The sequence below is a fragment of the Janthinobacterium sp. SUN100 genome (genome assembly GCF_030397705.1).
Lineage (GTDB): Bacteria > Pseudomonadota > Gammaproteobacteria > Burkholderiales > Burkholderiaceae_D > Janthinobacterium > Janthinobacterium kumbetense.
The window spans coordinates 2,006,740-2,122,082 of sequence record NZ_JAPUBU010000001.1; the positions used below are offsets into that span (position 1 = coordinate 2,006,740).

Sequence of the window (115,343 nt, forward strand, 5' to 3'; positions counted from 1 at the left end):
GCGGCCTGAGCGCCGCCCGCCAAGAAGGCCGCCCGCGAGATTCGCGGCGCGGCTGTTTTCTCAAGTAGTTTTTACCTGCAGAAATGCCTTAAGCATGCACCCTTCCGAGGTTTTATTCCAAGGCAAACGCCAGCCGCTGTTGCTCGCCGCTTGCGACCACTACGCCGGCTCTGAAAAGCTGATGCGTAAATCGATTGCTTTGCAACAAGAGCTTGGCCCCCTGTTCGACATCACGTTCGACTGCGAAGACGGCGCCAGCGCCGGCAATGAAGAATCCCACGCCCACATGATCGCCGGCCTGCTGGCCAGCGACGAGAACCAGTTCAACCGCATCGGCGTGCGCGTGCACGACGTCGACAGCCCGTTTTTCGCGCGCGACGTGGAAATCATCTGCGGCGCCGCCAGCCGCCTGGCCTATATCGCCGTACCCAAGGTGGGCGGCGTGCAGGATGCCATGCTGGCCATCGACCTGATCAACCTGCACGCGCGCCGCGCCGGCCGCGACAACCTGCCCGTGCATATCCTGATCGAGACGCATGGCGCGCTGCGCGACGCCTATGCCATCGCCGCCCTGCCCCAGGTCGAATGCCTGTCCTTCGGCATCATGGATTTCGTTTCGGCCCACTACGGCGCCATTCCCGCCGCCGCCATGCGCACGCCGGGCCAGTTCACGCATCCGCTGGTGGTGCGCGCCAAGCTCGAAGTGGCCGCCGCCTGCCACGCGCACGGCAAGGTGCCGTCGCATAACGTGACGACGGACGTGCGCGATTCGGCCGTGGTGGCCAACGATGCCCAGCGCGCGACAGCCGAGTTCGGCTACACGCGCATGTGGAGCATCCACCCGGACCAGATCAAGCCCATCATCAAGGCCTTCACGCCGCGCCTGTCCGAAGTCAACGAAGCCAGCAATATCCTCAATGAAGCGCTGCGCGCCAACTGGGGACCGATTGCGCAAAATGGCCGCTTGCACGACCGCGCCAGCTACCGATATTATTGGACCGTTTTGCAACGCGCCAAACTGGCAGGCCTCGGCCTGCCCGAGGCGGCCGCTGCATTACTCAACGCCCCCTCTTCCAGCACCACTGAAAACTGACAGGAATTACACGATGTCCCTCTCCAAATTAGCCATTGCCTGCAGCGTCGCGCTGGGCGCCATGACCCTCACGCTGGCGCCGGCCAGCTTCGCCGCCACGGATACCAAGGAGCCGGCAAAAGCCAAGGCCGTCAAGGCCAAGCCGAAAGCCAAGGCCACCAAGGCCAAAGCTGCCGCCAAGGAAGCGCATCCGCTCGCCATGTCGGTGGTCGACAAGGAAGAGTCCGATGAGCCGGACACCGCCGGTTCCGCTTCCACCGATTTCAATTGTGAACTTGGTAATAAAATTACCATCTACACCAATGCGACTGACGACAAACACATCGCCCTGCGCTGGAAGAAGCGCCTGCACCGCCTGAGCCGCGTGGGCACCACCACCGGCGCCAACCGCTTCGAGAACCGTTTATATGGTCTCGTCTGGATCGGCATCCCGGCCAAAGGCATGCTGCTCGATTCCAAGCAGGGCCGCCAGCTGGCCAATGAATGCAAGGATGCGGAGCAAGCCAAGCCGGCGGCAGTGGTGGAAGCCGCACCATCGCTGGGCGTGCTGCCGGCGACCGGCGGCTGATGTGAGCAGCAAGGGCCTCTTCGGGGGCTCAGTCATGTTTTGTAATTTGAATAATCAATAAATAGACGATACCCAACAAGGAGAGGTCATGTCCCGCAACACTCTGAACACGCTCAAGGACTTTAATATTTCGGATAGCAAGAAGGGCAAGCTGTACTCCCTGCCTGCGCTGGAAAAAAGCCTGGGCATCAATGTCTCCCGCCTGCCAGTGTCGATTCGTATCGTGCTCGAATCGGTATTGCGCAACTGCGACGGCAAAAAAGTCACCGAAGAACACGTCAAGCAATTGGCGAGCTGGGGCCCGACCGCCGAGCGCACCGACGAGATCCCGTTCGTAGTGGCGCGCGTCGTGCTGCAAGACTTCACCGGCGTGCCGCTGCTGGCCGACCTGGCAGCGATGCGCAACGTGGCCGCCAAGATGGGCATCAACGCGAAGAAAATCGAACCGCTGGTGCCGGTCGACCTGGTGGTCGACCACTCGGTGACCATCGATCACTACCGCGAAAAGAAAGCGCTGGACCTGAACATGAAACTGGAATTCTCGCGCAACAACGAGCGTTACCAGTTCATGAAATGGGGCATGCAAGCCTTCGACACCTTCGGCGTCGTGCCACCAGGCTTCGGCATCGTCCACCAGGTCAACCTGGAATACCTGGCGCGCGGCGTGCACCACGCAGGCAAGAAAGCCGGCGACGTGTACTACCCTGACACCCTGGTCGGCACCGACTCGCACACCACCATGATCAACGGCATCGGCGTGGTCGGCTGGGGCGTGGGCGGCATCGAGGCGGAAGCCGGCATGCTGGGCCAACCGGTCTACTTCCTGACGCCAGACGTCATCGGCGTGAACCTGTCGGGCGCGCTGCGCGAAGGCTGTACCGCCACCGACCTGGTGCTGACCATCACCGAATTGCTGCGCAAAGAGAAAGTCGTCGGCAAGTTCGTCGAATTCTTCGGCGAAGGCACGGAATCGCTGACCTTGACCGACCGCGCCACGATCGCCAACATGGCCCCGGAATACGGCGCGACCATGGGCTTCTTCCCTGTCGACGAAGCCACCATCGATTACTTCAAGGGCACCGGCCGCAGCAAGGCTGAAATCGCCGCGTTCGAAGGCTACTTCAAGGCGCAAAACCTGTTCGGCGTGCCAAAAGCGGGCGACATCGACTACACCCGCGTGGTGGAACTGAACCTGGCGTCGGTCGCTCCGTCGCTGGCCGGCCCGAAACGCCCGCAAGACCGTATCGAAATCGGCAACGTCAAGGCGAACTTCGCCGAGCTGTTCGCCAAGCCAACGACGGAAAACGGCTTCAACAAGAACCCGGCCGACCTGGCTGCCGTGTACGAAACGACGAACGGCGTGAAAGTGTCGAACGGCGACGTGCTGATCGCCGCGATCACCTCGTGCACCAATACCTCTAACCCGAGCGTGATGCTGGCTGCCGGCCTGCTGGCCAAGAAAGCCGTGGAAGCCGGCCTGAAAGTCGCTCCGCACATCAAGACCTCGCTGGCCCCTGGCTCGCGCGTCGTGACCGAGTACCTGACGGCCGCCGGCCTGCTGCCATACCTGGAAAAACTGGGCTTCGGCGTGACCGCCTACGGCTGCACCACCTGTATCGGCAATGCGGGCGACCTGACGCCTGAGCTGAACGCAGCGATCGCCACGCACGACATCGTCGCGTCGGCCGTGCTGTCGGGCAACCGTAACTTCGAAGCGCGTATTCACCCGAACATCCGCTCGAACTTCCTCGCTTCGCCACCGCTGGTCGTCGCTTACGCCATCGCCGGCAACATGACGCGCGACCTGATGACGGAACCAGTCGGCAAGGGCAAGGGCGGCAAGGACATCTACCTGGGCGACATCTGGCCGACCTCGGCTGAAGTCTCGGCCATGATGAAGTTCGCCATGAACGCCAAGGTGTTCAAGGACAACTACGCGGACGTCAAGGGCGCGCCAGGCAAGCTGTGGGAGAAAGTCACCACCGTGTCCGGTCAAGTCTACAACTGGCCGAAATCGACCTACATCGCGGAACCGCCGTTCTTCGACAACTTCTCGATGACGCCAGCGGCAGTGGCCACCGGCATCGAAGGCGCGCGCGCACTGGGCGTGTTCGGCGATTCCATCACCACCGACCACATCTCGCCAGCCGGCTCGATCCAGGAAAACGGTCCTGCAGGCAAGTGGCTGAAGGAAAACGGCGTCCTGAAAGCGGACTTCAACTCCTACGGCTCGCGTCGCGGCAACCATGAAATCATGATGCGCGGCACGTTCGCCAACGTGCGCATCAAGAACCGCATGATCCCTGCGAAAGCGGACGGTTCGGCGGTCGAAGGCGGCATCACGATCCACCAGCCTTCCGGCGAAGAAATGTCGATCTACGACGCAGCGATGAAATATGTTGCTGAAGGCACGCCAACCATGGTCTTCGGCGGCGAAGAGTACGGCACGGGCTCGTCGCGCGACTGGGCAGCCAAGGGCACCCAACTGCTGGGCGTGAAAGCCGTGATCACCCGTTCGTTCGAGCGTATTCACCGCTCGAACCTGGTGGGCATGGGCGTGCTGCCGCTGCAATTCATCGGCGACGACAGCGTGCAAACGCTGGGCATCACCGGCAAGGAAACCTTCGACCTGAAAGGCCTCGAAGGCGAAATCAAGCCACAGCAACTGGCTACCCTGGTGATCCACCGCGCCGACGGCTCCAGCCAGGAAGTCAAAGTCCTGCTGCGTATCGATACGCCGATCGAAGTCGACTACTACAAGCATGGCGGTATCCTGCCATTCGTGTTGCGTCAACTGCTGGCCGAGTAATCAGCCCAGCTGTGAGGTAAGATAAAAGCGCCGGTTCCGACCGGCGCTTTTTTTCGTCCCGGCACCCCGTTTTTCCTTGAAATTCAGACTATTGGCATGATCTAAGGACAGCTTACGTATTGCGTGCGGCTGAATCCTCTACAATACGGTTATAAGGGTTTATCATTGTTTGACTGATCCATTTTTTTCACTTTCCGAGACTCTTATCCCGCTATGCGTCGTCCTTCCAAAGATTCATCCCATAAACTGACTGCCGACAGCCAGCGCCTGGTCACCTTTGCCCAGGCGATCGTACAGGCAGCCAGCCGTCTCGAAGAGCGGTCCTGGGAACACAGCCTGGATACGCAGCTCCAGAAATTACTCAAAACCGGCCACCAGGACACCATCGACAACACCCTCGGCAGCCTGTTCAAGGAAGACTTGAACGCCTACGACGTGCTGATGGACTGCGTTGAAGCCGTCAGCGAATCGACCGTTGTCACGCATGAAGACGTGCGCTACGACGCCCTGCTGGTGGCCGTGCCCATCCTCGCGTGGACGCGCTTTTCCATCGCCTCCGGCCCCATGGCCGGCGACGCGCACGGTGTGCTGTCGGCGCATTTCGCCGCCCACCTGCTGGCCGACGGCACGAAGATGGCCATGGCGCCGACCCTGTATTCGATCGACCAGTTGCCGCGCAGCCACGTCGAAACCTATGCCAAGACGCAAAAGCTGGCACTGGCCGCCCTGAAAGGCACGGCCGTCAAGCCATCAGGCAAAGAGGCGGAAACGGCGCCCTTCCTGGCCGATACGCGCTACCTGCTGGTGGCAGTGGTGGCCCCAAGCGGCGCCCCCCTGTTCCGCTGGCAAACGCCAGCCAGCCAGCCCGACTTCATCAAGGAGCGCAGCGCCGCCCTGGAACAATGGCGCACGCAGGCGACACCGACGATTGCCCGCCTGCTGCCGGGCTGCGGCCTGGAACTGCTGCTGCCGGAAGCGTACTACGTGGCCTGCCGCGAAGCGGACAAGCTGATACGCCCCGTCTCCGTGCGCGCCGCCGTGCACTACCTGACGCACACGCTGGCCATCGAGCCGTCGGAACTGCGCGCCGTCATCGCCGGTTTCGGCGAGGAAGCGGCCGATGGCCAGGTGGACGAGTACCGCATCGCCTTCACCCTGCGCCAGGCGCCGGACGTCATCTACGGCATCGTCTGGCCTTTGTACGGCCAGGAAGACGAGGATGGCACGCCGATCGAAGGCCTGATCCAGGTCGGCATCGCCGCGCTGGACAAGCAAAAGACGCCCGTCGATGAAATTATCGAACATCTGAACGCCGCCGGCGTGACGCAGATCAAACGCCACGCGGAACGTTTTGTCGGTGAATACTGCGACGATTGCGGCGCGCCCCTGTTCGCCGATCCGGTGGGCGAGCTGGCGCATGCGGAAATGCCGGAAGATACGCCGCAAGGTACCGAGCATTTCCATTGATCTGATGACACGCTCTTCAAACCTACTGCGCAGCCCGCTCTCGGGTCGGCGTTACTCGCGGTACTCTAGTACCGCTGCGTTACTCAACCCGATATCGGGCTTGCTCGCTACGGTTTGAAGAGGTGTAGATACGTTGATGACAAGTCGTTCAAAGACAAAAAAAGGCGGAACCCCAGTTCCGCCTTTTTCATTTCAAGAAGCTTTTTGACGCCTCGTCACCACTGTGAAAACGGATGACGGATCAGGTTGGCGTTGTAGTAGCGCGCATCGCCCGACACTTCCGCGCCGACCCAGTCGGGTTTCTCGAACGGCTGGTCTTCCGAAGCCAGTTCGATCTCCGCCACCACCAGGCCCGCATTGGCGCCCAGGAACTCGTCGACTTCCCACACCATGCCCGCGTGTTCGATGCGGTGACGGACCTTTTCGATCAGCGGCTGTTCGCACAGGCCGTCGAGCAGTTCGGCCGCGTCGGCCAGCGGGATCGGATACTCCCACTCGCCGCGCGTCGCGCCCACGTTCGCCCCCTTGATGGTCAGCATCGCCTGCTCGCCTTCGATGCGCACGCGTACCACGCGCTCGCGCGCGGACGACAAATACCCCTGGCGCAGCAGGACCGACTGGCCCAGGCCCCGCCAGGCGTCGCCGGCAAGCAGAAATTTACGCTCGATTTCGATACCCATGAACAACGCCGTTCAATCCAGCGACAGCAGGATAGGCTGCAGCATGGCCGCGCCCAGGGCCGCGCTGCGCGCGCCGTTCCAGCCGACGGCCGGATCCGGCAAGTCGGCGTTTTCCTTGAACGGCATTTCCAGGGTCAGCGCCAGGCAGCCGAAGTGGTGACCGACGTATTTCGATGCCAGGGTCAGCATGTCCGACTTGTACTTGCTGGCCGCATAGCCGAACTTGTCCTGGAAGTCGGGGCTGGCCTGCTTGTAGCGCTCGATGAAGGCTTTCTGGTGCGCCGCTTGCGCCGGCGTGAAGTTTTCCAGCATTTCATTGCCAGCCACAAAGTTGTACGGCAGCGCTTCATCGCCGTGGATGTCGAAGAACATGTCGACGCCCGTTTCGTGGATCTTGTTTTTCACGCACAGTACTTCCGGGCTGGACTCCAGCGATGGCGTCATCCATTCACGGTTCAGGTTGGCGCCTGCCGCATTCGTGCGCAGGTTGCCGCGGATGGAGCCGTCCGGGTTCATGTTCGGCACGATGTGGAACACGGCGCGCTGCAAGAGTTTGCGCGCGATCGGGTTGGCGTCGTCCAGCAGCGAGTCGATCAAGCCTTCGACGAACCATTCGGCCATCGATTCGCCCGGATGCTGGCGCGCGATGACCCAGATTTTCTTTTCCGCCTGCGGATTGCCGATGGTAACCATGTTCATGTCGCGGCCGTCGACCGTGCTGCCCAGGTCGGACACGCGCGCCAGCGGATGCTCGGCCACTTCGCCCAGCAGGCGCAGATGGCGTTCCCACGAATACGGCTCGAAATACGCGTAGTACACGCTGTCGAGTTCCGGCGTGTGCGAAATCGTCATGACCTGGCCGTCGAACGAGGTCGGCACGCGGAACCAGTTTTCGCTGTCGTAGCTGGCCACTGCCTGGTAGTCTTCATAGCCGGCCGGATAGGTGGCCTGGCCCGCGTTCAGGAAGCGCATCGTGCACGCCTGGCCGCGCGCGCCCTGCAGGCGGAAGTGGAACCACTGGTGGATGTCGGCGTGGCTATCCTTGCGCAAGTTCAGGTCGATGGCGCCGGCACTGGTGGCGCTCACCACGTCGATGGCGCCCGAGTCGAAGTTCTGGCTGATTTTAATGGTCATGTAATGATCCCGTCCGAATGTAAGTGTTCCGGCGTTGCCTCGTGGGCTGGCGCCGTTGCGCTAAAAAACGCAGTGTAAGCTATCCCGCTATTTTCCGCCCTTTGGCACCGTTCGCAAAGCCTGGCCCGGCGTTTTATGCACCAATCCGGGGCATCGATGGAAAAGTGCCGGGCAAAAGCGCGAAAAATCGGTCAGCTGTTGCATCTACCGGACAAAAAACTGCTTTGTAACAGCGGCTGACACATTGGCGCCCGGTCGCCCCCCTATAATTCTTGCTTTCATAGAGTCGCCAGGAAAGAGTCGTGGACAAGAAGTTAACTAACATCCAGGAAAGAAAGTTACGCGAGGCTCAGGCGCGGCGCGAGCACATCATCGACGTCGTCAAAGATCTCATCAAGAAGGGCGGCGCGCGCGCCGTCTCCATCCGCAAGGTAGCCGAGGCGGCCGGTTTTTCCACCACCGTCGTGTACGCCCTGTTCCGCGACAAGGCCACCCTGATCGCGCAGGCCATGGACAAGGATTTGCTGGAACTGGTGCGCGCCATGCGCACGGCGTGCGCCACCAGCGATGATCCGTGGCAGCGCATCGCCCTGGTCGGCCGCGCCTATATCGAGTACGGCTTCGAGCATCCGGACGAGTATTCGCTGATCTTCATGGAATTGCGGCCGCACGCGGAAATCGACGCCGTCGAGGTCGAACACGGCAATATCGAGCAGGATCCGTACGCCTACGCGCTGCACCTGTTTACCGAACTGGCGCAAGCGGGCCAGGTGCGCCAGGACGAGCCGGCGCTGCACACGATGACGCAAGTCTTCTGGCAATCGCTGCACGGCCTCGTGTCGCTGCGCATCGTCATGGATGCGGGCGACCCGTGGACGCCGCACCCGGAAATGAACGCGCATATCGACGACTTGCTGGCCGTCGTCACGGCAGGCATCCGTCTGCGCTTTGCACCGGCTTCCTGACGTTTGATCCAGCGCAAACCGTCCCGACAGAAAAGGCGGACAGTGGAGTGAAGCCGCCTGCGCTGGTGCAGCGCGGCTCGCGCGAAGGAGGGCGAGATGAACGAAGCCTATGCCACGGACCGGCTTGACAAACAGCAAAGCGCGCACAATGCTGACCGCATGGAAACGCGGCTGACAAAACTGGAAACGGACCGGGAACACGACCGGCAATGGTTCAAGACGCTCGAGCAGCGTCTTGGCGACGGCCTCGACAATGTACGCACGGAGTTGCGCGACGAATCGCAGTTGCTGCGCGCCGACCTGACGCAGTTTCGCGGCGACTTGCGCGGCGACTGCCACGCCTTGCGCACGGAACTGGGCGACATCCGCAAGCACATGCACACCCACTTCCTGTGGTTCATGGGCATACAGGCCACCACCACGTTTGCCCTGCTGGGCCTGGGCGCCAAGGCGCTGCATATGTACTGAACAATAGAAAAAGGCAGGCGCGGTATGCACCGCCCTGCCCTGCCTGTCTTGAGGTTAGCGAAGCTGCTATGCTGCCAGCATGCTCTGCGTTTCCTGGTAGCGCGTGTGCCACGACAGCGCCTGCTCCAGCATGTGCGGCGTGTGGCCGCCGCGCCGGCATGCCGCGTCATAATACGCACGCAGTTGCGCGCGGTAGTCTGGGTGCGTGCAGCGCTCGATGATCAGCGGCGCCCGTTCGCGCGGCGCCAGGCCGCGCAAGTCCGCGTAGCCCCACTCCGTCACCAGCACGTCGACGTCATGCTCCGTATGGTCCACATGCGAGACCATCGGCACGACGCTGGAAATGCGCCCGCCCTTGGCCGCCGATTTCGACACGAACATCGACACTTGCCCATTGCGCGCAAAGTCGCCCGAACCGCCGATGCCGTTCATCATGTGCGTGCCGCACACATGCGTGGAATTGACGTTGCCGTAGATATCGAACTCGAGCGCCGTGTTCAGGGCGATGATGCCCAGGCGGCGCACGATTTCCGGGTGGTTGCTGATCTCTTGCGGGCGCAACACGATTTTTGACCGGTAATGGTCGATATTGTCCATCAGCTTTTGATGCACGGCGGCCGACAGGGTGATCGACGAAGCCGAGGCAAACGCCAGCTGGCCCGAGTCGAGCAACTCGATGGCGCTGTCCTGCAGCACTTCCGAATACATCGTCATGTTGCGGAAAGGCGAGCCGATCAGGCCATGCAGCACGGCGTTGGCGATGGTGCCGATGCCCGCCTGCAGGGGCAACAATTCCGGGCCCATGCGCCCGGCCGCCACTTCGCCTTGCAGGAAGGCGATCACGTGGCCGGCGATCGCTTGCGTTTCCGCGTCGGGCGGCAAGGCGTTCGACGGGCTGTCGGGACTGTCCGTGATGACGATGGCGGCGATGCGGGCCGGGTCGATGGCGATGGCCGTGCTGCCCAGGCGCTGGTCCACGCGCGTGAGGGGAATCGGTTCACGCCCCGGCAGGGTTTGCGGAATGTAAATGTCGTGCAAGCCTTCCAGCGCCAGCGGCGTGGACAGGTTGATTTCAATGATGACTTGGGTGGCCTGCTGGGCGAACGCGGCGGAGTTACCCACCGACATGGTCGGGATGATGGCGCCGGCCGCCGTGATGGCGGTGGCCTCGATGACGGCGATATCGACGGCCGCCAGGTTGCCCGAGCGCAACTGCTCGGCCGTTTCCGACAGATGCTGGTCGATGAACATGACTTCACCGTTGTTGATCTTGCCGCGCAGCACAGGGTCGACCTGGAACGGCATGCGGCGCGCCAGCACGCCCGCTTCGGCCATCAGGCCGTCGCTGCCATTGCCCAGCGAAGCGCCCGTGATCAGGGTCAGGCTCAACGGGTCTTGCAGGGCGCGCTCGGCCAGCGCGCGCGGCAGGGCCTTGGCGTCGCCGGCACGGGTAAAGCCGCTCATGCCGACACGCATGCCGTTGTGGAACAATTTGGCTGCCTCATCGGCGCTCATGATTTTGCTGAGCAAGCCTGGGTGGCGGATACGGTCCTCGTACATCGTGATGCTCCTGATATTCTTAATATTCTCAAACTGGATGGCTGTCATACATCAACCCCATAAGTGGATTCAGTATAAAATCCCGCTTACATGCATGGCATGAATTAATTTCGTCACATCCAGTCGATATTTTCATGCCCTGCCAACGCCGAGCCCCTCTTGGATATCCGTTCCCTGCGCTATTTCGTCGAAACCGTGCGCCTGTCGAGCTTTACGCAGGCGGCCGAATCGCTGCACCTGACCCAGTCCACCATCAGCAAGATGGTGCGCCAGCTGGAAGACGAGGTGGGCGCACAATTGCTCGTGCGCGACGGGCGCAAGCTGACCCTGACGGACACGGGCCGCATCGTCTACCAGCACGGCCAGGAAATGCTGGCCAATATGCGCCAGCTGACCTTGGAGGTGCGCGACACGCAGGCCTTGCAGCGCGGCAGCCTGACGGTCGGCATCCCGCCCATGATCAATGTGCTGTTTACGCCCGTACTGAAAGCCTTCCGCGCGCGCCACCCGAACATCAGCCTGACCCTGCAGGAAGACACGGGCCAGCAGATCGAGCGCCAGGTGGCGGGGGGCGAGCTGGAAATCGGCATGACGGTACTGCCGGCCGACCCGGAGCTCGACCTCGTGGCTGTGGAAGTGGCCAACTACCCGATCTGGGCCCTGGCCGAGCCGGGCACATTCCAGAAGCAGCGCACGACACTGCCCTTCAAGGCGCTGGCCGACTTGCCGCTGGTGTTATTAAAAGATGATTTCGCGCTCACGCGCAGCCTGCGCCAGCATTTCGCGCAAGCGGGATTCACGCCGACGATTGCGGCCCAGAGCGGGCAATGGGACTGGCTGGTGGCGATGGCCTCGGCCGGCCTGGGCGTGGCCCTGCTGCCCGAGCCGTTCATCCACCGCCTGGCCGGCGAACGGCTGGAGGCGGTGCGCATCGTCGAGCCGGAGGTGGCGTGGCAGGTGGCGCACATCTGGAGCGGGCGCTACCTGTCGCACGCGGCGCGCGCCTGGCTCGAAGTGTGCCAGGACGTGCTGGGCACGCCGTTCGCGCACTGACGTAAAAAAGGGTGGCCGAGGCCACCCTTTTGATCGATCGCGCCACCTTGCTTATTTGGCGGCGTCGTCCTTGTACATGCTGGCGTACTTCCAGCCGAAGTACAGAATGAAGGTGTAGCACAGGGCCGGCACGAGGAAGGACAACTGCAGGTTGATGTGGTCGGCCAGGAAGCCCTGGATGAACGGCACGATGGCGCCGCCGACGATGGCCATGCACAGGATGCCCGAACCTTGACCCGTCTGCGCGCCCAGCTTGTTCAGCGCCATGCTGAAGATGGTCGGGAACATGATGGAGTTGAACAGGCCCACGGCGATCAATGCCCACATGGCCGTGTGACCGCTGGAGAACACGGCGACGAGGATCAGCGCGATGACGACGGCGGCGTTGAAGGCCAGGGTCTTGCCCGGGCTGACATAGCGCATCACGGCAAAGCCGACGAAGCGGCCCAGCATGGCGCCACCCCAGTAATAGCTGACGAAATACGCGGCGTCGGCGTGGCTGAGGCCAGCGATATGGCTCTCGCCCAGGAAGTTGATCAGGAAGCTGCCGATGCTCACTTCACCACCCACATACAGGAAGATGGCCAGCGCGCCCAGCACCAGGTGGCGGTGCGACCAGATCGACACCTTGTGGCCATCCTGCGCCACGGCGGCCGCATCGTCGGCATGCGAAATCTTCGGCAATTTTGCCAGCGCGAACAGCACGGCCAGGATCACCAGGGTGGCGGCCAGCACCAGGTACGGGCCTTGCACGGAAGCGGCTTCCTTGGCGCGGTAAGCCAGTTGTTCGGCTGCCGGCAGCAGGTCGAACTGCTGCACCGTCAGCACGGTGCCCGACAAAATCAGCATGCCGCCCAAGGCCGGCGCCACGGTGGTGCCCAGCGCGTTGAACGCCTGCGTCAGGGTCAGGCGGCTCGACGCCGTCTGCGGGTCGCCCAGTTCCGTCACGTACGGATTGGCCGCCACCTGCAGCACGGTGATGCCCGCCGCCAGGATGAAGAAGGACAGCAGGAACAGCGCATAGCTGCCGGTGGACGCCGGGTAGAACATGGCGCAGCCGGCGGCCGCGATCAGCAGCCCGGCGACGACGCCGCGCTGGTAGCCGATTTTCTTGATCAGCATGCCGGCCGGCAGCGAAACGATGGCGTAGGCGCCGAAGAAGCAGAACTGCACCAGCATCGCCTGGACATACGTCAAGGTATAGATCGAGCGCAGATGGGGAATCAGCACATCATTGAGCGAGGTCAGCAATCCCCACATGAAAAACAGCACCGTGACAATGATCAGGGCGCCTGTATTGTTTTGCGTGCCGGCCCGTGCGGACGGTACGCCCTGGCCTTGCTTTACATATTCCATACCTTCTCCATTTTTCAATTCCAAGTTGATCGCGCCAGGCATGGAAGTGTTTCCACCCGGGCAGCACCAGGACGCGCAAGCGCCACGCAGATATCAGCGTGGGCCATGACTGCCATCAGCGATATGGGGCAGGCATGGCATCTCGCGCGTGCGGCCGACCGTTTCTCGTCAGAACGATGTCTTGTGGGCGCGGCATGCCTGCGGGCTGCGTCTGAAAACAACATCCAGGACAAAAACGCCTTGTAGTAAAACTACGATCCTGCGCCGGCATTATGCCTTAAAGCCCCGTATTGCGCAGCTTTCGCGACCATTATTTGAAAAATGAATAGCTGACATTTGAAATCAAAAGTAGCCTTATAACTTGGAATCGCTATACTTATATTGCAGTGCAGCACAACGCGGCACGCCACTCAAGGAGTCTGCCATGTCTACCGCATTTACCTACCACACCACGCAAAACAGCAATATCGTCGCCACCCTGGTCCACGCCGCCAAGCGCGTCGGTGCCTGGCTGAACCAAAGCAGCGACCGCCGCGAACGCGCTTACGAAGAAGCCTACCTGGCCGAATCGACCGACCGCTACGATCTGGAATACCGCATGCGCGAACTGGCCCGTGCCAACCCGCAGCCCACCTGGATGAGCGGCCTGAGCCGTTAATTAGCACTGCAGCACGCAGCCCATCATCGGCTGTTGCAACAACGATAGCGCCATCCTGCTCGCCTTGCGCTTGAGCACAGGATGGGCTATACAGGCGGGATGCAAACGCCCATCACCATTCTCGCCATCGCCGGCAGCCTGCGCGCCGCCTCGCTGAACACCTCCCTGCTGCGCGCCATCGCCCAGCTTGCCCCAGCGCCATTCGACATTCGCATCTATCAGGGACTCGGCGACCTGCCGTTGTTCAATCCCGACCTCGACGCCGACAGCCTGCCGGCCGTGACGGGCTTGCGCAACGCCATCCTGGCGGCCGACGTGCTGCTGCTCGCCAGCCCCGAATACGCGCACGGTGTGAGCGGCCCCATGAAGAACGCGCTGGACTGGATGGTGGGAAATGAGTCGTTCATCGACAAGCCGCTGGTGCTGCTGAACGCCTCGCCGCGCGCCATGCATGCGCAGGCGGCGTTGCGCGAAACGGTAAGCACCATGTCGGCGCGCCTGATCGACGAAGCCTGCATCAGCCTGCCCCTGCTGGGGTCGGGTCTCGATGCGGAAGGCATCGCCGCGGACCCGGCATTGCGCCGGGCCCTGCTCGATATGCTGCAGTGCATCAGGTCATTTTCATGACCATCTGCACGTTTTACTATCAATTCATCTAGTTTTACTACGTACTTCTACGGATCGCTCAATGCGGAATCATGCCCGTGAACACGTACGCCTGCAGCATGGTGATGATGCCGATGATGACGGCAAACAGCAGACTGTGCTTCAAGGTAAAGCGGAACAGGTCCGATTCCTTGCCCACCAGGCCAGTCGCGGCGCAGGCGACGGCGATCGACTGGGGCGAGATCATCTTGCCCGTCACGCCGCCCGTCGTATTGGCCGCCACCAGCAAGGTGTCGGACACGCCGATCTGGTGCGCCGTCGTGTTTTGCAGGGAGCAGAACAAGGCGTTCGACGACGTATCGGACCCCGTCAGGAACACGCCCAGCCAGCCCAGGAACGGCGAGAAGAACGGGAAGGCGGCGCCGCTGCCGGCCAGCAGCAGGGCCAGAGTGGACGACATGCCAGAATAGTTGGCCACGAAGGCAAACGCCAGCACCAGGCCGATCGACAGCACGGGACGGCGCAATTCCACGAGCGTTTCCACGAAGGCCTTGATGCCATCGCGCGGCTTCATGCGCAGCATCCACATCGACAGCACGGCCGTCAGCAAGATCGCCGTGCCCACGGCCGACAGCAGGTCAAGCTTGAAGACGGCGTCATACGCTTTCGGCTCCGCCACGATGGGCATCGTCTTGATCACCAGTTTATCGAGGTAAGGCACGTGGATCTTGACGACCAGGCTGGATAACGCGCCGCCGGCGGCGAACAGGGACTTGAAGCCGGGCAGGCTCCAGACGGTGACGATGGCTGTCAGCAGGCCGAACGGCGCCCAGGCGCGCGCCGTCTGCGCCAGCGTGTAGGGCGAGGCAGCGCGGCTGCCGCTGCCGCGCAAGTCCGCATTGCCTGCCCCGCCGCCAAAACCGGACAGCGCGGCGGCGCCGCCGCCGACGGCGTTGACCACCTTGGCATTCTTCGGCTGCCACACTTTCAGGAACAGGGTCAACGACACCAGGCTGACGAGGGCCGAGGTGATGTCCGGCAGCTCCGGCCCGATATGGTTCGACGTGAAATACTGGGTGACGGCAAAGCTGGCGCCCGTCACCAGGGCGGCCGGCCACACTTCGCGCACGCCGCGCACGCCATCCATCATGAAGACCAGCCAGAAAGGCACGGCCAGCGACAGCAGCGGCAACTGGCGGCCCGCCATGGCGCCGATCAGGAACGGGTCGATGCCCGTCACCTGGCCCGCCACGATGATGGGGATGCCCATGGCGCCAAAGGCCACGGGCGCCGTATTGGCGATCAGGCACAGGCCCGCCGCATACAGCGGGTTGAAGCCAAGGCCCACCAGCAGCGCCGAGGTAATCGCCACAGGCGCGCCGAAACCGGCCGCCCCTTCCAGGAAGGCGCCGAAGGCAAAGCCGATCAACAGCACCTGCAGGCGCTGGTCGTCCGTGACCGACAGCACCGAGGCGCGGATGATCTCGATCTGCCCCGTCTTCACGACGATCTTGTACAGGAAGACGGCCGTGACGATGATCCAGGCGATGGGCCACAAACCATACGCAAAACCATAGCCGGCCGCCGCCAGCGCCTGCGGCACGGGCATGCCGTACGCAAAAATCGCCACGACCAGCGCCAGCGCCAGGGTGACGGCGGCCGCCACGTGGCCCTTGATGCGCAGCGCGGCCAGGGCGATGAAGAAGAAAATGATGGGAACGGCTGCCGCCAGGGACGACAGCCACAGGCTGCCGAGCGGTGTATAAAGTTGGGTCCAGGTTTGCATGTCGGGTCTCCTCCGGTGGATGCGGGTTGATTGAAAAAACGGCTTTTGATGTAATTGTGTGTAGCGTGTTTTTTGCGGTGCTTCGGTGCTGCCGGGCCGGGCTACTCTTCCTGACCGCGCGCATTGAGCAGGTCGGCCAGGCTGCGCGGCGCCGGCGTCAACGGCTTGCGGTGCTGCGTCCAGCCCAGTTGCTTGCCCGGCGTCAGTGCGCGCAGCCGCGTGGCGGCCCAGCGGAACAGGCGATAGCTGATTGGGCGCGCGAAGGCGCCACTCCAGAAACGCCAGACCAGGCTTTCGCCGCGGCTGAACTTGGCGCCCTGGCCGCGCAACGGATGGCTGACTTCCTCGTTCGGATTGCGATTCGCCTCCGTGCGCAGGCGCACCAGCAATTGCGGGATCGGGATGCGCACGGGGCACACTTCGCCGCAGGCGCCGCACAGGCTCGACGCGGTGGCCAGGTCGGCCGTCGCAGCCAGTCCCAGCAAGTGGGGCGAGATGATCTTGCCGATCGGCCCCGGATACGTGGTGCCGTAGGCGTGGCCGCCGATGCGCGTGTAGACGGGGCAATGATTCATGCAGGCGCCGCAGCGTATGCATTGCAGGGTGGCGCGCAGCTGCTCGTCGGCGTAGGCCTGGCTGCGGCCGTTGTCGAGCAAGACCAGGTGCACTTCGCGCGGCCCATCCTGTTCACCGGCGCGGCGCGGGCCGGAAATCAGGTTGAAATACGTGGTGATGGCCTGCCCCGTGGCCGAACGCGTCAAGAGGCTGGCCAGCGGCACGATATGTTCGAGCTTGGCCACCACCTTTTCCATGCCCATGATGGCGATGTGCACGTCCGGCACGGATGTCGTCAGCCGGCCATTGCCCTCGTTTTCCACCAGCCACAGGGTGCCCGTGTCGGCCGCCGCGAAGTTCACGCCCGACAAGCCGATGTCAGCTTCGACGAAGGCCTGGCGCAGCGCGCGCCGCCCCGTCTGGATCAGGCTGTCGACGTCTTCCGTGTAGGGCGCGTCGGGAATGTGCTCGGCGAACAGGCCGGCGATATCGGCCTTGGTCTTGTGAATCGCAGGCATGACGATGTGCGACGGTTTTTCGCCGGCCAGCTGCACGATGTACTCGCCCATGTCCGACTCCAGGCAGGTCATGCCGCGCGCTTCCAGGTAGTGATTGAGCTCGATTTCCTCGCTGGCCATCGACTTGCCCTTGATGAAGCGCGCCGCCTTGGCCTTTTGCGCGATGGCGTGGATGATGGCGTTGGCCTGCTCGCCATCCTCGGCCCAGTGCACCTGCACGCCGGCCGCCGTCAGCTTGTCTTCCAGCTGCACCAGCAAGTCGGGCAGGCGCGCCAGCGCGTGCCGGCGCACGGCTTCGCCAAGGTCGCGCAGGCGTTCCAGCTCGTCGCCGTCGGGGAACTGCGCCGTGCGCTTGTCCTGCAAAAAATCCATGGCGCCGCGAAAGCTCTGGCGCAGCTTCGGGTCGTCCAGCGCGGCGCGGGCGCGCGCATGGAAATCCGCCGGCTTGACGAATTGCAGTGGCTTGGCGTTCATGGCTGGCCTCCTTCACGGGCTGGCAAGTCATCGACGATCAGCACCCACAGCCAACGCGGGCCATGCGCGCCATAGGCGAGGGTTTGCTGGATATCGGACGTTTTCGAGGGACCCGACACCAGCACCAAGTTCGATGGCATACCGTCCGCCCAGCGCTCGGCGCGCGCCGTCGCATGCAAGTCCGCATGCAGGGTGCTCGCATACACGAGGCAAATGTGCAGCGGCGGCGCCAGCGACACCGTGCGCGGCGTGGCCGCGTCGGGCGCGATGACCAGCGTGCCCGTGGCGGCGATGCCGGAACGGGCGACAGTAAAACCCGCGTCGACGGTGTCGAACAATTCGCCCTTCCACTGCACCAGCGGACGGTCAAAAGACAGCGCCTCGACGCCGTCCGGCAAGGCAGCCTGCAAGGCCAGCCCTTCCCTGCTATCGGCATCCATCAGCAGGCGGCGCACGCCATGCGCACCGAGGCGCTGCGCCAGCAGGGCGGGCCAGGCATCGCCGCGCACGCAATCGACTTCCGCATGCGCGGCCTGCAGGGCGGCCTGCAGGGCGGCGATCCGGCCCCGTGGCGACAGCGGCGCTTGTGCGTGACGCGCCAGGTAGTGCTGGTCGATGGCCGTATCGATGACGTCCACCTCCTCGGGCATGGACGGCGCCGCGGCGCGCAGGCGTCCCAGCATGCGTTCGCGGGCAGTCAGGGCGGCGCTCATGCTTCGCCTCCCGTGCGGCGCCACAAAAAGCTGGCCAGGTGTTCGACGGGCAGCGGCGCGCCCTGGTGTTGCGCGGCATGGCCGATATTGAGCAGGCAGCCGCAATCGGCCGAGACGAGCCGGTCGCAGCCCGTGGCGCAGGCCGAGGCGATCTTGTCGCTGACCATGGCGCCGGAAATATCCGGGTGCTTCAGTGAAAACGTGCCGCCGAAGCCGCAGCATTCCGATTCGCGCTGGTGTTCGATGCGCGTCACGCCGGGCAAGGCGTCGACCAGTGCCACGCCGTGCACCCGCGCGCCCATTTCGCGGCGCGCGCCGCACGAGGTGTGCAGCACCACGCTTTCCTGCGCCTGCCCTGCGCCTGCCAGACCGGCCACATCGAGTTGCAGCACGCAGACGAGAAATTCGCTCAGTTCATACACGCGTTCGGCAAGTTCGGCCGCCTTGGGGCCGGCGACGGGGTCGTCCTGGAACAGTTGCGGCCAGTGGTGGCGCATCATGCCGGCGCAGGAGCCGGACGGCACGATCACGGGCCAGGGCTGCGCGAACAGGTCGAGCTGGGCGCGGGCCACGGCGCGCGCCTGTTCCGGGTTGCCGCTGCTGTAGGCGGGCTGGCCGCAGCAGCTCTGGCCGCGCGGATAGTGCACCAGCAAGCCTTCCCGCTCCAGCAGGCGCACCGCGTCGAGCCCCGCCTGCGGCACGAACAGGTCAACCAGGCAGGTGGCGAACAGGTACACCTGGAGCGGTGCGGGTGGATAGCGGCGTGGCTGGCGCGGATCTGGCTGCATGAGTGTGTCTCCCCGGCGCTCTGTGTGTTGCTGCGGCGCCGCTGTGTGTTGTTAAGAATGACTGGTTCACGCATAATTCCAGCTTCCGCAAGCCACTTCAAATTGCTCGGACCACTTTAAAACAACACCGGAAGACATCGATGGCGACAGGCATGCAAACACGGGGCAGGGTCGAGATGGTGATGCGCCGGCTGGAAACCGCCCTGCTGGACGGCAGCTTGCCGGCGGGCGCGCAGTTGCCGGCCGAACGCCTGCTGGCGCAGCAATATGCCGTCTCGCGCAACACCGTGCGCGAAGCGGTGCAGCGGCTGGCGGCGCGGGGCCTGGTGCGCAGCCGGCGCGGCGCGGGCGTGTTCGTGACGGATCAGCTGCGCACGGGCATGGCTTCGCCGTGGAGCCAGCTCGTGGCCGACCACCCCGCCCTGCGCGACGACATCCTGGAATTTCGCCGCGTGCTGGAAGGGGCGACGGCCTACTTTGCGGCGCAGCGGGCCAGCGTGGACGAGCGCGCGCAAATCATGGCCCTGCTGGCCGAACTGGAACAGGCGCGCGCCAGCGACGACAAGCACGGCGAGGCGCAGGCCGATGCGCGCCTGCATGAAGTTATCGCGCAAGCGTCGCACAACACCATGTTCCTGCACTTGCACACCAGCATCATCGGCATGCTGCGCGAACACATCACCATCAATGGCACGGGCTTGCGCCAGCAGGACGAGGCGACTTCGCTGCAACTGCTGTCGCAGCACCGCACGCTGTGCGAGGCCATCTGCGCCAGCCAGCCCGAAGAAGCGCGCACGGCCATGCAAGGCCACATCGATTTCGTGCGCACGCGCGTCACCAGCGACGAATAAGGGTCACTGGTAGGACCAATCTGATATGCAGCATGGTGGGGCAACGCGTCGTGGCTTGTCGCAGGGCCGGGCAAGAATGGGGTCCCGATTCGCTATCCGACAGGTTTCCATGCATTTGCATCACGCAATTGACGATATCCGCAAGCCGGCGCCGCTTCCCTTGCTGGCGCTGCATGCCGGCGCCAGCGCCGCCTTTGCCGCCGCGCTGCTGCCGCCCGCCGGCTGGCCGCTGGCCCTGGCGTGCTGCCTGCTCATCCTGGCCATGCTGCTGCGAACCGTGCGCGCACCTGCCGCACAGCCTGGCCGCGCCGCCTCCGGCACCGCGCTGCTGGCGCTGGACCTGCTCGTGTTCCTGCTCTGCTATGCCTTGCGCGAGACCGACGCCGATTGGCATGCGACCGCCTTTTGCATCCTGCTCGCCGCACCCTATGCCGGCATCACGCGGCACCTGCTGGGCGGCGCCGGCCTAGCCATCGCGGCGAGCCTGGCCTGGCTGGGCCTGCAGGATGACGTTCAGGCCGGCAATGCCGCCACCTTGCTGCTGCTCAACCTGACCGGCCTCTGCGCCAGCCATGGCCAGCAGCGCCAGCACCGCGCGCACGCCCTGCAACACGCCGTCCTCGCGGAACAGGCCGTGCGCGACCACCTGACCGGCTGCTACAACCGCCGCTACCTCGACGAGCACTTGCTGGGCGCCGAACTGGCGCGTTCACAACGCCATGGCCTGTGCCTGACGGCCATCCTGTGCGATCTCGACCACTTCAAGCGCATCAACGACGCCCACGGCCACGCCGCAGGCGATGCCGTGCTGCGCACCTTTGCCGGCCTGCTCGGCAACGCCACGCGCCGCGGCATCGACAGCGTGGTGCGCCACGGCGGCGAGGAGTTCCTGCTGATCCTGCCCGAAACGGACCTGGCTGGCGGCATGCGCCTGGCCGAACGCCTGCGCGACGGCCTGGCGCAGCACATCGGGACGACGGCCAGCTTCGGCGTCGCCTCCCTCGCGTGTGCGCCCGGCAGCCGGGCGCCCGGCGCCGCCGCCCTGGTCGCTGCTGCCGACCGCCTGCTGTACCAGGCCAAGCACGCGGGGCGCAATTGCGTCAGGGCAGCCAGGCTGGATACCCTGTAATTGCCATCGAATCAATGTTACCATTCGTTAACTTGTGTACTTATCAGTACACATCCTGCCACTGAATAGAACGGAATCATCATGTCTGCACCCGCGCCCCGCCCCTCCACCATCATGCGCCAATGGCAAATGCTGCGCCTGATACCGCAGGCGCCACGCACCATCACCGTCGCCCAATTGCACGACAAGCTCAAGGCCATCGATTTCGCCATCGGCGTGCGCACGATCCAGCGCGACTTGCTGGACCTGGCCGAGATTTTCCCGCTGACCAATCCCGCCGACAGCAAGCCGTTTGGCTGGTGCTGGATGGAAAATGCGGCGCGCATGGACATGCCTGGCCTGTCGACGCCTGCCGCACTGACCCTGGCCCTGATGGAACAGCACATGCGCCATGCGTTGCCGCCATCCACCCTGGACAGCATGCAGCCATATTTCAGCGCGGCACGCCAGACCCTGAACGCGGCCAGCGAGCGTGCCAACGCGTCCGCTTGGCTGAGCAAGATACGCGTCATCGCCCCCATGCAGCGGCTGCTGGCGCCCGACATCGACGAAGCTTGCCAGCGCACCGTGTATGAAGCGCTGATGCAGAACCGCCAGCTCAAGCTGAGCTACAAGAAGCGCGACAATGACAACCTCGTCAGCTATGACGCCGTCCATCCGCTGGCCATCGTGCAGCGGGGCCAGTTGCTCTACCTGGTCTGCCTGTTCGCCGACTACCACGACGTGCGCACCCTGGTCCTGCACCGCGTGCAACAGGCGGAAATGCTCTTCCTTGCCGCGCGCGCGCAGCCAGGCTTCGACATCGATGCGTATATCGCCTCCGGCGCCATGGGCATCCGCGAGGGCGAACCGTTGCAGCTTGAAGCCGTGTTTGCCCGCCGCAGCGGCGAGCACCTGTACGAGACGCCGCTGAGCGCGGACCAGCAATTGCAGGAACGCGCCGACGGTTCGCTGCACCTGACCGCCACCGTGCCCAGCACGCGCGAACTGCAATGGTGGCTGCTGGGCCTGGGCGATGGCGTGGAAGTGCTGGCGCCCGCCGCGCTGCGCGAACAGATGAGAAGCACCATCGCCAGCATGGCCAGCCGCTACGCTGCCTGACGATGGCCCCCGGCGGCGGCGAAAACTGCTACCATCGCGCGCCGCCACTCCTTTCGTCCGCCCATGACCGTCCTTAGCCACACTCATCCGCTGGTACAGCAGCTGGAAAACGACTTGCTGCCCCTGTTTCGCGCCGCCCTGCCGTCACTGGCGGCCGCCGCGCCGCAGGTACTCGCTTCCGTCTTCGCCTTTTCCAGCGGCACGGCGAGCGCCTTCCAGGATTATCATTTCGGCATTTCCTGCCTGCTCGCGGACGTGCCCGAGGATGCGCCGGAAGAAGTCGCGCTGCTGGTCAGCGTCACGGGACTCGACGCCGGCGCCCGGCTCAGCGCACAGGTCGTCTGGGGCCAGCCCTCGGGCCGGGTGGAAATGCAGGCCGAGCTGCAGACTGACAGCCTGCAAGCCTTGCATGCGGCCCTGCCAGGCTTGCTGGCCAGCTTGCAACAGGCCGCCAGCCGGGGCAGGCCGGAAATGTGACAGGAGCATGAAAAAGTGCCAGGAAACAACAACTTACGATTTCCGTAGCGCAACTTTATTGACTTCCACTAGCCCTAGCCCCTATCCTTTCAGTTACGTTTGGTGAGAATGTGTGCATGTTCAAGCGAGCATGCAAGCGGCCTCGCCTTGCCTTCACAAAAGTCCATTCCGCATTTTTATTGCAACCATCAGGGCAACGCGCCTGGACGGCCGCTGCCGGCAAATACGGAGCTGACTGCCATGCCATCGGACCACCATTTCCCCGGATCATCCTTGCTGGGCTGCGCCTTCCTGCTGGCGGCCGCCCTGCCCGTGCAAGCCCAGACCACGGACGGCACTGGCGCCACCTTCAGCGCCAATGCCAGCCTCACTTCGCAATACATTTCGCGCGGCTTCCGCCAGACCTGGGGCAAGCCGGCCCTGCAGGCGGGCGCCGACTACGCGCACCCGAGCGGCTGGTCGCTGGGCACCTGGGCTTCCACCGTCAGCGACCGCTATATCGAGGATGCAAGCGTCGAATGGGACCTGTACGGCGGCTACGGCGGCACGGCGGGCGAGCTGGGCTACAGCGTGCTCGCGTATTACTACAAGTATCCGGGCGCCGTGTACCGCGCCACAGGCGTCAGGTACGACTATGGCGAACTGTCGCTGGGCCTGACCTACCGCATGCTGTACGCCAAATACAACCATACCGTCACGCGCGACTTCTTCGGCATCACGCATGCGCGCGGCACGGGTTACCTGGACGTGGGCGCGAATGCCGACTTGGGCAATGCCTGGACCTTGAACCTGCACGCCGGCAATGGCCGCGTGGCGGGCACGGGCAATGCCATGTGGAACTGGCGCGATGCCAAGGTGGGCGTCACGCGGGCCTTCGACGGCGGCTGGAGCCTGAGTGGCGCCGTGACGCGCGCCTGGGGCGCCACCGACGCCTACGACCATTACACGCTGGGCATCCCGAATGCGGCCGGCCAGTTCGACACCTCGAACCCGGCCGCGACCACCTTCGTGGTGGCCGTCAGCAAGACTTTCTAGGCGCGCTACCCGCGACGCCCGAGACACCTATACCCCTCCCCATCAAGGAACAGCCTCATGCAACTATCACTGAACAGTAAAATCTGCGTCGCCGCCACCGCGCTCGCCATCCTCAGCCTCGGCGTCACGGCGGCCGTGATCGGCTACAAGAGCAGCGCCAGCGCCGAGGCGGCTGCTTTGGAACTGGCGCGCACGTCGGCACGCGAAGTGGCCGGCGCCCTGCAGGCGCGCATCGCCAGCAACCTGTCGAGCGTTTCCAGTCTGGCCGGCGCCATGCGCGGCACCAAGGGCGCGAATTTGCCCCTGCAGCGCGACCAGATCAATGAACTGACCAAGGCGACGTTGACCAGCTCGGAAGACTTGCTGGGCTCGGCCGTGACGTGGGAGCCGAACGCACTCGACGGCAAGGATGCGGAGTTTGCCAACCAGAAACCGAACTACGACGCCAGCGGCCGCTTCATGCCCTACTGGACACGGGGCGCCGGCGGCAAGCTGCAAGTCGAACCCATCGTCTTCGACCCGAAAGCGGGCGCCAACGACTGGTACGACGTGCCCAAGCGCACCGGCAAGACCTACTTTACGGAACCGTATATCTATCCCGTCGACGGCAAGGATGTGCTGATGGCTTCGCTGGTGGCGCCCATCATGATCGACGGCAGCTTCAAGGGTACGGCCAGCGCCGACTTCATGCTCACGCGCCTGGCGAAAATCCTCGCCGACCTGAAAGTGATCGAGGGCGGCAAGCTGGCCCTGATCTCGAACGGCGGCCTGTACGCCAGCCACCCCGAGCCTGCACGGCTGGGCAAGAAGGCGGACGACGTGCCCGCCGCCGGCCTGGAAAAGGTGCGCCAGGGCCAGGCGTATGAATACGAGGACGACAAGGGCTACATCCACTTGCTGCAGCCGCTGCAGATCCACCCCGACATCGCGCCGTGGAGCGTGGAACTGAATTTCCCGAAAAGCGTGGCCACCGCCTCGGCGCGCGACCTGATGGTCTACACGCTGATCGTTGCCCTGCTGTGCGCGGCAGCCACGGCTGGCATTTTGATTCTCGTCGTCAACCAGCTGACGCGCCCCCTGCGCACCCTGGGCCGCACCATGACGGACCTGTCCAGCGGCGACGCCGACCTGCGCGTCAAGCTGGAAGTCAAGGGCACCGATGAGCTGGCCGTCATCGGCAAGGGTTTCAACGCCTTCGTGGAAAAGATCCACGCCGTGCTGCTGCAAGTGCAAGCCAGTGCCGACAACGTGGCGCGCGCCAGCGCGGAAATTGCGCAAGGCAATAACGACCTGTCGGCCCGCACGGAACAGCAAGCCAGCTCGCTGGAAGAGACGGCCGCCTCCGTGGAAGAACTGACGGGCACCGTCAAGGAAAATGCCGACCATGCGCGCCAGGCGAATCAACTGGCTGCTTCCGCATCGAGTGTGGCACAGAAGAGCGGCGAAGTGGTCGGCAAAGTCATAGAAACCATGACGTCGATCAATGACTCGTCGAACAAGATCGTCGACATCATCAGCGTCATCGACGGCATCGCCTTCCAGACGAATATCCTGGCGCTGAACGCGGCCGTGGAAGCGGCGCGCGCGGGCGAACAGGGCCGCGGTTTTGCCGTCGTCGCCACGGAAGTGCGCAACCTGGCGCAGCGCTCCGCCGCGGCGGCCAAGGAAATCAAGCTGCTGATCGACGATTCCGTGGGCAAGGTGGCCGCCGGAAGCAAGCTCGTCGATGAAGCAGGCGCCACCATGGAACAGGTGGTCGACAGCGTGCGCAAGGTCACCGCCATCATGGCCGACATCAGCGTCGCCACCACCGAGCAAAGCGACGGCATTGCGCAGGTCAACCAGGCGCTGGCGCAGATGGATGGCGTGACGCAGCAAAACGCGGCCCTCGTCGAGGAAGCGGCAGCGGCCGCCGAAAGCCTGCAAGACCAGGCCAGCCATCTGGCCGAGGTGGTCAGCGTGTTCAAGCTGGGCGAGCAGGCGCGCCAGGCAGCGCCCACAGCAACACCGGCGGCACCAGCGGCGCCGCGCGCCGTGACGCCCAAGACAGCCGCGCCAGCCAAACGCCTGAATGTTGCCAAGCCGCAAGCGGCACAGCATGCGCCAGCCAAGGCGCCGGCAGGCGATGACTGGGAAGAGTTTTAAGCCGGCCATTTCCGGCTGCGGCCGGCGCCAGATTCAGGCGCCGGCACGAATTTTATAAACGGCCATATCAATACCTGCCTCGCGCCGGATTCGGCGCGGCACCCGCCTGTTTCTCCTCGACGCCATTGAATGGCCGCACCTGAGATTACCTTCCTTTATTTCCCGCCACGTCAGCACCAGGAAAATGGTCAACCGCTCCTGCCGGAATTTATCCGATGACCATTTTCAATGCAGGCATTGCGGCCAATTTCAGATTCCAGAAAAATAAGATACGCATGTACTTTATAATATCGCCGCGTATACGGCACGCTTCCAGCCGGTTGAAGATTTACAGGAATCACGGATGAAAAAAGTATTGGCTTTATTAATGGTATCGGGCACAGTGGTATTGACTGGTTGCGGTGGTGGCGGAAACAGTAGCGCTAATGGTAATGCTAACGGTAGTGCTAACGGCAATGTAGACGTAGCGGTCCCGCCAGTGGTGGTAGCGCCCCCGCCAGTGGTGGTCGCACCTCCGCCTCCTCCCGCACTGGCCGCCTATGTTGGCACCTGGACACCCGCGTGTAACGACTCTTTCCGCCAGCGCCTCGTCGTCGCCCTCAAGAACGATGGCAGCGGCGCCCTGGAAATATCGACCTACGATGAAACCTTCAGCACTGCCGATTGCAGCGGCCCCGTGCAATTTACGGAAACCACGAGTGAAAAGATTACCGCGACGCCGGATGGCGCAGGCAATATCCAGCTCAAACTGACGGCGGACAGCCCTGCCACGGACATCCGCATCGACAAGGTCGTATCGTCGCTGCCAGCCCACACCGTCCAGATTACGGGCCCGGCCGTCACCACGGTGCTGGTCGATGGCAAACCCAATTGGCGCATCACCGATGGCAGTGGCGACACCACGGACATCCCGGATACCGGCGTACAACAGGCAGTAAGTGGCAACGGCGGCTTTTATTTGCGCGGTAACGAATTGTTTACCGTGATGCAGAAAGACGGTGCTTATGTGCTCGATATGCACTATGTAAAACAATAAATCAGTCAGTAATCAGCCAATAATCAGCCATTGCGTCGCGTGAGCGGCGCAATGCGCACCAGTTACACCACATCCTCCCTTCATTCCCGCAAACCATTTCAGCGGATTGCCGCGACATGATCCAAATCAAGTCAGCGATAGATTCGGTGAGAATTCCTTCCTATTAATAATCCTATAATCAGGCCGCGTTGACGGCACGCACCGCTGCCGGATAAAAAGGACTCTGAATGAAAAAATTATTGGCAGTATTGGTCGGCTCGGCCGCGGCACTCCTGACCGGCTGCGGCGGCGGTGGCGGCGGTTCGGCGCAGCAGCTTGCCGGCGATTCCGGTTCCACCTCGCCACTGGCCGCATATCTCGGCACGTGGCAATCGGCGTGCGACGATCACGACCGTCAAGTGCTCGTCATCGCGCTCAAGAGCGACGGCAGCGGTTCGCTGGAACTGACGCCGACCGGCGAAACCTACTTCAAGGCCGATTGCACCGGCCCCGTGGTCGCGACGGACGGCATGAGCGCGAAAATCACCGGCAAGCCGGACGGTACAGCCGACATGCCGATCAAGCTGGCGGAAAATGCCGCGGCAACGAACTTGCGCGTCGACAAGTTCACCTCGTCGGTGCCGGCCTATACCTTCCAGCGCAGCGGCGCCACCGTGCAATATGTATTGCGCGATGGCAAACAGCAATGGTGCGTCAACGTGGATAATGGCGAATCGTGCATGTGGGATGAAGGCATGCTGCCGGCGCCGAGCGTCCCCGGCGGCCTGTCCTTGCACGGCAACGACCTGTACTCGGTGGTGCTGGACCCGAAAAAGGGCGTGTATGTCCTGGACGTGCACTACGTGAAAAAATAAGCGCGTGATCAGCTGCGGGGCCACCCGGCCCTGCAGTTGCCACGGCGCATCTTCTCGCCCGCCGCTTCATGGACTCGCAAGCGTGAACGGGAGTCTGTGTAAAATCAAACAGACATTGCAAAAATAAAAAGCTATCCTGTAGAAAAACAGGAGCTTGCCATGTCACACCATGCCTTTCCCCTGCCCTCCCACGCTGCACTGGATGCCCTGCTGCAGCCCCAGGACAGCGCTTTCCACCCGATCGAAGGCTTGCGGCGCTTGCGCGACGCGGGACTGGACCAGCTGCCCCTGCCCGGCCACGGCGCCACCCTGCAGCGCTGGCAAATGCTGGCCGCCATCGCCGCCGTCGACCTCTCCCTGCTCAAGCTGTATGAAGGCCATACCGATGCGCTCGCCATCCTGGCGGAAATCGGCGGCTCCGCCGTGCCGGCCGGCAGCTGCTGGGGCGTCTGGTGCGCGGACCTGCCGGGCGCGCGCGTCCGCTTGCGGCAAACGGCCGAGGGCCGCCATGTGCTCGACGGACGCAAGGCCTGGTGTGCCGGGGCACAGGGCCTCAGCCATGCTTTGGTCAGCTTCTGGAACGACGCAGGCCAGGCTTGCCTGGCGTCGGTGCCCCTGTCGCAGCCCGGCGTGCACGTCACGGACGAAGGCTGGCAAGCCGTCGGCATGCATGCCTGCGCCAGCGTCGACGTGACTTTTTCTGCCGCGCGCGCCTTTTCCGTGGGCGCGCCGGGCGCCTATCTGCAGCGGCCCGGCTACTGGCATGGCAGCGCGGGCATCGCGGCCGCCTGGTATGGCGCGGCCTGCGCCGTCGCCAGCCACCTGCATGCGCGCGCGCAACACGCCGCCCCCGACCCCGTCCGCCTGGCGCAGCTGGGGCAAATCGATTGCGTCTTGCGCGCCACCGGCGCCCTGCTGCGCGAAGGCGCCGCCGAAATCGACCTGCACCCGCAACGCGACGCCATGGGACTGGCCCTGCGCCTGCGCCTGGCAACGGAAGATGCCGCCACCCTGGTCTTGCACCTGGCCACGCGGGCGCTGGGCGCAGCCCCCCTGTGCCGCGATGCCCGTTTCGCCCGCCTGGCTGCCGACCTGCCCGTGTTCCTGCGCCAGAGCCACGCGGAGCGCGACCAGGCCGTGCTGGGCGGCATCGTCGCCGGCGCAGAAGACCATCCTTGGTCGCTGTGACAAAAAAAATCGCCGGACCGGATGGACTCCGGGCCGGCGATCAGGATTAGCCTGAAGGCTGATTGATTACTTGAGCGGCATGGCGATACCGAACATCACCGACTGGGTACGTCCGCTATCGATGTTCAGATTGCTGTTGTAGTCCAGCGTGATGGTCATGCCGTTCGACAACAGCAGCTTGACGCCCAGGCCCGCCGTCCAGTTGCCCGTCTGCTGCGGCACCGTGCGGATCACGTACACGGGACCGTCAGCCACCAGGTCGGCATACGCCAGGCGCGCATCATCGGCACCCTGGAACTGGTGGCGGTACTCGAGCCGCGCACGCGGGAACCACGTGCCCAGGCCACCGACATAGATACCCTCGGCCCGCACGCCCAGCGCGCCGATGCGCGAACGCACCGTTTGCTTGAAGTAGCTCAGGGCGTTGATGCCCGCCGCCTTCTCCGTGTACGGATCGAGCTTGGCCGACATCAGTTCCACGCGGCCATACGGCGACCACATCCAGGTTTCCTGACGCATCTCGATACCGCCCACCAACGCGCCGAACACTTGCTTGCCGTCGCGTTCGCCCGTGGCGAAACCGCTGCCATCGGTCAAATAGCGCGACGCGTCGTATTGCAGGGTACCGTAGCCGAGCACGCCGTCAAGGAAGACGCCCTTGCTCGGACGCAGGCTGCCATACACGGCCGCCACGGCGCTATCGGCCGTGCTGCGGCTGCCGTTCTGGCCCACATCGCTGCGGTCATGGCTGAAACCGGCACCCACGCCCAGGGTCGCCAGGTCGCTCAAGCGGTAATCGCCGCCCACGCTCACGCCATTCGTGCGGAAGCGGAAGCCCGTGTCGCGGCCATTCACATAGTGCTGGCCGAAATCGACCGCGCCACCGAGCCACAGCGACAACGCCTGTTTCTGCGTGTCCGGCTTTTGCGGCATGTCCGGCAAGCCATTCGTTGCCTGGCTGACATCCGTGCCGCCCACCGCCTTATCGCTGCTGAAACCGGCATCGGGCTGGCGCAGGGACGCCTTGCGCATGAACGGTTTCACGGCCGTGCCGAACACGCGGTCCGCTTCCTGCTCTTGCCAGCGCGCCAGCGCCGCCGTCGGATTGCCGCTGTCGTTCGGCGGCGTCAGGCTCAGGCCAAAGTTCGACCGTCCCCAGCCATCGCCATGCAGGCTTTCCAGGCGCTGCGTGAAGTTCGACAGCTGCGCCGTGGCGAAACGCCGCGCCGCATCGGCTTGCGCCGCTTGCAAGCCGATCACTTCCGGATCGAGCGACGGATCGCGCCGCGCCGTCACGGTGACGTTGACCACGCCCGGCTTCGAGGTGGCAAAGGCATTGCTCAGGGTGTAGCTGACGACTGCCGCGCCGGCAAACTTGCCCGAAGCCGCAAAGCTCAGCTGGTACGACGGCTTGCCGGCCGTGCCCACGTCGCGCACCACCACCTTGCCCGCCTCGGCCGGCGCCACGCTCAGCACATTGGCCGCCGTGAACGGGCCGCCCGTGGCGCCCGCCGTCAGGTCGACCGTCACCGTCAGGCCGGCCACCACCGTGGCGCTCTGGCTGACCACCTGCGGCATCGGATTGACGCTGATGGTCGCTTTCACCGGCGCCGAGGTGCCGAACACGTTCGACACGGTGTAGCCGATGCTGATGTCGCCGCTGGTGTTGATGCCTGGCGTGTAGACGATGTCCATGCCATTGACGACTGCCGTGCCGCTGGCCGGCTGCGTGGTGATGGCCACCGCCGTGAACGGGCCGCCGGTGGCGCCCTGCGTCACCTGCAGGGTCACCGGCGTGCCGGCCAATACCGTCGCCGTCTTGGCGACAGGCACCGGCACCGGCTGCGGCGCCACCGTCACGCTGACCGTGGCCGGCGCGGAGGTGCCGCCTGGACCCGTCGCCGTGTAGCTGAAGCTGTCAGGACCGAAGTAGTTGGCATTCGGCACATACGTCACCTTGAAACTCGCACCGGCGACGGCGCGCGCCATGCGCGCCGAGGCACCGCTCGAGACCACCGTAACGCGCCCGTGCTGCGGCGGCGTGACGATGGTCACGTCCGTGATCGGGCTGCCATCCGTGGAAGCGATGGTCAGGCTCACTTCCTGGTTGGCCGAGGTGGTCGCCGTTTCATTGGGCACCGGCGGCGGCGCCTGGTTCACCTGCAGGGTCAGCGCTTGCTGCACCGTGAACTGGTGCGCGTCCTTCGCTTGCACCGTAAAACTGAAGCTGCCGAACGCGGTCGGGGTGCCGCTCAGCACGCCACTGGCGGCATCGAGCACCAGGCCCGCAGGCAAGGCCCCGCTGCTCACCGAATACGCGTACGGCGCGACGCCGCCGACTGCAGTGAACTGCTGGCTGTAGGCGTCACCGGCGCGTATCGCCGCCAGACTGCCCGGGGTCAGGTTCATGGTCGGTGCCGCCACGGTCACGGTATAGCTGTTGGTCGCGCTGAATGGCGCGCCCGTCCCCGTGCTGCTGTCGCTGGCGCGTACGCTGAAGGTGAAGCTGCCCGCCACGTTCGTCGTGCCGGACACCACGCCCGTGGCCGTATTCAGGCTCAAGCCGGCAGGCAGGCTGCCGCTGCTGACACTAAATGTGTACGGCGCCGTGCCTCCCGCCGCAGTCAGTGTTGTGCTGTACGATGCTTCCGCCGTTGGATTGGGCAGGCTGGCCGGCGTCAGGCTGACCGTGGCAGAAGAGACCACCAGGGTATAGTTACGCGTTCCGGTAAACAAATGTGCATCGGCCGCTTGCACGGTCAAGCTAAAGCTGCCGCCCGCCGTCGGCGTACCACTGAGCAAACCGTTGCTGTTCAGGGTGAGGCCGGCTGGCAGGCTGCCGCTCGACACTGTGTAGGCGTAAGGGCCGACACCACCGCTGGCCGACAACTGCTGGCTGTATGCAGTGGCGACGCTTGCCGCCGGCAAGGTGTTTGGCGTCACAGAAATCGTCGGCGAAGCAACGTTCACGGTATAGCTGTTGCTTGCGCTGAACGGCGCGCCCGTCCCCGTGCTGCTGTCGCTGGCGCGCAGACTGAAGGTGAAGCTGCCGGACACGTTCGTCGTGCCGGACAGCACGCCGGTGGCCGCATTCAGGCTCAGGCCGACCGGCAAGCTGCCGCTGCTGACACTATAAGTATACGGTGCCGTGCCGCCCGCTGCCGTCAGCGTTGCAGTGTAGGCCGCTTCCGCCGTCGGATTGGGCAAGGTGGCAGGCGTCAGGCTGACCGCCGCCGAGGAGATGACCAAGGTATAGCTTTGCGTGCCGGTAAACAGGTGCGCATCGGCTGCTTGCACGGTGAACGTGAAGCTGCCCGCCGCCGTTGGCGTACCACTGAGCAAACCGTTGCTATTCAGGGTAATTCCGGCTGGCAAGCTACCGCTCGATACCGTATAGGCATAGGGCCCGACGCCGCCGCTGGCCGTCATTTGCTGGCTGTACACGGTGGCCGCTGCCGCTGCCGGCAGCGTACCTGGCGCCACCGCGATCACCGGTGCGGCGATGGTCACGGTATAGCTGTTGGTCGCACCGAACGGTGCGCTCGCTCCCGTGCTGCTGTCCGTGGCCTTGAGGCTGAACGTAAAGCTACCTGCCAGGTTGGTCGTGCCGGACAATACACCGGTAGCCGTATTCAGGCTCAAGCCGGCAGGCAGGCTGCCGCTGCTGACACTATAAGTATACGGTGCCGTGCCGCCTGCGGCCGTCAGCGTTGCTGAGTAGGCTGCTTCCACCGTTGGATTGGCCAGCGTGGCCGGCGTCAGGCTGACGCTGGGCACGCCAACGGTGATCGTCACGGTGGCAAGCGCCGACGTGCCGCTGCCATTCGTGGCCGTATAGGTAAAGCTGTCAAGACCCGCATAGCCGGCCGTCGGCGTATAGCTGATGCTGGTGCCGCTGGCCGTCGCCGTGCCGTGCGCGGCGGCGGAGGCCACCGCCACCGACGTCGCCGCACCGCCGCTCAGGTTCAGGGGGATCGCAGTCGAGCCGCTGCCGAAGGCCAACGTGGCGCTGACGGCACTGGCGATGGGGGGAGCGATCGCCACCGTGACGGAGTAGGCGCGCGACCCCGTGTATGGAGCACCCGTGCCCGTACTGCTGTCGGTAGCCGTGACGGTAAAGTTGAATGGCCCCGCTGCCGTCGGCGTGCCCGACAAGGTGCCGTCCGGCGCCAGGCTCAGGCCCGTCGGCACGCTGCCGCCCGTGATGGTATAGCCATATGTGGCCGTGCCGCCGCTGGCGGCAAGGCTCTGGCTGTAGACGACGCCAGCCGTCATCGCCGGCATGACCGTCGGCGTGACAACGATCGTTGGCGCAGACACCGTCATCGTGTAGGCCAACGCTGCCACATACGGGCCAGTGCCCGTCGAACTGTCGGTGGCGCGCACGGTGAAGTTGAAGTTGCCACCCGCCGTCGGCGTGCCCGACAGCAAGCCAGTCGAGGCATTCAAGGTCAGGCCGGCCGGCAAGGTGCCGGAGCTGATCGCGTACCCGTACGGCGCGAAGCCGTTCGCGGCGGTCACACTCTGGCTGTAGGCCGCGCCCACGGTGGCTGCCGGCACGGTGCTTGGCGCAATCGTGATGGTGGGGCCGCCGACCGTGATCGTCACGGTAGCTGCAGTCGAAGTGCCGATGCCGTTGGTCGCGGTGTAGGTAAAGGTGTCCGGCCCGCCGTAGCCGGCCGTCGGCGTGTAGGTGATGCTGGTGCCGATGGCCGTCGCCGTGCCATGGCTGGCGGCAGACGCCACCGCCACCGACGTCGCCGCACCGCCACTCAGATTCAGCGTGATCGCAGTCGGGCCGCTGCCGAAGGCCGCCGTGGCGCTGACATTGCCGGCAACGGGCGCACCGGCCGCCACCGTGACGGAATAGGCGCGCGAACCCGTGTAAGGAGCACCCGTGCCCGTGCTGCTGTCCGTGGCCGTGACGGTAAAGTTGAATGGCCCCGCCGCCGTCGGCGTGCCCGACAGGGTGCCGTCCGCCGCCAGGCTCAGGCCCGTCGGCACGCTGCCGCCGGTGATGGCATAGCTGTACGTGGCCGTGCCGCCGGCGGCGCTGATGGACTGGCTGTAGGCAACGCCGGCCGTCATCGCCGGCATGACCGTCGGCGTGATGCTGATCGTTGGCGCATTGACCGTCATCGCGTAGGCGCGTGCACCGGAATACGGGCCGCTGCCCGTCGAACTGTCGGTGGCGCGCACGGTGAAGTTGAAGTTGCCACCCGCCGTCGGCGTGCCCGACAGCAAACCGGTGGCGGCATTCAAGGTCAGGCCGGCCGGCAAGGTGCCGGAGCTGATCGCGTACCCGTATGGCGCGAAGCCGTTCGAGGCGGTCACGCTCTGGCTGTAGGCCGCGCCCACGGTGGCTGCCGGCACGGTGCTAGGCAAAATCGTGATGGTGGGGCCGCCGACCGTGATCGTCACGGTAGCTGCAGTCGAAGTGCCGATGCCGTTGGTGGCCGTGTAAGTGAAACTGTCCGGCCCGCCGTAGCCGGCCGTCGGCGTGTAGGTGATGCTGGTGCCGATGGCCGTCGCCGTGCCATGGCTGGCGGCAGACGCCACCGCCACCGACGTCGCCGCACCGCCACTCAGGTTCAGCGTGATCGCAGTCGGGCCGCTGCCGAAGGCCACCGTGGCGCTGACATTGCCGGCAACGGGCGCACCGGCCGCCACCGTGACGGAATAGGCGTGCGAACCCGTGTAGGGGCCGCTGCCCGTGCTGCTGTCGGTGGCCGAGACGGTAAAGTTGAATGGCCCCGCTGCCGTCGGCGTGCCCGACAAGGTGCCGTCCGGCGCCAGGCTCAGGCCCGTCGGCACGCTGCCGCCCGTGATGGCATAGCTGTAGGTGGCCGTGCCGCCGCTGGCGGCAAGGCTCTGGCTGTAGGCGACGCCAGCCGTCATCGCCGGCATGACCGTCGGCGCAATGCTGATCGTCGGCGCATTGACCGTCATCGCGTAGGCGCGCGCGCCGGAATACGGGCCAGTGCCCGTCGAACTGTCGGTGGCGCGCACGGTGAAGTTGAAGGTGCCGCCCGCCGTCGGCGTGCCCGACAGCAAGCCAGTCGAGGCATTCAAGGTCAGGCCGGCCGGCAAGGTGCCGGAGCTGATCGCGTACCCGTACGGCGCGAAGCCGTTCGCGGCGGTCACGCTCTGGCTGTAGGCCGCGCCCACGGTGGCTGCCGGCACGGTGCTTGGCGCAATCGTGATGGTGGGGCCGCCGACCGTGATCGTCACGGTAGCGGCAGTCGAAGTGCCGATGCCGTTGGTGGCCGTGTAAGTGAAACTGTCCGGCCCGCCGTAGCCGGCCGTCGGCGTGTAGGTGATGCTGGTGCCGATGGCCGTCGCCGTGCCATGGCTGGCGGCAGACGCCACCGCCACCGACGTCGCCGCGCCGCCGCTCAGGTTCAGCGTGATCGCAGTCGGGCCGCTGCCGAAGGCCACCGGAGCGCTGACATTGCCAGCAACGGGCGCACCGGCCGCCACGGTGACGGAATAGGCGCGCGAACCCGTGTAAGGAGCACCCGTGCCCGTGCTGCTGTCCGTGGCCGTGACGGTAAAGTTGAATGGCCCCGCCGCCGTCGGCGTGCCCGACAAGGTGCCGTCCGGCGCCAGGCTCAGGCCCGTCGGCACGCTGCCGCCCGTGATGGTATAGCCATATGTGGCCGTGCCGCCGCTGGCGGCAAGGCTCTGGCTGTAGGCGACGCCAGCCGTCATCGCCGGCATGACCGTCGGCGCAATGCTGATCGTCGGCGCATTGACCGTCATCGCGTAGGCGCGTGCACCGGAATACGGGCCGCTGCCCGTCGAACTGTCGGTGGCGCGCACGGTGAAGTTGAAGGTGCCGCCCGCCGTCGGCGTGCCCGACAGCAACCCAGTCGAGGCATTCAAGGTCAGGCCGGCCGGCAAGGTGCCGGCGCTGATCGCGTACCCGTATGGCGCGAAGCCGTTCGAGGCGGTCACGCTCTGGCTGTAGGCCGCGCCCACGGTGGCTGCCGGCACGGTGCTAGGCGCAATCGTGATGGTGGGGCCGGCCACTGTGATCGTCACGGTGGCCGGCGCCGAGGTGCCGCTGCCGTTGGTGGCCGTATAAGTGAAGCTGTCCGGTCCGCCATAGCCTGCCGTCGGCGTGTAGGTGATGCTGGTGCCGCTGGCCGTCGCCGTGCCATGCGCGGCGGCGGAAGCCACCGCCACCGATGTCGCTGCCGCGCCGCCGCTCAGGTTCAGGGGGATCGCAGTCGGGCCGCTGCCGAAGGCCACCGTGGCGCTGACATTGCCGGCAACGGGCGTAGTGGGCAGTATCGTGACGTTATAAACGATGGGGTTCAGAGCATCGTCACCGACAGTAAAGGTATCAAAGGTGGCGTTATCGCTCGCTCTATTAACATAGTGCACGATATTCGTACTGACCGGATCCTGCATGATGTTGCCATGTATCGGCGGAATTTGTATCGCCGTCAGACCATAAGTGCAACCATTGGGATTATAGTCATCCAGAACAGTCCCCCCTGCCGATATGGTGACGTTGACCGGATTCGTGCATGCAGTGGCCGCACCCGCATGCTGCGAATACAAAGCCAACAGGATGAACAGCATGGCCACCGCCATGCGCATCAGCCAGGAAGGCAAGAGCGCGGCACGCGCCGCGCCGCGCTTGCCGGCAGCCAAGATATCCATGTCACTGACGGTGGCCGACTGGCAACCAGATTCGCTGAGATTTAGAAACATTATTTTCCTTCGATACATTTCTTGGGTGAGGAAGGTATGGCTCTGGCACACGGCAATATGGCCACCATTCATGTCGATTTCAGCTACTGTCAACGGCCCCGGAAAGGATGCCTCACGCTATTGACGCTTGCTTTACATCAACGTATGCTACTACGAGTAGCAAATAAAGCAACTAAAAAGTGTTGCTAAAAAAAGATATTTTAATGTAAATCAATTGCCGTTGCTAAATGTATTATCCTTGTGTTCCATTTCACAACAGTTATGGGGAGAGAAATAGCATGTCTGACGTCTTTGTAGGCCAAATCATGATGGCCGGTTTTGCTTTCGCACCCAGAGGATTTGCCGCCTGTAACGGGCAGCTGCTGCCGGTTCAACAGAATGCAGCCCTGTTTGCCCTGCTGGGCACCCAGTTCGGCGGCAATGGACAATCGACCTTTGGCTTGCCCGATTTACGCGGACGCACGCCTTTCGGTTCAGGAGCCTCTGTCGACGGCAGCTGGCAACCATCCCCGCTCACCCAGGGCACCCCGGCCGGTTCAGAAGCTGTCACTTTGCTAGTGAGCCAGCTGCCTGCGCACAACCATGCGGCCAGCGCGCTGACGACTGCGGGAACGCTCAAGAATCCGGCTGGCGCGCTGTATGCCGGCAGCGGGGCGGAGTCGATTTATGTCGCCGCGACGGGACCGCAGGTTGCGCTGGCGCAACAGACGCTGGCTACGACAGGCGGCAACGGCCCGCATAATAATTTGCAACCCTTCCGCGTCATCAACTTCAACATTGCCTTGAGTGGTGTCTACCCCTCGCGCAACTGACCTCGCCTGACAACACCGTCGCGCGCGGCAGTGCCTTGTGGCCGCGAAGCGCAGCCGGTTTCCCCCAGGTGCTACAAACCGTGTCCCGCCTTTTTACGGAGTAAGCCATGTCTGATTGTTACGTAGGTGAAATTCGCCAGTTTGCCTTTCCACGCATACCCACCGGGTGGTTTGCCTGTGACGGCAGCCTCAAACCTATTTCTGAATATCAAGTGTTGTTCATGTTGATCGGCACCACCTATGGTGGCGACGGCGTCAACACCTTTGCCGTGCCGGACTTGCGCGGCCAGTTGCCCTTGCACCAGGGACAGGGAGCAGGTTTGACGCCGCGCGTCATCGGCGGCACCGGTGGCAACGAGCAGGTCACCTTGACAACAGATCAGATTCCCCAGCACACGCACATCTTTTTTGCCACCAACGCCACCGCCAATGCCGCAACGCCGGGGCCGACGCTGGCGCTGGGCGCCGCCACCAACAGTGACAATATGTACGCGACCAGTGCCACAGGGAGCACGCCGACGGTGCTGTCGGGCGTCGCCTGCGGCCTCGCTGGCGCCAACCTCCCCCATGAAAACCGCATGCCGACGCTGGCCGTGTCGTTTTGCATCGCATGGCAGGGCGTCTTCCCTTCGCAGCAGTAACGACGACAGTCCACCCGACTTCACAGGAGAAAAATCGTGGCATCACCATTTCTTGGCGAGATTCAGATCTTCGGTTTCAACTATCCACCAGCAGGCTGGGCGCTGTGCAACGGCGCCACCCTGTCAGTGAACCAGAACAGTGCCCTGTTTGCGCTGATCGGCACCACCTATGGCGGCAATGGCAGCACCACCTTCCAGCTCCCCAACCTGGTCGGCCGCGCCGCGTTCAGCCAGGGTACGGGGCCCGGCCTGTCGCAATATGACATCGGCGAATTCGTTGGCGCCGCAGGCGTGACGCTGACGGCGCAGGAAATGCCGGCGCACCGGCATGTCATGACGGTCAACCGCCAGCCGACAGCTACTCTGCAAAGCAATATCCCTGTAACAGACGCACTGCTGCTGGCACCGGGCAAGACGACGGCCATGACGCTCAGCATCACTCCCGACACCAGGCTGGCACCCAACGTCGTCGGCATTACCGGTGGCAACCAGGCGCACGAAAACCGCCAGCCCTTGCTGGCACTGAACTACTGCATCGCATTGCAGGGAGAGTTCCCACGGTTTGATTGAGGCAAGCCGGATGGGGAAACAAGGCAGGCGCACAGCCAGCCTTGTTTCCAGCCGCATCAGGACACGCGGGGCAAGAGCTTAGTTGAACACGGCCTGGTACAGGAAGCCATGGTTGTCCCGCGCCACCGGCACGAGAAAAATCCCCACTTCGCCGAAAGCGTCATGCTGCAGCTGGAAAATTTTCTGGTTGAAGACGATGGCGGAAGAATTGCGGAAAAGCAGGCTGAACGGTGGGCGCAACATTCCCTGCAAGGTCGATGCCGGCAGCGGACGCGCCTCCACCAGGATGAACGGCGCGTTGCCGTCGCTGACCGAGATAAACGTTTCATTCAGGCGCGGCGCAAAATGCTCGAGGGTCAGTATATCCATGGTGCGTTTCCGTTCAGATATTGGCAGGACAGTGACTTATTCTAAATGAATCATTGTTTCATTGAAACTCTTTTAATGCGGAATTTGCCGACGGGTGCGGCGCGCAGGCAGCACCCGCCGGCATTGCCTGTTACCGCATCGCCTCTTCCAGCCCCGGCGCAAACCCGGCGCCGTGCTTGACCTGCGCGGTGGACGCCTTCAGCGTGGCGCCGATCGGCTCGGCGCGGCCCGCCAGGCATTGCCCCAGGAAGTTTTCCGTCACCGCATTGAAGGCAATGTTGTTCACGGGCCGGGCAAAGCCATGGCCTTCGTCGGGGAACAGCACGTAGGTGACGGGAATATTCTTCGCCGCCATGGCCGCCACGATCTGGTCCGATTCCGCCACGTTGACGCGCGGGTCGTTCGCGCCCTGGCCGATCAGCAGCGGGCGCTGGATGTTCTGCGCAAAGTTCAGCGGCGAGCGTTCCTTCAGCAGCGCCTTGCCCTCTTCCGTGGTCGGGTCGCCCATGCGCTTGTAGAACTGCTGCTTGCCCGCTTCCCAGTACGGCGGAATGGTTTGCAGCAAGGTAAACAGGTTCGACGGGCCGACGATGTCGACGCCGCAGGCAAACGTCGTCGGCGTAAACGCCATGCCGGCCAGGGTGGCGTAGCCGCCGTACGAGCCGCCCATGATGGCCACCTTGTCGGCTGTCGTCACGCCGCTCTTCACCGCCCATTGCACTGCGTCGAGCAAGTCGTCATGCATCTTGCGGCCCCACTGCAGGTCGCCGGCCGAGATGAATTGCTTGCCGAAGCCCGTCGAGCCCCGGTAATTCACGGACAGCACCGCATAGCCGCGGTTGGCCAGCCATTGATGGTAGCTGTTATAGCCATAGGTATCGCGCGCCCACGGGCCGCCATGCACCAGCAGGACCATCGGCACCGCCTGCGACGGCACGCCGCCGGCGCCCGCCTTCGATGCCTGCGGCAAGGTCAGATAGGAGACCAGGGTCAGGCCGTCGCGCGCCTTGATTTGCTGCGGATACATGGGCACCAATGGCGCGCCTTCCAGCTCGGGCCGCGTGACATACAGCTGCGTGAGCTTTTTGCTCTTGCGGTCGTACAGCCAGCTCGATGCCGGCGCCGTGACGGCATCGACGCCCACAAGCCATTTGTCATCGGCGTCCGTGCGCGACGTCACGTTGAACTGGCCCTTGGCATGCTTCTTCAGGAAGGCCAGGTCGGCCTTCAGGTCATCCGTCAGCGGCAGGTATTCGTGCTGCAGATAGTCAACGGAATACGCCTGCACCTTGCCTGTGCGCGTGTCGTACAGGGCGTCGGAAATGTCGGCCCGCGGGTCTTGCGCCACCACCGTGGTCTTGCCGCTGGCCACGTCCTGCGCCAGCAGCGCCGAGGTATTGCGGCCGCGCGAATCGGTCCAGTACAGGGTCTTGCCGTCGACCGTAAAGGCCAGCGGCGCCGTCGTCTGCGAATCTTCCAGACCCACTTCCGCCAGCGGCGTGCTCTCGGCCTTGCCGTCCGTGATGCGGAAATACTGCATGCCGCCGTCGGCGCGCGCCTTGCTGGCGATGCGCAGATTGAGCAGTTCATCGGCCAGGTAGCCGCCGTAGCCGTCATTCTGCCCCACCAGGGTCAGCTTGCCGCTGGCCAGGTCCAGGCTATACACGTCATGCCAGCGCGCATCACGGTTATTGATGCCGATCAAGATACGGTCCTTCACCTTGCTGCTGATCTGGATCACGCGCACGCGGGTCTTCTCGAACGGCGTGTAACTGACCTGCTTGCCGCTCACGACATTCACGCCGTACAGCAGGAAATTTTCATCGCCGCCCTTGTCCTGGATGAACAGCAGGGTTTTCGAATCGGGCGACCAGAAACTGCTGCGGATGGGACGCACCTTTTCTTGCGTCAGCGGACGCGCCTGCGCCGGATTACTGGCCGGCGCCACCCACACATTGAGCACGCCGTCGCGCGGCGCGATCCACGACAGCCACTTGCCATCCGGGCTGATGCGCCCGCCGGACTTGCTGGGATTGCCAAACAGCTTGGCCCGCTCGATCAGCGGCGTGTCATTGACAGGAGCTTGGGCGTGCGCCGGCAGTGCGCTGGCGAACAACAGGAAAGGCAGGACATAGCGAATCATGGACACCTCATGGTTGATGAATGAAGGGAAACTTCACACGTGCATGTGCCAGCACATCATAGGCCAAAGCAGTATTGCCAGGTTGACTACGCGACAAGGGACGAAAATCGGGGGATGGACGGGGAGAAACGGGGAACGGACCGCGGTGCCGGTCAGGCGACTGCCGGCGCGCGGCAGGCGTGACCGGACGGAGAAAAGAAAAAGGCCACTGCGCGGAGTGGCCTAAATCCTTGCATCTAATGGCTGGGGCGAGAAGATTCAAACTTCCGACCCTATGCCCCCTACACGACGACACCAAGCCGTAACCCGCATGGACGCTATATATAGAGAGAATCGGGCATATAATATACAGTACGTTCCAACAGGTATTCAAGCCCGCATGTCGCGGTGTTTTTTCTGCAAAAATTATACATTTTCGCCCCCGTTTTTTCTCGCAGCTTCCCATCCCATGCTCACTGCTGGATGATGCCAGTGGCTCATCGCTCCTTGAAATGACTGGCAGACTCCAGTTTTCAAGTCGTCAGAATATTCATTCCATATCAGTAGTCTGGCGTAGCTCGAAAATCCCCTCCACTGTCAACAACATAACTTTATCTGATGATATGGCGCAATTTCGCGCATCAACCATAAGGCTCCATTTCATCGACACAGCCATAAGTCACTTACTTTTGAGGAAGTCGTAGATAGAAACAATCATTCCGAAAAAAAACACCACAAAACCAAGCTTTGCAAATAAATCAAAAAAATAATTTCTCAATTCAAAACTCATTAGCACCATTGATCCAGCAATTAAAAACCCACAAAATGTTATCAAGGATCCTCTTTTAATACCTTTATTTTTCATGTCAGCTCCAAATAAAATAAATTCCCTTACTTTGAAAGCAATAATTCATATAATGAAATTAAAATTCAATGAATTACAAGAAATCAGTCTGAAATACATTTTATTACCATATCGCAACTCGCACATTCCGGCCCGCGGTCAGGTCCCGTGTGCATTTTTCACACGCGACGGAAGTAGATCAGCGACAGCCACGAGGTGCTCTGCTGGATACGGGCCGTGGAAGCGCCCATGCTGGCGGCGATGCATTACGTGCCGGTCAGCAAGGAACTCGCGCTGTGCTACGAAAACGTCGTCAAGGGCTTCCAGGCATACACAGGCTACATCGGCATTTCCATCCCAGCCACTGAAGAGTCCCGCAGTGAAACCGGCGAAGCGCGCAAATTGCTGCTCTTGCCGGATCAGGTCAACACCACCTTCAATGGCAGCGCCACGGTGGTGGGTAGCGGGCCTAGCCGCAAAATCACGGGCTTTTCTCATGAGGTTAATCTAACTCTATGACTGCTCCTGGCCGGTTTCAGCCTTATATTTATTGCCAACGGATTTCCCATCCAGTCTCGGCAATGAACTGAGACACGTCACTCAAAGTCTCCACCCATGAATCAAAAGCACTATTGGGATTTGGATCACCACGACCGTCCCACCATTCAAAGATGAAATAGCCTCCTGTTTTTTCCGATTCATACTCAACTCGAACCTGATGAGTTGGGTGCTCAGAATTTATGATCGTTCCTGTTGTGTTTATTTTTACCATGCCTATATACTCGACGCGGTTTCACTGTCCGTCATCCGTCCACTCTTGGCCTATTGTGTTGAAGAAGTCGAGCGGCAACAAGTTCGGGATGTCTCAGACCTCCAAGCAGTCGGCACGCCTTCAATAGCGGCGGTTCCGGACAGTCTAGGCGGGTAAAATTTCTATCTGAATGTCAACGCACCTGCGTTTTTCAACACAATAGGCCGATAGCGGACATCGGCATACGGCAACGAAAATCATACGTGATGTAAACGGAAAAACCCAGCACCGATATTATACAAACGTATAATATACAGTACTGGGTTTCTATACAGCTTGCGCTGTAACTCCTTGAATCTAATGGTCGGGGCGAGAAGATTCGAACTTCCGACCCCATGCACCCCATGCATGTACGCTACCAGGCTGCGCTACGCCCCGACGAGGTGGGAATTATAGCAGAGGCTTTTAGGTTTTTGCCATGCTTTGCGCATGATTCATATCGAACTGCGCAAACTTTTTTGCATGGCCCTGGCAAGCGGCCTATTCGTTCAGCAGCAGCGCCGTCAGGACGATGCGGAAGCCCGCGATCAGCGGCTCGACTTTCACGTCCGGATTGTGAATGAAGCGCACGGGCAAGCCCTGGTAAATGGCGACGAGGGCATTCAGGCGGCCTTCCAGCATCTCTTCATCGGCCGGCAAGCCGCGCTTGATGCGCGCATCGCGGATGATGGAGAGAAACAACTGGCGCGAGCGCTGATCCGAGCATTGCAGCATGTCGGCGATCGCCGGATTGCGCGATGCTTCGGCAAAGATTTCCAGCGGCATCATCCACGTTTTCGGGTCCAGCGCTTCGAGCACATGCTCGCCCGCATTGTCGATCACGGCCTGCAGCGGGTCTTCGCGCTGCGCCAGGTCCTGCATCAGGTTCGATACCCGCTCCGTATTCTGCATGACGAAGGCGGCGATGATCGCATCCTTGCTGTCAAAATAATTATAGATATGGCCCGCGCTCATGCCGGCCGCTTTCGAGATCTCGGCCATGCTGGCGCCGTGAAAGCCGCGGCGGCTGAAACAGCTTTCGGCCGCATCGAGCACCTGCTTGCGCCGCGTGTTGGCGCGCTCGGGATCCGGATGCTTCTTTTCAACTTGGTTCATGATTTTCCAGTAGCGCGCCGGCCCTGCCCTTGCGGGCAAGGCCGGCGTCGGCGTCCCCGTGATTATTGGACGCCGCCAGCCGCCGCGACGGCTGTCTGCTCAGGCTGCCAACCGCCGCCCAGCACCTTGTACAAGGTCACCAGGTTGGTCGATTTGGCCAGACGCGCCGTGATCAGGCTTTGCTGCGCCGTGTACAGCGCGCGCTGGGCCACCAGGGCGTTCAGGTAGGACTCGGCGCCCTGCTTGTAGCGCGCGTCGTGGATGGTGTAGCTCTTCGTCGACGCCTCGACCAGCGAAACCTGCGATTGCAGGCGCTCGTCGATGGTGCCGCGCTGGGCCAGCGCATCGGACACTTCGCGGAAGGCGACCTGGATCGCCTTTTCGTATTGCGCCACGGAAATTTCACGCTGCACCTTGGCGATATCGAGGTTGGCGCGGTTCACGCCGCCATCGAAGATCGGCAAACTGATCTGCGGAATGAAACTCCACGTGCCGCTGCCCGCCTTGAACAGGCCCGACAGGTTGTCGCTCAGCGAGCCGGCCGTGGCCGTCAGCGAAATGCGCGGGAAGAACGCCGCGCGCGCCGCGCCGATGTTGGCGTTGGCAGCGCGCAAGGTGCGCTCGGCCGCCAGCACGTCGGGACGGCGTTGCAGCACGTCCGACGGCACGCCGGACGGAATGTCCGCCAGGGCCGTCACGGCGCCGAACTCGCCTTGCGGCAGCAGGTCGGCCGGCACGGGGCCGCCCACCAGCAGGACGAGCGCGTTTTGATCCAGCGCAACCTGGCTCGTGTAGACAGCCACGTCGGAACGGGCCGACTCGACGCTGGTCTGGGCATCGTACTTGTCCAGGCCGGAAGTCGCACCGGCACTGAAGCGGCGCACGGCCAGGTCATACGACGATTGCTGGCTCTTCAGGGTGTCCTGCGCCACGCGCAGGCGCTGCTGGTCGGCCACCAGGTTCAGATAAGTGCTGGCCACTTCGGCCACCAGGCTGATCTGCTGTGCGCGGCGGGCTTCTTCCGTGCCCAGGTATTGCTCCAGCGCACTGTCGGACAGGCTGCGCACGCGGCCGAAGAGGTCCAGCTCGTAAGCCGACACGCCCAGGTTCGCCGTGTACTGGCGGTTGATGGACGCTTCGCCGTTGGCGCTGGCGTTCTTCGGCACGCGGCTGGCCGTCTGGCCGCCGGACGCCGACAGGGTCGGGATCAGCGCGGCGCGTTCGATGCCGTAGGTGGCGCGCGCCTTCTCGATGTTCAGGATCGAGACACGCAGGTCGCGGTTGTTGGCCAGCGCCAGTTCCAGTACCTGGCGCAGGCGCGCATCGGCAAAGAACTCGCGCCAGGCGACGTCCGCCACCGGCTTGGCGTCGGCGGCGGCCGTGTCGGCCTTGTAGGAAGGACCGGTCGGCCAGCTTGTGGGCGCCGGCGCTGCCGGACGCTCATACGTCGGAGCCAGGCTGCAACCGGCCAGCAAGGCCAATGCCGCCATGGAGAGTAGCGTTTTTTTCATATTAATGCGCATCCTTAGAAAGCGTGACGGCTGGCGAGCCAGGCGTCGCCGGCGTGGCGGGCGCGTCCGGCTTCGAGAAGAAGCCGCGCACCAGCACGAAGAACACCGGCACGAAGAAGATACCGAGGAACGTGGCCGTCAACATACCGCCCAGCACGCCGATACCGATGGCGTTCTGGCTGCCGGAACCGGCGCCGCTGGATATGGCCAGTGGCAACACGCCCAGACCGAAGGCAATCGAGGTCATCAGGATCGGACGCAGACGCAGACGCACCGCATGCAAGGTCGCGTCCAGCAGCGACATGCCCGATTCCTGCATTTCCTTGGCGAATTCGACGATCAGAATCGCATTCTTCGCCGACAGGCCCACCACCGTGAGCAAGCCCACCTGGAAGTACACGTCGTTCGACAGGCCGAAGAACCAGGTGCCCAGCACGGCGCCGATCACGCCCAGCGGTACCACCAGCAGCACGGAGAACGGAATCGACCAGCTTTCATACAGCGCGGCCAGGCACAGGAACACGATCAGCAGCGACAGCGCGTACAGCTGCGGCGTCTGCGAACCGGATTCGCGCTCTTCCAGCGACACGCCGGTCCAGCTGAAGCCGATGCCAGGCGGCAACTTGGCGACCATTTCTTCCATCGCGTTCATGGCGGCGCCCGTGCTTTGGCCCGGCGCCGGCGTACCCAGGATCTCTACCGACGGCAAGCCGTTGTAGCGTTCCAGGCGTGGCGACGCGTAAATCCACTTGCCGGTAGCGAAGGCCGAGAACGGCACCATCTGGCCAGCGGTATTGCGCACGAACCACTTGTTCAAGTCTTCCGGCAGCATGCGCGAACTGGCGTCACCCTGGATGAACACTTTCTTCACGCGGCCACGATCGAGGAAGTCGTTCACATATGAACTACCCCAGCCGACGCTCAGCACGCGGTTGATTTCCGAGATCTGCAAGCCCAGCGCCGTCGCTTTCTGCTGGTCGATGTCGATCTTGTACTGCGGCGTATCTTCCTGGCCGTTCGGGCGCACGCCCACCATGGCCGGATTCTGCGACGCCATGCCCAGCAACTGGTTACGCGCCGCCATCAGGGCGTCATGGCCGACACCGCCGATATCCTGCAGTTGCATGTCGAAACCGGTGGCGTTACCCAGTTCCAGCACGGCAGGCGGTGCAAACGTAAACACCATCGCATCCTTGATCTGCAACAACTTGCCCATGGCACGACCGGCCACGGCCGGCGCTTTTTGCGCCACGTCCTTGCGCAGCGACCAGTCTTTCAGGCGCACGAAGGCGATACCCGTATTCTGGCCGTTACCGCCGAAGCTGAAACCGGCGACGGCAAACACGGAAGCGACGTTGTCTTTCTCGCTGTTCATGAAGTGGTCTTCGACCTGTTCGATCACTTTCAGGGTGCGCTCTTGCGTGGCGCCCGTCGGCAATTGAATCTGCGTAAACAGGATGCCCTGGTCTTCTTCCGGCAGGAAGGAGGTCGGCAGGCGCATGAAGATGAACACCAGGCCGGCCAGCAACAGCACATACAACAGCATCGAACGGGCGCGGTGGCGGATCATGCTGCCGACCAGGCCCTGGTACTTGTTGCTGCTGCTATCGAAGCTGCGGTTGAACCAACCGAAGAAGCCCTTGTTCGTCGCGTGATGGCCTTTTTCGACCGGTTTGAGCAGGGTGGCGCACAGGGCTGGCGTAAACACCAGCGCGACGACGACGGACAGCACCATCGACGAGACGATGGTGATCGAGAACTGGCGGTAAATCACGCCCGTCGAACCGCCGAAGAAGGCCATCGGCACGAACACGGCCGACAGCACCATGGCGATACCGACCAGCGCGCCCGTGATCTGCGTCATGGACTTGCGCGTCGCTTCCAGCGGCGACAAGCCCTCTTCGCTCATCACGCGCTCGACGTTTTCCACCACCACGATGGCATCGTCGACCAGCAAACCGATGGCCAGCACCATGGCGAACATGGTCAGCGTATTGATCGAATAGCCAAACGCGTTCAGGATACCGAAGGTACCCAGCAGCACGACCGGCACGGCCATGGTCGGGATCAGGGTGGCGCGGAAGTTCTGCAGGAACAGATACATCACCAGGAACACCAGGATCACCGCTTCGACCAGGGTTTTGACCACTTCTTCGATGGACAGTTTCACGAACGGGGTCGTGTCGAACGCCACCTGATAGCTCATGCCTTCAGGGAATTGCTTGCTCAGGTTGCCCAGCATGGCTTTCGCCGCATTGGCCGTATCGAGCGCGTTGGCGCCCGTCGCCAGCTTGATCGCCACGCCCGTTGCCGCATGGCCGTTGTAGCGGGCCACGGTATTGTAGTTCTCGCGGCCCAGTTCCATGCTGGCCACGTCCTTCAGGTACACCATGGCACCGTTGGTCGTGGTTTTCAGCAGGATGGCGCCGAACTGCTCCACCGTTTGCAGACGGCTTTGCGCCGACACGGTCGCGTTCAGCTGCTGGCCCTTGATGGACGGCGTGCCGCCCAGCTCACCGGCCGACACTTCCGCATTCTGCGCCTGCACGGCCGTGATCACGTCCGCCGGGGTCAGGTTAAAGCTTTGCAGCTTGGCCGGATTGAGCCAGATACGCATGGCGTACTGCGAACCGAACAGTGTCACGTCGCCCACGCCGGGCACGCGGCTCAGCGGATCGACGACGTTGGCGGCCACATAGTCGCTCAAGTCGGTCTGGTCCATCTTGCCGTTTTCGGAAATGAAACCGAACACCATCAGGAAGTTCTTCGTCGCTTTCGACACGACCAAGCCTTGCTGCGTGACAGCCGTCGGCAGCAGTGGCGTGGCCAGCTGCAGCTTGTTCTGTACCTGCACCTGGGCGATGTCGGGATTGGTGCCGCTGGTAAACGTCAGCGTGATGCTGATGCCGCCAGTGGCATCGCTCGACGAGGCCATGTAGCGCAAGCCGTCGATACCCTTCATCTTTTGTTCGATGACCTGGGTAACGGCGTCTTCCACGGTCTTGGCGGAGGCGCCAGGATAGGAGCCGCTGATCGAAATCGACGGCGGAGCGATGCTCGGGTACTGCGCGATCGGCAGGCTGAGGATCGAAATCACGCCGGCAAGCATGATGACGATCGCGACCACCCAGGCAAAAATCGGGCGGTCAATGAAAAAACGGGCCATTAATATTCTCCTGAATTAGTGGGCGCTGGCAGCCGATGCTGCGGCAGAGGCGGCAGCGGCAGGCGCATCAGCGGCCTTGGCCGGTACGGCAACGGCTGGTGCGCCTGGCTTGACTTTTTGCAAGCCCTCCACGATCACGCGATCGCCTGCGGCCAAGCCGGACGTCACCAGCCAGTTGGTGCCGACGGTACCGCTGGTGGTCAGCACGCGTTGCTCGACCTTGTTTTCCTTGTTCAGGATCAAGGCGGTTGCCTGGCCCTTCTGGTTGCGCGTCACGCCCACTTGCGGCACGGTGATGGCTTTTTCATCGACGCCCGTTTCCAGCTGGGCACGTACGTACATGCCTGGCAGCAATTCGCCTTTCGGGTTCGGGAACAGCGCGCGCAAGATCACGTTGCCGGTGGTCGGATCGACCGTCACGCCAGCGAACTGCAGCTTGCCCGGTTCGCTGTACTTGCTGCCATCCGGCAAGATCAGGTCGACCTTGGCCTGGCCTTCGCCCACTTTTTTCAGCGAGCCGTCGGCCATCTGGCGCTTCAGGCGCAGCAGGTCGGTGCTCGACTGGGTCACGTCGACATAGATGGGATCGAGTTGCTGCACGGTGGTCAGCGCGTCGGCCTGGCCTGCCGTGACCAGCGCGCCGGCCGTCACGGTCGAGCGGCTGGTGCGGCCGCTGATCGGCGCCGTCACGGTGCTGTATTTCAGGTTGATGTTCGCCGTTTCCAGCGCCGCAGTGGCGGACTCGACGTCTGCCTTGGCTTGCTCGAACGCAGCGACGGCATCGTCGTATTCCTGGCGGCTCACGCCTTCGATGGCGACCAGTTCCTTGTAGCGCGAGGCTTTCGGACCGGCCGTCAGCAAGTTGGCCTTGGCTTTCGACAGCGCGGCCTTGGCTGAATTATAGGCAGCCTGGTAGGTGGCGGGGTCGATCTGATACAGGGCCGTGCCCGCTTTCACATCGCTGCCTTCGACGAACAGGCGCTTCTGGATCAAGCCGCCGACTTGCGGGCGCACATCGGCGACCTGGTAGGCATTCGTACGGCCAGGCAATTCGGCGCTCATCGGCAACGCGGCCGGATTAACAGTAAACACGACCACCTGTGGCGCTTGCTGCGCGTGAGGTGCTTCCTGTTTTTTACTGCAGCCGGCCATGATTACAGTGGCGCACAGAACGGCAATAGCGCCGCTCGTACGCGGCGACGTCAAGGAAAATGTTGGTTGCATCTTGGACTTTCTGAAAAAGAAGCTGGCTAGTGTCGTTAGAAATGACTAAATTTATTAACGCAGATCAAAGAATGAACGATCATTCTAAAATCGTCAAGCATCGTTACAATTGAAACATAGTAACTATCAAGCGAATTAAATTATCAATGAGGCAATAAAATGAAGGCAACAACAGCGTCGGCACGCCCGCCAATTCGAATGGGAAGCGGGCGGGCGGCGGCAAAACGGCAAAGCGGGAAAGTTGGATTGAATGATTACTGTAGCAGGGTAATGCGTTTTTTGCTGAGACCGTGATCGCGTACGCAACACTGCCTTGCGCGCCCCCGCCCTGCCACGATGAATATTTACCAATGGTATCGAAAAGACATGTCGCGCCGGACGCGCTAGTATAGTGATCACGGCGTGGCAAAGCGGGGGCGCAACGATGACGGCACAGGCGCGAAACAGAGGGCAGCACGATGGCGCGAACGGCCCAGACGCGCCGCCGCTGCTGTCGACGGGCGTCGCCGGCCTCGACGCCATACTCACCGGCGGCATGCTGGCCGAGCGCCTGTACCTGGTCGAAGGCGCCCCCGGCACGGGCAAGACCACCTTGGCGCTGCAATTTCTGGCCGAAGGTGCGCGCAGCGGCGTGCCCGTGCTGTATATCGCCCTGGCGGAATCCGCGATCGAGCTGCGCGGCGCGGCCCTGTCGCATGGCTGGGACCTGGCCGGCATCGCCATCGAAGAAGTGGCGCCCGGCGACGATATCCTCGACCCCGAGCGCCAGTACACCATCTTCCACCCGTCGGAAATCGAACTGGCCTCGACCAACCAGCGCATCCTCGCCGCCATCGAAAAGCACCGCCCTGTCCGCCTCGTGCTCGATTCGCTGTCCGAACTGCAGCTGCTGGCGGAAAATCCCCTGCGCTACCGGCGCCAGGTCGTCGCGTTGAAACAATACCTGGCCAGCCGGCACTGCACCACCCTGCTGATCGACGACCGTTCCGCGCTCGACGACGGCTTGCAAGTGCGTAGCGTGGCGCACTGCGTCATTTCGCTGGAGCTGCAAAACCAGGCCTACGGCAATGACCGGCGCCGCGTGCGGGTGGTGAAATACCGGGGCGTGCCGTTTCGCAGCGGCACGCACGACTACAAGATCGCCTATGACGGCCTGGTCGTCTTTCCGCGCCTGGTGGCGGCCGACACGCGCCGCGATGGCGACCATCGGCGCCTGTCGAGCGGCGTGCCCGAACTCGACACCATGACAGGGGGCGGCCTGGAAGAAGGCATGAGCACGCTCATTTCCGGCCCGGCCGGCAGCGGCAAGTCCACCCTGGCGGCGCAATTCGTGCACGCGGCCGTAACGCGCAGCGAACCGTGCGCCATGTTCCTGTTCGAGGAAGCCCGCAGCAAGCTGCTGAACCGGACCGACAACGTGGGCATGCGCCTGCAGGCGGCGCTCGATTCCGGCCTGTTGAGTGTGCAGCAAGTCGATCCGGCCGAGCTTACACCGGGAGAATTCGCCCAGGCCGTGGTCGACGCGGCAGAACGGGGAGCCCGGGTCATCGTCATCGATAGCCTGAACGGCTACATGCATGCCGTGCCAGACGAGCGCTTCCAGAGCACCTATCTGCATGAACTGCTCAACTACCTGGGCCAGCGGGGCGTGGCCACCCTGCTCGTCGGCGTGCAGCAAAACATGCTGGGCACCTCGATGACGACCTCGGCCGATGCCAGCTATCTGGCCGACGGCGTCATCATGCTGCGCTATTACGAAACGGAGGGCGAGGTGCGGCAAGCCATTTCCGTCTTCAAGAAGCGCGGCAGCGCGCACGAGCGCAGCATCCGCCGCTTCGAGATCAGCCCGCAGGGCATCCGCATCGGCCCGGCCCTGGCCGGCTTTCACGGCATCCTGTCGGGCTTGCCCACCATCGGCGGCACGCCCTTCCCCTAGGAGTTGCCATGGAGCAGCGTATCCTGATCTACGCGCCTGGCGGCCAGGACGCCGCCCTGGCCGCCAGGGTGCTCGCCGGCGAGGCCATCGCCAGCCACGCCTGCCGCTCCGCCGGCGAACTGGCCGAGCAGCTGGCGCTGGGCGCCGGCGGCGTGCTGACGGTGGACGAATCCTTGCCTGCAGGCGTGTACGCCGTGCTCGACACCTATGCCCGCCAGCAACCGGACTGGTCCGATTTGCCGATCATCCTGCTGACGCACGCGGGCCTCGATTCCCTGCCTTTGCGGCAAGCCGTCGCCACTCTGGGCAACCTGACCCTGCTGGAACGCCCCGTACACATATTGACCCTGATCACCTCGGCCCACGCCATGCTGCGCGCACGCCAGCGCCAGTACCAGGTGCGCGAGACGCAGCGGCGCAAGGACGAATTCCTTGCCAGCCTCGGGCATGAACTGCGCAATCCGCTCGCGCCCATCAAGACCTCGGCGGCCCTGCTCAAGCACCTGTATCCGGCATCGGAGCAGGTCAACAAGGTCAGCGGCGTGATCGAGCGCCAGGTGATACACCTGACGCGGCTGGTGGATGATTTGCTCAACGTGGCGCGCATCACCAGCGGCAAGGTACTGCTGCAGCGAGAAAACATTGATTTACAGCAAGTACTCGACCATGTGATCGAACTGTGCCAGCCCGCGGCCGACAGCCGGCACATCAGCATCACGCAGGCGTTGCCGCCGCATGCCGTGACCTTGCACGCCGACTATGCCAGGGTGGTGCAGATCTTTGCCAATATCGTGTCGAATGCCGTGAAATTCACGCCGGAGGGCGGCCACATCCACATGACGGCGCGCCTGACGCAAGGCTTGCTGCAGGTGACGGTCGAAGACAATGGCATCGGCATCGAGCCGGACGCCATCCCGCGCATCTTTTCCATGTTTGAACAGGGGCGCACGGTGGAAGGCCAGATGGCCAGCGGCCTAGGCATCGGCCTGAGCCTGGCGCGCCAATTTACCGAGATGCATGGCGGCAACATCGAAGCTTGCAGCGACGGCCCCGGCCGCGGCAGCCGCTTCATCGTCACCTTGCCCGCCAGCGCCGGCGACGCCCAGGCAGCCGCCCCGACCACGCCGGCGGCCGCCGGCAGCGAGACGCCCAGCGGCGCTGGCCAGCCCGTGCAAGTGCTGGTGGTGGACGACAACCTCGATGCGGCCGATGCCTTGCAAAGCCTGTTCCAGCTCGAGGGCTATGTCGCCAGTGTCGCGTATGGCGGCGCGCAAGCCCTGGCGGCCGTCGACAGGTCGTGGCCGCAACTGGTCGTGATGGACCTGGGCATGCCGGACATGGATGGTTATGAGGCGGCGCGCCAGATACGCCAGCGTGCGCAGGGGCGCGAGGTGCTGCTGATCGCCCTGACGGGCTGGGGAGAGGCGCGCTCACGCACGGAACAAGCCGGTTTCGACCATCACCTGACGAAACCGGTGGACTTCGCCGCCATCGCCGCCCTGCTGGAACAGCGCCTGGCGCGGCGGACGGGAGCAGCTACGCGGACAAAATAGCGTTTATTTCCACTTGCCGCGCAATTCCTGCACCTTTTGCTGCAACAGTTCCGGCGTGGCGGCCTCGGGCGCCACGGGCATGCCCACGGCCAGCGACAGGCGCGAACGCAAGCCCGCCTTGAAGGCGCGCTCGAACAAATGGCCATTGCGATGGCTCAACAGATGTCCCCACAAGCCGCGCAGCGCCAGCGGAATCACGGGCACCTTGCTGCGCTCGACGATTTTCGCGATACCGCCCTTGAATTCGCTGATCTGGCCCGTGCGCGTCAGCTTGCCTTCCGGGAAGATGCACACCAGCTCGCCCTCGTGCAGCGCTTGCGCGATATCAATGAAGGCCTTTTCCATGAGGAAAGGATCTTCCTTGGCCGGCGCGATGGGAATCGCCTTGGCCGTGCGGAAAATCCAGCCCATCAGCGGCATCTTGAAGATGCGGTGGTCCATGACGAAACGGATGGGGCGGGGGCTGGCCGCCATGATGACGATGGCGTCCACATAGCTGACGTGGTTACACACCAGCACGGCCGCCCCTTCCGTCGGGATGCGCTCGCCATCGACCACTTTCACGCGGTGCACGGTCTGTATCAGTATCCACGCGAGGAAGCGCATGAGGAATTCCGGCACCAGCGAGAAGATGTAGGCCGCCACCAGCGCGTTCAGGATGGCCGTGACGAGGAACAACTGCGGAATCGTAAACCCCTGGCCCAGCAGCACGATGGCCACGCCGGCGGCCGCCACCATGAACAGGGCGTTCAGGATATTCATGCCGGCGATCGTGCGCGAAATGTGCTTGGGGTCGCAGCGCGTCTGGATCAGGGCGAACAGGGGCACGATGAAAAAGCCGCCGAAGACGCCGATCATGACGATGTCGAGCAAGATGCGCGGCACGCCGGCCTGGCTGACAAAGGCCAGCGCATCGACCACTTGCGTATTCGCATACGCATTGCTGGCGAAATACAGGTCGATGCCGAACAGCGACAGGCCGATGGAACCGAACGGCACCAGGCCGATCTCGATCTTGTGGCCGGACAGGCGCTCGCACAGCAGGGAACCAGTGCCGATGCCGACGGAAAACACTGTCAGCAGCAGCACGAACACGCTGTGGTCGCCATGCAGGAAATCCTTCGAGTACACGGGGAACTGCGCCAGGATCAGGGCGCCATAGAACCAGAACCAGGAGTTGCCCAGCATGGCCAGGAAGACGGGACGGTTCTTGCGCGAAAAATTCAGGTTGCGGAACGATTCGGCGACGAAATTCAGGCTCACCTTCAAGTCCGGCTCGGGCGCCGGCGTGCGCGGCACGCGGTAGCTGGCGATGAGGCCGAAGACGGCCACGGCAATCGTCGCGCCCGCCACCAGTTCCACGCCCAGCGGCTTGTGCACGATCAACACGGCGCCGAGGATTTCGCCCAATAAAATGCCGACAAAGGTGCCCATTTCGATCAGGCCATTGCCGCCGACCAGTTCCTCGGGTTTGAGCTGCTGCGGCAGGTAGGCATACTTGACGGGGCCGAACAGGGTCGAATGCACGCCCATGCCCACGACGGCGGCCACCAGCAGCCACAGGGTATGCGTCATCCAGCCGGCGGCGGCCACGGCCATGATGGCCAGTTCCATCCATTTCACGAAACGGGCCAGGCCCGCCTTTTCGAACTTGTCGGCCAGCTGACCCGCCGTGGCTGAAAACACGACGTAGGGCAGGATGAACAGGCCGGGAATCAGGTTGGTGATGGTGGACGGGTCGAGCGTGGTCCAGCTCAGCGCATCGTAGGCGAGGATCACCATCAAGGCCGTCTTGAACAGATTGTCGTTGAAGGCGCCAAAGAACTGGGTCCAGAAGAAGGGCCCGAAACGGCGCTGCGACAATAAGGAGAACTGGCTGCTTTGACTCATGGCATGGGGAACTGGCAATTAAGGAATTGCTAAAATACAGCACTATCTTGCGCACGACAATCTGAATGTCGACATCTTGCTTGGCATCAATATGAAAAGCCCGCTCCGGCCCCATGCTTGCCTTGCCGCCGAACACACTTCCTGGTACTTGCCCTGACACAACAGAAATCGCTTGTTTCTTGATAATAAGGTAATGTGCGCATACATCGGGCGCCTTCGCCCTGCCCTTTCAGGAAAGCTGCCCCATGTTTGGATTGATCACGCTGTTCATCCTTGGCTTGCTGATTACCGCCTTCGTGCTGGTGCTGCAGTACCGCCGCAGAGTGGCGGATCTGGAATTGCTGACGGCGCGCCTGCGCAAGGAAGTCGACGGCATCCAGCAGCGCCTGCGGACGCTGGAAGGCCAGGGCGAAGCGCCTGCGGCTACGCCCGTCGTGCCCGCCGTGCCCGCCAGCGCGGCACCGGCGGCGGTGCCGACGCCTTTGCCGACGCCCGCCCCCGTGCCGCAAGCAGCCGCGATCAAAGTAGCCGAGGTGGCGCAGGTCGCGCCGGCACCAGTGCCGGCAGCAGCCTCCGCAGCAGAAGCCCCCGTGGCGCCGAAACCGGCCCCGCCGGTTCCGGCCAAGCCCGCCCCTGCCGTCCCGAATACCCCGTCCTGGATCGCGCACCCAGACGGCCTCGTTGCCAAGGCGAAAAACTGGCTATTCACGGGCAACCTGGTCGCCAAGCTGGGCTTGCTGATCCTCTTCCTCGGCGTCAGCTTCCTGCTCAAATACGTGTCGGCCCAGGTCACGCTGCCCATCGAGCTGCGCCTGGCCGGCATCGCGCTGGCCGATATTGCCCTGCTGGCCTGGGCCTGGCGCATCCGCCTCAGCCGTCCCGGCATCAGCCTGCCGCTGCAGGGCACGGCGCTGGCGATATTGATGCTGGTCACGTTTGGCGCCTTCCGCCTGTATGAACTGATCCCGGCCGGCCTGGCATTTGCCGTGCTGTTCGTGCTGACGGCGTTCACGTGCCTGCTGGCCGTGCTGCAAAACGCCGTCTGGCTGGCCGTCTTCGGCATCGTCGGCGGCTTTGCCGTGCCCCTGCTGGTGTCGACGGGCAGCGGCAACCATATCGGCCTGTTCAGTTATTACGCGCTGCTCAATGCGGGCGTATTCGCCATCGCCCTGAAACGCGCCTGGCGCGTCCTGAATGTACTAAGCTTTGGCTTTACCTTTGTCGTCGCCACCACCTGGGGCCTGCTGCGCTACTCGCCCGAGCACTACCTGTCGACGCAACTGTTCTTGATCCTGTTCGTGCTGTTCTATGTCGGCATCGCGATCGCCTACTGCGCGCGCCAGGCGCCGCGCCTCAAGCATTACGTGGATGGCACCCTGGTCTTCGGCACGCCGCTGGCAGCCATGGGCCTGCAGTACGGCCTGGTCCGGCACTTTGACTTTGGCCTGGCGTTTTCCGCACTGCTTGCCGGCCTGTGCTACACGGGACTTGCCGTGGCGCTGTGGCGCAGGAATGGCTTCAAGCTGCTGGCCGAAGCCTTCCTCGCGCTGGGCATCGTCTTCGGCACCCTGGCCATTCCGTTCGCCCTCGACGGCCGCTGGACGTCCGCCGCCTGGGCGCTGGAAGGCGCGGGCATCGTCTGGGTCGGCTTGCGCCAGCGCCAGACGCTGGCCTGGGCTTTCGGCTTGCTGGTGCAGGGGGCCGCCTGGCTTGCCTTCCTCGGCGCCATGCAGGAACTCACCACGGCAACGGCCCTGGACGCCAACATCTGGCTCGGCTGCGTGCTGCTGGCCGCCGCCGCGCTGGTGATGGCCTTCAACTTCCGCCACCATGGCAGCCACTTGCATCCGGAGTTCATGAGCAGCCTGTCCGTGCTGTTCCTGACGGCCGCCACAGTCTGGCTGCTGGGCGGCATCTGGACCGAAATCCTGCTGCGCACGGATGCCGCAACGCAACTGAACCTGCTGACCGTCAGCGCGCTGGCAGTGGCAGCCCTGCTGGCGGCGCTGGCGCGGCGCGAGCAATGGCATGCGCCGCGCGCGCTGCTGCTGGCCGTGCAGGTACTGGCCGGCATGGTCATGCTCAGCCGCGCCAGCTGGACCTGGGACCAGCATCCGGCCAACCTGTTCGGCGGTTCCTTCCTCAGCGCCCTGCTGCTGGGCGCCGCCGCCTTTGCCAGCGCCCGTTTCCTTGCGCTGCGCGCGCGCGGCGGCGACGAGCTGCTGGCCCTGGTGGCGCGCCCCCTGCTGGCCTGGAGCGGCTTGCTGTGGTTTGCCGCCATCCTCGTGCCCTTCACCAGCTGGCTGCTGCGCCTGATAGACGGCGACCTGGCGCTGCAAGCGCACGCGGGCGAACACTGGCTGGCGCTGTACCTGATCGCCGTCTGCGTCACGACGCCCGCGTTCGCCCTCCTGGCGCGGCGCCTCGATTGGCCGCAGCTGCGCTGGATCAGCGTGGCCGCCTGGATTGGCCTGGGCCTGTGGAGCGCCAACCTGTTGCTGGCGCTGTACCTGCGCGACTACCTGCCAACCGGCTTGAGCTGGCTGGCCCTGGCCAGCGCCCTGGCGGCAGGAGAATACCTGCTGCTGGCCTGGCCTCAAGCGGGCTGGCAATTCGACGCGCGCGCACTGCGTTTCCTGCATACGCTGCGCACGGCAGCGCCCTGGCTGATGCTGTGGCCGCTTGGCGCCATCCAGGTCAGTGCCTGGCTGGCGCAGCATGAAGGCAGCGTCAGCCCTGCCTGGGCCCGCTACTTGCCGGCCTGGGCCATGATGCTGGTGCTGGCCTGGCTGATCCGCCGCTGCCGCGCTGGCGCCTGGCCGGTGGCGCCGATTGCGGCGTGGTACCAGCGTTATCTGATACCGCTGGCGGCGGCATGGTCGCTGCTGCTGATCGCCGCGTGGAACATCTTCGACGACGGCGCCATGGCACCGCTGCCGTACTTGCCATTGCTCAATCCGCTGGACCTGAGCACGGGTTTTGCCGTCCTGCTGGCCATTGCCAGCTACCGCTTGCTGCCGGCGGGCCAGATGCCGCTGCCCGCCGTGTGGCAGGCGCGCTTGCCCGTCGTGGCCGCGTGCCTGCTGTATGGCTGGTTCAACCTGATGCTGCTGCGCACGGTGTCGCAGTACCTGGGCGTGCCCTACACCTTTGACGCCATGCTGGCCTCGCAATTCGTGCAAGCGATGCTGTCGCTGGTGTGGAGCGTGACGGCCCTGCTGCTGATGCGCCACGCGGCGCGCCAGCAGCGGCGCCAGCAATGGAGCCTGGGCGCCGTGCTGCTGGGCCTGGTCGTCCTGAAACTGTTCCTGATCGACCTGTCGAACGTGGGCGGCATCGAGCGCATCGTCTCCTTCGTGGGCGTCGGCTTGCTGATGGTCTTGATCGGCTACCTGGCGCCGTTCCCCAAGGCTGCCGCGCCCGCTTCAGCCGAACCGCAACAAGGAGCCGCATGAAGCCCTCATTGATCTGCTGCAGCCTGCTGGTGGCAGGCGCCGCGCTGGCCGCACCCGGCCAGGACCGGCCACAGGACTATGCCTGGAGCATGCCCGTGCAGGTGCCGGCCGGCGCCGGCATCGTCCAGCTGATATTGCCCAGGGACGTCTACCTGCACGCCAGCTCGGCCAGCCTGGCCGACCTGCGCCTGTTCGACGCGGACGGCAAGCGCCTGGCCTACGCCATCGGCGCGCCGCCCGCGCAATCGGCCACGCAACGGACTGCCATTCCCGCCCGCATTTTCCCCGTGACGGGCGCGCCGGCAACTGGCGATGGCTTGCAAGGCATCGATATCCGCACGGCGGACGATGGCCATTTGCTGTCGGTCAGCACGCGCGCCGGCACGGCAGCGACCACGGCGGCGCTGCAGGCGCTGATCCTCGACCTGGGCAAGCAGACGCAAGACAAGCGCATCGCCGCCTTGCGCTTCACACCGCCGGCCCGCACGGACAATTACAGTGCGCAAGTGCTGCTGGAAGTGAGCGATGACCTGAAGCAATGGGACGCCATCGGCACCACCACCCTGAATTGGCTCAGCAACAGCGACACGCAAACCCTGGCCAACGACAGCATCGCCTTTGCGCCGCGCGCCTTCCGCTATGCGCGCCTGAGCTGGCAAGCGGGCGAACCGCTGGCCTTTGCGGCGATCACGGCGCAAGCCGTCAGCGAAACGGAGATCGCTCCAGCGCGCGCCTCCATCGTGCTGCAAGGCTTGCCCGGCAAGCAGGCGAATGAATGGCGCTACGCCACGCCCCTCGCCATTCCCGCCGACAGCATCGCCCTGCAATTGACGCGCAACAATGTGGTGCTGCCCGTGACCCTGGGCGTGTATCGCCAGAACAGCTATGTTCCCCGGCACCGGCTGCACCTGCGCCACCAGGCGCGTCCCGCACAAGGTGCGTATTTCGATCCCCTGCTGAGCACGACGTTTTACCGCATCGGCCTCGATGGCAAGGAGCGGATCTCGGGCGACCTGGCCATGCCCGTGACGCAAACGGGCGAATGGGTACTGCAGACGGCCACGGAACTCCAGCTCGACGCCAGCGATGCGCCCGCCTTGCGCCTGGGCTGGACACCGGCCACCGTCGTTTTCCTGGTCAGCGGCAAGCTGCCTTATCAGCTGGCATTCGGCAACAGCAACGCCGCCGCCGTGGCGCAACCGCTGTCGCAGGTGGCGCCCGGCTTCAAGACGGACGAATTGCTGGCACTCAAGACGGCCAGCGCCGGCCCGCTCCACCCCAACGGGGGCGCGGCGGCACCAGCACGCGCCACAAAAGACGGGGCACCGTGGCGCCTGGCCGCGCTGTGGGGCGCACTGCTGCTGGGCGTGGGCGTGCTGGGCTTCTTTGCCTGGCGCTTGCTGTCGCAAATGAAACAGGAACAACAGGAACAAGAGGAACAAACGGGGCAGCAGAAATCAGCCCCACAGCAAACGGGCCAGCAATAAATGGGCCCGCAAGCAATGGGCCGGCAAGCAATGGAGGATGGCGCAAACAGGCGCGGCCAACGGCCAGACTAGCGGCCAGAAAAACCAGGCGCCACGAATGGCTTTACACAAATGGCTTTATTGCGGCGTACTGACTTGCTGGCTTCACTGCTTGCTGGCTTGCTGGCGGCTGGCGGCTGGCTTGCTTACAGGCTAGCAGGCTTGCTTATCGACCGGCTTGCACGCTCACTGCCGCAGCAACGCCTTGAACGTCTGCGGCATCCAGGGGCGCGCCGCCAGCATGAAGCTGATGGCCAGGCGCTCATCGCCGGGCAGGCGCGCGTCTTCCTGGTGTTGCTGCGAGAATTCTACCGCCACTTGCTTCAGGCGTTCCAGCAAGGCCGCCGTGGATTTTTTCGACAGCATCACGTTCACCAGGCGCAGCAATTCCGTCTCGCCATCGAACTGGGAATTCAAATAGTCACCATAGGCTTCCTTTTTGAAATACGTGTGGATGGGACCGTTCGGTATCCACGCAAACGTGCGCGCCACCAGCAGTTTGACCCGGTTATTCGGCAGCAGTTCCAGAAAACCGATCTTGTCGAGGCGCAGCAGGTATTTCACGGCTTGCGCCTCGCTGATGTCATAGATGGCGACGATCTGTTCCAGCGGCAGCAGGTTCAGGGCAGAGACAGCCACCACGAACAGCCGGGTGTCCTCGATGATTTCCTTTTCCTGCGCATATGTCAGTCCAGTGATCAGGGTGGGCGTGGCCTGGGCAGACTGCACGGCCAGCGCCAGCTGCTGGAAATCGCTGCCGATGGCCACCAGGATCTGGTCCAGGCGCTGCAGGGTAAATTGCTTCTGCGAAAACATCCGCTTGACGCTGGCTTCGGATACGCCGATGCGCAGTGCCAGCTCGGCATACGTGACGGCACGCGCTTTCAACAGGCGTTTCAAGGCTTCGATCAAGGCGTGGGTTTGCGGCATGCATTTCCTTTATAAAAATGGCATCGGTTCTGGCGGCAAAAAAGTAGCGCAATACGCTACCTGCGGTATGCCTGCCCGCTACGAGTAGCGTTTTCATTGACCAATTGCCCACAGTCTACAATGATGGCGTTGCCACTTGGCACACTTGAAGGAGAAACACATGAAACGCCTGCTGCCCCTCTGCCTGTCCCTGTCGCTGTTGACGCTCTCCGTGGCCGCTCCCGGCCTGGTCCACGCCGCCGCCTCGGAGAACCTGTCGAAAGGCTCGCAAAACCTCAGCCAGGGTTCCGCCATCGTCGTCGCCGGCTCCATGTCGATGCTGGTCGCCTCCGGCCAGGTGGTGGTCGCCAGCGTGGAAACGGTGGGCGAAGGCATCGTCATCGTGCTGAAAGGCGCGTCCGAAGCGGGCGGCGCTTCCATCCAGATGAGCACGCAAGCGGCCAAGGGCCTGTCGCTGGCGGCCGGCACCGTGGTCAACGTGGTGGCGCTGTCCACCGGCCACATGCTGGTTCTTTCCGGCAAGGCCATCGCCTTCATCCCGAACGAACTGGGCAAGGCGCTGCTGCACCACTCCAAAGTGTAACCACCAATGAAGAACGGAAATCCCATGAAACATCTGCTCGCCACCGCCCTGCTGTGCGCCGCCACCATGGCGCCGCTGGCCCAGGCCGCCAATTCCGACACCACCAACGCGTCCGACAACGCCAGCATGGCGTCGGCCATCGTGCTCGTCGGCTCCATGTCGGTGCTGGCCGCCGCCGGTGAAATCGTCATCGACAAGGTGGAAGACGTGGCCGACGGCAGCGTCCTCGTACTGAAGAGCGCAGCCAGGGGCGCCTCGCAGGCGGCCACGGCCTCCGTCAAGCTGAGCCAGAAAGCCACGCAAGGCCTGTCGCTGGCGGCCGGCACGGCCATCCAGGTGGTTGCCGTCTCGACGGGCCACATGCTGGTACTGTCAGGCAAGGCCATCGCCTATGTGCCGGATGCGGCCGGCAATGCCATCCTCCACCATTCGAAAGCGTGAACCCATGAAACGCCTGACTGTCATGATTATCAGCCTGGCCCTGGCCGGCGCCGCCCATGCGGGACGCTCGTGCGAGGAAAAGCCAACGGATGCGACCACCCTCGTCAAATCGATGGATCTGGCGCAAAAGACCCTGCAGGCGCTCGATGGTTCGGGCGCGCAAGTGGCGCTGGTGGCGCGCGCCGGGCAAGACCTGTCGAAGTACAATTTGCGCTATTCGCACATGGCGCTGGCCTGGCGCGACCACCCGAAGGGCCGCTGGCTGGTGGTGCATGAACTCAATGAATGCGGCACGGCGCAATCGTCACTGTACAACGAAGGCTTGGGTAATTTCTTCATGGATGACGTGTTCATGTATGAAAGCCTGATCCTGATTCCCGGCCAGGATACGCAGCAGCAGCTGGTGCGACTGTTGACGTCGAACACGCCCAAGCGCCTGCATGAGGCGCACTACAATATGCTGGCCTACCCGTTTTCCACCAAGTACCAGAACTCGAACCAATGGGTGCTGGAAACCCTGGCCGCTGCCAGCAACGAGCCGGGCAAGATCGAAACGCGCGCCGAAGCGCAAGGCTGGCTGCGCAGCGCCAGCTACGCGCCGCAAACGCTCAGCATACCGGCCGCCACGCGCCTGGGCGCGCGCATGTTCCGCGCCAATATCGCCTTCGACGATCACCCGTTCGAGCGCCGCATGACGCGCCAGATCGACGTCGTCACGGTGGACTCCATCGTGCGCTTCATGCGCCAGCGCGAACCGCAGGTGCAGGAAATCGTCGTACGGGGAAATTAAGGGCGCGGCAGCAGGCGAAACAGCGGTCCGATCAGCAATACCAGCACTACCATGCGCGCCACGTGGAAAGCCGTGACGATGGGGACGCCCAGATGCAGGGCCTTGGCCGTCAGCGACATTTCCGCGATGCCGCCGGGCGAGGTGGCCAGGACGGCCGTGCCGGGATGGATGCCCAGCCAGTGCGACAGGCCCAGTCCGAAGGCGGCCGCCAGCAGCAACATCAGGACGCTGCACAGAGCCACGCCGGCCAGGTAGCGGGGAGCAGCATGCAGGAAGGCGGGAGTGAAGCGCGTGCCCAGGGCGATGCCGATGAACAGCTGGCCCGCGCGTATCATCCATTCGGGCAGGCGCGACAGATGGATGCCGCAGGCCGTCAGCAGCAGCGCGGCCAGCAGCGGGCCGATGACCCACGCGTTGGGCAGCCGGCCCCGTTTTAATGCGAGGGCCGCCAGCACCGTGATGCCGACCAGCAGCGCCAGCCCGCCATAGTCGACCAGCGCGGCGCCCGGCACGAAAGTCTCATGCCCTTCTGCCAGGCCATGGCTGCCCCAGTAGCGCACGCCGAACGGAATCGTCGCCACCACCAGCATCATGCGCAGGCTGTGCGCGGCGGCCACCTTGCCCACGTCGGCGCCATGGCGCTCGCTCTGCACCGCCATCTCGGATGCGCCACCCACGGCCATGGCAAAGAAGGCGGTGGCATGGTCGACGCCGGAGAGGCGACGCAGCAGCATGGCGCCGGACGCGCCCAGTGCCAGCGCGAACAGCACGGCGCCGGCGATCCATGGCGTATAGACGGTGAGCACGGCCAGCACGGGCGTCGTGAAATACAGACCCAAGGCCGTGCCGATGGCCCACTGTCCCGCTTCCCGCACGCGCACGGGGCAAGCCAGTTCGCGCCCCGCCAGGCGCAGCGCGGCCGTGGCAAACAGGGGGCCGATCATCCACGGCAGCGGCGTGTGCAGCCACAGGCAGATGGCGGCACCCGCCAGCCCGGCGGCCAGCGCCGCGCCGACTGCGCGCCAGCGCGGCCACCACGGCACCGTTAAAACACCCAGAGCTTATCGGCCGGCATGTGCAGCCAGTACTTGCCTGCCTCGAGCTTGTGGCGCGAATACGCGCGCAAGCTGATGTTCTCGGCGCCGCCGCGTTCGAACAGGCATTCCCAGCGGTCGCCCAGGTACATGCACGTCAGCAGCGGCAGCTCGATGGCGTTGTCGACCTGCGTGGCGCTGATCTTCACTTCCTCGACGCGGATCATGGTCGTCACTTCCGTGCCCGCGTTGGCGCCGCGCGCCACGCCCTGCATGGAGGCGCCATCGACCAGCAGGCGCACCTGCTTGCCGTCGCGCTGCACCACCTTGCCGGGCAGACGATTGTTACTGCCCATGAATTCGGCCGTGAACAGGGTGTCCGGCGTTTCATACATGCTTTGCGGCGTGCCCTGCTGCTCGATCTTGCCGTTATTGAGCAGCAAGATACGGTCGGAAATGGCCATCGCCTCGCCCTGGTCATGCGTCACCATCAGGGCCGACAGGCCCAGGCGCACGATCAGTTCGCGCAGGAAGGCGCGCGCCTCCTCGCGCAGCTTGGCGTCCAGGTTCGACAGCGGTTCGTCGAGCAGGATCACGGGCGGGTTGTACACCAGCGCGCGGGCGATCGCCACGCGCTGCTGCTGGCCGCCGGACAGCTGGTGCGGATAGCGCTCGCCCAGGTGTCCGAGTCCCAGCTGCGTCAGCACTTCCTTGATGCGCGCGGCGATTTCCGTGCTGCCCATCTTGCGCAATTTGAGGCCGTAGGCGACGTTGTCGAACACGGTCTTGTGCGGCCACAGCGCGTACGACTGGAACACCAGTCCCAGGTTGCGATGCTCGGCCGGCATCTCGAAATGCTTCGCACCGTCGAAGACATTGCGCTCGCCGATCTGGATGGTGCCCGCCTTCGGGCTTTCCAGCCCGGCGACGGCGCGCAGCAAGGTGGTCTTGCCGCTGCCCGAAGGCCCCAGCAGGGCGACCACTTCGCCTTTTTGCAGGTGCATCGAGACACCTTTCAGGATCTGGTTGGCGGCAGCGCCGGTGCCGTAGTCCAGGTACAGCTCATTGACGGTCAATTCATTCATGATGTGGTCTCAGTCTATTCTTAGTTATGCAGCTCAGTTATGTAACTTCACGCCAAAGCGCAGCGCGATGCCCAGGCCGATGGCCACCAGGGTGATATTGATGAAGGACAGCGCCGCCACCAGGTCGGTCGAACCGCCCGCCCACAGCGACACCAGCATGGCGCCGATCACTTCCGTGCCCGGCGAGAGCAGGTACACGCCCGTCGAATATTCGCGCTCGAAAATCAGGAACACCATCAGCCAGGCGCCCAGCAAGCCGTATTTGATCAGCGGCAGGGTCACATCGCGCGTCACCTGGCCGCGGTTGGCGCCGACGGCGCGCGCCGCCTCTTCCAGCTCAGGCCCCACCTGCAGCAGCGCCGTCGAAATGAGGCGCATGCCGTAGGCCATCCACACCACCGAATACGCGAGCCACAGGGCGAAGATCGTCGAGCGCACTTCGCGCAGCACGGGAATCACATGGCCGCTGAGCCACAGGGCCACGCCGTTGTCCATGCCTTTCAATATGCCGTCGAGCCAGGCCGGCACGAACAGGAACACCCACAGGAACGACAGGCCGGCCAAGAGGCCCGGCACGGCGCGCGGCACCAGCACGCTGTAATCGAGCAGGCGCGTGATGCCGTCCTGCTTGCGGTGCATGGCCAGCGCAATGAAGCTGTAGCAGCCCACGGCCAGCGCGCCGCCGACGACGCCGATCAGGATGGTGTTGACGATGCCGCGCACCAGCGAAGGCTGGTCGAAAATGTCGCGGAAATGCTGCAACGTCAGCACGTCGGCCAGGTGCACGCCCTCGCCCCAGTATTGCACAAAGGAGCGCAGCACGATGCCCGTCAACGGCAGGATGATGGTGAAGATCAGCCAGCCGGCCAGCAAGGCAAACGCCAGCCACTTCCAGCGGCCCAGCGGCATGGCCTTGCTGCGCGCGCCCTTGCCCTTGATCGACACGTATTTGTTGGCGGATTTGAGCAGCCAGCGCTGTATCATCACCAGCGGCATGGTCACCATCACCAGGCAGACGGCGACGGCAGCCATCAGGTGGTACGACGGCGTGCCGAGCTTGTTCGTCAGCTTGTACAGATAGGTTGGCAGCACCAGATGGCCTTCCGGATCACCGAGCACCAGCACCAGGCCGAATACTTCGAAGCCGAGGAAGAACACCAGCACGCCCGCATACGCCAGCGCCGGCATGATCATCGGCAGCGACACATTGAGCATCACCTGGATCGGCGAAGCGCCGGCCACGCGGGCCGCTTCTTCCACGTCCGAGCCCAGGCTTTTCAGGGCCGACGAGGCATACAGGTAGACGTGCGGCACGTGCGTCAGACCGGCGATGATGACAATGCTGGTGAAGGAATAGATATTCCAGGGCACGAAGCCCAGCAACTCCTTGGCCCAGATCGAATAGAAGCCCACGGGTCCCATCGAGACGACGTAGCCAAAGCCCATCACCATCGGCGAGACAAAGATCGGCACCAGCAGCATGGGCGCCACCCAGCCGCGGCCGGGCAAATCCGTGCGCACCATCAGGAAGGCGAGCATGCCGCCCAGCGGCACGGCGATGACGGTCAGGCCGAAGGCCAGCATCAGGCCATTCTTGAAGGCCATGGCGAAATCAGGATCATCGAAGATGAAACGGTAGGAATCAAAGCCGAATTCGCGCACCGGCATGAAGAAGGGCGCGTTCAAAAAGCTCTGGTAAAAAATCAGGAACAGCGGCAGGAAAATGGCGACCAGGGTAATCGCCACGACCACGCCGCGCGGCCAGTTCAGGCGCGACAAGGGAGAGCGCGACCGTGCAGGCAGCGGCAAGATAGCAGTTTGCATGATGAATCCAATGAATGAAGGGTGCGGCATCCGTCCGCGGGCACGCGCCTGCGGACGGCCAGGACGGCGTTATTTCTTGCCGGCTGTTTCTTTCCATTGCTTCAAGAAGGCCATGCGCTTGGCTGGCCCCAGGAATTGCAGGATGATCGGATGCACGGGAATCGGCTTGACGTTGGCCGTGCCGATTTCCTTGATCAGCTCCGCCGAGGTGGTCTCGCCCGTGACGTCGGCGCGGATGGCGAACAGCTTGGCGCCGTTGGCGATGATGGTCTGGCCGCGGTGCGACAGGATGTAATCGAGCCACAGCTTGCTGGCGTTGACGTTCTTCGCGTTCTTGTTGATGAACTGCACGCGCGACAGGATCAGGGTGTAATCCTTGGGCAGAACCACGCCGATCGACGGGTCGGTCTTGGCGCGCACCAGCGCGTAAGAGCCCAGCACGTTGTAGCCGATCAGGTTTTCACCGGACGAGATACGCTCCATCATGGTGCCCGTCGACGACTGCACGCGCACCTTGGCCGTGCCGAACGCGTTTTGCAGCGCCAGGAATTGCGGATATTCCTTGGCATCCTGCGCCATGAACATGAAGCCGACGCCCGATTTTTCGATGTCGTAGGTGGTGACCTTGTCCTTGAACTTCGGCGTGGCGATCAGCTTGACGAAGTCATCGTGGTTCTTCGGCACTTCCTTCGGGTCGAGCAAACGCTTGTTATAGACGATGGCGGCCGGCTCGAACGTAGTGCCGTATGCCTGGTCGTCCCACATGGCCCAGCCGGGGATCTTGGCCGCTTCGACCGACTTGTATTTCAGGGCGTAGCCATCGGAAGCCAGGCGCATCTGCAAGTCCATTGCCGAGGACCACATCACGTCGGCCGTGTTGCCGCCGGCGGCCACTTCGGAAATGAAGCGGTTATACACTTCGGTGGAATTCATGTCGTTGTATTCGACCGAGATGCCTGGATACAGGGCGCTGAAGTCCTTGATCAGCGGCGCGGCGGCCTTGCTGTCGGTGGCGCTGTAGATCACCACCTTGCCTTCCTTCTTGGCCGCGTCGATGATCTTCTGGTAGTCGGCCGGATAACCTGCCGGTACCTGGGCGAAAGCGGCGCCGGCCAAGCTGGCAAACGCGGTGGCAAGGGCGGCTTGAAGCAGGGTCTTGGTTTGCATGGGGTTGTCTCCGTCTATGAATAGGTTTTTTATTTAATATGAGGTCGATCAGCGCATCAGGCCAAGCTCATTTGCCTGCCTGGCATACTCGTCGACCGCCTTCCTGACATACGCCGTCAGCTTCGGCCCCGTCAGGGCGAATGGATACAGGCCGGCCTGCGCGCGCCATTCCGCGAACTGCGGCGTGGCCATGACGCGGTCAAAGGTGGCCACCCAGCGCTGGTAGTCCGCCTCTGGCACCTGGGGCCCCATCCACACGCCGCGGATAATCGGCCAGACCACGTCGACGCCTTGCTCGCGCGCCGTCGGCACGCCTGCCAGCACGCCGGGCAGGCGCTTCTCCGACAGCACGGCCAGCACGCGCGCGTGGTTGGCGCTGGCGTTCAGGGTGGCTTCGGACGTGTCGCCCGAAACCACCTGCACATAATCGGCCTGCATCGCCGTAAACACTTCGCCGCCGCCTTCGAGCGCGACAAAACGCAGTACTTTCGGATCGATGCCGGCGTGGCGCGCCACCAGCGCCATCTTCAACCAGTCCTGGCTGCCGATGGTGCCGGAGACGCCGATCAGCACCTTGTCCGGATGCTGCCGCAATGCCGCGATCAGGTCGCCCAGCGTCTTGTAGGGCGAATCGCTGCGCACGGCGATCATGCCGTAGTCGGCGCCAAGCGCCGCCACCCAGCGCACGTCGCCCGCCTTGGCATTACCGAACTTGCCCTGCGCCAGATTGAGCAGCGAACCGCCCGAAAAGGCCACCAGGGTGTTCGGCTCCGCGCGGCGGCGCTGCGACCCCATCGAGTGCCAGGCCACGGCGCCGATGCCGCCGGGCAGATAACTGATGCGCATCGGCGCCATGGCGGCTGCCGCGCCCTCCTGCGCCAGGCCTTTTTTCGCCAGCTTGCAGGTCAGGTCCATGGCGCCGCCCGGCTTGGACGGCACCACGCACTCGGCCGGCGCCGACGCCTGCGCCCCCGCGAGGGCGGGCAGCAGGCACAGCAAGGACAGGAACAGGGAGCGCAGCATCGTCATGCCTTAGAAGCGGTGCTGGATGCCGGCGATCAGGCCGCGCTGCGTGTCGCCGAAACCGGCATCGTCACGCGACAGGCTGACCAGCTGGTTGTGCTTGGCCTTGGCGTAGGCGCCGGCCACGTACAGGTCGGTGCGCTTGGACAGGGCATAGCGCACGCGCGCCACGTACATGATCGGATCGGCATTGAGGTTGGCGGCCACGTTTTTCACGTCCTGGTAGTAGATCACGCCCGTCAGGGTGATCACCGGCGTGGTCTTGTAGCTGACGCCGCCCCAGTACAGGGTGCCGCGTACGTCGGCCTTGCCGGAGGCAGCCGGATCGAGCTTGTAGTCGCGCGCCGCCGCCTGCACTTTCCACGGGCCGTCGTCATACATGGCGCCCAGGTGGTACACGGTGGTCTTGTCGCGCGCGCCGCCGGCGATGGCATTGCCGTTCACCTGCTCATACGTGGCCAGCAGGCTGACAGGACCGGTCTTGTAGGTGACGGCCGTGGACAGCTTGGCGCTGTCCGAGCTGCCCGTCGACTGCTCGCCGAAGCCGTACGATGCGCCGTAGCTGAAGTCGCCCGTCTTGCCCGAGTATTTGACCATGTTGTCGAAGGCCGTCGTCATGCCGTATTTGCTCGGGCCCGTCGCATTGGCTGAGGTGGCCCACGAATAGAACGGCGCATAGGCCATCGGATCGAACGGCAGCACGAAGTCATACACGGTGGTGAACGAACGGCCCAGCACGACGCGGCCAAACGCGCCTTCCAGGCCCACATTGGCCTGGCGCTTGAACAGCGCGCCGTCGGCCGCGCCCGTGTCGACCAGGATGCCGCCTTCCAGGTTGAAGACAGCTTTCAGGCCGCCGCCCAGGTCTTCGCTGCCCAGGATGCCCCAGCGCGAGGTGTTCATGCCGCCCGAGCTCACTTGCGTCATCGAGCTTTTGTTCGGACCGGCGTTGCTGGTGGTGCTGACGCCGGCGTCCAGGCGGCCGTACAGCGTGACGTTCGATTGTGCCTGGGCGCTGCCAGCGGCGGCCAGGACAGCCAGAGCGGCCAGCGAATATGCGGTCTTCTTCATGTAGAGTATCTCCCTTAGATATAGTTATTAGTGATATGCCTGATCAATTTCATGAATCAGGATCACACTATATGAGCGCGATCCTTTCAATTCGCTTTCAGACTGACAGGTGTCGCCAGCCAGCCACAAAGGGGACAAACATATTCATTGCCGCCCCTGTCGGCGCGGCGCCGGCAGGCTTACACTGCATCCATTTCAACGAATGGCGGAGACCATGCGCATATTATTAGTGGAAGACCATCTGGAGCTGTCGCACTGGCTGGCAAAGGCCCTGCGCGACGCGCACCTGACGGTGGAGACCGCCCACAACGGCGCCGATGCCGACGCCCTGCTGCACACGCAGGAATACTCGCTGGTGCTGCTCGACCTGACCCTGCCGAAGATGGATGGCCTGGACGTGCTGCGCCGCCTGCGCGCGCGCGGCGGCACGCGCGGCAAGACTCCCGTCATGATACTCACCGCGCGCGGCGGCCTGGATGAAAAAGTGCAGGGCCTGAACCTGGGCGCCGACGACTACATGGCCAAGCCGTTCGAGCTGGCCGAACTGGAAGCGCGCGTGAAAGCCCTGCTGCGCCGCAGCCAGGGCAACGAGGCCCTCGTGCATGCGTGCGGCGCCCTCAGTTTCGACACCGTCACGCGCATGTTCAGCTATGCCGGCGCCCCGTTTCCCCTGACGCCGCGCGAACACGCCGTGCTCGAAGCGCTGATCACGCGCTCGGGGCGCGCCGTGTCGAAGGAAAAACTGTTCGACGAAGTCTTTGCGCTGGCCGACGACGCCAACCTGGACGCCATCGAACTGTATATCCACCGCGTGCGCAAGAAGCTGGAAAGCGGCGTGGAAAGCGGCTCGCCCGACGGCGCCGTCATCACCACCCTGCGCGGCATCGGCTACCTGCTGCAGCCGCGCAGCGCCATGGCGCCGGCCGCGCCGAAATGACGGTGCGCGCCCCACGCCCGCCCCTGCTCGAACGCCTGCGCCGGCGCTGGGCGCAGGGCCGGCCGCTGGGCAGCCTGCGCAGCCAGCTGCTGCGCTGGCTGCTCATCCCCCTGGTGATGCTGGTGCTGCTCGACGCCGTCTTTGTCTACCGCAACGCGCTCGACGCGGCCGACATGGCCTACGACCGTTCCTTGCTGGCGTCGACGCGGGCGCTGGCCGAGCGCGTCTCCATCGTGGGCGGCAAGGTGGTGGCCGAAGTACCCTACGTGGCGCTCGACAGCTTCGAAACCGACACCCTGGGCCGCATCTACTACAAGGTGACGGGCATCAATGGCGAACTGGTGTCAGGCTATGGCGACTTGCCGCCCGTGCCGAAAAACGTGCCGCGCTCGCAGAATTATCCTGCCCTGGTGCGCTTCTACCACGCCGACTACCACGGCAAGCCGATCCGCATCGCCGCCCTGCTGCAACCCGTGTACGACGACTCGATGCGCGGCATCGCCCTGATCCAGGTGGCCGAGACGCTGGACGCGCGGCGCGGCCTGTCGAACCAGATCCTGTTCGACACCCTGAGCTGGCAGGCGGCGATGATACTGGTGATGGGCGCCCTCGTGTGGTTTGCCGTGCGCCTGGTGCTGCGCCCGCTGATGCGCTTGAAAACGGAGGTCGAGACGCGCACCCTGTCCGACCTGTCCGACGTCGACCCCACGCTGGTACACAAGGAAATGCGCCCTCTGGTGAGCGCCATGAACGGCTCCATGTCGCGCCTGCAGCAGCTGATCGCCAGCCAGCGCCGCTTCATCGCCGACGCCTCGCACCAGTTGCGCACGCCGCTGACGGTGCTGAAAACCCAGGCCGAACTGGCCATGCGCGAGTGCGACCGCCAGGCGGGCGCGCCGCCGGACATCGCCGCCTTGCGCGACATCGTGCGCTCGATCGCCGCCACCACCGATTCGACCGTGCTGCTGGCCAACCGCCTCCTGACCCTGGCGCGCATCGAGCATGGCGGCGACAGCCTGGCGATGGACACCGTCCCCTTGCGCAACGTGGCGCAGCAGGTGGGACTGGAAATGGCCATGGCCGCCGTCGGCAGGCAAATCGACCTGTCGCTGGAAGCGCCCGACGAAGCGCCCGTGCATGGCCAGGCCCTGCTGCTGCATGAACTGGTGGCCAACCTGGTCGACAACGCCCTGCGCTACACGCCGCAGGGCGGCAGCGTGATCCTGCGCGTGCGCGCGGCGCAAACGGAGAACGGCCAGGAACACGGCGCCGTGCTGGAGGTGGAAGACAGCGGCAAGGGCATCCCGCCGGCCGAGCGCGAACGCGTATTCACGCCGTTCTACCGCGTCGGTACGGCGCTCGAGAGCAATCCAGGCGGCGCGGGGCTAGGTTTAGCCATCGTACGCGACATCGCCGCCCTGCACGGCGCGCGGCTGGAACTGGCGACGGCGGAAAATGGCCACGGATTGAAAGTCAGCGTGCATTTCGGCGTGGCCGCATGATGGCCTGCATAGATAGTCATTCGACACGAATCGTTGCCCAAAAACAACACGTAGTTTATTTCTAATATTTTTTAAATAATTGCCTTACATAAACATATTCATCCCTATACAATTCGGCTCCCATTAAGCGGCGAGACAGTCTCTCCGCATTAATTACCTAGGATCAATATGAAAAAGCAATTGTTTGCAGCAGTCGTAGGCGCCGCCCTGGCATTCCCTTTGTTCGCTCAAGCCGAAGGCGCCTACATCGGCGCCAACGTCGGCCGTTCGGAAATGAAGCTGTCCATCGATGAAGCAGGTTCGACCAAGAAAAGCAATACCGGCTACAAAGCTTACGCAGGCTACGACTTCACGCAAAACTTCGGCGCGGAAGCCGGCTACGTCGACTTCGGCAAACTGACGACAACCTTCGACGGTGATAAACTCGACGTGAAAAGCCATGCATTCTACGTTGCCGCCACCGGCACCCTGCCGCTGAACGAACAGTTCTCGCTGTTCGCCAAGGCTGGCGTGTCGCAAAACCGCACCAAAGTCAGCGTCGTTGGTGAAAACGTTAACGACTCGACCAACAAGACCTCCGCCATCTTTGGCATCGGTGCCGCTTACCACTTTGATAAAAAACTGTCGCTGGTTGCGGAATACGAAAACTTCGGCAAGGTAGCAAACGGCGATGACGCCAAGCTGAAAGCCGACCTGCTGTCGATCGGCCTGCGCTACAAGTTCTGATTCACGCTTGCGTGAATGAATGTCCAGCCGATTTCATGGCGGATAAGAAAAACCGGCTGCACAGCCGGTTTTTTTATGGGCGCATGGCGCACCACGGGCGCCGATGTTAAGATCTCGCCCTGAAATTGACTGAAAGATTCCGCCATGATGACCAAAGAAGACGTAAGCGAACTGTTCGCCAACATCGCCGAGAACGCGCCCTGGGACCTGTCCCAGCCGCTGCTGTGGGGCTATTACTTCACCAACCCGACTTCCGAACCGCTGGAGCAGGCCGCCACCGTGCTGGCGCTGCAGGGCTACCGCCCAGTGGAACTGTACCAGCCGGAACTCGACGATCCGGCGGCACCGCCCGTGTGGGTGCTGCACGTGGAAAAGGCCGAAGTGCATGGCGTCGACAGCCTGCACGCGCGCAATGGCGAACTGATGGCGTTTGCCCAGGAAAACCAGCTGGCCAGCTATGACGGCATGGACGTGGGCCCCGTCGGCGCGCCCGACGTGCCGCAGCATTAAAACAGTCATCGGATGAAAAAACGGCGCCCGCGGGCGCCGTTTTGCATGGATCGCTTGAAAACGCTCAGCTGAGGTTTTCCAGGCGAATCTTGGTAACCGTGCCCACCACGCTATTTAACGCTTCCATCTTCTCGATGGCGGCCGTGACATTCTTTTCCTGCGTCTGGTGCGTCAGCATGATGATGTCCGTATGCGTTTCGCCTTCGGCCGGCTCTTTTTGCAACATGGCGTCGATCGAGATGCTACGTTCGGCCAGGATGCGCGTCAGGTCGGCCAGCACGCCCGGCTGGTCGGCCACGTGCATGCGCAGGTAGTAGCTGGTGGTGATTTCCGACATCGGCAAAATCGCGATATCGGTCATCGCGTTCGGCTGGAACGCCAGGTGCGGCACGCGGTGTTCCGGGTCGGCCGTGGCCAGGCGGGTGATGTCGACCAGGTCGGCGATCACCGACGAGGCGGTCGGCTCGGCGCCCGCGCCGCGGCCCGAGTACAGGCTGGCGCCGACGGCGTCGCCATGCACCAGCACCGCGTTCATGGCGCCTTCCACGTTGGCGATCAGGCGCTTGGCCGGGATCAGGGTCGGATGCACGCGCAGCTCGATGCCTTCCACGCCGTTGACGGTGGCGCGCTTGGTGATGCCCAGCAGCTTGATGCGGTAGCCCAGCTGCTCGGCGTAGCGGATGTCGACGGCATTGAGGTTGCTGATGCCTTCCACGTAGGCCTTGTCGAACTGCACCGGGATGCCGAAGGCGATGGCCGACATGATGGTCGCCTTGTGCGCGGCGTCGACGCCTTCGATGTCGAAGGTGGGGTCGGCTTCCGCGTAGCCCAGTTCCTGCGCCTGTTTCAGCACGGTGGCGAAATCGAGGCCCTTGTCGCGCATCTCGGACAGGATGAAATTGGTGGTGCCGTTGATGATGCCGGCGATCCATTCGATGCGGTTGGCCGTCAAGCCTTCGCGCAGCGCCTTGATGATGGGGATGCCGCCGGCGACGGCCGCTTCGAAGGCCACCATCACGCCCTTGTCCTGGGCGGCGGCGAAGATTTCATTGCCGTGCACGGCCAGCAGGGCCTTGTTGGCCGTGACCACGTGCTTGCCGTTGGCAATCGCCTGCATTACCAGGGTTTTCGACAGGTCGTAGCCGCCGATCAGTTCGACGACGATGTCGATCTCGGGATCGTTGACGATCAGGTAAGGGTCATTGACGACCTTGCAGCCGCCGGCGACGAGCGCTTCGGCACGCGCCACGTCGCGCACGGCGACGGCGACGACTTCAATGCCGCGGCCCGCGCGGCGCTTGATTTCTTCCTGGTTGCGTTTCAGGACGCTGAACGTGCCGTAACCGACATTGCCCAGGCCCAGCAGGCCGATCTTGATGGATTTCATAGTTGTGCTTGACTGCTCATAAGTGGCGCCCCCTTGGGCGGCGCCAGGTTGATCGGTATTGCTACTGTCTGGCTCAGCCCCGGCTATGGCGCTTGCGGTAACCTTCGAGGAAGCGCGCAATGCGACCCATGGCCTCGGTCAGGTCATCGGAGTTGGGCAGGAAGACGACGCGGAAATGGTCGGGCGCGATCCAGTTGAAGCCCGTGCCCTGCACGATCAGGACCTTCGCTTCGGCCAGTAATTCATAGGCAAACTGCTGGTCGTCGGCGATCGGGTAGATCTCCGGGTCCAGGCGCGGGAACATGTACAGCGCGGCCTTCGGCTTGACACAGGTGACGCCCGGAATATCGGTCAGCAGCTTGTGCGCCAGGTCGCGCTGTTTCAACAGGCGCCCGCCGGGCCCCACCAGGTCTTGTATGCTCTGGTAGCCGCCTAACGCCGTCTGGATGGCAAACTGCCCCGGCGCGTTGGCGCATAGCCGCATCGAGGCCAGCATGTTGAGGCCTTCGATGTAATCTTTTGCGTGGCGCTTTTCGCCCGAGACCACCATCCAGCCGGAACGGTAGCCGCAGGAGCGGTAATTCTTCGACAAGCCGTTCATGGTGATGAACAGCACGTCGTCGGCCAGCGAGGCGATCGACACGTGCTCGGCTTCGTCGTACAGCACCTTGTCGTAGATCTCGTCGGCGAAAATGATCAATTGGTGCTGGCGCGCCAGTTCGACGATCTGCAGCAGCACTTCCACCGGATACAGCGCGCCCGTGGGATTGTTCGGGTTGATGACGACGATAGCCTTGGTGTGCGGCGTGATCTTGAGGCGCATGTCCTCGATGTCGGGATACCACTCGTTCTGCTCGTCGCACACATAATGCACGGGATTGCCGCCCGACAGGCTGACGGCGGCCGTCCACAGCGGGTAATCGGGCGCCGGCACCAGCACTTCGTCGCCGCTGTTGAGCAGGGCGTTCATCGACATGACGATCAGTTCGGAAGCGCCATTGCCCAAATAAATGTCATCGATGGTGACGCCGGCGATGTTCTTGCCCTGCGTATAGTGCATGACGGCCTTGCGCGGCGCGAACATGCCCTTCGAATCCGTATAGCCGGCGGCATTCTGCAGGTTGAGCATCATGTCGCGCACGATCTCGTCCGGCGGATCGAAGCCGAATACGGCCAGGTTGCCGATATTGAGCTTGGTGATCTTGTGGCCTTCTTCTTCCATTTGCCTGGATTTTTCCAGGACCGGGCCGCGGATGTCGTAGCAGACATCCGCCAATTTATTCGATTTCTGAATCGGTCGCAAAATAAATCCCTGTCGTGATGCGGCGCGGTAAGCAGAACTTGCAGCATGATAGCCGCGCCAGAACTATGAACCCGTGAAACTGCGATGCGAAAGACTGCAAGGCGAAAACAACCATTCTCGCCGAAAACAGGCCATTTTATCAAATTAAACATGGCCAACCCCAGCATTTGACGCCGATTCTGCCACGCCGGCGCCGCCGGACGGCAATCCGGCACGCGCCATCTTCATCTTCCCTTAATCTGGCAGCATTACCATGGCGCAAGCAGGCAGTCCCACTGTGGCGCCGAAGATTGCAATTTGGAAAGGATATTGCTTTTCAGTCGCTCTTTTCTGTCATTTATGGCATGCTTACGCCCTTGGCCGCGGCACGCAGTTTGGCCGCGCGCGCACCGATCAACCGACACGACCAGCCCCCCGATATCGCCATGAAACTCCATGCCAGCAGCACCCAACAATACCAGACTGTCACCGGCTATGACGAAAACGGCGTCGAGATCAATGCCCAGCCCTACAACTACAGCCTGATCGTCATGCCGGAAATGCCTCCGCGGGCGTGGGAAGTGGACAGTTTCGAGCAACTGAACGAGGCGCATTTCGCGCAGATCCTGGCCGATGCGCCCGACGTGGTCATCCTCGGCACGGGCGAGCGCCAGCGCTTCGTGCATCCGAAGCTGACGGCCGCGCTGACCATGCGCCGCATCGGCGTCGAATGCATGGATAGCCAGGCTGCCTGCCGCACCTACAATATCCTCATGGGCGAAGGCCGCAAGGTCACGCTGGCACTGATCCTGGCCCCGGCCGCGGGCAAGGCCGCATGAAAATCAATGTCAACGAACTGCACTCGTCGCGGGTGCTGATGTGGTCCCTGCTGGGCATCTTCATCGTCGTCACCCTGTATGCGCTGGGCGTGCGTACCCTGGTACCGCCCGACGAGGGCCGCTACGCCGAGATGGCGCGCGAAATGTTCGTCACGGGCGACTGGATCACCACGCGCCTGAACGGCATCAAGTACTTTGAAAAGCCGCCGCTGCAAACCTGGATGAATGCGCTGACCTTCGCCGCCTTCGGCCTGGGCGAATGGCAGGCGCGCCTGTGGACTGGCCTGTGCGGCATCATCGGCGTGTGCATGACGGCTTACGCGGGCAAGAAAGTGTTCGGCCCGCGCGTGGGCCTGTATGCGGGCCTGGTGCTGGCATCGAGCCTGTTCTGGCTCGCTTCCGGCCAGATCAATTCGCTGGACATGGGCCTGTCGGGCATGATGACCCTCACCCTGGGCAGCCTGCTGATCGCCCAGCGCGACGACGCCACGGAGATCGAGCGGCGCAACTGGATGCTGGCCTGCTGGGCCGCCATGGCGCTGGCCGTGCTGGCCAAGGGCCTGATCGGCATCGTGCTGCCGGGCGCCGTGCTGGTGCTGTATTCGCTGTGTGCGCGCGACTGGCGCATCTGGACGCGGCTGCACCTGGTCAAGGGCTTGCTGCTGTTCTTTGCCATCGCCACGCCGTGGTTCGTGCTGGTCGCCCTGCGCAATCCGGAACAGCCGCATTTCTTCTTCATCCACGAGCATTTCCAGCGCTTCCTGATGAAGGGCCACAAGCGCGAAGGTGCCTGGTATTACTTCCTGGTGCTGCTCATTCCCGGCATCCTGCCATGGATAGGCGTGCTGCCGCAAAGCCTGGCCGCCGCCTTCAAGCGCCAGGAAGGCGCCTTCCAGCCCCGCTTGATGCTGCTCGTCTGGGCCGTCTTCATTTTCTTCTTCTTCAGCTATTCGACTTCGAAGCTGCCTGGCTACATCGTGCCCATCTTCCCGGCGCTGGCCCTGCTGGTGGCGCTGTACCTGGAATCGGCCTCGCGCCGCCAGCGCCTGTTCGCCGCCGGCCTGCTGTGCGTGCTGGGCGCGGCCATCCTGATCGGCGGACCGATCGCCTTCAGCAAGGCCAGCGCACGCGATGCGGAAGCCCTGGTCGCGCTGAAGGGCTACCAGCCATGGCTGATGGCGGCCGGCTTCTTCGCCCTGGCCGGCGGCGCCCTGGCCTTGCTGCATGCGCGCCAGTTGCGCCGTGACATGACGGTGCTGACCATCGCCGGCGCCGGCTTCCTGGCCACGCACTGCATCCTGGCCGGCTCCGAACTGTATGGCCAGAACCGCGCAGGCACCGACATGCTGCCGCAGATCCAGGCCGAACTGACAGCCGATACCAAGCTCTATTCGGTCGGCATCTACGAACAATCGCTGACGTATTACCTGCAGCGGCCCGTGATCCTCGTCGATTACTGGGATGAGTTTACGTTTGGCCTGAAACAGCAGCCCGAACTGTCCATCCCGAACATCGAGCCTTTCATCACGCAATGGACGAACGATGCCAATGCCGGCGTGCACGACATGGCGATTATCAGCCTGTACCGCTACAAGGAATTGCAGGGGCGTGGCGTGCCCATGCGTGTGATTGCCGAAGATGCACGCCGCATGGTCGTTGCCAACAAATAAATATTTAAAGGGGCGCGAGGCTGCACGGATCGCGCCCCCGGCCAGCTTGCCCCGCCCCCGCATCAGCATGATTTTTCACCGCTGAAAGGCTGCGCCGCCATACTGACGATATAAAATAGCCATGCCTGCCGGCGCCTTTTGACGGCACTGGCAGCGTCGGCGATGCCGATACCCTGACACAATACAGATCCAAGAACTGCGCCCCATGACCTCTACCCTGCCCTTTTTGCCCTTTTCCAAACCCACCATCGATGAAGCGACCATCGCCGCCGTCGGCGAAGTGCTGCGCTCGGGCTGGATCACCAGCGGCCCGAAAGTGCAGGCCTTCGAAGCCCAGCTGTCCGAGTATTTTGGCGGGCGCCCCGTGCGCACCTTCAATTCGGGCACGTGCACCATGGAAATCGCGCTGCGCATCGCTGGCATAGGCCCCGGCGACGAAGTCATCACCACGCCCGTGTCGTGGGTAGCGACGGCCAACGTCATCATCGAAGTGGGCGCCACGCCCGTGTTCGCCGACATCGATCCCGTTACGCGGAATATCGACCTCGACAAACTGGAAGCGGTCATCACCCCGCGTACCAAGGCCATCATCCCCGTCTACCTGTCCGGCCTGCCCGTCGATATGGACCGCCTGTACGCGATTGCTGAAAAGTACAACTTAAGGGTCGTGGAAGACGCGGCGCAAGCGTTCGGCTCCACGTGGAAGGGCAAGCGCATCGGCGCGTTTGGCGACTTCGTCTCGTTCAGCTTCCAGGCCAACAAGAACATCACCACGGGCGAAGGCGGCTGCCTCGTCCTCAACAACCTGGAAGAAGCCAAGCTGGCCGAGAAATACCGGCTGCAGGGCGTGACGCGCAGCGGCGTCGACGGCATCGACGTCGATGTACTGGGCGGCAAGTACAACATGAGCGACATCATGGCCGCCATCGGCCTGGGCCAGTTCGCCAATATCGAGGCCATCACGACCCACCGCCGCGCGCTGGCACGCCACTATTTCGCGCAGTTCGGCAGCGATTTCGAAGCGCTGAGCGGCGCCCAGCTGCCCGTGCAGGACTTTGAAAACAGCAACTGGCATTTGTTCCAGATCATCCTGCCCGACAATGGCCCCGGCACGCGCGCCGCCTTCATGCAGCAAATGGCGCAGCAAAACGTGGGAACGGGCTATCATTACGCACCGATCCACCTGTTTACCATGTACCGCGAACGCGGCTTTACCGAGGGCATGTTCCCCGTCTCGGAAAAGATCGGCCGCCTGACCGTGACCTTGCCGATGTTCTACGCCATGACGACACAGGACGTGGAACGCGCCGTCGCCACCGTCAAATCCATTCTCATCAAATGAGCAGCGCGCCGATGAAACCTGAACTGTCCATTATCATTCCGATCTACAACGAGCAAGATGGCCTGGCCAGCCTGTTCGCCCGCCTGTATCCGGCCCTCGACGCCCTCCAGACGAGCTACGAGATCATTTTCATCAACGATGGCAGCCGCGACAATTCGGTACCCATCCTGGCGGAACAGTTCCGTCAGCGCCCGGACGTCACGCGCGTAATCTTGTTCAACGGCAATTATGGCCAGCACATGGCCATCCTGGCCGGCTTCGAGGCATCGCGCGGACAGATCATGATCACGCTCGACGCCGACCTGCAGAATCCGCCCGAGGAAATCGGCAACCTGGTGGCGAAGATGCGCGAAGGCTACGATTACGTGGGCTCGATCCGGCGCAAGCGGCAAGATTCCGCCTGGCGCACACTGGCCTCGAAGATGATGAACCGCCTGCGCGAAAAAATCACGAATATCAAGATCACCGACCAGGGCAACATGCTGCGCGCGTATGGCCGCAATGTGATCGACCTCGTCAACCAGTGCGCCGAAGTCAATACCTTCGTGCCGGCACTGGCCTATACCTTTGCCCGCAAGCCGACGGAAATCATCGTCGAGCACGAGGAACGGGCGGCCGGCGAATCGAAATACTCGCTGTACAGCCTGATCCGCCTCAATTTCGACCTAGTCACGGGCTTTTCGCTGATTCCGCTGCAAATCTTTTCCATGCTGGGCATGGCGTTGTCGCTGGGCTCGGCATTGCTGGTGGTCTTCCTGCTGGTACGCCGCTTCCTGCTGGGCGCGGAAGCCGAAGGCGTGTTCACCCTGTTCGCCATCGCCTTCTTCTTCATGGGCGTGATCCTGTTCGGCATCGGCTTGGTGGGCGAATACGTGGGACGCATCTTCCAGCAAGTGCGCGCCCGTCCCCGCTACGTGGTGCAAACCATCTTGCAGGACGGCATGACACAGGCGGAAGCCGAGGCGCCATCGTACGTGCGCCTGGAAAAGCGCCAGGTGGGCCGCTGATGGACGCCCCGCGCGCCGTCGTCTTCGGCTACCACAATGTGGGCGTGCGCTGCATCAAGGTGCTGCTGGCCGGCGGCGTCGACATCGCCCTCGTCGTCACGCACGAAGACAGCCCCACGGAAAACCTGTGGTTCGAATCCGTCGCCAGCCTGTGCCAGGCGGAAGGTATCCCGTACATCACGCCATCGGACGCCCGCGCGCCCGAGTTGCTGGCGCAGGTGCAGGCGGCAACACCGGACATGCTGTTCAGTTTTTACTACCGCCACATGTTGCCGGCTAGCATCTTGGAAGTCGCGCCCGCCTACAATATGCACGGCTCGCTGCTGCCGGCGTTCCGCGGCCGCGCGCCCGTCAACTGGGCCGTGCTGCATGGCGCCCCGCAAACGGGTGCCACCCTGCATGAAATGACGGTCAAGCCCGATGCCGGCGCCATCGTCGCGCAAACGGCCGTGCCCATCCTGCCCGACGACACGGCCTTCGAAGTCTTCGGCAAGGTCACCGTGGCGGCGGAACAAACCCTGTGGAACGTGCTGCCGGCCTTACTGGACGGCACGGCGCCGCGCCAGCTCAACGATTTGCGCCAGGGCGGCTACTTTGGCGGCCGCAAGCCCGAAGATGGCAGGATCGACTGGAAGTTACCCGCGCAGCAGGTTTACAACCTGCACCGGGCCGTCGCGCCCCCCTATCCCGGTGCCTTCACCGAAGTCAATGATGTCATTTACATTATCGAAAAAGCCCGTTTGAGCAAGCTTTCCGCAGGAAGTTTGCCACCGGGCTTGGCGGTAGTGGATAATTGCATCTTTGGCGTCTGCGGAGACGGCCGCATGCTGGCCATTTCCGCGCTGAGGGCTGCCGGGGAGCCGATTTCGGCTCAGCAATTGCAAGCAAGTCTGACCACCCGCGTCAGCACACACTGATTTAACTCAAGAGAATCTCACATGAAAAAAGTCCTCATCTTAGGCGTCAACGGCTTCATCGGCCACCACCTGTCCAAACGCATCCTGGAAACCACCGACTGGCATGTCTACGGCATGGACATGAACACGGACCGCATCACGGAATTGCTGGAAGATGACAACTACAAGTCGCGCATGCACTTCTTCGAAGGCGACATCACGATCAACAAGGAATGGGTCGAATACCACGTCAAGAAATGCGACGTCATCCTGCCCCTGGTCGCCATCGCCACGCCATCAACCTACGTCAAGCAGCCGCTGCGCGTCTTCGAACTGGACTTCGAAGCCAACCTGCCGATCGTGCGCTCGGCCGCCAAGTACGGCAAGCACCTGGTCTTCCCGTCGACCTCGGAAGTGTATGGCATGTGCCATGACGAGGAATTCGACCCGGAAAACTCGGAACTGATCTGCGGCCCGATCAACAAGCCGCGCTGGATCTATTCGAACGCCAAGCAGCTGATGGACCGCGTAATCTGGGGCTACGGCATGGAAGGCTTGAACTTCACCCTGTTCCGTCCGTTCAACTGGATCGGCGCCGGCCTGGACTCGATCCACACGCCAAAAGAAGGTTCCTCGCGCGTAGTGACGCAATTCTTCGGCCACATCGTGCGCGGCGAGAACATCTCGCTGGTCGATGGCGGCGCGCAGAAACGCGCGTTCACCTACATCGACGACGGCATCGATGCGCTGATCCGCATCATCGCCAACAAGAACGGCATCGCCAGCGGCAAGATCTACAACATTGGCAATCCGACCAATAACTATTCGATCCGCGACCTGGCCGGCATGATGCTGACCCTGGCCGCCGAATACCCGGAATACGCCGAAGGCGCGAAACACGTGAAAATCGTGGAAACGACCTCGGGCGCCTACTACGGCGCCGGCTACCAGGACGTGCAAAACCGCGTGCCGAAAATCACGAATACCTGCGAAGAGCTGGGCTGGGCGCCGACCACCACCATGGCCGATTCCCTGCGCAACATTTTCGACGCCTACCGCAGCCAGGTAGCCCAAGCCAAAGCACTGATGGATTAATGTTGAGCAAGCCGTTCCTGACCCTGAAAATCGACGTCGATACCTATCGCGGCACCCGTGAAGGCATGGGCAATCTGGTGCGCATGCTGGCCGCGCACCAGGCCAAGGCCACCTTTCTGTTCTCGCTGGGCCCCGACCACACGGGCTGGGCCCTGCGGCGCGCCTTGAAACCCGGCTTTTTCAGCAAGGTATCGCGCACCTCGGTGGTCGAGCACTACGGCTTGAAAACATTGATGTACGGCACTTTGCTGCCGGGACCCGATATCGGCAAGCAATGCGCGGCGCAATTGCGCGCCGTGCGCGATGCCGGTTTCGAGTGCGGCATCCACACCTGGGATCACACCCTGTGGCAAGACAACGTGGCCAAGCGCAACGCCGCCTGGACCATCAACATGATGCGCAAGGCCGCCAACCGCTACGAACAAGTGTTTGGAACAAAGCCGCACACGCACGGCGCGGCCGGCTGGCAAATGAATGTCAGCGCCTTTGTCGAACACGACACGGCCGGCTACCGCTTTGCCTCCGATGGCCGCGCCATGCTCGACGCGCGCGGCGCCATGGTGCATCCAAGCAATGGCCCGCACCGCGTGCGCAACGGCAACACGATCCTGCAATGCGTGCAATTGCCCACCACCCTGCCCACCCTGGATGAATTGCTGGGCTGCGAAATCGACGGCAAACTGATCACGACCGGCAATGTTGCGGCGCATATCCTGTCATTGACGGCCGACAATCCGCGCGATCACGTATATACCTTGCATGCGGAACTTGAAGGACAGAAACTCGCCCCCATTTTCGAACAACTGCTGGCTGGCTGGAAAGCCCAGGGCTACCAGTTTGCAGCGATGGGCGATTATTATGAAAAGATAAAAAATACGGACTTGCCCGTTTGTCCCGTCACCTGGGATGAGTTGCCAGGCCGTTCGGGACGCCTGATTGTGCAGGGCAAAGCGGCCTGAATGCTGTATTGTTGCACCTGGATGCGTTGCCAGATTAAAAACAGCGCTGATGATCACCGTTCAGGAGAGAACCTGTGGCTGATAGCCAATCCCTCGTTAGCATACCCGACTTTAGCGCCGCGATGACCAGCGGCAAGACCTTTCAGTTGCTGGGCCGCCCGGCCAAGGCCACGGTGCTGTTTTTCTATCCGAAGGACAACACCCCTGGTTGCACCACGGAAAACATCGCCTTTCGCGATGCGTATTCGCAATTCGTCGCTGCCGGCGTGGAAATCTACGGCATCAGCCGCGATTCCCTGCGTTCGCACGAAAGCTTCAAAGCCAAGCTGGAGCTGCCATTCGAGCTCATTTCCGACCCGGACGAAGCCGTTTGCCTGCTGTTTAACGTCATGAAGATGAAACAGATGTACGGCAAGACGGTCCGTGGCGTCGAGCGCAGTACGTTTGTGATTGACGCCCAGGGCCGATTGGTGAAAGAATGGAGAGGCGTGAAGGTCGCAACTCACGTGGAAGAAGTGCTGGAATTCGTAGCGCATCTGAATTGATCGTCCATTTTGATCCAATGCGCGTTGCCGGCTTCCAGCGAGCTTAGTTCAACCGCAGTTCAGTTCACGGTACCTATCGCCATTTTGAGTCAACGAAGCGCCTCCATCCACTCCGCCAGGCGGGCCTGCAGCCCGCCGATGGCGTCCATGACCGGCCATGCTGCCGGCCTTCCGGCAGTTACTCGTCCTGTAGCATTGTTGTTCCCCCGCATCCACCCCATGAGAAGTGCCGCCAGAAGCTGGCTGCCCATGGGCGATTCATTCCAGAAATTTTTTGATTGAGATCCTGATGCCACTGCCAAAATTACCGAGCAAGCCAGCCACCATCCTGGCCACCCAAGATTACCCAACCGCAGGCGCAGCGCGCCCGGCCACCAAAACCCCGGCAGCCAAGAAAGTGGCTGCACCGATCATTGAAGCGGCGATCGCCGAAGTTGCCAAGCCAGTCCGCAATGCGGCCACGAAGATCAAGCAAGTGGCGGCCCTGATGGTCGCCAAGCCGGTACAGGCGCCCGCACCGGCGCCAGTGACCGCAGCCCCTGCTCCTGCCGCGAAAAACAAGCCGGCAGCCAAGGGCAAGGTCACGCCGCTGAAATCCGTCAAGCAAGTCGAGCAGCCGCATCCGGCCAAGCACAAGGCGGTCGAAGTCCAGCTCAAGTCGTCCGCCAGCCGCGCCGCCGACCAGCGCGGCATCAGCAAGCTGTTCGTGCTCGACACGAACGTGCTGATGCACGATCCATCGTCGCTGTTCCGCTTCGAGGAACACGATGTGTACCTGCCGATGATGACCCTGGAAGAGCTGGACAACCATAAAAAGGGCATGACGGAAGTGGCGCGCAATGCGCGCCAGGTCTCCCGCACCCTGGACGCCCTGATCAGCAACACGGATGACGACGCCATCGAGCACGGCATCCTGCTGTCCAAGCTGGGCAACAAGGATGCCAAGGGCCGTCTGTTCTTCCAGACGCGCCTGCAAAGCGCCGACTTGCCGGCTGGCTTGCCAGTAGGCAAGGCCGACAACCAGATCCTGGCCGTCGTGCGCTCGCTCGAGTCGGAACAGGACGGCCGTCCCGTCGTGCTGGTGTCGAAAGACATCAACATGCGCATCAAGGCGCGCGCCCTGGGCTTGCCAGCCGAAGATTACTTCAACGACCATGTGCTGGAAGACACGGACTTGCTGTACTCGGGCATCGTGCAATTGCCGGACGACTTCTGGAACAAGCACGGCAAGGACATGGAATCGTGGCAGGAAAGCAAGAACGGCTACAGCTCCACCTTCTACCGCGTGACGGGCCCGTTCATTCCATCGTTGCTGGTCAACCAGTTCATCTACCTGGAACCGAAAAACGGCGAAACGCCGTTCTATGGCCAGGTGAAACAGATCAACGGCAAGACGGCCGTGCTGCAAACCCTGCGCGACTTCAGCCACACGAAGAACAACGTGTGGGGCGTGACGGCGCGCAACCGCGAGCAGAATTTCGCGCTGAACTTGCTGATGAATCCAGAATGCGACTTCGTCACCCTGCTGGGCCAGGCCGGCACCGGCAAGACCCTGCTGGCCCTGGCCGCCGGCCTGGCGCAAGTGCTGGAAACCAAGCTCTACAATGAAATCATCGTCACCCGCGTGACGGTGCCGGTGGGCGAAGACATCGGTTTCCTGCCAGGCACGGAAGAGGAAAAGATGTCGCCATGGATGGGCGCCTTCGACGACAACCTGGAAGTGCTGAACAAGTCCGACTCCGATGGCGGCGAATGGGGCCGTGCGGCAACGCAAGACCTGATCCGCTCGCGCATCAAGATCAAGTCGCTCAACTTCATGCGCGGCCGCACCTTCGTCAACAAGTTCCTCATCATTGATGAAGCGCAAAACTTGACGCCGAAACAAGTCAAGACCCTGGTCACGCGCGCCGGTCCCGGCACGAAGATCCTGTGCCTGGGCAACATCGCCCAGATCGACACGCCGTACCTGACGGAAGGCTCGAGCGGCCTGACCTACGTGGTCGACCGCTTCAAGGGCTGGACCCACAGCGGCCACGTCACCCTGGCGCGCGGCGAGCGTTCGCGCCTGGCCGACCACGCCAGCGAAGTACTGTAAGTGATGGCGGGCGGCGCGAGCTGCCCAGTTATTCGAAAGCCCCGGCTGCAGCGATGCAACCGGGGCTTTTTTACGTTTGCAGCGCCTGGCGGCCGCCCCGCAGAGTCATGCATCCCGCGCAGCGGACTATCTCCAGGATTTCAAGCGATGCTTTTCTAGACTCTAAAATAGACACGCCACACAATCATTGTTCGGTAAACCGCCAGACGGTCAATCCATACAGCGAGCCCAAATTGTCCATTTCCTCGTGCTGTTGATAACGACGCAGTGCCGGCACCACATCCAGCGACTGCCATAGCCCGGCCTTGGGGCAGGGATCGCCAGCCTTGGCGCGCAACTCGTCGGGTGCCATCGGGTCGGTGCCTTCCGGTGCGTAATCCTTTCTTGCCTGCCTGGCGAAATCGACCAGATCCTTGGGGTAGAACTGCGCGCTGGCATAACTGCTGTCATCAATGTCGAGCAGAAAGGTGATGGCCGCGGCTTCCCAGGACCAATAGCCCCAGAAGGAAATATCCCGCGTATGCGCATCGTAATAAGGCTCGCGCCGGCTGGCGTGATACCAATCTTCCAAATACTCGGCCATCAAGGCAGGACGGTCTTTTTCCGATGCTGAAAAAATTTTCAGCGTCTTAAAATAAGGCAGATGTCGTACGCAATCATTCAACGAAACAGATCGATCTTCCGAGTAATAACTTAATATTCTCTCAATCATCCCGTCTTTTTCATGATTATTAAAATCTATAATTCTAATCAACCTCGCCACCAAACCATCCCAGCCCAAAAGTATGGCAAAGCAAAGCATTCTATTTACTTTGTTATATTCCTTTCCTGGCAATGCAAAATGAGGGAACCCACGATCATTTTCGTTTTTCTGACTATTATCATATTCCTCATTGTATTTGGCATATAGTTCCCAACACTCCAATGCCTCTGGATAGAGTGATCGAATTTCATTCACACTATGTCCAGCACTGTACATATTTGCGATATTATTGACAACATTCCATGCCTGTTCTTGAGTGGCCACCATGAAATTATATAACGGTATTTTTCTTAATTTTTCCTCCGGCTGTCTAAAAGCCTTTCGTAATTTCTCAAGACAGGTGATGGTTCCTACGAAATTCTCCTCATAAATATCATAGGCTAACAAATTTTCTCTCTTTTTTTTTGAGAAATCATCGGAACTTAATATCGCATTCATTCATCACCTCTTTATGATATTGTTTGGCAAGTCAAGGATTATTTGCACATGATGTTCAGAACCCCTTGATTTTTTATGCAAACTTAGTTGCCGTCCTGCAACAAGAGATATCCAACGTTTATATGGCGCTAAAATTTCAGGATCTATTGCGGCATCTATTCTGTAATTTGATATTTTTGATTTTGCTTTTCTTCCAGACTCAGTCAAGTTCTCATCCACTATCGCTTGAGCTATCCACTCATGGCTCATCTGCGTAGCCAACTTCGTTTTTTTATTGGCTTTATTTAACCCGCTTCTTACTTCACCGGTCTTTCCTGATCGATCTATTTTAACAATTTTATTCGCGTGTTCATCACGCCCCTCATTGTTGAAAATATCAGGCTTTCCATTTTTTACCGGATGGGCTGCCTCATTTTCCCGCAATGCTTGAAATTTCTCCTGCATCTCTGCCGGCAGGGCCGCAATTAAAGTAAAGGAATCAAAAATACTTGATTTAGTCTCACCAACAATAAATGGCTGCCTAATATTCAAAGGATTTGACCATAGATGATCCAAGCCATGATGCGGCATGCTATGTTCCTCGGTCAATCGCCCTCCATTATTCACCTTGAGATGTTTCCCCTTAATGTGATAATCGGTTATATGTTCCGCAGGCACCCCGCTACGCCAATTTTTCTTTTTCTCGCCTTTTTTCTTGGTATTAACCTTGGTGGTATTCGGCGTGGCCTTGTTTTCCTTCGCGTCCTTGTTTTTCTTCGCCAGCAGTTTCTTGTCGGCCCCTGCGGCGACCTTTCCTTCTTTCTTGGCAACGGTCGTGGCCACGTCCTGTCCCTCTTGCCGCACGACCTTGCCCGAGGTAGTCCCTAGCGCGGCCGTGGTGTGGGGAAGTTCATTTCCCATCATCTTCGCGTGCACTTTTTTCAGGTCGGCAAACGCATCGTCGATCATCCGCGGCCCCTGCTTCTGCAATGCCTTGAGTTCGCCGATGAGCTGCCTGATTTCCGGGCCGCCGGCCATGGCTTTGATCACCCAGCTGTCGATGCCGTCGATGAAGGTCTCGATGGCACTGTTGAACAGGCCTTTGCTATCCTTGCTCAGCGCGCCCCAATCGATCTTGCGCATGAATTTTTCAACGTTGCCGCGCAGGGTGGGCGACACCGCTTCAAGCACGCGGCCGAAATGGCTGCCTTGCTTCATGAGTTTAAAGCCCACTTTCAGACTGTCGCCCACTGCCGGCACGCAGCCGACCAAGGTGATCACCAGTTCCACCCAGCCGCCCACCGCCGCCGGCGACCTGGAAATCTGGATCACGCCCAGGATCAGATCGCGCGCATCCATAGCCTGGCCGACGCCCGGAATCACGCCGAGGATGCCAGTGACGATGATGTGCGATGGCGAGGACCCTGCACCTGTCACCAGTTCAGCCAGCCAGCCGCCGATACCGTCGTCGGCTTCGCGCAAGGCGCGTCCGGCTGGCGAAACGATATTACTCATACCTGACCCTCGCCATTGTCGTGCCGTTCACGATAATTTTTTTTCAGCTTCCCTGTCTTCAGGCGTCTCTTCATCGGCATAGCGGTAATCGTCATAGTGGAAATCGTATTCCAGCGTAGTGCTCCCCGCGCCGGGCGGTCGCTCAGCGGCCATTTCGGCTAATTCGTCCGGAAAATAGTTGTCTTTATAATATGCATCTTCCTGCGCCAGATACTTTTCGAAGACGGCTTGAGCCTCTTCATCGGTACGCGGTTTGGCGCCGATCACCTGATTGGTTTTTTGTTTCTTGCGTGGTTCGGCGTCCCGTTCATCCTCGCCGTACAGCACCACCGCACCGCTGTTCGGAATATCGTCCAGGCGGGCAAAGCCATGCGCATCCAGCTTGCCTTCCATCGTGACGCCATTGGCAAACAGGAGCGTGTACGGCGCACCAACCATGGGTTGCAGATCGTCCCAGCGGTAATTCAGTTCCAGGAAATTTTTAGCCTGGCCGGCCTGCGGCAGATAGGGCAGCTTCGCTGCGCTGCTCGCCGGCCCCGTCAACTCCTTCATGCTGGCCTTGAACTCCATCTTGCCCGGCCCGTGGATCTCGATATTGCCGCCTTCGAGTTTGATGCAGGCGCCCTGCACCGTCATCAACACGTGCTGCTTGGCCGCGATGGCGACGCTTTTGGCGGTGCTCGTCACAGTGACCGCCTTGTCGGCGGTCAGGCGCGTTTCGCCGGACTGGCTCTGGCTGCTGACCTTTCCGCTGGCGGCATGCAGCCTGATGCCGGTTTCCTGGTTCGGCTTGCCGGCGTCGCTGGCCTTGCCGTAGGTGAACAGGCTGATGCCGGACTGTACAGCGTAGAAATAGTTGCCTTGCGCGCCAAAGTTGATGTCCTGGCCGGCCACGATGCTGGCGTTATTTCCGGCGCTGAAGATGGCATGGGCCGGCGTGGTAGCGGCGATGCCGGCCGGGCTGGACAGTTGCAACAGCGGCGCGCTGTAGGCGATGGCCTGGGCCTCGCCGCTGCTGTCGCTGGCCTTGAGCGCGTCTATGCTGTGCCGCATTTGCTGCAGCGCAGGCAAGGCGTCCGGCGACGCTTCAGCCTGCCCATGCTCGTCCTTCAGGGCGGCGTTGTGTTTTTGCGCCGTTTGCGCCAACGTCATTTGCAGCGCCAGGCTGTGTTCGATTTGCGCCACCGCCTCGCTTGCATCCATCAGGCTGCCGCCGCTGCGCTGATGCGTCGACAGCAACAAACCTTGTCCGGCGCGCAGCGTGGCGCTGTGCTCGGTCTTCAGTTCGGCGCCAAAACCTGCCGGCGCCAGGCGCTGGTTGTCCGTCTGGTGCCGCAAATGCCCCAGATTCAGTTCTGCCGTACCCTGGTGCGCGGCGGCGTGGCGTTGCAGCGACAGGCGAGACTGGCCGGGGCTGTCATCGAACACCAGCTGGCTGTAGGCGCCGCTGCCCAGGCCGCTGCTGCTCATCGTTTGCGACTTGATGCCGGATAAGGCCGCCGGATGAGCGTGGCCAGCCGCGGTGCCGGGAAACCAGGCGGGGGCGTTGCCGGTCGCTACGCCAGCGCCTTGGACCACCCGGTTTTGCTGCGCGTCCGGCTGGCCCTGGCCGTTATAGACCGTGCCGATGACGACCGGACGATCGATGTTTCCTTCTAAAAAGTCAATCACCACTTCCTGGCCGACGCGGGGCACGGCATGGCCGCCCCAGTTGGCGCCCGCCATAGACGCCAACGTCGTTGCCACGCGCACCCAGGTACCGGCGCTGTCATCGCCGGGCGCGCCGGTATGGCTGTCGACATGCGGGTGTGGCAGGCGGCTGTGGCTGAGCGTGCCCCGCTGCCAGTGAAATTGCACCTTGATGCGATGGTCGCGATCAGTATGGATCACGGCGCCGGGAGGCCCGACCACGATCGCCGTCTGCTGCCCTGCCACGGTCGGGCGCGGATGCAGCAGTCGACCGTGCTGGTCTGCGCCTGTGGCGCGATAAGGAACGCTGCGGCGGATCGCATCGATGCGGTTACGGTACAGGGGCCGCTCGGCGATGCCCGCCACTTGGTGCAGGCTGCTATCCTGCTCCTTGCCGATCGCCATGGCCAGCGGACAGGTACTGAGTCTCTCCGTGATGCTGGCCTGCAAGTCGGCACTCAGGTTGTTGTGCATCAAATGGACCGTGCGCACGATCAAAAAATGGCGTTCGTCGTCGCCGGCCGCGTCGAACAGCGCATGGCCGTGCAAGCTGAAAGTGGTGCCGGGCGACAGCGTGCGCACGGTGCCGGCGCCGACGTGGACCTCCTTGCCGGCCTGTAGCGCTTGCAACTGCCTGACGGCGATGCGCTGCCCCTGTTCGCGCGACGCGTAAGCATAAGCGCCCGGCGCGTCGCGGCTGAGCAAGGTCGTGCCGGATGCGTCGCCATGGGCGGCGACCGGGCGCTGATCCAGTGAACGGTAATCCCAACTGCCCATTTCGATGGCATTGGTTTGCTGACGCCACTCGATGCGCCAGCGGTCGATGCTGTCGACCTTCATCACGGCGCCCGGCTGGGTAAAGTTGACGGCGGACTGGACATTTGGTGGAAACGCACCATTGTGGTCCGCGATGACCAGCGTGTGGCGGCCCAGGGACGGGCTGCTGGCGTCGCCCGTATGCTCAAAATAGTAAAACAGGCCCTCTTCCAGCATCAGCCGTTCGGCAAACGCCAGGTCGCTTTCCTGGTACTGGGTGGTCAGGCTGCGTGGTGAATACACGGCGCGCTCGGCAATATCGAAGCGCCATGCGGGTGCCAGCTTGCCTTGACCCTGGTACGCGGCAAAGAGCGCGTCGAGGATATCGCACACGGTCAGGTCCTGGAACACGCGGCTATCCCGGCCGCGCGCCAGGAACGCGGTCCACGGCTGCACGGCCAGCTGATAACGCGCCAGGCCACCATTCGCGCCAACCCGTTCGACGGCGGTAATGTGGCCGTGAAACGGGCGCCAGTCGTCGGTGCTGGTGACGGTCAATAACTCAAGCAGAACGGGCTGACCGATCAGTGCGCGCAGCGAGATGGAGGCGTCGGTGGACAGGGCCGCTATCTGAAACGCGAACCCTTGACTGAGCCCTTCCTCGCCGCGCACACATTCGGCCAGCAAGTGGTTCTCGCCCAATGGCGTGGTCAACCGCAGCAATCTGGTGGCTTGCGTGAAGCCCGCAAGCGGCGAAGTGAGCATCGGATACTCCCAATTGGCGGTCTCCCGTCAAAAAATTACCAAATATGCATTCTTATTAAAGACATTACACCTCAGAATTATTTTTCTAGCAAGAGTGATTCAATTGAAATCCGCGCTGCCAGACGGGGCAGTCGGCCTTGCCCGCACACGGCTTTGCGCTGGTGTTCGCCCTGTTCTCGTTGCAACTGTGCGCCTTCAAGCTGCTGCCGTTTGCCGGCTTGAACGGGGGACAGGCGCTGCTGGCGATCTTGCTAGCGTGGCTGGCGGCGTTTGCTTGGCATGGCTGGGAAAAACATGGGGATGTAGTGGGCTGGCGCTATTCTTTTTTGTAGACCTGTCGTATGCTCGCACCACTATCCCATCCAATAAACGCGACCGGCCAAGGAGATCGCATTTTCTCATTCGACACCTGCGGTACGCAGCTGGCCCTGTGGGCAATCGGTGCCTACCAGCGCTATCTGTCGCCCCATAAAGGGTTTTCCTGCGCCTACCGCGTGCTCACGGGACGCGACAGCTGTTCTGTGTATGGCCACAGGGTCATCGCCCGCCATGGCTTGCGGCCGGGACTGTCCCTGCTGCGGCGCCGCTTGCACAGCTGCAGCGCGCACCACCGCCTGCACCAGGCCCAGCACGCCAGGGGCCGCAGTGCGCGCCATCGGGCGCAGGCAGGGTATTGCGATCTGCCTGTCCCCGATTGCGGCGACTGTGCCTGCGACTGCGCCGATATCGCCAACCTGGCCGATTGCACCTGGTTAGGCCGCAGCAAGAACCCGAAGTGGTTCCGCAACGACTATGCAGCCAGTGCAGCATTGAAACGACAGCAAGAGGAACACCGCAAGAAGCTGCGGCAAGGGCGGGATGCGGGCAACTGAAATTCATACATTCACTTACAAATGAAATATTCATTCATGAAATGAATAATATCCATTATCACTGTGAATTGGCGGGAAGCGGGACGGCGGCCTATACTCATGCCGTCTCCCCTACACTGCGTCCCATGCACACCCAGCTCAGCCCGCACACACTGCGGGCTTTTTGTTCCCGGCATTTGCCACTCTGCCATTCCACACAATGGTTTTTCAATAACAAGAACAGGGCACGGCTTTCACCGCCAGCCCAGCACCCGACAGGGAGCCCATCATGATCGTGCGCGAGCGTCCTTCGGCGCTGCGGCTGTTCCTGGTGGTGCGCGGTTCCGTCCTGCCGCGCATCCGCACCACACTCATCGTCAATACCCTGATCGCCACCCTCGTCACGTGGTGCCACGGCACCTTGTTCGACCACAAGGTCATCCTTACCACCATCCCGTTTACCCTGATCGGCTTGCCGCTGGCCATCTTCCTGGGCTTTCGCAACACGGCCGCCTACGACCGCTACTGGGAAGCGCGCAAGCTGTGGGGCGAACTGGTCTTGCGCAGCCGAAATTTCTCGCGCCAGTGCCAGACGATGATACGCGGCGACATCCCGGCCCACGCCAGGCTGGGTCTGGAAGACGTGCGCGTGCGCATGATTTACCGCACCATCGCCTTTTGCCACGCGCTGCGCCACCAGCTGCGCGACACGCGCGGACCAGCCGACTTGCAGCCTCTGCTGCGCCCGTCCGAATGGGAAGCGGCTTGCCAGGCCACGAACCCGTCCGACTACCTGATGCTGCAGATGGGCCACGACCTGGCCGATTGCGTCCGGCAAGGCCGCATCGACAGCATCCTTGCCACGCAGATCGACAACACGGTCTCGGCCATGGTGGGCGCGGGCGCTTCGTGCGAACGCATCCGCAGCACGCCGATTCCCTTCTCCTACTCGCTGCTGCTGCACCGCACGGCCTACCTGTACTGTTTCCTGCTGCCCTTCGGCCTCGTCGATTCGCTGGGTTTCATGACGCCGTTCGTCGTCGCCATCGTCGCCTACACCTTCTTTGGCCTCGATGCCCTGGGCGACGAGATCGAGGAACCGTTCGGCGAAGACGCCAACGATCTGCCGCTGTCGGCCATGTGCCGCGCCATCGAAATCAGCTTGCGCGAATCCGTGCAGGATGAAAACGTGCCGCCGCCCATGCAAGCCGTCGATTTCCTGCTGAATTGATCCACATGCCAGCTTTCCCCTTGACCTTACCATCGGGGGAAGGCTTACAGTGGCAGCACTTAATCATTCAAGGAGTGCTTGCCATGTATCAGTTACAAGTTGAAAACATGAGCTGCGGCCATTGCGTCGGCTCGGTCACGAAAGCGGTGCAAGGCGTCGATCCGCAAGCCCAGGTGCAGATCGACCTGGCCAGCAAGCGCGTCACGGTGGAGTCACCGGCCGAACTGGGCGCCATCAGCGCGGCCATCGTGGAGGCGGGCTACCCCGTTACCAGCGCGCAATAAACAGCAAGGACACGACAGCCGGCCAATGCGCCGGCTGTTTTTGTTTACCCGTCCAGTTCAGGGTAATGGCGAAAGATGCCTTCTTCATTGAACGGGATCCTGCGCTTCGACTTCAGGTAACGGGCAATATTCGGCCGCGCCGCCACGGCGTCATGCAGGTCAGACAAGGCAGGATATTCGGGCGCCAGGCGCGCCATGGCTTGCGGAAACGCATAGTGTAAACCGGCCAGCATCTGGAACAGCGACAGGTCGCCATACGTGAGTCTTGCACCCACCAGATACTGGCCGCGGCTGCGATTATTCAGCAGGACCTGGGTGAAATAATCGAGGAATTTGGGCAAGCGTGTTGCGCGGAAATCCGCACTGCGCAGCATGGCCGCCTGCTTTTGCTCTTCGTAATACTGATTCATCGACAGCGGATGGTGCGTGTCATGCACTTCCGTCAACCAGTCGGCCATCGTCAGTTGCAACTGGTTCAGCCACAAACGGCCGCTTTCCGCGCGCGGCGCCAGGCCCAGGCGCCGGCCCAGGTAGAACAGGATATTCGGCGTCTGGCCGATCAGCATGTCGCCGTCGCGCAGCACGGGCGGCGCGTAGGCGGCCTCGGGCGTGCTGTCGCCATCGAGGCAGGCCAGCATCGCGGGCATGCCCTGCCCCGGGCGTGCGGGCAAGCGGGCGATGTCACGGTAATCGGCGCCCGCCTCTTCCAGCGCCAGGCGGATGAATTCTCCGCGTCCCTGTATCGTGGGCCAGTAGTACAGTTCATAGACCATACACACCTCCGTTGATTTACATCAATGGCAACATGGTTTCGCTTCCGTGTCGCCGGCCAGTCCCAGGCTTTGCAGAATGGGGCAATCGGGCTTGTCGTCGCCGTGGCACGATTGCGCCAGGTGGGCCAGGGTATCGCGCATTTCCGTCAGTTCAGCGATGCGCTGATTCAAGTCCGCCACGTGGGCCAGGGCGATGCCTTTCACGTCCGCGCTGGCGCGCTGGTCGTTTTGCCACAGCGACAGCAGTTCGCGGATCTGTTCCAGCGAAAAACCCAGGCCCCGCGCGCGCTTGATAAAGCGCAAGGCGTGCAAATCATTCGGCGTGTAGATGCGGTAACCGGCGTCGCTGCGCGCGCTGGGTTTTAGTAAGGTAATGCTTTCGTAATAGCGTATCATTTTTGCCGATACGCCCGTCTCGCTTGCCGCCTGGCCGATATTCATCCTTGTTGCTCCTTGGTATGCGCGCTACCTGTATGACTGCGGGCTTTCCAGCGGCGCAGCAACAGGGCATTGCTGATCACGCTGACGGAACTGAAGGCCATCGCCGCGCCCGCCACCATGGGGTTGAGCAAGCCGAAGGCGGCCAGCGGAATGCCGATCAAGTTATAAATGAAGGCCCAGAACAGATTTTGCCGTATCTTGCTGTAGGTGCGGCGCGAGATATCGATGGCGTCCGCCACCAGGGCCGGATCGCCGCGCATCAGCGTGATGCCGGCCGCATGCATGGCCACGTCCGTGCCTGTCGACATGGCGATGCCCACGTCGGCGGCCGCCAGCGCGGGCGCATCGTTGATGCCGTCGCCCACCATGGCCACCTTCGCCCCTTCGCCTTTCAGCGCGACAATTTTAGCGGTTTTATCGGCCGGCAGCATTTTCGCCGCCACCGTATCGATGCCCAGCAGCTTGCCAACGGCGTCCGCGCTGCCCTGGTTATCGCCCGTCAACATCACCGTGCGGATGCCCAGGCTGTGCAAATGGGCAATGGCCGCATGCGCGTTCGGCTTGACCTGGTCGCTGAAGGCGAACAGACCCAGCAGTTCCGATCCCGCAGCCAGCCACGAAATCGTGTTGCCCGTGGCTTCCAGGGACAAGGCCTGTTCCGCCAGCGGCGTCATGTCTACATGCAACTCCTGCATCAGCCGCGTGCTGCCCAGTTTCAACTCCAGGCCATCGACCTGGGCCGCCAGGCCACGCCCCGGCAAGGCCGACAGGCCCGTGGCGGGCAAGGGTTCGAGGTGGCGCGCGGCCGCCGCATCGAGCACGGCGGTAGCCAGGCTGTGCTCGCTGCCACGCTGGATGCTGGCCGCCAGTTGCAGCAGCCGGGCATCGTCGATGCCATGCGCATGCAGGGCCGCCAGCGCAGGCTTACCCACCGTCAGGGTGCCCGTCTTGTCGAACACGACGGTATTGACGGCGTGCGCCACTTCCAGCGCTTCCGCATCCTTGATCAGGATGCCGTAACGGGCAGCGACGCCCGTGCCGGCCATGATGGCCGTCGGCGTGGCCAGGCCCAGCGCGCACGGGCAGGCGATCACCAGCACGGCCACGGCATTGATGATGGCGTTTTCCAGCTCGCCCGTGACAAACCACCAGCCCAGCATGGTCAGCAGCGCCAGCACCAGCACCACGGGAACAAAGATGGCGCTGACCTTGTCGACCAGGTGCTGGATCGGCGCCTTGGCTGCCTGCGCATCTTCCACCAGACGGATGATGCGCGACAAAGTCGTCTCGCCGCCCACGGCTTGCGTGCGCACCAGCAACAAGCCATCCGCATTGATGGCGCCGCCCGTGACCTTGTCGCCCGGATGCTTATCGACCGGCAAACTTTCGCCCGTGATCAGCGATTCGTTGATCTGGCTGGCGCCTTCCACCACCACGCCATCGACGGCTACCCGCTCGCCGGGACGGATCACCACCAGGTCGCCCACTTTGACTTGTTCCACGGGCAAGTCGATTTCCACGCCGTCGCGGCGCACGCGGGCCGATTCCGGACGCAGGACTTGCAGCGCGCGAATGGCAGAGGCCGTCTGGCGCTTGGCGCGGCTTTCCAGCCATTTTCCCAGCAGCACCAGGGTGATGACGACGGCCGACGCTTCGAAATACAGGTGCGGCAGCATCTCGCCCGCCGTCAGCCACTGGTAGACGGACAAGCCATACGCGGCGCTCGTGCCCAGCGCCACCAGCAAGTCCATGTTGCCGCTGCCGGCGCGGGCCGCCTTCCAGCCCGCCTTGTAGAAGCGCGCGCCAAAATAGAATTGCACAGGTGTCGCCAGCGCGCATTGCAGCCAGCCGGGCAGCATCAGATGGATGCCGGCCCATTCGAGCAGCATGGGCAGCATCAGGGGGAAAGCCAGCACGGCCGCGAACGCCACTTTCAGGCCGTCGCGGTTCGGTGCGGCAAGGGGCGCGCTGGTCCGGCTGGCGGCGGGCATGGTGGCTTCATAGCCAACCTTGTCGATGGCGGCGATCAAGGTGGCCGCATCGGCCTCGCCCGTCACCTTGATGCGCGCGCTTTCCGTGGCCAGGTTGACGCTGGCGGCCAGCACGCCCGGCACCTTCAGCAAGGCTTTTTCCACCCTGCCCACGCAAGAGGCGCACGTCATGCCGGCGACGTTCAGGTCGATTTCGCGCTGCGCCACGCTGTAGCCAGCCTTTTCCACGGCCGCCTGCAAGGTGGCCAGGGGAATCGGCGTGCTGGACGTGACCTTGGCCACTTCGGTGGCCAGGTTGACGCTGGCCTGGGTCACGCCGGGCACGGCGGCCAGGGCCTTTTCCACGCGGCCCACGCACGAGGCGCAGCTCATGCCTTCGATGGCCAGCGCCTGCGCATGGGCGGCGGAGGGAGGAGGAGAACTGGAATTGGCGGGAGCGAGTGCGGCCTGGTTCATGGCAGATCCTGTACGAAAGAGTAACGAATAGGGTCAGGATCTGCTATCCCATGATGGGAAGGTCAAGCCCTATTTGCACGGTGTGCCGGGCTTGTTTGACAACGTTTAACGCACGACGCAATCGATGGCGGCCGGCTTGCCGCTGGCGGCGCCCGGACCCGATGACGACGATGAAAAGACCGGCGGCGGCGTGAACGGGATGCCGGGATTGACAGGCAGCATCACGGGCGGCTGCTTGAAGCTGGGCGTAAAACCGAACTGGCCGGCGGCAAAATTTTGCGTCCCGGCAGGATTGGTCACGTGAATCAAGCCATCGAGCACCTGGACATACAGGCCCGGCGCCCTCGCCCCCCCGCCTGGTGTAGGTACCGTCGGCACCGCCTGCGCCGAGGCCGGCACATAGGTAGCAACAAACGTCGTGCCGCGGATGCCGATGGTGGCGGCCGGCGTCTTCATCTCGAAACGCTCCTTGTTGCGCTTGCCCAGCAAGCCCGTGACGGAACGCAAGCCGCCCTTGAGCAAACTGAAGATGGCGTGGTCGCCGTCGGGCTGCTCGGCCGTGTAGCTGAATTGCTCGATGACGAAACTGGTATTCGGCTTCAGGGTGATTTCGCTATTGTCGATCAGCTTGATCAAGGCATAGGTTTCCTTTTCCGTCAGCAAGGTGTCTCCCTGCTCGACTTCGGACTTGATGGCCAGGATTTTCATCTTGCCATCCGCCTTCTTGGCCATCAGCGGACCGCTCAACTGCATCACCGTGCCCGCCACCTGGCCAGCCCAGGCGTGCGCGCCCACGCACATCAGGGCCAGCCACAGCAAGGCCTTAATTGCAGTACATTTTTTTTGCGGCATCATCGTATTTGTATCCTGTGGGTTTATCTGTGGCATCGGCAACATCCTTGCTGTCTTTCTTCTTGTCATCATCCTTGGCTGGCGACGCAGAAGCGAGCGGGGCGTTGGCACGGTCGGCCTGCTTGATGATACGCAAGGCTTCATCGATGGCTGCGCTGGCGCTGGCATCGATGGCGGGCTTGTCGACGGTCGTGGCAGGCAGGAAGATGGCGTCCGCCATGTTCACCGTGCCATTCGGCGCCAGCAAGCTGACGTTGGCGCGCTGGCGGTTGATGCGCACGCCCGAGTCGCCCGTGATGCTGCCTGCTTTCGCCAGCACGCTCATGTTTGCCGCAGCCGGCAAGGCGAAGCTTGCCGTGTCCGCAAAGCGCACATTGCCCCCCGCGCTGGCGCTGAAATTGCCGCCGCCGAGGACCTGCGCATTGCCTTCGATACGAATGTCGCCGCCGGCCGCCAGGCTGATGTCGCGCGCCGCTGCCAGCTGCGCGCCATTGCCCAGCAGCACATCCGTGCTGGCATTGAGCGCAATGTCCTTGCCCTCGATCTTGCCGTTGACGGTGACGGGGCTGTGCGCCGTCACGCTGACGTTGCCGCCATTCGCATTGATGTTGCCGGCCGTGACGCCGCCCGTGTTGTCGATGGCAATGTTACCTGCGCCTGTAACCAAGGTTCCCAGGACCAAGGTGCCCGGCGCCGAGGTATTGTTCAGCGCAATGCCGCCCCCTGCGCTATTGCTGGCGGCAAAACTGCCCACCTGGTTGCTCGCATGGCCCAGCACGATGCCATCGCGCGCCTGCGCAGCCAGGCTGCCGGCAAGCAAGGCACCATCCTGACCGATAGCGCCGTTCAGGGCGCTCAGTTTCACCTCGTTGGCCGCCAGGCTGGCGAAGCGCATATCGCCCGCCGCTTGCGTGATGGCCAGCTGGCCCGCCAGCCGGATGGCGCCGGCCGTCTGATTAAAACTGTTGGCGACGAGCAAGTTACCGTTGCCGCTCAGCATGCCGCCGCCTTGCGCATAACGGTCGGCCGACAGGCTGCCGTTCAGCAGCAAGCTGCCGCCGTTGATTTCCAGGCCCGCCAAGCCGCCCAGCACGGAGAGGTCCAGCGCGCTTTCACCGAGCGTCAGGTTGCCGCCCGTCAACAACAAGCCCGACGCCGAATGCAGGCTTTTCAGGATGGTGCTGCCGGCCGCCGCGCTGTAGGTGACGATGCCCTTGCTGTTGCTGAAGTCGACGGCCAGCACGTTCGCGCCTTCCGGCACCACGCCGCCGTCCCAGTTGGCCGCGTCGCTCCACAAGCCGCTGCCGCTGCCGACCCAGGTTGACAATTGTTTTTGCGCAATCGTTGCCTGCGCCGTGCCGCCCGTCGTTTCCAGTGTGTAATTGCCCGCATCGGCGCCCGCCAGGCGGAAGCCGCTGGCCGTCACCAGCTTGCCCGCGCCCGCGTTCTTGTCGGCAAAGCTGCCGTTGCCGCCCACCACGCTGACCACATCCTGGCCCAGCACGCCGTTCGCCGACGCGCTGACGGCCGCATTCGTGGTGCCGTCATACACCTTGCCGGCTGCGTTCAGGCTGGCCAGGGTCAGGCTGGCGGGTGTAATGCTGGCCAGCAAGCCTGTCGGCAAGACGATAAAGTAATTGCCCGCATCGGCACCCGTCAGCGCCGCGCCACTGAGCTCTACCGCCTTGGCCGCGCCCACGTTCTTGTCCGCAAAGTTGGCCGCTGCCGAGGCCACCAAGCTGTCGCCGGCGAGACGGTCATCGCCCAGGACCAGGCTGGCGCCCGTCGTGCCATCGTAGACCTTGTTACCTGCCACGCCGGACAGATTCAGCGCGCGCGCGCCGATGTCGGCCGTGGTGCTGCCTGCATTCGCGCTCAGCACATAGTTGCCCGCATCCGCGCCATCGAGTCCCACATTCGTGACAGTGACGGTTTTTCTCGCACCAGCGTTCTTGTTGCCAAACGCGGCGCTGCCCGCCACCGTCAGGCTGTCTCCGCTGATCCGGTCGTCGCCGAAGCCGACTTGCGCGGCCGTCGTGCCGTCATACGTCTTGTTGATGCCGTTAAAGTTCACGTGCAAGGTGCGCGCGCCGATATCGGCCGTGGTGCTGCCTGCATTCGCGCTCAGCACATAGTTGCCCGCATCCACGCCATCGAGCCCCACATTCGTGACAGTGACGGTTTTTCCCGCACCCGCGTTCTTGTTGCCAAACGCGGCGTTGCCCGCCACCGTCAGGCTGTCTCCGCTGATCCGGTCATCGCCGAAGCCGACTTGCGCGGCTGTCGTGCCGTCATACGTCTTGTTGACGCCGTTAAAGCTCACATGCAAGGTACGCGCGCCGATGTCGGCCGTGGTGCTGCCGGAATGGGTGCTCAGCACATAGTTGCCCGCATCCGCGCCATCGAGCCCCACGTTCGTCACGGTGACGGTTTTTCCCGCACCCGCGTTCTTGTTGCCAAACGAGCCATTACCGCTTACGCTCAAGGCGTCGCCCTGGATGCGGTCGTCGCCGAAGCCGACTTGCGCGGTCGTCGTGCCGTCATAGGTCTTGTTGACGCCGTTAAAGCTCACGTGCAAGGTACGCGCGCCGATATCGGCCGTGGTGCTGCCTGCATTCGCGCTCAGCACATAGTTGCCCGCATCCGCGCCATCGAGCCCCACATTCGTCACGGTGACGGTTTTTCCTGCACCCGCGTTCTTGTTGCCAAACGCGGCGTTGCCCGCCACCGTCAGGCTGTCTCCGCTGATCCGGTCGTCGCCGAAGCCGACTTGCGCGGCCGTCGTGCCGTCATACGTCTTGTTGATGCCGTTAAAGTTCACGTGCAAGGTGCGCGCGCCGATGTCGGCCGTGGTGCTGCCTGCATTCGCGCTCAGCACATAGTTGCCCGCATCCACGCCATCGAGCCCCACATTCGTCACGGCGACGGTTTTTCCCGCACCCGCGTTCTTGTTGCCAAAGGCGGCGTTGCCCGCCACCGTCAGGCTGTCTCCGCTGATCCGGTCGTCGCCAAAGCCGACCTGCGCTGCCGTCGTGCCGTCATACGTCTTGTTGACGCCGTTAAAGCTCACGTGCAAGGTGCGCGCGCCGATGTCGGCCGTGGTGCTGCCGGAATGGGCGCTCAGCACATAGTTGCCCGCATCCGCGCCATCGAGACCCACATTCGTCACGGCGACGGTTTTTCCCGCACCCGCGTTCTTGTTGCCAAATGAGCCATTACCGCTTACGCTCAAGGCGTCGCCCTGGATGCGGTCGTCGCCAAAGCCGACTTGCGCGGCCGTCGTGCCGTCATAGGTCTTGTTGATGCCGTTAAAGCTCACGTTCAGGACGCGCGCCGTGATATCGGCCGTCGTGCTGCCCGTGTAATCGTTGAGCACATAATTGCCCGCATCGGCGCCCGTCAGGTGGCCCGTCGCCACCTGGTAGTCGACGCTCTTGCCGCTGCCCACGTTCTTGTCGCGGAAGCTGCCCAGCAAACCGGCCATGCCGACCTGGTCGCCCGCCACCATGCCTTCAAAATAGCCATCCAGGGCCGCTTGCAGCGTGCCGTCGTAGACGCGGCTGTGCGCGCCCGTGACGCCATAGTTGAGCACGCGCGCCGTGATGGCTGCCGTGCCGTCCGCCGTCGTCGCGGCCAGGCTGTAGTTGCCCAGCTCATTGCCGTCCAGGGTCAGGCCACTGGCGTGCACGGCCTTGCTGCCGCCCGCATTCTTGTCGAGGAAGGCGGCGCTGCCGCTGATGCGGATATTGTCGCCCGTTACCACATTGCCCAGCACGAAGGTGGCGCCGTCATAGCCCAGGTTGCCGTCATATACCTTGCCATTGCCGCCGATGCCGACCGTCAGGATGCGCGGCGTGATGGCATAGGTGGTCGTGCCGCCCAGGGTGATGTCGTACTTGGTCGACCACAGCCCCGTCAGGCCGTAGGTACCCACATTGCGTGCATTGCTCCCGTAGCCGAGGCTGCCATTCACGCCTGCGTCGCCGTCGAGCAGTCCCACGTAACCTATCGTGCCCAGGAAGGCGGCCAGCTGGCCATCGTAGACCTTGCCGCTGGCATTGTCCGTGACATGCACTTGCAGCGGTTTCAGGAGCGCCTTCAGCATCGGCGTCGTATAGCCATCGTAGATGCGCCAGACGCTGCTGAAATTGAAATCGTTGAAGCTGCCCTGCTGCTGCATCTGCGCCGTGGTGCGGCCGCTGGCGCCGCCCTGGTCCATCAGGATGCCGGCCGTCTCATAGTTCCAGAAACCAAACGCAATGCCCGCGCCCACATCGGCGCGGCCCACCAGCCCGCCCACCGTGCCGCCCGCAAAGCCGCTGCCGGTCACGGCGCCGCTGCTGTAGACGTGGCTGGCGCTGCTGCCCGCCACGCTCCAGCCGATCAGCCCGCCCAGGTTTGCGCGGGGCACCGCCTGGTCGCCATCGGCCGACACGCCGACGGCGCCGGTGGCGTAGGCGTCGCTGATGCTGCCGCCATTGCGTCCCGCCAGGCCACCGATATTGGCCGCGCCGCGGGCGGCGCCCGTGGCGTAGGATTGCGAAATGGCGCCGTCATTGTTCCCCACCAGGCCGCCGACCTTGTCGCGCGCTCCCGTCACGTCGCCAGTGGCGTAGGCAGCATCGATACTGGCGCCGGCCAGGTTTGCTCCCACCAGCCCGCCAATGCTGCCGCCATTGGCCGCATTGATGCCCGCGACGCTGCCGCTGGCGCTGGCATTGCGCAGCGTGCCGCCGTTGCTGCCGACCAGGCCGCCGACGGCGCTGGCGCCGCTGACCGTGGCGCTGCTGCGCACGCTGTCCAGCGTCCCGCCGATATTCAGGCCGACCAGCGCGCCGACATTGTTCACCCCCGCCACGCTGCCATTTTGCAGGGCCAGGTTGCGTACCGTCCCCCCCTGCACCTTGCCGAACAGGCCCACGCCGGAGCTGACGGTCGGGTTCAGGGCATTGATGTACAGACCGTTGATGACAAAACCGCCGCCGTCGAACATGCCCGCATACCCTGCGCCATCGCCGCCGGCGATGGGCGCAAAACCGGCGCCCTGGTTCCAGCTGGTCGTGCCGCTGGCGTCGATATTGCCCATCAGCCGATAGTTGTTGCCCAGCCCCAGGCTGCCGATGCCTTGCAAGCCGTAGATATCGACGATCTGGTATGGCGCGACCGTGCTGCCGTCGCCGCCGCTCACGCGCAGGAAGCTGGCGCCCGGCGCAATGGCGAAGCGGCTGGCCGAGAAAGCGGCCAGGCTAGGCGCATTTTGCATCCACGCGCCGCCGTCGAGGGCAAACAGGCCGCCTACCGTGACGGCGCCCGTGGCCGTGATGGGGGAAGCTGAATTGAGGCGCAGGTCGCCCGCCAGATTGATCGCATTCGAGATGCGCATGCCGCCCGTGTTACTGCCGTCGCCGATGGTCAGCGAGGATGCCGAGATGCCGCCCAGTTCGGCCGCGTCCAGGCCCAGGGCGCCGCCGGACTTGCTGCCCAGGTCGATGAGGCGCGAGCTGCTCAGGGGCTTGATCGCCACGCTGGCGCGCCCGCCGGTGCCGCCGAAATCCAGCGTGCCGCCGAGGCTGATGCTGTCGGCCTGCAAGGTCACCGTCTGGCCGCCGGTGCCGCTGCCCGTCAGCCGCGCGCCGCCGCCCGTCAGGTTGATTTCGCCGCCCGAGAAATTGGCGCGCAGGGACAGGTTGCCGCTGCCGACGCTGACCACGCCGCTGCCCGCCACGCTGGCGCCGGACAGCGACACATTGCCGCCGTTCGTCGTGATCGGCGCGTTCAGGTGGATATTCGCGGCGGGACCATACGCGCCGCCGCTGCTGGCGTCGTTGGCCGACAAGGTCACATTGCCGCCGTTGGTGCTGATGGCCGCATACACATTGATCGTCTCGCCCGCCGTGGCGCTCAGGCCGATGCCGGGATTGAGCATATTGACGGCGCTGCTGAAATTGATGCGGTGCTGGGCCTGCAAGGTCACGTTGCTGTTGGCGTTGGAAATCACGTCGGCGCCGATGCTGGTGCTGCTGGAGGGCTGACCTTCGGCAAACTCGTCCACGTCACCGAGGCTGCCGCCGCCGCCTTGCACCACATCGATATCGTAGGGGTCGAGCAGCCAGGTGCCGCGCTTGCCGCGGCGTGCGCTCGTATCGACACGGATGCCGCCCACGGCCAGGGAATGGCCCGAGGTTTCCACGAAACCGCCGTCGCCGCCTTGCGCGCCGCCGCGCGCGGAAATGCTGCCGTGCACCTGCGCCGATTCATTGCCCCAGGCGATGACCTTGCCGCCGTTGCCGCTGTCGATGGCATCGGCCTTGACGCTGGCGTCCTTGCCGACGAGCACTTGCCGCGCATTCTGCACGGCCGCGTTCTTGCCCTGGTAATCGCCGCCCAGCAAGACCGTGCCGCCGCCCGTGGCGCCGCTGGCGTCAATCGCCGCATTGCCCAGCAAGCCCACCTGGTCGCCCAACACCTGGATGTCGCCGCCCTTGCCCGACGCGCCCGTGGCGCTGGTGACGCTGCCCCCTTCGAGCAGCGCCTTGCCGCTGGCCTTGAGGACGATCCTGCCGTTGTCGCCGACGACGGCGCTGTTCGCGTTGAGCACGCCGCGCTGGCTGACCAGTGCGCCGGCCATGCCGATGCTGCCGCCCTGGGCGATGATCTGGCCCAGGTTCAGGGCCTGGTCGGCGGGCGCCGACACCAGCACGCGCAATTGCGGATTGCCGGGGTCGGCCAGCTGCACGCTGCGCCCGGCCGCCAGGATCACTTCGCCGTTCGGCGCCGTGATGAGGCCCGTGTTTTCCACGTTCGGCGCGATCAGCAGCACTTCTCCGCCCTTGCCCGCGTTGATGGTGCCCGCATTGCCGACGGCACCGGCCACGCCGCCCGCCGTGAACTGGCGCTTGCCGGCCAGGAAATCCTCGTTCGTCATGCCCAGGCTGGACGCCACCAGTCCATTCACGTCCACTTTCGCGCCCAGGCCGAAGACGATGCCGTTCGGATTGATCAGGAACACCTTGCCGTTCGATTCGAGCGCGCCCAGGATCTTGCTGGGGTCTTGTCCCGTGATGCGGTTGAGTACGGCGCTATTGCCGTTTTGCTGGATGAAGCGCGTGATTTCGCCCGCATGGATGGAAAAGCTCTGCCAGTTGATGATGGTGTTGGGCGTGTTCGTGATCGAGAACACATTGCCCTGCTGGTTGAACGTCGCCTGTCCATGGACCACCTGCGGCAAGGCGGGGTTGGCCTGCGCCGCGCCGAAGCAGCCGGCCAGCAGCAGCACCAGCGCCGTGCGGCGCAGGGGTAGCGCACGAGGTGAAGAAAATAATGGCGTCAGGATGAAAACGGAGGCGTGCTGGGCATGGTTTTGCATGGTGTTCATCCTGATACTAGTAGGCCAAGGCGAGGCGGAAATGCAGGCGGTTGGCATCGCGCTGTCCCGTGTCGCCGCCATTGACGACATGGGCATAATCGAGTTGCAGATTGGCATAGCGGCTCAGCAGCAAACGCAAGCCGAGTCCGCCGCTGGCTATGCCTTGCGAAGCGCTTTCGCCGGGCAGCGCATGGTTGCGGCGCAGCCAGGCCGTGTCATAGAAGGCCAGCGCGCGGCATTGGTAACCGAGGGCCTGGCCGCACCAGTTCGGCGTGTACAGCTCCAGGTTCAGGCTGGCGCCCGAGTCATTCGACACCTCGCGCTCGGCAAAGCCGCGCACGGACGCGGCGCCGCCGGCGCCGAACTGCTCGCCCGGCACCAGCGCGTCCGGCGTGACTTGCGCATTGACGAGCGCGCGCCATTGCCAGTCGCCGGCCAGCACGCGTCCCGAGCTGGCGCTCAGGCGCACCGTGTTGTAGGCGGCCTTGGCATGCGCGCGCACGCGGTCGAAATCGGCTTGCGCGCCATGCTTGCCGCCAGGAATGTTATGCGCGAACGTGACGGCCACGCTGGTCTCGCCCGCGGGCAAGGTCCAGTTGCCGATGTAGCTGACGCTGAGCGGGTGCACGGTGACGTCGGCGCCCAGCTCCATGCCGAACAGCTGCACGCTGTTGCGGTACGCCTTGTAATCGATGCCGTACACGAGCTTGGGTTCGAAATCGCCGCTGCGGGCAAAGTTCTGGTTGTAGCGGATGCCGGCCATGCTGCCCTGGCCGCTGACGGCCAGGTCGAAGATGCCGGCCGAAACGCTGCCCGAATCGACGTTCGAATAGCTGGCGAAAAAGTCCATCGAGTCGCCCAGCGCATACAGCGGCAAGTGGTAGCCGGCGCCATACACGCCCACCTTGTCCGGCTTTTCCAGGCTGCTCGTGTATTGCAGGCTGGCCACATGGTCGCGGCCGAACAGGTTGGCATGCTGCAGCACCACGCCCACGTGCGTCTTGCCCGTTTGCGCATTGCCCGTATTGTCCACGTTGAGCATGGCTTTCCAGGGCTGCTCATCGGCCACCGTGACGATGGCGTCGATGGCGCCCGCCGGCTCGTCGGCCTGCAGGCGCACTTCGATCTTGCGCGCCGGATTTTCGTTGGCCAGCTTCAGGCTTTGCGACAAGGCCGGCAAGTTCGGCGTCTCGCCTTCGCGCAGCGACGGCAAGGCGCGCCGCACGTTGGCCTCGTCGACATGAGTATTGCCGCTGATGGCGAGCTTGCCCAGCGGTGTTTGCAGCACGCTCAGGCGCACCACGCCCCGTTCCAGTTCCTGTTCCGGCAGTTGCACCTGCACGGCGCTGTAACCGCGCTCGCGGTAAGCCGCCTCCAGCGCCTCGACGGCGCGCGCGATGTCGGAAAAATCGCGCTGCACTCCCGTAAAGGGCGCCAGCAAGGCTTGCACCTGCGCCGACGTGAGCAGGGTATTGCCCTGGACATCGAAGCGGCGGATTTCGAAGCGCGGCACGCCGTCTTCCTGCAGGGCAGGAGCAGCTTCATCCATGGAAACGGCAGCGCCGGCAGCGCCGACGGCGAACAGCAGCGCGGAACCCGCAAGCAGGTGCACCAAACGATATGTCATGTGAAGGATTTCTTGTGTAACCGGACAAGCGCGCGACCCGCAGGCGCCAGCGTGTCCGGCAATGGATTGAAGACAAATTTTAGACGGCTTTTTGTTTCCAGTCAGAAATTTCTAACATTTCTCCCTGATTTTTATCGCAACGCAACAAACAGTGCGCGCACAGTGATAAAAATGCCGCAATAACGGGCATTTTCCGGCGCGCTGGCAGCCTTATTTACTGTGCAATTCTGTCACGCCATCCCAGTCGGCTGGCGGCGGCAAGCTGCGATAGCGCTCCAGGCGCGCCACGTACAGCCGGTACAGGCCATCATCGGGAAAGTCCGCCTGCAAGCGGGCCAGCTGCGCGCCGGCCGCCGCCCAGTCGCGCACGCGCAACAAGGCCAGCACCGCGTGCCAGCGTTCCAGCTGCGCCAGTTCCGCGGCCGTAGCATCAGCCAGCAAGCCGCGCGGCTCGAAGATGGCCACGGCTTCCTGCTTGCCCTGCACTCTGACCCGATCCAGCTCGCGGTACAGGAATTCGACGGCGGCCGCGCGCGTGGCCTCGCCCACCACGATGCCCACGCCATACAGCTTGCTGGCGCCTTCCAGGCGCGCGGCCAGGTTGACGCTGTCGCCCATGACGGTATAGGCGCGACGGATACGCGAACCCATGTCGCCCACATGCATGGGTCCCGTATTGAGGCCGATGCCGATGCGCAGCGCCGGCCAGCCGCGCGCGCAAAACTGCTGGTTCAGCCGCGCCGCGCTGCCCTGCATCAGCAGGGCGCTGGCCACGGCCCGGCTGGCGTGATCGGCAAAGGCGACGGGCGCACCCCAGAACGCCATCACGGCGTCGCCGATGTATTTGTCGAGGGTGCCGCCATGGCTGTCGCGGATATCTTCCGACATGGCCGTCAGGTATTCGTTGATGTATTCGCGCAGGGTGGCCGGCGCCAGCTGCTCGGAAATGGCAGTGAAACCGCGCACGTCGGCAAACAGCACCGTCAGTTCGCGGTTCTCGCCCTCCATGGTGTAGCGCTGCGGATCGTCGGCCATTTCGGCGACCAGTTCGGGCGCCACATATTCGCCGAAACGGGCCACCAGCGCGCGTCCCTTGCGCACCTCGAAAAAATAGCCCCACGCCAGGTTGGCGATGAACAGCGCCACGATCAGCAACAGCAGCACGGCGCCGCCCAGCACCAGGTCGTGCACGGCATACAGGTACAGATTGATGGCGATGACGGCCGCCAGCGCGCCCACGGTCGCCAGCATCACGCCGGCCGGCGGCAGCATGGCCAGGGCGCCCGCCAGCAGCAGGCCAAACAGCACGATCTGCACCAGTTCGAACGCCAGCGCATAGTCGGGCCGCGCCTTGAAGCGCCCGTCAAGCATGGACTTGATCAGGTTGGCATGCACTTCCACCCCCGGATACTCGGCATTTACGGGCGTGGCGCGGATGTCGTTCAAGCCGGGCGCCGTGGTCCCCACCAGCACGAGGGCGCCCTTGAGCAGCGCGGGCGGCACCGCGCCGGCCAGCACGTCGGACGCCGACACATAGCGGAAGGCGCCGCCATCGGGGCCGCCCGCGCCGCGGTACTGCACCGTGGTGGTCAGGGCTTCACCCACGGGGATCGCCAGCGCGCCGCGCGGCGTGAACAGCATGATGTGTTCGAGTCCGCCGCTGGCCAGTTCGCGCGTCGACAGGGTATCGGCCGTGCCCGTGAAACGGGGGGCGATGGCGCGCGCCTGCAGGTAGACGGCCACCGTGGCCAGCGACAGCGACGGATAATAGCCGTCGCCGATGCGCTGCAACAGGGTCGAGGAGCGCACCACGCCATCGGCATCGGTCAGCGCCGTGAAGATGCCGGCGCCCTGCGCGGCCGCCTGCAGGGGCGCGATATTGGCTTCGTAGCCGCGCGCCACGTAGGCCGTGACGCTGCGCCCGTTCAAATCGGCAACGGTAAAAGCCGGCTTGGGCAGCACGCCCTTTCTTTGCTGCTCCGATACGCTGTAGCCCAGCACCACGGGCTGGCCGCGCATGGCCTCGGCAAACAGGCCATCGTAATCCATCGCCGGGCGCAGTTTTTCCAGCTGCGCCGGCAAGCCGGCCACGCCCGCCAGTTCACCCCGCGCCAGGCCCTGCAGCACGGCGTAGCCGGAACTGGTGTCCGCTTCGGGAAACGAGATATCGAAGCCCAGCGCGGCCACGCCGTAATGGCCGGTGAGCTGGCGCACCAGGCGCGCCTGGATGTCGCGGCTCCAGGGGAAGCGGCCCACCCGGGCCAGACTTTGCTCGTCGATGTCGACGATGACGATGCGGTGGTCCAGCTGCGGCGTCTCGGCACGCATGCGCCAGTCGCCCAGCATGGCGTCGAGCCGCGCGACAGTGTCGTTGCCGGCCAGGCACAGGACGGCCGCCGCCAAGGTCAGCAGTATGCCCAGCAGCGACCGCGCCCCATGCTTGCGCAAGGCCAGCGAAAGCTTCAAGGGGTATAGCCCGGAATGGCCGCCTCGTCGACGGCATCGATCTGGCTCGGATGCATGTGCTTTTCAGCGAAGGTCAGATAGACCTTGCTGCGGATGAAAACGTCGAACAGTTCCGGGTCGATATGCCCGTTCAGGCTGAAATTGCCGAGGATGCGCAGGGATTCGGACAGCGACTTGCCCTTTTTGTACGGCCGGTCGCGCGCCGTCAGCGCCTCGAAAATATCGGCAATCGCCATCAGCCGCGCCGGCACCGACATCTGCTCTTTCGTCAGCCCGCGCGGATAACCCTTGCCATCCATGCGCTCGTGGTGGCCGCCCGCGTATTCCGGCACCTTCTGCAGGTGCTTGGGCCACGGCAGCGCTTCGAGCATGCGGATCGACACGCTGATATGGTTATTGACGATGGCCCGCTCGGCCGCCGTCAGGGTGCCGGCGCGGATGGTCAGGTTTTCCGTCTCGTCGGCGTCGAGGAAATCGCGCAGTTCGCCGTCGGCCGCGCGCCAGCGGCGCCTGGCGATCTGCCGCACGCGCTCCTGGTCGGCCTGCGCCATGCTCTCGCCGCCGACGTTGACCGTGCGAATGAAGTCGCGCTCTTCGCGCAACGCCGCCTGCTCCTGCGCCAGCGCGCGGGCGATGGCGTCCTTTTGCTGCGGCTGCGCCGCCTGCTGGCGCAGGGCTGCGATCTCGGCGTCGCGCAGCAGCACTTCGTAGCGCGTGTCGATCAGGGCGATGCGATCAAAAATGGTTTCCAGCTTGGTAGCCTTGTCGACCACGTGCACGGGCGTGGTGATCTTGCCGCAGTCGTGCAGCAAGCCGGCCAGCCACAACTGCTTGCGCTCGTTGTCGCTGAGCCGGAAATCGGCCAGCGGCCCCGTTTGCGTGGCGTGCGCGGCGTCGGCAAGCAGCATCGTCAGCTCGGGCACGAACTGGCAGTGGCGGCCCGTGTACGGCGATTTTTCATCGATGCCGATATTGATCAGGGTAACGAGCGATTCGAGCAGCTCTTCCAGCTGCGAAATGAGCAGCTGATTCGTCAGCGCCACGCCCGCCTGGGCGGCCAGCGCCTCGATGAAGCGCTGGTCGGTGGAGGAAAAGGCGCGCACCTGGCCCGTCTCGCCATCCTTGGCATTGACCAGTTGCAGCACGCCGATCAGGTCGCCCTCGTGGTCGCTCATGGGCACCGTCAGGATCGATTGCGTGTGGTAGCCGTGGTGGCGGTCGAAGTCGCGCATGCCGGAAAAATTGAAGCCCTCGTCGCGATACACGTCGGCGATGTTCACGCTGCGGCGCAGGTTCGCCGCATACGCGGCCACCGACGCCAGGTTCGGCTGGCCGACATCGTCAAACAGGGGCACGCCAGGCAAACCCATGTCGGCGCCCTGCGCGATGCCCAGGCTGTCGTTGACGCTGATGTCGAACGCCAGCTGACGGCCCCCGGCCATGGGCCGGTACAGGGTGGCGCCATCGGCGCCGCTCATGCTTTTTGCCAGCAGCACGATGCGCTGCAACAGCGCGCCGATATCGTGCCCTTCGCCGCCCAGGCCATGGCCAAGCGCGACACTGAGTTCGGTCAATTGCTCCAGTCTGTGGGCGATTCTCTCAGGGTGCAACTGAGGCATGTTGGTGGCAATCAGGTAATGGGCAAGCAAAAAAGGGGAAGTCGGCAAGCGCCAGTGTAACGGCCACCCTGCGCACTGTACATTACTTAGTTGCAACAAAATGAAATAACTTGCCGTATTGCAACACACATAAATGTTGCCGCCAATCTCATTAATTAGAATAGAATCAACAATAATTACACCGTAACAAGGTACTGAATGAAATTCACGTTCAGGGGCGTGCGCGGCTCCATCCCCTCTCCCGGCCCGCGCACGGCGCGCTATGGCGGCAACACCACGTGCATCGAAGTACGCACCGACAACGATAGCCTGATCATCCTCGATGCGGGCAGCGGCATCTTCTCGCTGGCGCAGCAACTGCCACCGGGCGAGCCCGTCGACGCGCACGTCTTCATCACGCACAGCCACTGGGACCACATCCACGGCCTGCCCATGTTTTCGCCCCTGTTCGTGGCCGGCAACCGCATGCGACTGCATGGCGCCTTTGACGCCATCAGCGGACGCGGCATCGAGCACGTGATGGCGGTGCAGCTGCAAGGCAGCTATTTTCCTGTCAGTGAAGCGGCCATGGCGGCCAGCATCGAGTACCGCACCCTGGCGCCCGGCGAAGCCGTCGAGGTGGGTGGCGCGCGCGTGCGCGGCGCGGAAATGAACCACCCTGTCGTCAATCTCGGCTACCGCATCGACTGCGGCGGCGCCGCGCTGTTTTTCAGCGGGGACCATGAACCGTTCTACAACCTGCATCCGCCCGGCCATGCCGAGCACGCGGCCTGCGCGGCGCGCAATGCGCAGCGCCAGGCCAGCATCGATGCGCTGGTCGCCGGCGTCGATGCGCTGATCATGGATTGCTCGTACACGCGCGAGGAATACCCGGGCAAGCAGGGTTGGGGCCACGGCACCTTCGACGCCGCCTTCGACCTGGCCCTGCGCTGCGGCGTGCAGCGCCTGTACTGCACCCACCACGAACCGACGCGCAGCGACGAACAGCTCGAAGCCGTGTTTGCCGACGTGATGGGGCGCTACAGCAGCCGCCTCAATGGCCTGCAAGTGTTCCTCGCCTACGAGGGGCTGACGGTGGAACTGGCCGGCGCATAAAAAAAGGGAGCCGCAAGGCTCCCTTTTTACTGGCGTTGGCTATCCATTACATGATGTGGTGGCCAATCCACCATGCCACTGCGGCAACGAAGGCGGAAGCAGGGATCGTGAAGATCCAGGCCCAGACGATATTGCCTGCCACGCCCCAGCGCACGGCCGACATTTTTTGCGACGAGCCGACGCCGACGATGGCGCCCGTGATGGTGTGCGTGGTCGACACGGGAATGCCCAGCGCCGTCGAGACGAACAGGGTGATCGCGCCGCCCGTTTCGGCGCAGAAGCCGCCGACGGGTTTCAACTTGGTGATCTTCTGGCCCATGGTCTTGACGATGCGCCAGCCACCGAACAGGGTGCCGAAGCTGATGGCCGTGTAGCACGAGATGATGACCCACATCGGCGGCATGGCATCGGCCGCGCTCGAGTAGCCGGCGGCGATCAGCAGCATCCAGATGATGCCGATGGTTTTTTGCGCGTCGTTGCCGCCGTGGCCCAGGCTGTAGGCTGCCGCCGATACCAGTTGCAGGCGGCGGAACCACTTGTCGACCTTGCGCGGCGTCGAACGCACGAAGATCCACGACACGAGCAGCATCATGATGGAACCGAATACAAAGCCCAGCACCGGTGCGATCACGATGAAGGCCACCGTTTTCCACAGGCCGGCCGCGACCAGCGCGCCCGTGCCGGACTTGGCGACGGCGGCGCCCACCAGGCCGCCGATCAGCGCATGCGAGGACGACGAAGGAATCCCGTAGTACCAGGTAAACAAATTCCAGAAGATGGCGCCCATCAGCGCGCCGAAGATCACGTACTGGTCGATCACCGCCGGGTCGATGGTTCCCTTTCCCACCGTGGCGGCCACGGTCAGCTGGTGGAACACGAAGATGGCGACGAAGTTGAACGTGGCGGCCATGGCAACCGCGGTCTGCGGTTTCAATACGCCCGTCGAGACCACCGTGGCGATCGCATTGGCGGCATCGTGGAAGCCGTTCATGAAGTCAAACAGCAGTGCGAGGACGATCAACAGGCCTAGCACGTAGATGCTGATTTGTATGGTCATTGTAGTTTCTTTTCTGATTCTGGTTCAGGACAGGCCCAACGCTTACGCGTTTTCGACGATGATGCCTTCGATAATATTGGACACATCTTCGCAACGGTCGGTCACGGTTTCCAGAATTTCGTAGATCGCTTTCAGCTTGATCAGGTTGCGCACGTCCGGTTCGTCGCGGAACAGCTTGGACATGGCGGCGCGCATCACGTGGTCGGCGTCCGATTCCAGGCGGTCGATCTCTTCGCAGATGGCGACGATCTTGCGCGAGTTATCCATGTTGTGCA

General features: G+C 63.2%; 87 protein-coding genes and 1 tRNA gene (1 of these 88 running past the window's edge). 48 read left to right on the plus strand and 40 right to left on the minus strand.

Features of this window, described 5'->3' with window-relative positions; all coding sequences use genetic code 11:
- The first annotated feature begins 94 nt into the window (after positions 1–94).
- The 4 genes from O0881_RS08890 to O0881_RS08905 all read left to right on the plus strand — a co-directional run bounded on the left by O0881_RS08890 (position 95) and on the right by O0881_RS08905 (position 5,937).
- Positions 95–1,093 (plus strand): aldolase/citrate lyase family protein, encoded by a 999-nt coding sequence (locus O0881_RS08890; protein ID WP_289910950.1) that lies wholly within the window; start codon positions 95–97, stop codon positions 1,091–1,093.
- 13 nt (positions 1,094–1,106) lie between these two features.
- On the plus strand, positions 1,107–1,661 hold the full coding sequence (locus tag O0881_RS08895; protein WP_099667066.1) for a hypothetical protein: 555 nt from the start codon (positions 1,107–1,109) through the stop codon (positions 1,659–1,661).
- An 88-nt stretch (positions 1,662–1,749) separates the two neighbouring features.
- Entirely contained in the window at positions 1,750–4,470 is a 2,721-nt protein-coding gene (gene acnA, locus O0881_RS08900; RefSeq protein ID WP_099667065.1) for an aconitate hydratase AcnA, read from the plus strand.
- A 213-nt stretch (positions 4,471–4,683) separates the two neighbouring features.
- Positions 4,684–5,937, plus strand: coding sequence for a DUF2863 family protein (locus O0881_RS08905; protein ID WP_289898517.1), 1,254 nt, complete (start codon positions 4,684–4,686; stop codon positions 5,935–5,937).
- Between the two features lie 215 nt (positions 5,938–6,152).
- Here O0881_RS08905 and O0881_RS08910 read toward each other — a convergent pair whose 3' ends face one another.
- Both O0881_RS08910 and O0881_RS08915 read right to left on the minus strand, forming a co-directional pair.
- Positions 6,153–6,617 (minus strand): CYTH domain-containing protein, encoded by a 465-nt coding sequence (locus O0881_RS08910; protein ID WP_289904142.1) that lies wholly within the window; start codon positions 6,615–6,617, stop codon positions 6,153–6,155.
- 12 nt (positions 6,618–6,629) lie between these two features.
- Positions 6,630–7,751 (minus strand): M14-type cytosolic carboxypeptidase, encoded by a 1,122-nt coding sequence (locus tag O0881_RS08915; RefSeq protein WP_251350487.1) that lies wholly within the window; start codon positions 7,749–7,751, stop codon positions 6,630–6,632.
- A 302-nt stretch (positions 7,752–8,053) separates the two neighbouring features.
- Between O0881_RS08915 and O0881_RS08920 the strand changes: the two genes are divergently transcribed.
- Entirely contained in the window at positions 8,054–8,716 is a 663-nt protein-coding gene (locus O0881_RS08920; RefSeq protein ID WP_099667061.1) for a TetR/AcrR family transcriptional regulator, read from the plus strand.
- A 96-nt stretch (positions 8,717–8,812) separates the two neighbouring features.
- Positions 8,813–9,184: a hypothetical protein gene (locus O0881_RS08925; RefSeq protein WP_289910951.1), complete on the plus strand. Its 372-nt coding sequence runs from the start codon at positions 8,813–8,815 to the stop codon at positions 9,182–9,184.
- A 66-nt stretch (positions 9,185–9,250) separates the two neighbouring features.
- Here the strand turns inward: O0881_RS08925 and O0881_RS08930 are convergent, their stop codons facing one another.
- On the minus strand, positions 9,251–10,744 hold the full coding sequence (locus O0881_RS08930; protein ID WP_289910952.1) for an acetyl-CoA hydrolase/transferase family protein: 1,494 nt from the start codon (positions 10,742–10,744) through the stop codon (positions 9,251–9,253).
- Positions 10,745–10,903: 159 nt separating this feature from the next.
- Between O0881_RS08930 and O0881_RS08935 the strand changes: the two genes are divergently transcribed.
- Positions 10,904–11,797 carry a LysR substrate-binding domain-containing protein gene (locus O0881_RS08935; protein ID WP_289910953.1) on the plus strand — a complete coding sequence of 298 codons (894 nt, stop codon included), beginning with the start codon at positions 10,904–10,906 and terminating at the stop codon, positions 11,795–11,797.
- Between the two features lie 51 nt (positions 11,798–11,848).
- On the opposite strand, the gene fucP is transcribed toward O0881_RS08935, so the two are convergent.
- Complete coding sequence (gene fucP / locus O0881_RS08940) at positions 11,849–13,153, minus strand: L-fucose:H+ symporter permease (RefSeq protein ID WP_092607048.1); 1,305 nt, start codon at positions 13,151–13,153, stop codon at positions 11,849–11,851.
- 424 nt (positions 13,154–13,577) lie between these two features.
- Here fucP and O0881_RS08945 point away from each other — a divergent pair, with 424 nt between their 5' ends.
- Positions 13,578–13,811 carry a DUF3563 family protein gene (locus O0881_RS08945; protein WP_077407407.1) on the plus strand — a complete coding sequence of 78 codons (234 nt, stop codon included), beginning with the start codon at positions 13,578–13,580 and terminating at the stop codon, positions 13,809–13,811.
- A gap of 99 nt (positions 13,812–13,910) precedes the next feature.
- The gene (locus O0881_RS08950; RefSeq protein WP_289910954.1) at positions 13,911–14,438 is read left to right on the plus strand and encodes an NADPH-dependent FMN reductase; all 528 of its coding nucleotides are present in this window, start codon (positions 13,911–13,913) and stop codon (positions 14,436–14,438) included.
- Between the two features lie 58 nt (positions 14,439–14,496).
- Here the strand turns inward: O0881_RS08950 and O0881_RS08955 are convergent, their stop codons facing one another.
- The 4 genes from O0881_RS08955 to O0881_RS08970 form a co-directional block, all read right to left on the minus strand.
- Positions 14,497–16,203, minus strand: coding sequence for a lactate permease LctP family transporter (locus O0881_RS08955; protein WP_289910955.1), 1,707 nt, complete (start codon positions 16,201–16,203; stop codon positions 14,497–14,499).
- Positions 16,204–16,304: 101 nt separating this feature from the next.
- Positions 16,305–17,750, minus strand: coding sequence for a LutB/LldF family L-lactate oxidation iron-sulfur protein (locus O0881_RS08960; RefSeq protein WP_289910956.1), 1,446 nt, complete (start codon positions 17,748–17,750; stop codon positions 16,305–16,307).
- Positions 17,747–18,463, minus strand: coding sequence for an LUD domain-containing protein (locus O0881_RS08965; protein WP_289910958.1), 717 nt, complete (start codon positions 18,461–18,463; stop codon positions 17,747–17,749). Before O0881_RS08965 ends, O0881_RS08960 begins: the two co-directional genes overlap by 4 nt.
- The gene (locus O0881_RS08970; RefSeq protein ID WP_289910961.1) at positions 18,460–19,251 is read right to left on the minus strand and encodes a (Fe-S)-binding protein; all 792 of its coding nucleotides are present in this window, start codon (positions 19,249–19,251) and stop codon (positions 18,460–18,462) included. The genes O0881_RS08965 and O0881_RS08970 overlap by 4 nt, the downstream gene beginning before the upstream one ends.
- A gap of 152 nt (positions 19,252–19,403) precedes the next feature.
- On the opposite strand from O0881_RS08970, the gene O0881_RS08975 reads away from it, so the two are divergent.
- The 9 genes from O0881_RS08975 (at position 19,404) to O0881_RS09015 (ending at position 29,067) form a co-directional block, all read left to right on the plus strand.
- Positions 19,404–20,102, plus strand: a complete 699-nt coding sequence (locus O0881_RS08975) for a FadR/GntR family transcriptional regulator (protein ID WP_289910962.1) — start codon at positions 19,404–19,406, stop codon at positions 20,100–20,102.
- Between the two features lie 109 nt (positions 20,103–20,211).
- The gene (locus O0881_RS08980; protein WP_289910964.1) at positions 20,212–21,231 is read left to right on the plus strand and encodes a GGDEF domain-containing protein; all 1,020 of its coding nucleotides are present in this window, start codon (positions 20,212–20,214) and stop codon (positions 21,229–21,231) included.
- An 81-nt stretch (positions 21,232–21,312) separates the two neighbouring features.
- Positions 21,313–22,332, plus strand: coding sequence for a WYL domain-containing protein (locus O0881_RS08985; RefSeq protein WP_289910965.1), 1,020 nt, complete (start codon positions 21,313–21,315; stop codon positions 22,330–22,332).
- Between the two features lie 63 nt (positions 22,333–22,395).
- Entirely contained in the window at positions 22,396–22,809 is a 414-nt protein-coding gene (locus O0881_RS08990; protein WP_289910966.1) for a hypothetical protein, read from the plus strand.
- 240 nt (positions 22,810–23,049) lie between these two features.
- The gene (locus tag O0881_RS08995) at positions 23,050–23,844 is read left to right on the plus strand and encodes a TorF family putative porin (RefSeq protein ID WP_289910969.1); all 795 of its coding nucleotides are present in this window, start codon (positions 23,050–23,052) and stop codon (positions 23,842–23,844) included.
- 57 nt (positions 23,845–23,901) lie between these two features.
- Positions 23,902–25,989: a methyl-accepting chemotaxis protein gene (locus tag O0881_RS09000; protein WP_289910970.1), complete on the plus strand. Its 2,088-nt coding sequence runs from the start codon at positions 23,902–23,904 to the stop codon at positions 25,987–25,989.
- A gap of 343 nt (positions 25,990–26,332) precedes the next feature.
- Positions 26,333–27,025 (plus strand): hypothetical protein, encoded by a 693-nt coding sequence (locus O0881_RS09005; RefSeq protein WP_289910971.1) that lies wholly within the window; start codon positions 26,333–26,335, stop codon positions 27,023–27,025.
- A gap of 227 nt (positions 27,026–27,252) precedes the next feature.
- On the plus strand, positions 27,253–27,879 hold the full coding sequence (locus O0881_RS09010; protein WP_289910972.1) for a hypothetical protein: 627 nt from the start codon (positions 27,253–27,255) through the stop codon (positions 27,877–27,879).
- Positions 27,880–28,038: 159 nt separating this feature from the next.
- Positions 28,039–29,067 (plus strand): acyl-CoA dehydrogenase, encoded by a 1,029-nt coding sequence (locus O0881_RS09015; protein ID WP_289910973.1) that lies wholly within the window; start codon positions 28,039–28,041, stop codon positions 29,065–29,067.
- Between the two features lie 66 nt (positions 29,068–29,133).
- On the opposite strand, the gene O0881_RS09020 is transcribed toward O0881_RS09015, so the two are convergent.
- Entirely contained in the window at positions 29,134–36,483 is a 7,350-nt protein-coding gene (locus O0881_RS09020) for a putative Ig domain-containing protein (protein WP_289910975.1), read from the minus strand.
- Positions 36,484–36,655: 172 nt separating this feature from the next.
- Here O0881_RS09020 and O0881_RS09025 point away from each other — a divergent pair, with 172 nt between their 5' ends.
- The 4 genes from O0881_RS09025 to O0881_RS09040 all read left to right on the plus strand — a co-directional run bounded on the left by O0881_RS09025 (position 36,656) and on the right by O0881_RS09040 (position 38,812).
- Positions 36,656–36,913, plus strand: coding sequence for a hypothetical protein (locus O0881_RS09025; RefSeq protein ID WP_289910977.1), 258 nt, complete (start codon positions 36,656–36,658; stop codon positions 36,911–36,913).
- 154 nt (positions 36,914–37,067) lie between these two features.
- On the plus strand, positions 37,068–37,601 hold the full coding sequence (locus O0881_RS09030; RefSeq protein WP_289904121.1) for a tail fiber protein: 534 nt from the start codon (positions 37,068–37,070) through the stop codon (positions 37,599–37,601).
- A 107-nt stretch (positions 37,602–37,708) separates the two neighbouring features.
- Positions 37,709–38,242, plus strand: coding sequence for a tail fiber protein (locus O0881_RS09035; protein WP_289910979.1), 534 nt, complete (start codon positions 37,709–37,711; stop codon positions 38,240–38,242).
- 36 nt (positions 38,243–38,278) lie between these two features.
- Positions 38,279–38,812, plus strand: coding sequence for a tail fiber protein (locus tag O0881_RS09040; protein WP_289910980.1), 534 nt, complete (start codon positions 38,279–38,281; stop codon positions 38,810–38,812).
- A 78-nt stretch (positions 38,813–38,890) separates the two neighbouring features.
- Here the strand turns inward: O0881_RS09040 and O0881_RS09045 are convergent, their stop codons facing one another.
- The 3 genes from O0881_RS09045 to O0881_RS09055 all read right to left on the minus strand — a co-directional run bounded on the left by O0881_RS09045 (position 38,891) and on the right by O0881_RS09055 (position 42,168).
- Positions 38,891–39,181: a hypothetical protein gene (locus O0881_RS09045; protein WP_289904118.1), complete on the minus strand. Its 291-nt coding sequence runs from the start codon at positions 39,179–39,181 to the stop codon at positions 38,891–38,893.
- A 130-nt stretch (positions 39,182–39,311) separates the two neighbouring features.
- Positions 39,312–41,324, minus strand: coding sequence for a S9 family peptidase (locus tag O0881_RS09050; protein ID WP_289910981.1), 2,013 nt, complete (start codon positions 41,322–41,324; stop codon positions 39,312–39,314).
- 658 nt (positions 41,325–41,982) lie between these two features.
- Positions 41,983–42,168, minus strand: coding sequence for a hypothetical protein (locus tag O0881_RS09055; RefSeq protein ID WP_289910982.1), 186 nt, complete (start codon positions 42,166–42,168; stop codon positions 41,983–41,985).
- A gap of 228 nt (positions 42,169–42,396) precedes the next feature.
- On the opposite strand from O0881_RS09055, the gene O0881_RS09060 reads away from it, so the two are divergent.
- The gene (locus O0881_RS09060; protein ID WP_289910983.1) at positions 42,397–42,666 is read left to right on the plus strand and encodes a hypothetical protein; all 270 of its coding nucleotides are present in this window, start codon (positions 42,397–42,399) and stop codon (positions 42,664–42,666) included.
- A gap of 593 nt (positions 42,667–43,259) precedes the next feature.
- On the opposite strand, the gene O0881_RS09065 is transcribed toward O0881_RS09060, so the two are convergent.
- The 5 genes from O0881_RS09065 to O0881_RS09085 all read right to left on the minus strand — a co-directional run bounded on the left by O0881_RS09065 (position 43,260) and on the right by O0881_RS09085 (position 49,954).
- Positions 43,260–43,336 (minus strand) — tRNA-Pro (locus tag O0881_RS09065).
- A 102-nt stretch (positions 43,337–43,438) separates the two neighbouring features.
- On the minus strand, positions 43,439–44,053 hold the full coding sequence (locus O0881_RS09070) for a TetR/AcrR family transcriptional regulator (RefSeq protein WP_099667038.1): 615 nt from the start codon (positions 44,051–44,053) through the stop codon (positions 43,439–43,441).
- Positions 44,054–44,115: 62 nt separating this feature from the next.
- Positions 44,116–45,564, minus strand: a complete 1,449-nt coding sequence (gene adeC / locus O0881_RS09075; RefSeq protein ID WP_289910984.1) for an AdeC/AdeK/OprM family multidrug efflux complex outer membrane factor — start codon at positions 45,562–45,564, stop codon at positions 44,116–44,118.
- 1 nt (position 45,565) lies between these two features.
- Positions 45,566–48,730, minus strand: a complete 3,165-nt coding sequence (locus O0881_RS09080; protein WP_251350464.1) for an efflux RND transporter permease subunit — start codon at positions 48,728–48,730, stop codon at positions 45,566–45,568.
- A gap of 15 nt (positions 48,731–48,745) precedes the next feature.
- Positions 48,746–49,954, minus strand: coding sequence for an efflux RND transporter periplasmic adaptor subunit (locus O0881_RS09085; protein WP_099667035.1), 1,209 nt, complete (start codon positions 49,952–49,954; stop codon positions 48,746–48,748).
- 424 nt (positions 49,955–50,378) lie between these two features.
- On the opposite strand from O0881_RS09085, the gene O0881_RS09090 reads away from it, so the two are divergent.
- A complete protein-coding gene (locus O0881_RS09090; protein ID WP_289910985.1) occupies positions 50,379–51,890 on the plus strand; it encodes an ATPase domain-containing protein in 1,512 nt (503 codons plus the stop codon).
- 8 nt (positions 51,891–51,898) lie between these two features.
- A complete protein-coding gene (locus O0881_RS09095; RefSeq protein WP_289910987.1) occupies positions 51,899–53,443 on the plus strand; it encodes an ATP-binding protein in 1,545 nt (514 codons plus the stop codon).
- 3 nt (positions 53,444–53,446) lie between these two features.
- On the opposite strand, the gene O0881_RS09100 is transcribed toward O0881_RS09095, so the two are convergent.
- The gene (locus O0881_RS09100) at positions 53,447–55,333 is read right to left on the minus strand and encodes an MFS transporter (RefSeq protein ID WP_251350461.1); all 1,887 of its coding nucleotides are present in this window, start codon (positions 55,331–55,333) and stop codon (positions 53,447–53,449) included.
- A gap of 245 nt (positions 55,334–55,578) precedes the next feature.
- On the opposite strand from O0881_RS09100, the gene O0881_RS09105 reads away from it, so the two are divergent.
- Both O0881_RS09105 and O0881_RS09110 read left to right on the plus strand, forming a co-directional pair.
- Positions 55,579–58,788, plus strand: a complete 3,210-nt coding sequence (locus tag O0881_RS09105; protein ID WP_289910989.1) for a DUF2339 domain-containing protein — start codon at positions 55,579–55,581, stop codon at positions 58,786–58,788.
- Positions 58,785–60,275, plus strand: coding sequence for a DUF3999 family protein (locus O0881_RS09110; protein WP_289910990.1), 1,491 nt, complete (start codon positions 58,785–58,787; stop codon positions 60,273–60,275). The genes O0881_RS09105 and O0881_RS09110 overlap by 4 nt, the downstream gene beginning before the upstream one ends.
- A 225-nt stretch (positions 60,276–60,500) precedes the next feature.
- Here O0881_RS09110 and O0881_RS09115 read toward each other — a convergent pair whose 3' ends face one another.
- Complete coding sequence (locus O0881_RS09115) at positions 60,501–61,244, minus strand: helix-turn-helix domain-containing protein (protein WP_289910991.1); 744 nt, start codon at positions 61,242–61,244, stop codon at positions 60,501–60,503.
- A 160-nt stretch (positions 61,245–61,404) separates the two neighbouring features.
- Here O0881_RS09115 and O0881_RS09120 point away from each other — a divergent pair, with 160 nt between their 5' ends.
- Genes O0881_RS09120 through O0881_RS09130 form a run of 3 tightly spaced genes read left to right on the plus strand, consistent with a single transcriptional unit; the run spans position 61,405 to position 63,058 of the window.
- A complete protein-coding gene (locus O0881_RS09120; RefSeq protein WP_251350458.1) occupies positions 61,405–61,827 on the plus strand; it encodes a hypothetical protein in 423 nt (140 codons plus the stop codon).
- Positions 61,828–61,851: 24 nt separating this feature from the next.
- Complete coding sequence (locus tag O0881_RS09125; protein WP_099667028.1) at positions 61,852–62,268, plus strand: hypothetical protein; 417 nt, start codon at positions 61,852–61,854, stop codon at positions 62,266–62,268.
- A gap of 4 nt (positions 62,269–62,272) precedes the next feature.
- Positions 62,273–63,058, plus strand: coding sequence for a DUF2145 domain-containing protein (locus O0881_RS09130; RefSeq protein ID WP_289910992.1), 786 nt, complete (start codon positions 62,273–62,275; stop codon positions 63,056–63,058).
- Here the strand turns inward: O0881_RS09130 and O0881_RS09135 are convergent.
- The 6 genes from O0881_RS09135 to O0881_RS09160 form a co-directional block, all read right to left on the minus strand.
- Positions 63,055–64,101 carry an AbrB family transcriptional regulator gene (locus O0881_RS09135; RefSeq protein ID WP_289910993.1) on the minus strand — a complete coding sequence of 349 codons (1,047 nt, stop codon included), beginning with the start codon at positions 64,099–64,101 and terminating at the stop codon, positions 63,055–63,057. The genes O0881_RS09130 and O0881_RS09135 overlap by 4 nt on opposite strands.
- Before the next feature lie 2 nt (positions 64,102–64,103).
- Positions 64,104–65,177 (minus strand): ABC transporter ATP-binding protein, encoded by a 1,074-nt coding sequence (locus O0881_RS09140; RefSeq protein ID WP_289910994.1) that lies wholly within the window; start codon positions 65,175–65,177, stop codon positions 64,104–64,106.
- A gap of 33 nt (positions 65,178–65,210) precedes the next feature.
- Complete coding sequence (locus O0881_RS09145; RefSeq protein WP_289910995.1) at positions 65,211–67,001, minus strand: iron ABC transporter permease; 1,791 nt, start codon at positions 66,999–67,001, stop codon at positions 65,211–65,213.
- 69 nt (positions 67,002–67,070) lie between these two features.
- A complete protein-coding gene (locus O0881_RS09150) occupies positions 67,071–68,168 on the minus strand; it encodes an ABC transporter substrate-binding protein (RefSeq protein ID WP_099667024.1) in 1,098 nt (365 codons plus the stop codon).
- A gap of 48 nt (positions 68,169–68,216) precedes the next feature.
- A complete protein-coding gene (locus O0881_RS09155) occupies positions 68,217–69,197 on the minus strand; it encodes a tripartite tricarboxylate transporter substrate-binding protein (protein WP_251350455.1) in 981 nt (326 codons plus the stop codon).
- A gap of 3 nt (positions 69,198–69,200) precedes the next feature.
- Entirely contained in the window at positions 69,201–70,262 is a 1,062-nt protein-coding gene (locus O0881_RS09160) for a porin (RefSeq protein ID WP_289910996.1), read from the minus strand.
- A 214-nt stretch (positions 70,263–70,476) separates the two neighbouring features.
- On the opposite strand from O0881_RS09160, the gene O0881_RS09165 reads away from it, so the two are divergent.
- The 4 genes from O0881_RS09165 (at position 70,477) to O0881_RS09180 (ending at position 73,937) form a co-directional block, all read left to right on the plus strand.
- Positions 70,477–71,199, plus strand: a complete 723-nt coding sequence (locus tag O0881_RS09165; protein WP_251350454.1) for a response regulator — start codon at positions 70,477–70,479, stop codon at positions 71,197–71,199.
- 2 nt (positions 71,200–71,201) lie between these two features.
- Positions 71,202–72,701 (plus strand): sensor histidine kinase, encoded by a 1,500-nt coding sequence (locus tag O0881_RS09170; protein WP_289910998.1) that lies wholly within the window; start codon positions 71,202–71,204, stop codon positions 72,699–72,701.
- A 168-nt stretch (positions 72,702–72,869) separates the two neighbouring features.
- Complete coding sequence (locus tag O0881_RS09175; protein WP_289910999.1) at positions 72,870–73,427, plus strand: outer membrane beta-barrel protein; 558 nt, start codon at positions 72,870–72,872, stop codon at positions 73,425–73,427.
- Positions 73,428–73,571: 144 nt separating this feature from the next.
- On the plus strand, positions 73,572–73,937 hold the full coding sequence (locus O0881_RS09180) for a ribonuclease E inhibitor RraB (RefSeq protein WP_077407485.1): 366 nt from the start codon (positions 73,572–73,574) through the stop codon (positions 73,935–73,937).
- Positions 73,938–74,001: 64 nt separating this feature from the next.
- Here O0881_RS09180 and O0881_RS09185 read toward each other — a convergent pair whose 3' ends face one another.
- Together O0881_RS09185 and O0881_RS09190 are read right to left on the minus strand one after the other, a co-directional pair.
- Positions 74,002–75,324, minus strand: a complete 1,323-nt coding sequence (locus tag O0881_RS09185) for a homoserine dehydrogenase (RefSeq protein ID WP_251350452.1) — start codon at positions 75,322–75,324, stop codon at positions 74,002–74,004.
- A 73-nt stretch (positions 75,325–75,397) separates the two neighbouring features.
- Positions 75,398–76,627: a pyridoxal phosphate-dependent aminotransferase gene (locus tag O0881_RS09190; RefSeq protein WP_289911001.1), complete on the minus strand. Its 1,230-nt coding sequence runs from the start codon at positions 76,625–76,627 to the stop codon at positions 75,398–75,400.
- A gap of 425 nt (positions 76,628–77,052) precedes the next feature.
- Here O0881_RS09190 and O0881_RS09195 point away from each other — a divergent pair, with 425 nt between their 5' ends.
- The 9 genes from O0881_RS09195 to O0881_RS09235 all read left to right on the plus strand — a co-directional run bounded on the left by O0881_RS09195 (position 77,053) and on the right by O0881_RS09235 (position 87,054).
- Positions 77,053–77,445, plus strand: a complete 393-nt coding sequence (locus tag O0881_RS09195; protein WP_070260554.1) for an Mth938-like domain-containing protein — start codon at positions 77,053–77,055, stop codon at positions 77,443–77,445.
- Positions 77,442–79,115, plus strand: coding sequence for a glycosyltransferase family 39 protein (locus O0881_RS09200; RefSeq protein ID WP_251350451.1), 1,674 nt, complete (start codon positions 77,442–77,444; stop codon positions 79,113–79,115). Before O0881_RS09195 ends, O0881_RS09200 begins: the two co-directional genes overlap by 4 nt.
- A gap of 205 nt (positions 79,116–79,320) precedes the next feature.
- Complete coding sequence (locus O0881_RS09205; protein ID WP_289911002.1) at positions 79,321–80,457, plus strand: DegT/DnrJ/EryC1/StrS aminotransferase family protein; 1,137 nt, start codon at positions 79,321–79,323, stop codon at positions 80,455–80,457.
- Positions 80,458–80,468: 11 nt separating this feature from the next.
- Positions 80,469–81,464 carry a glycosyltransferase gene (locus O0881_RS09210; RefSeq protein ID WP_251350449.1) on the plus strand — a complete coding sequence of 332 codons (996 nt, stop codon included), beginning with the start codon at positions 80,469–80,471 and terminating at the stop codon, positions 81,462–81,464.
- Positions 81,464–82,381, plus strand: coding sequence for a formyltransferase (locus O0881_RS09215; RefSeq protein WP_289911004.1), 918 nt, complete (start codon positions 81,464–81,466; stop codon positions 82,379–82,381). Before O0881_RS09210 ends, O0881_RS09215 begins: the two co-directional genes overlap by 1 nt.
- A gap of 21 nt (positions 82,382–82,402) precedes the next feature.
- Positions 82,403–83,455, plus strand: coding sequence for a bifunctional UDP-4-keto-pentose/UDP-xylose synthase (locus O0881_RS09220; RefSeq protein WP_070290550.1), 1,053 nt, complete (start codon positions 82,403–82,405; stop codon positions 83,453–83,455).
- Positions 83,455–84,414: a polysaccharide deacetylase family protein gene (locus O0881_RS09225; protein WP_077407497.1), complete on the plus strand. Its 960-nt coding sequence runs from the start codon at positions 83,455–83,457 to the stop codon at positions 84,412–84,414. The genes O0881_RS09220 and O0881_RS09225 overlap by 1 nt, the downstream gene beginning before the upstream one ends.
- A 74-nt stretch (positions 84,415–84,488) precedes the next feature.
- Positions 84,489–84,959 (plus strand): peroxiredoxin, encoded by a 471-nt coding sequence (locus O0881_RS09230; RefSeq protein WP_034785468.1) that lies wholly within the window; start codon positions 84,489–84,491, stop codon positions 84,957–84,959.
- 289 nt (positions 84,960–85,248) lie between these two features.
- On the plus strand, positions 85,249–87,054 hold the full coding sequence (locus O0881_RS09235) for a PhoH family protein (protein ID WP_289911006.1): 1,806 nt from the start codon (positions 85,249–85,251) through the stop codon (positions 87,052–87,054).
- Positions 87,055–87,238: 184 nt separating this feature from the next.
- On the opposite strand, the gene O0881_RS09240 is transcribed toward O0881_RS09235, so the two are convergent.
- The 3 genes from O0881_RS09240 to tssI are packed head-to-tail and all read right to left on the minus strand — an operon-like array spanning position 87,239 to position 92,959.
- Positions 87,239–88,255, minus strand: a complete 1,017-nt coding sequence (locus tag O0881_RS09240) for a PoNe immunity protein domain-containing protein (protein ID WP_289911007.1) — start codon at positions 88,253–88,255, stop codon at positions 87,239–87,241.
- A 3-nt stretch (positions 88,256–88,258) separates the two neighbouring features.
- Positions 88,259–89,749 carry a hypothetical protein gene (locus O0881_RS09245; RefSeq protein ID WP_289911009.1) on the minus strand — a complete coding sequence of 497 codons (1,491 nt, stop codon included), beginning with the start codon at positions 89,747–89,749 and terminating at the stop codon, positions 88,259–88,261.
- A gap of 27 nt (positions 89,750–89,776) precedes the next feature.
- Complete coding sequence (gene tssI, locus O0881_RS09250; protein ID WP_289911011.1) at positions 89,777–92,959, minus strand: type VI secretion system Vgr family protein; 3,183 nt, start codon at positions 92,957–92,959, stop codon at positions 89,777–89,779.
- Positions 92,960–93,096: 137 nt separating this feature from the next.
- On the opposite strand from tssI, the gene O0881_RS09255 reads away from it, so the two are divergent.
- The 4 genes from O0881_RS09255 to O0881_RS09270 all read left to right on the plus strand — a co-directional run bounded on the left by O0881_RS09255 (position 93,097) and on the right by O0881_RS09270 (position 95,325).
- Complete coding sequence (locus O0881_RS09255) at positions 93,097–93,291, plus strand: hypothetical protein (RefSeq protein ID WP_289911012.1); 195 nt, start codon at positions 93,097–93,099, stop codon at positions 93,289–93,291.
- A gap of 9 nt (positions 93,292–93,300) precedes the next feature.
- On the plus strand, positions 93,301–93,831 hold the full coding sequence (yidD, locus tag O0881_RS09260) for a membrane protein insertion efficiency factor YidD (protein WP_289904092.1): 531 nt from the start codon (positions 93,301–93,303) through the stop codon (positions 93,829–93,831).
- 268 nt (positions 93,832–94,099) lie between these two features.
- Positions 94,100–95,041, plus strand: a complete 942-nt coding sequence (locus O0881_RS09265; protein ID WP_289911014.1) for a bestrophin family protein — start codon at positions 94,100–94,102, stop codon at positions 95,039–95,041.
- A gap of 83 nt (positions 95,042–95,124) precedes the next feature.
- Positions 95,125–95,325: a heavy-metal-associated domain-containing protein gene (locus O0881_RS09270; protein ID WP_077407505.1), complete on the plus strand. Its 201-nt coding sequence runs from the start codon at positions 95,125–95,127 to the stop codon at positions 95,323–95,325.
- Positions 95,326–95,369: 44 nt separating this feature from the next.
- On the opposite strand, the gene O0881_RS09275 is transcribed toward O0881_RS09270, so the two are convergent.
- The 8 genes from O0881_RS09275 to O0881_RS09310 form a co-directional block, all read right to left on the minus strand.
- On the minus strand, positions 95,370–96,098 hold the full coding sequence (locus O0881_RS09275; protein WP_289911016.1) for a glutathione S-transferase: 729 nt from the start codon (positions 96,096–96,098) through the stop codon (positions 95,370–95,372).
- Between the two features lie 21 nt (positions 96,099–96,119).
- Complete coding sequence (cueR, locus tag O0881_RS09280; protein ID WP_289904088.1) at positions 96,120–96,539, minus strand: Cu(I)-responsive transcriptional regulator; 420 nt, start codon at positions 96,537–96,539, stop codon at positions 96,120–96,122.
- Positions 96,536–98,986, minus strand: coding sequence for a heavy metal translocating P-type ATPase (locus tag O0881_RS09285; RefSeq protein WP_289911018.1), 2,451 nt, complete (start codon positions 98,984–98,986; stop codon positions 96,536–96,538). The genes cueR and O0881_RS09285 overlap by 4 nt, the downstream gene beginning before the upstream one ends.
- Positions 98,987–99,091: 105 nt before the next feature.
- Positions 99,092–99,841, minus strand: a complete 750-nt coding sequence (locus O0881_RS09290) for a FecR family protein (protein ID WP_289911019.1) — start codon at positions 99,839–99,841, stop codon at positions 99,092–99,094.
- On the minus strand, positions 99,810–107,204 hold the full coding sequence (locus tag O0881_RS09295) for a YDG domain-containing protein (protein WP_289911021.1): 7,395 nt from the start codon (positions 107,202–107,204) through the stop codon (positions 99,810–99,812). Before O0881_RS09295 ends, O0881_RS09290 begins: the two co-directional genes overlap by 32 nt.
- 16 nt (positions 107,205–107,220) lie before the next feature.
- Positions 107,221–108,831 carry a ShlB/FhaC/HecB family hemolysin secretion/activation protein gene (locus tag O0881_RS09300; RefSeq protein ID WP_289911023.1) on the minus strand — a complete coding sequence of 537 codons (1,611 nt, stop codon included), beginning with the start codon at positions 108,829–108,831 and terminating at the stop codon, positions 107,221–107,223.
- A 210-nt stretch (positions 108,832–109,041) separates the two neighbouring features.
- On the minus strand, positions 109,042–111,297 hold the full coding sequence (locus O0881_RS09305) for an adenylate/guanylate cyclase domain-containing protein (RefSeq protein WP_289911024.1): 2,256 nt from the start codon (positions 111,295–111,297) through the stop codon (positions 109,042–109,044).
- The gene (locus tag O0881_RS09310) at positions 111,294–112,916 is read right to left on the minus strand and encodes an HD family phosphohydrolase (protein ID WP_289911025.1); all 1,623 of its coding nucleotides are present in this window, start codon (positions 112,914–112,916) and stop codon (positions 111,294–111,296) included. Before O0881_RS09310 ends, O0881_RS09305 begins: the two co-directional genes overlap by 4 nt.
- Before the next feature lie 198 nt (positions 112,917–113,114).
- On the opposite strand from O0881_RS09310, the gene O0881_RS09315 reads away from it, so the two are divergent.
- On the plus strand, positions 113,115–114,011 hold the full coding sequence (locus tag O0881_RS09315) for an MBL fold metallo-hydrolase (RefSeq protein ID WP_289911027.1): 897 nt from the start codon (positions 113,115–113,117) through the stop codon (positions 114,009–114,011).
- 46 nt (positions 114,012–114,057) lie between these two features.
- Here the strand turns inward: O0881_RS09315 and O0881_RS09320 are convergent, their stop codons facing one another.
- Positions 114,058–115,068 (minus strand): inorganic phosphate transporter, encoded by a 1,011-nt coding sequence (locus tag O0881_RS09320; RefSeq protein WP_034783457.1) that lies wholly within the window; start codon positions 115,066–115,068, stop codon positions 114,058–114,060.
- A 42-nt stretch (positions 115,069–115,110) separates the two neighbouring features.
- Positions 115,111–115,343 carry the end of a DUF47 domain-containing protein gene (locus O0881_RS09325; RefSeq protein WP_010400015.1) on the minus strand. Its footprint extends 394 nt past the window's final position, so the window shows 233 of its 627 coding nt (coding positions 395–627); its start codon lies beyond the right edge, outside the window; its stop codon occupies positions 115,111–115,113.

Coding starts and splice junctions, on each gene's coding strand:
- O0881_RS08955 (WP_289910955.1), bottom strand. CDS start 16,203: ATGCAAACCTGGACCCAACTTTATACACCGCTCGGCAGCCTGTGGCTG.
- O0881_RS09145 (WP_289910995.1), bottom strand. CDS start 67,001: ATGCAAACTGCTATCTTGCCGCTGCCTGCACGGTCGCGCTCTCCCTTG.
- O0881_RS09110 (WP_289910990.1), top strand. CDS start 58,785: ATGAAGCCCTCATTGATCTGCTGCAGCCTGCTGGTGGCAGGCGCCGCG.
- O0881_RS09285 (WP_289911018.1), bottom strand. CDS start 98,986: ATGAACCAGGCCGCACTCGCTCCCGCCAATTCCAGTTCTCCTCCTCCC.
- adeC (WP_289910984.1), bottom strand. CDS start 45,564: ATGAAAAAAACGCTACTCTCCATGGCGGCATTGGCCTTGCTGGCCGGT.
- O0881_RS09215 (WP_289911004.1), top strand. CDS start 81,464: ATGGACGCCCCGCGCGCCGTCGTCTTCGGCTACCACAATGTGGGCGTG.
- O0881_RS09125 (WP_099667028.1), top strand. CDS start 61,852: ATGAAACATCTGCTCGCCACCGCCCTGCTGTGCGCCGCCACCATGGCG.
- O0881_RS09320 (WP_034783457.1), bottom strand. CDS start 115,068: ATGACCATACAAATCAGCATCTACGTGCTAGGCCTGTTGATCGTCCTC.
- O0881_RS09235 (WP_289911006.1), top strand. CDS start 85,249: ATGCCACTGCCAAAATTACCGAGCAAGCCAGCCACCATCCTGGCCACC.
- yidD (WP_289904092.1), top strand. CDS start 93,301: ATGCTCGCACCACTATCCCATCCAATAAACGCGACCGGCCAAGGAGAT.
- O0881_RS09195 (WP_070260554.1), top strand. CDS start 77,053: ATGAAACTCCATGCCAGCAGCACCCAACAATACCAGACTGTCACCGGC.
- O0881_RS09180 (WP_077407485.1), top strand. CDS start 73,572: ATGATGACCAAAGAAGACGTAAGCGAACTGTTCGCCAACATCGCCGAG.
- O0881_RS09015 (WP_289910973.1), top strand. CDS start 28,039: ATGTCACACCATGCCTTTCCCCTGCCCTCCCACGCTGCACTGGATGCC.
- O0881_RS09055 (WP_289910982.1), bottom strand. CDS start 42,168: ATGAAAAATAAAGGTATTAAAAGAGGATCCTTGATAACATTTTGTGGG.
- O0881_RS09095 (WP_289910987.1), top strand. CDS start 51,899: ATGGAGCAGCGTATCCTGATCTACGCGCCTGGCGGCCAGGACGCCGCC.
- O0881_RS08910 (WP_289904142.1), bottom strand. CDS start 6,617: ATGGGTATCGAAATCGAGCGTAAATTTCTGCTTGCCGGCGACGCCTGG.
- O0881_RS09300 (WP_289911023.1), bottom strand. CDS start 108,831: ATGACATATCGTTTGGTGCACCTGCTTGCGGGTTCCGCGCTGCTGTTC.
- O0881_RS09060 (WP_289910983.1), top strand. CDS start 42,397: ATGCTGGCGGCGATGCATTACGTGCCGGTCAGCAAGGAACTCGCGCTG.
- O0881_RS09245 (WP_289911009.1), bottom strand. CDS start 89,749: ATGAGTAATATCGTTTCGCCAGCCGGACGCGCCTTGCGCGAAGCCGAC.
- O0881_RS08975 (WP_289910962.1), top strand. CDS start 19,404: ATGCAAACACGGGGCAGGGTCGAGATGGTGATGCGCCGGCTGGAAACC.
- O0881_RS09155 (WP_251350455.1), bottom strand. CDS start 69,197: ATGACGATGCTGCGCTCCCTGTTCCTGTCCTTGCTGTGCCTGCTGCCC.
- O0881_RS09005 (WP_289910971.1), top strand. CDS start 26,333: ATGAAAAAAGTATTGGCTTTATTAATGGTATCGGGCACAGTGGTATTG.
- O0881_RS09220 (WP_070290550.1), top strand. CDS start 82,403: ATGAAAAAAGTCCTCATCTTAGGCGTCAACGGCTTCATCGGCCACCAC.
- O0881_RS09310 (WP_289911025.1), bottom strand. CDS start 112,916: ATGCCTCAGTTGCACCCTGAGAGAATCGCCCACAGACTGGAGCAATTG.
- O0881_RS09270 (WP_077407505.1), top strand. CDS start 95,125: ATGTATCAGTTACAAGTTGAAAACATGAGCTGCGGCCATTGCGTCGGC.
- O0881_RS08995 (WP_289910969.1), top strand. CDS start 23,050: ATGCCATCGGACCACCATTTCCCCGGATCATCCTTGCTGGGCTGCGCC.
- O0881_RS09025 (WP_289910977.1), top strand. CDS start 36,656: ATGGCCACCGCCATGCGCATCAGCCAGGAAGGCAAGAGCGCGGCACGC.
- O0881_RS09035 (WP_289910979.1), top strand. CDS start 37,709: ATGTCTGATTGTTACGTAGGTGAAATTCGCCAGTTTGCCTTTCCACGC.
- O0881_RS08915 (WP_251350487.1), bottom strand. CDS start 7,751: ATGACCATTAAAATCAGCCAGAACTTCGACTCGGGCGCCATCGACGTG.
- O0881_RS08930 (WP_289910952.1), bottom strand. CDS start 10,744: ATGTACGAGGACCGTATCCGCCACCCAGGCTTGCTCAGCAAAATCATG.
- O0881_RS09010 (WP_289910972.1), top strand. CDS start 27,253: ATGAAAAAATTATTGGCAGTATTGGTCGGCTCGGCCGCGGCACTCCTG.
- O0881_RS09100 (WP_251350461.1), bottom strand. CDS start 55,333: ATGAGTCAAAGCAGCCAGTTCTCCTTATTGTCGCAGCGCCGTTTCGGG.
- O0881_RS09050 (WP_289910981.1), bottom strand. CDS start 41,324: ATGATTCGCTATGTCCTGCCTTTCCTGTTGTTCGCCAGCGCACTGCCG.
- O0881_RS08895 (WP_099667066.1), top strand. CDS start 1,107: ATGTCCCTCTCCAAATTAGCCATTGCCTGCAGCGTCGCGCTGGGCGCC.
- O0881_RS09290 (WP_289911019.1), bottom strand. CDS start 99,841: ATGATGCCGCAAAAAAAATGTACTGCAATTAAGGCCTTGCTGTGGCTG.
- O0881_RS08890 (WP_289910950.1), top strand. CDS start 95: ATGCACCCTTCCGAGGTTTTATTCCAAGGCAAACGCCAGCCGCTGTTG.
- O0881_RS08925 (WP_289910951.1), top strand. CDS start 8,813: ATGAACGAAGCCTATGCCACGGACCGGCTTGACAAACAGCAAAGCGCG.
- O0881_RS08960 (WP_289910956.1), bottom strand. CDS start 17,750: ATGAACGCCAAGCCACTGCAATTCGTCAAGCCGGCGGATTTCCATGCG.
- tssI (WP_289911011.1), bottom strand. CDS start 92,959: ATGCTCACTTCGCCGCTTGCGGGCTTCACGCAAGCCACCAGATTGCTG.
- O0881_RS08970 (WP_289910961.1), bottom strand. CDS start 19,251: ATGCAGCCAGATCCGCGCCAGCCACGCCGCTATCCACCCGCACCGCTC.
- O0881_RS09165 (WP_251350454.1), top strand. CDS start 70,477: ATGCGCATATTATTAGTGGAAGACCATCTGGAGCTGTCGCACTGGCTG.
- O0881_RS09000 (WP_289910970.1), top strand. CDS start 23,902: ATGCAACTATCACTGAACAGTAAAATCTGCGTCGCCGCCACCGCGCTC.
- O0881_RS09080 (WP_251350464.1), bottom strand. CDS start 48,730: ATGGCCCGTTTTTTCATTGACCGCCCGATTTTTGCCTGGGTGGTCGCG.
- O0881_RS09185 (WP_251350452.1), bottom strand. CDS start 75,324: ATGAAATCCATCAAGATCGGCCTGCTGGGCCTGGGCAATGTCGGTTAC.
- O0881_RS09140 (WP_289910994.1), bottom strand. CDS start 65,177: ATGAATGAATTGACCGTCAATGAGCTGTACCTGGACTACGGCACCGGC.
- acnA (WP_099667065.1), top strand. CDS start 1,750: ATGTCCCGCAACACTCTGAACACGCTCAAGGACTTTAATATTTCGGAT.
- O0881_RS09030 (WP_289904121.1), top strand. CDS start 37,068: ATGTCTGACGTCTTTGTAGGCCAAATCATGATGGCCGGTTTTGCTTTC.
- O0881_RS08980 (WP_289910964.1), top strand. CDS start 20,212: ATGCATTTGCATCACGCAATTGACGATATCCGCAAGCCGGCGCCGCTT.
- O0881_RS09115 (WP_289910991.1), bottom strand. CDS start 61,244: ATGCCGCAAACCCACGCCTTGATCGAAGCCTTGAAACGCCTGTTGAAA.
- O0881_RS09150 (WP_099667024.1), bottom strand. CDS start 68,168: ATGCAAACCAAGACCCTGCTTCAAGCCGCCCTTGCCACCGCGTTTGCC.
- O0881_RS09295 (WP_289911021.1), bottom strand. CDS start 107,204: ATGCAAAACCATGCCCAGCACGCCTCCGTTTTCATCCTGACGCCATTA.
- O0881_RS08950 (WP_289910954.1), top strand. CDS start 13,911: ATGCAAACGCCCATCACCATTCTCGCCATCGCCGGCAGCCTGCGCGCC.
- O0881_RS08905 (WP_289898517.1), top strand. CDS start 4,684: ATGCGTCGTCCTTCCAAAGATTCATCCCATAAACTGACTGCCGACAGC.
- fucP (WP_092607048.1), bottom strand. CDS start 13,153: ATGGAATATGTAAAGCAAGGCCAGGGCGTACCGTCCGCACGGGCCGGC.
- O0881_RS09200 (WP_251350451.1), top strand. CDS start 77,442: ATGAAAATCAATGTCAACGAACTGCACTCGTCGCGGGTGCTGATGTGG.
- O0881_RS09275 (WP_289911016.1), bottom strand. CDS start 96,098: ATGGTCTATGAACTGTACTACTGGCCCACGATACAGGGACGCGGAGAA.
- O0881_RS09020 (WP_289910975.1), bottom strand. CDS start 36,483: ATGCAGGATCCGGTCAGTACGAATATCGTGCACTATGTTAATAGAGCG.
- O0881_RS09315 (WP_289911027.1), top strand. CDS start 113,115: ATGAAATTCACGTTCAGGGGCGTGCGCGGCTCCATCCCCTCTCCCGGC.
- O0881_RS09045 (WP_289904118.1), bottom strand. CDS start 39,181: ATGGATATACTGACCCTCGAGCATTTTGCGCCGCGCCTGAATGAAACG.
- O0881_RS09175 (WP_289910999.1), top strand. CDS start 72,870: ATGAAAAAGCAATTGTTTGCAGCAGTCGTAGGCGCCGCCCTGGCATTC.
- O0881_RS09120 (WP_251350458.1), top strand. CDS start 61,405: ATGAAACGCCTGCTGCCCCTCTGCCTGTCCCTGTCGCTGTTGACGCTC.
- cueR (WP_289904088.1), bottom strand. CDS start 96,539: ATGAATATCGGCCAGGCGGCAAGCGAGACGGGCGTATCGGCAAAAATG.
- O0881_RS09105 (WP_289910989.1), top strand. CDS start 55,579: ATGTTTGGATTGATCACGCTGTTCATCCTTGGCTTGCTGATTACCGCC.
- O0881_RS09070 (WP_099667038.1), bottom strand. CDS start 44,053: ATGAACCAAGTTGAAAAGAAGCATCCGGATCCCGAGCGCGCCAACACG.
- O0881_RS08945 (WP_077407407.1), top strand. CDS start 13,578: ATGTCTACCGCATTTACCTACCACACCACGCAAAACAGCAATATCGTC.
- O0881_RS09090 (WP_289910985.1), top strand. CDS start 50,379: ATGACGGCACAGGCGCGAAACAGAGGGCAGCACGATGGCGCGAACGGC.
- O0881_RS09210 (WP_251350449.1), top strand. CDS start 80,469: ATGAAACCTGAACTGTCCATTATCATTCCGATCTACAACGAGCAAGAT.
- O0881_RS09240 (WP_289911007.1), bottom strand. CDS start 88,255: ATGAATGCGATATTAAGTTCCGATGATTTCTCAAAAAAAAAGAGAGAA.
- O0881_RS09225 (WP_077407497.1), top strand. CDS start 83,455: ATGTTGAGCAAGCCGTTCCTGACCCTGAAAATCGACGTCGATACCTAT.
- O0881_RS09205 (WP_289911002.1), top strand. CDS start 79,321: ATGACCTCTACCCTGCCCTTTTTGCCCTTTTCCAAACCCACCATCGAT.
- O0881_RS09160 (WP_289910996.1), bottom strand. CDS start 70,262: ATGAAGAAGACCGCATATTCGCTGGCCGCTCTGGCTGTCCTGGCCGCC.
- O0881_RS09265 (WP_289911014.1), top strand. CDS start 94,100: ATGATCGTGCGCGAGCGTCCTTCGGCGCTGCGGCTGTTCCTGGTGGTG.
- O0881_RS08985 (WP_289910965.1), top strand. CDS start 21,313: ATGTCTGCACCCGCGCCCCGCCCCTCCACCATCATGCGCCAATGGCAA.
- O0881_RS08965 (WP_289910958.1), bottom strand. CDS start 18,463: ATGAGCGCCGCCCTGACTGCCCGCGAACGCATGCTGGGACGCCTGCGC.
- O0881_RS09085 (WP_099667035.1), bottom strand. CDS start 49,954: ATGCAACCAACATTTTCCTTGACGTCGCCGCGTACGAGCGGCGCTATT.
- O0881_RS08990 (WP_289910966.1), top strand. CDS start 22,396: ATGACCGTCCTTAGCCACACTCATCCGCTGGTACAGCAGCTGGAAAAC.
- O0881_RS09130 (WP_289910992.1), top strand. CDS start 62,273: ATGAAACGCCTGACTGTCATGATTATCAGCCTGGCCCTGGCCGGCGCC.